The organism is Pirellulales bacterium, from assembly GCA_035656635.1.
In the GTDB taxonomy this organism is placed as follows: Bacteria; Planctomycetota; Planctomycetia; order Pirellulales; family JADZDJ01; genus DATJYL01.
The window spans coordinates 1-102188 of the sequence record DASRSD010000184.1 but is presented as its reverse complement, the minus strand read 5'-3'; the positions used below and the strand labels follow the sequence as shown (position 1 = coordinate 102188).

Annotated in this window: 91 protein-coding genes and 1 riboswitch; of the genes, 48 read left to right on the top strand and 43 right to left on the bottom strand. The window is 57.2% G+C overall.

Features of this window, described 5'->3' with window-relative positions; genetic code table 11:
• Together VFE46_19765 and VFE46_19760 are read left to right on the top strand one after the other, a co-directional pair.
• Positions 1-796 (top strand): glycosyltransferase (locus VFE46_19765; protein ID HZZ30246.1); only part of this gene is annotated, 796 nt, incomplete at its 5' end.
• A 65-nt stretch (positions 797-861) separates the two neighbouring features.
• A complete protein-coding gene (locus VFE46_19760) occupies positions 862-1701 on the top strand; it encodes a glycosyltransferase (protein HZZ30245.1) in 840 nt (279 codons plus the stop codon).
• A 12-nt stretch (positions 1702-1713) separates the two neighbouring features.
• On the opposite strand, the gene VFE46_19755 is transcribed toward VFE46_19760, so the two are convergent.
• Complete coding sequence (locus VFE46_19755) at positions 1714-2262, bottom strand: PH domain-containing protein (protein HZZ30244.1); 549 nt, start codon at positions 2260-2262, stop codon at positions 1714-1716.
• 312 nt (positions 2263-2574) lie between these two features.
• On the opposite strand from VFE46_19755, the gene VFE46_19750 reads away from it, so the two are divergent.
• The gene (locus VFE46_19750; protein ID HZZ30243.1) at positions 2575-4236 is read left to right on the top strand and encodes an FAD-dependent monooxygenase; all 1662 of its coding nucleotides are present in this window, start codon (positions 2575-2577) and stop codon (positions 4234-4236) included.
• Positions 4237-4271: 35 nt separating this feature from the next.
• Here VFE46_19750 and VFE46_19745 read toward each other — a convergent pair whose 3' ends face one another.
• Positions 4272-5651 carry a sigma-54 dependent transcriptional regulator gene (locus VFE46_19745; protein HZZ30242.1) on the bottom strand — a complete coding sequence of 460 codons (1380 nt, stop codon included), beginning with the start codon at positions 5649-5651 and terminating at the stop codon, positions 4272-4274.
• 408 nt (positions 5652-6059) lie between these two features.
• On the opposite strand from VFE46_19745, the gene rpiB reads away from it, so the two are divergent.
• The 7 genes from rpiB (at position 6060) to VFE46_19710 (ending at position 15907) form a co-directional block, all read left to right on the top strand.
• Entirely contained in the window at positions 6060-6524 is a 465-nt protein-coding gene (rpiB, locus tag VFE46_19740; protein HZZ30241.1) for a ribose 5-phosphate isomerase B, read from the top strand.
• Positions 6525-6711: 187 nt separating this feature from the next.
• Complete coding sequence (locus VFE46_19735) at positions 6712-9717, top strand: 2-oxoglutarate dehydrogenase E1 component (protein ID HZZ30240.1); 3006 nt, start codon at positions 6712-6714, stop codon at positions 9715-9717.
• A 70-nt stretch (positions 9718-9787) separates the two neighbouring features.
• Positions 9788-11155, top strand: a complete 1368-nt coding sequence (gene odhB / locus VFE46_19730) for a 2-oxoglutarate dehydrogenase complex dihydrolipoyllysine-residue succinyltransferase (protein ID HZZ30239.1) — start codon at positions 9788-9790, stop codon at positions 11153-11155.
• Positions 11156-12550, top strand: coding sequence for a dihydrolipoyl dehydrogenase (gene lpdA, locus VFE46_19725; protein HZZ30238.1), 1395 nt, complete (start codon positions 11156-11158; stop codon positions 12548-12550). It abuts the gene before it with no gap.
• A 614-nt stretch (positions 12551-13164) separates the two neighbouring features.
• Complete coding sequence (locus VFE46_19720; GenBank protein HZZ30237.1) at positions 13165-14727, top strand: hypothetical protein; 1563 nt, start codon at positions 13165-13167, stop codon at positions 14725-14727.
• A gap of 3 nt (positions 14728-14730) precedes the next feature.
• Positions 14731-15201 (top strand): hypothetical protein, encoded by a 471-nt coding sequence (locus VFE46_19715; protein HZZ30236.1) that lies wholly within the window; start codon positions 14731-14733, stop codon positions 15199-15201.
• A 151-nt stretch (positions 15202-15352) separates the two neighbouring features.
• Positions 15353-15907 carry a hypothetical protein gene (locus VFE46_19710; GenBank protein HZZ30235.1) on the top strand — a complete coding sequence of 185 codons (555 nt, stop codon included), beginning with the start codon at positions 15353-15355 and terminating at the stop codon, positions 15905-15907.
• 250 nt (positions 15908-16157) lie between these two features.
• Here VFE46_19710 and VFE46_19705 read toward each other — a convergent pair whose 3' ends face one another.
• Entirely contained in the window at positions 16158-16388 is a 231-nt protein-coding gene (locus VFE46_19705; protein ID HZZ30234.1) for a DUF4926 domain-containing protein, read from the bottom strand.
• Complete coding sequence (locus VFE46_19700) at positions 16385-16732, bottom strand: hypothetical protein (GenBank protein ID HZZ30233.1); 348 nt, start codon at positions 16730-16732, stop codon at positions 16385-16387. Before VFE46_19700 ends, VFE46_19705 begins: the two co-directional genes overlap by 4 nt.
• Before the next feature lie 220 nt (positions 16733-16952).
• Between VFE46_19700 and VFE46_19695 the strand changes: the two genes are divergently transcribed.
• Positions 16953-17345, top strand: a complete 393-nt coding sequence (locus VFE46_19695; GenBank protein ID HZZ30232.1) for a hypothetical protein — start codon at positions 16953-16955, stop codon at positions 17343-17345.
• 281 nt (positions 17346-17626) lie between these two features.
• Here VFE46_19695 and VFE46_19690 read toward each other — a convergent pair whose 3' ends face one another.
• Together VFE46_19690 and VFE46_19685 are read right to left on the bottom strand one after the other, a co-directional pair.
• Complete coding sequence (locus VFE46_19690; GenBank protein HZZ30231.1) at positions 17627-19237, bottom strand: DHA2 family efflux MFS transporter permease subunit; 1611 nt, start codon at positions 19235-19237, stop codon at positions 17627-17629.
• A gap of 26 nt (positions 19238-19263) precedes the next feature.
• Positions 19264-20904, bottom strand: a complete 1641-nt coding sequence (locus tag VFE46_19685; GenBank protein HZZ30230.1) for an efflux RND transporter periplasmic adaptor subunit — start codon at positions 20902-20904, stop codon at positions 19264-19266.
• Between the two features lie 301 nt (positions 20905-21205).
• Here VFE46_19685 and VFE46_19680 point away from each other — a divergent pair, with 301 nt between their 5' ends.
• On the top strand, positions 21206-22030 hold the full coding sequence (locus VFE46_19680; GenBank protein HZZ30229.1) for a hypothetical protein: 825 nt from the start codon (positions 21206-21208) through the stop codon (positions 22028-22030).
• Positions 22031-22074: 44 nt separating this feature from the next.
• Here VFE46_19680 and VFE46_19675 read toward each other — a convergent pair whose 3' ends face one another.
• Positions 22075-22602 carry a hypothetical protein gene (locus VFE46_19675; GenBank protein HZZ30228.1) on the bottom strand — a complete coding sequence of 176 codons (528 nt, stop codon included), beginning with the start codon at positions 22600-22602 and terminating at the stop codon, positions 22075-22077.
• 169 nt (positions 22603-22771) lie between these two features.
• Here VFE46_19675 and VFE46_19670 point away from each other — a divergent pair, with 169 nt between their 5' ends.
• From VFE46_19670 to VFE46_19660, 3 genes are all read left to right on the top strand, one after another.
• Positions 22772-23662, top strand: a complete 891-nt coding sequence (locus VFE46_19670; GenBank protein HZZ30227.1) for a DUF58 domain-containing protein — start codon at positions 22772-22774, stop codon at positions 23660-23662.
• Positions 23663-23802: 140 nt separating this feature from the next.
• A complete protein-coding gene (locus VFE46_19665; protein ID HZZ30226.1) occupies positions 23803-25878 on the top strand; it encodes a VWA domain-containing protein in 2076 nt (691 codons plus the stop codon).
• 55 nt (positions 25879-25933) lie between these two features.
• On the top strand, positions 25934-26728 hold the full coding sequence (locus tag VFE46_19660; GenBank protein HZZ30225.1) for a class I SAM-dependent methyltransferase: 795 nt from the start codon (positions 25934-25936) through the stop codon (positions 26726-26728).
• 124 nt (positions 26729-26852) lie between these two features.
• On the opposite strand, the gene VFE46_19655 is transcribed toward VFE46_19660, so the two are convergent.
• From VFE46_19655 to VFE46_19635, 5 genes are all read right to left on the bottom strand, one after another.
• On the bottom strand, positions 26853-28217 hold the full coding sequence (locus VFE46_19655) for a heterodisulfide reductase-related iron-sulfur binding cluster (protein HZZ30224.1): 1365 nt from the start codon (positions 28215-28217) through the stop codon (positions 26853-26855).
• 91 nt (positions 28218-28308) lie between these two features.
• Positions 28309-29559, bottom strand: a complete 1251-nt coding sequence (locus VFE46_19650) for an FAD-binding oxidoreductase (GenBank protein HZZ30223.1) — start codon at positions 29557-29559, stop codon at positions 28309-28311.
• Between the two features lie 56 nt (positions 29560-29615).
• Positions 29616-31085, bottom strand: coding sequence for an FAD-linked oxidase C-terminal domain-containing protein (locus tag VFE46_19645; protein ID HZZ30222.1), 1470 nt, complete (start codon positions 31083-31085; stop codon positions 29616-29618).
• Between the two features lie 101 nt (positions 31086-31186).
• Positions 31187-31660, bottom strand: coding sequence for a flavin reductase family protein (locus VFE46_19640; GenBank protein HZZ30221.1), 474 nt, complete (start codon positions 31658-31660; stop codon positions 31187-31189).
• A gap of 23 nt (positions 31661-31683) precedes the next feature.
• Positions 31684-32001, bottom strand: coding sequence for an MTH1187 family thiamine-binding protein (locus VFE46_19635; protein HZZ30220.1), 318 nt, complete (start codon positions 31999-32001; stop codon positions 31684-31686).
• A gap of 353 nt (positions 32002-32354) precedes the next feature.
• Between VFE46_19635 and VFE46_19630 the strand changes: the two genes are divergently transcribed.
• A complete protein-coding gene (locus VFE46_19630) occupies positions 32355-33431 on the top strand; it encodes a DUF1207 domain-containing protein (protein ID HZZ30219.1) in 1077 nt (358 codons plus the stop codon).
• A gap of 25 nt (positions 33432-33456) precedes the next feature.
• On the opposite strand, the gene VFE46_19625 is transcribed toward VFE46_19630, so the two are convergent.
• Both VFE46_19625 and VFE46_19620 read right to left on the bottom strand, forming a co-directional pair.
• Positions 33457-34005: a dockerin type I domain-containing protein gene (locus tag VFE46_19625; GenBank protein ID HZZ30218.1), complete on the bottom strand. Its 549-nt coding sequence runs from the start codon at positions 34003-34005 to the stop codon at positions 33457-33459.
• Positions 33926-35773, bottom strand: coding sequence for an autotransporter-associated beta strand repeat-containing protein (locus tag VFE46_19620; protein HZZ30217.1), 1848 nt, complete (start codon positions 35771-35773; stop codon positions 33926-33928). Before VFE46_19620 ends, VFE46_19625 begins: the two co-directional genes overlap by 80 nt.
• A 433-nt stretch (positions 35774-36206) precedes the next feature.
• Between VFE46_19620 and VFE46_19615 the strand changes: the two genes are divergently transcribed.
• Both VFE46_19615 and VFE46_19610 read left to right on the top strand, forming a co-directional pair.
• The gene (locus tag VFE46_19615; protein HZZ30216.1) at positions 36207-36953 is read left to right on the top strand and encodes a methyltransferase domain-containing protein; all 747 of its coding nucleotides are present in this window, start codon (positions 36207-36209) and stop codon (positions 36951-36953) included.
• Positions 36954-37124: 171 nt separating this feature from the next.
• Complete coding sequence (locus VFE46_19610; GenBank protein ID HZZ30215.1) at positions 37125-39389, top strand: hypothetical protein; 2265 nt, start codon at positions 37125-37127, stop codon at positions 39387-39389.
• A gap of 60 nt (positions 39390-39449) precedes the next feature.
• On the opposite strand, the gene VFE46_19605 is transcribed toward VFE46_19610, so the two are convergent.
• The 5 genes from VFE46_19605 to VFE46_19585 form a co-directional block, all read right to left on the bottom strand.
• Complete coding sequence (locus VFE46_19605; protein ID HZZ30214.1) at positions 39450-40025, bottom strand: DUF3299 domain-containing protein; 576 nt, start codon at positions 40023-40025, stop codon at positions 39450-39452.
• Complete coding sequence (locus tag VFE46_19600; GenBank protein ID HZZ30213.1) at positions 40022-40768, bottom strand: DUF4190 domain-containing protein; 747 nt, start codon at positions 40766-40768, stop codon at positions 40022-40024. Before VFE46_19600 ends, VFE46_19605 begins: the two co-directional genes overlap by 4 nt.
• A 77-nt stretch (positions 40769-40845) precedes the next feature.
• Positions 40846-42132, bottom strand: coding sequence for a hypothetical protein (locus VFE46_19595; GenBank protein HZZ30212.1), 1287 nt, complete (start codon positions 42130-42132; stop codon positions 40846-40848).
• A 22-nt stretch (positions 42133-42154) separates the two neighbouring features.
• Positions 42155-43471 carry an FtsX-like permease family protein gene (locus VFE46_19590; GenBank protein HZZ30211.1) on the bottom strand — a complete coding sequence of 439 codons (1317 nt, stop codon included), beginning with the start codon at positions 43469-43471 and terminating at the stop codon, positions 42155-42157.
• A gap of 3 nt (positions 43472-43474) precedes the next feature.
• Positions 43475-44155 carry an ABC transporter ATP-binding protein gene (locus tag VFE46_19585; GenBank protein ID HZZ30210.1) on the bottom strand — a complete coding sequence of 227 codons (681 nt, stop codon included), beginning with the start codon at positions 44153-44155 and terminating at the stop codon, positions 43475-43477.
• On the opposite strand from VFE46_19585, the gene VFE46_19580 reads away from it, so the two are divergent.
• From VFE46_19580 to VFE46_19565, 4 genes are all read left to right on the top strand, one after another.
• The gene (locus VFE46_19580) at positions 44072-44395 is read left to right on the top strand and encodes a hypothetical protein (protein ID HZZ30209.1); all 324 of its coding nucleotides are present in this window, start codon (positions 44072-44074) and stop codon (positions 44393-44395) included. The two genes, VFE46_19585 and VFE46_19580, sit on opposite strands and share 84 nt — an antisense overlap.
• Positions 44396-44473: 78 nt before the next feature.
• Positions 44474-46126, top strand: coding sequence for a phosphoenolpyruvate carboxykinase (ATP) (locus VFE46_19575; GenBank protein HZZ30208.1), 1653 nt, complete (start codon positions 44474-44476; stop codon positions 46124-46126).
• A gap of 100 nt (positions 46127-46226) precedes the next feature.
• Positions 46227-47570, top strand: coding sequence for a rhamnogalacturonan acetylesterase (locus VFE46_19570; protein ID HZZ30207.1), 1344 nt, complete (start codon positions 46227-46229; stop codon positions 47568-47570).
• Position 47571: 1 nt separating this feature from the next.
• Entirely contained in the window at positions 47572-48450 is an 879-nt protein-coding gene (locus VFE46_19565; protein HZZ30206.1) for a rhamnogalacturonan acetylesterase, read from the top strand.
• Between the two features lie 20 nt (positions 48451-48470).
• Here the strand turns inward: VFE46_19565 and VFE46_19560 are convergent, their stop codons facing one another.
• Positions 48471-50348, bottom strand: a complete 1878-nt coding sequence (locus VFE46_19560) for a heavy metal translocating P-type ATPase (GenBank protein ID HZZ30205.1) — start codon at positions 50346-50348, stop codon at positions 48471-48473.
• A 287-nt stretch (positions 50349-50635) separates the two neighbouring features.
• Here VFE46_19560 and VFE46_19555 point away from each other — a divergent pair, with 287 nt between their 5' ends.
• The 3 genes from VFE46_19555 (at position 50636) to VFE46_19545 (ending at position 53527) form a co-directional block, all read left to right on the top strand.
• The gene (locus tag VFE46_19555) at positions 50636-51214 is read left to right on the top strand and encodes a sigma-70 family RNA polymerase sigma factor (GenBank protein HZZ30204.1); all 579 of its coding nucleotides are present in this window, start codon (positions 50636-50638) and stop codon (positions 51212-51214) included.
• Positions 51215-51240: 26 nt separating this feature from the next.
• Entirely contained in the window at positions 51241-52053 is an 813-nt protein-coding gene (locus tag VFE46_19550) for a hypothetical protein (protein ID HZZ30203.1), read from the top strand.
• 121 nt (positions 52054-52174) lie between these two features.
• A complete protein-coding gene (locus VFE46_19545) occupies positions 52175-53527 on the top strand; it encodes a PDZ domain-containing protein (GenBank protein ID HZZ30202.1) in 1353 nt (450 codons plus the stop codon).
• Between the two features lie 115 nt (positions 53528-53642).
• On the opposite strand, the gene VFE46_19540 is transcribed toward VFE46_19545, so the two are convergent.
• Complete coding sequence (locus VFE46_19540; GenBank protein HZZ30201.1) at positions 53643-54929, bottom strand: hypothetical protein; 1287 nt, start codon at positions 54927-54929, stop codon at positions 53643-53645.
• Positions 54930-55259: 330 nt separating this feature from the next.
• Between VFE46_19540 and VFE46_19535 the strand changes: the two genes are divergently transcribed.
• Positions 55260-57404 (top strand): tetratricopeptide repeat protein, encoded by a 2145-nt coding sequence (locus VFE46_19535; protein HZZ30200.1) that lies wholly within the window; start codon positions 55260-55262, stop codon positions 57402-57404.
• Between the two features lie 215 nt (positions 57405-57619).
• On the opposite strand, the gene VFE46_19530 is transcribed toward VFE46_19535, so the two are convergent.
• The gene (locus VFE46_19530; GenBank protein HZZ30199.1) at positions 57620-58441 is read right to left on the bottom strand and encodes a sugar phosphate isomerase/epimerase family protein; all 822 of its coding nucleotides are present in this window, start codon (positions 58439-58441) and stop codon (positions 57620-57622) included.
• A 247-nt stretch (positions 58442-58688) separates the two neighbouring features.
• Between VFE46_19530 and VFE46_19525 the strand changes: the two genes are divergently transcribed.
• The 4 genes from VFE46_19525 to VFE46_19510 all read left to right on the top strand — a co-directional run bounded on the left by VFE46_19525 (position 58689) and on the right by VFE46_19510 (position 63347).
• Positions 58689-59612 carry a site-specific DNA-methyltransferase gene (locus VFE46_19525; protein HZZ30198.1) on the top strand — a complete coding sequence of 308 codons (924 nt, stop codon included), beginning with the start codon at positions 58689-58691 and terminating at the stop codon, positions 59610-59612.
• Positions 59613-59657: 45 nt separating this feature from the next.
• Positions 59658-59899: riboswitch (cobalamin riboswitch) on the top strand.
• A gap of 57 nt (positions 59900-59956) precedes the next feature.
• Complete coding sequence (locus VFE46_19520) at positions 59957-60961, top strand: DUF1559 domain-containing protein (GenBank protein HZZ30197.1); 1005 nt, start codon at positions 59957-59959, stop codon at positions 60959-60961.
• A 150-nt stretch (positions 60962-61111) separates the two neighbouring features.
• The gene (locus VFE46_19515; GenBank protein ID HZZ30196.1) at positions 61112-62368 is read left to right on the top strand and encodes a hypothetical protein; all 1257 of its coding nucleotides are present in this window, start codon (positions 61112-61114) and stop codon (positions 62366-62368) included.
• Between the two features lie 154 nt (positions 62369-62522).
• Entirely contained in the window at positions 62523-63347 is an 825-nt protein-coding gene (locus tag VFE46_19510) for a hypothetical protein (GenBank protein ID HZZ30195.1), read from the top strand.
• On the opposite strand, the gene VFE46_19505 is transcribed toward VFE46_19510, so the two are convergent.
• Genes VFE46_19505 through VFE46_19495 form a run of 3 tightly spaced genes read right to left on the bottom strand, consistent with a single transcriptional unit; the run spans position 63232 to position 66151 of the window.
• Positions 63232-64119, bottom strand: a complete 888-nt coding sequence (locus tag VFE46_19505; protein ID HZZ30194.1) for a hypothetical protein — start codon at positions 64117-64119, stop codon at positions 63232-63234. The two genes, VFE46_19510 and VFE46_19505, sit on opposite strands and share 116 nt — an antisense overlap.
• Positions 64120-64152: 33 nt before the next feature.
• Positions 64153-65214: an agmatine deiminase family protein gene (locus VFE46_19500; GenBank protein ID HZZ30193.1), complete on the bottom strand. Its 1062-nt coding sequence runs from the start codon at positions 65212-65214 to the stop codon at positions 64153-64155.
• Positions 65215-65230: 16 nt separating this feature from the next.
• Positions 65231-66151, bottom strand: coding sequence for a carbon-nitrogen hydrolase (locus VFE46_19495; protein ID HZZ30192.1), 921 nt, complete (start codon positions 66149-66151; stop codon positions 65231-65233).
• Positions 66152-66238: 87 nt separating this feature from the next.
• Between VFE46_19495 and bioD the strand changes: the two genes are divergently transcribed.
• Positions 66239-66931 carry a dethiobiotin synthase gene (gene bioD, locus VFE46_19490; GenBank protein ID HZZ30191.1) on the top strand — a complete coding sequence of 231 codons (693 nt, stop codon included), beginning with the start codon at positions 66239-66241 and terminating at the stop codon, positions 66929-66931.
• A 4-nt stretch (positions 66932-66935) separates the two neighbouring features.
• Here bioD and VFE46_19485 read toward each other — a convergent pair whose 3' ends face one another.
• The 6 genes from VFE46_19485 to glgA form a co-directional block, all read right to left on the bottom strand.
• Positions 66936-69164, bottom strand: a complete 2229-nt coding sequence (locus VFE46_19485) for an alpha-amylase/4-alpha-glucanotransferase domain-containing protein (protein HZZ30190.1) — start codon at positions 69162-69164, stop codon at positions 66936-66938.
• A gap of 115 nt (positions 69165-69279) precedes the next feature.
• A complete protein-coding gene (locus VFE46_19480) occupies positions 69280-70308 on the bottom strand; it encodes a DUF4931 domain-containing protein (GenBank protein HZZ30189.1) in 1029 nt (342 codons plus the stop codon).
• An 86-nt stretch (positions 70309-70394) separates the two neighbouring features.
• Positions 70395-71018 carry a sterol desaturase family protein gene (locus tag VFE46_19475; GenBank protein ID HZZ30188.1) on the bottom strand — a complete coding sequence of 208 codons (624 nt, stop codon included), beginning with the start codon at positions 71016-71018 and terminating at the stop codon, positions 70395-70397.
• 110 nt (positions 71019-71128) lie between these two features.
• Positions 71129-71875 (bottom strand): hypothetical protein, encoded by a 747-nt coding sequence (locus VFE46_19470; protein ID HZZ30187.1) that lies wholly within the window; start codon positions 71873-71875, stop codon positions 71129-71131.
• 105 nt (positions 71876-71980) lie between these two features.
• The gene (locus VFE46_19465) at positions 71981-72499 is read right to left on the bottom strand and encodes a DinB family protein (GenBank protein HZZ30186.1); all 519 of its coding nucleotides are present in this window, start codon (positions 72497-72499) and stop codon (positions 71981-71983) included.
• Between the two features lie 53 nt (positions 72500-72552).
• A complete protein-coding gene (gene glgA / locus VFE46_19460) occupies positions 72553-74049 on the bottom strand; it encodes a glycogen synthase GlgA (GenBank protein ID HZZ30185.1) in 1497 nt (498 codons plus the stop codon).
• 334 nt (positions 74050-74383) lie between these two features.
• Here glgA and VFE46_19455 point away from each other — a divergent pair, with 334 nt between their 5' ends.
• Positions 74384-74974: an RNA polymerase sigma factor gene (locus VFE46_19455; GenBank protein ID HZZ30184.1), complete on the top strand. Its 591-nt coding sequence runs from the start codon at positions 74384-74386 to the stop codon at positions 74972-74974.
• Positions 74964-75662: a hypothetical protein gene (locus tag VFE46_19450; GenBank protein ID HZZ30183.1), complete on the top strand. Its 699-nt coding sequence runs from the start codon at positions 74964-74966 to the stop codon at positions 75660-75662. Before VFE46_19455 ends, VFE46_19450 begins: the two co-directional genes overlap by 11 nt.
• 3 nt (positions 75663-75665) lie before the next feature.
• Here VFE46_19450 and VFE46_19445 read toward each other — a convergent pair whose 3' ends face one another.
• Positions 75666-76868, bottom strand: coding sequence for a pyridoxal phosphate-dependent aminotransferase (locus VFE46_19445; protein HZZ30182.1), 1203 nt, complete (start codon positions 76866-76868; stop codon positions 75666-75668).
• Between VFE46_19445 and VFE46_19440 the strand changes: the two genes are divergently transcribed.
• Together VFE46_19440 and VFE46_19435 are read left to right on the top strand one after the other, a co-directional pair.
• On the top strand, positions 76867-77007 hold the full coding sequence (locus VFE46_19440) for a hypothetical protein (GenBank protein ID HZZ30181.1): 141 nt from the start codon (positions 76867-76869) through the stop codon (positions 77005-77007). The genes VFE46_19445 and VFE46_19440 overlap by 2 nt on opposite strands.
• A 755-nt stretch (positions 77008-77762) precedes the next feature.
• Positions 77763-79115: a DEAD/DEAH box helicase gene (locus VFE46_19435; protein ID HZZ30180.1), complete on the top strand. Its 1353-nt coding sequence runs from the start codon at positions 77763-77765 to the stop codon at positions 79113-79115.
• A 49-nt stretch (positions 79116-79164) separates the two neighbouring features.
• Here the strand turns inward: VFE46_19435 and VFE46_19430 are convergent, their stop codons facing one another.
• Entirely contained in the window at positions 79165-79557 is a 393-nt protein-coding gene (locus VFE46_19430; GenBank protein ID HZZ30179.1) for a DUF488 family protein, read from the bottom strand.
• A gap of 120 nt (positions 79558-79677) precedes the next feature.
• On the opposite strand from VFE46_19430, the gene VFE46_19425 reads away from it, so the two are divergent.
• Positions 79678-81027, top strand: coding sequence for a hypothetical protein (locus tag VFE46_19425; protein ID HZZ30178.1), 1350 nt, complete (start codon positions 79678-79680; stop codon positions 81025-81027).
• 116 nt (positions 81028-81143) lie between these two features.
• The gene (glyA, locus tag VFE46_19420) at positions 81144-82397 is read left to right on the top strand and encodes a serine hydroxymethyltransferase (GenBank protein HZZ30177.1); all 1254 of its coding nucleotides are present in this window, start codon (positions 81144-81146) and stop codon (positions 82395-82397) included.
• 75 nt (positions 82398-82472) lie between these two features.
• On the opposite strand, the gene VFE46_19415 is transcribed toward glyA, so the two are convergent.
• Positions 82473-83804, bottom strand: a complete 1332-nt coding sequence (locus tag VFE46_19415; protein ID HZZ30176.1) for a replication-associated recombination protein A — start codon at positions 83802-83804, stop codon at positions 82473-82475.
• A 156-nt stretch (positions 83805-83960) separates the two neighbouring features.
• Entirely contained in the window at positions 83961-85055 is a 1095-nt protein-coding gene (locus tag VFE46_19410) for a PA0069 family radical SAM protein (protein ID HZZ30175.1), read from the bottom strand.
• A 131-nt stretch (positions 85056-85186) separates the two neighbouring features.
• Here VFE46_19410 and VFE46_19405 point away from each other — a divergent pair, with 131 nt between their 5' ends.
• On the top strand, positions 85187-86089 hold the full coding sequence (locus tag VFE46_19405) for a hypothetical protein (protein ID HZZ30174.1): 903 nt from the start codon (positions 85187-85189) through the stop codon (positions 86087-86089).
• A 120-nt stretch (positions 86090-86209) separates the two neighbouring features.
• Positions 86210-86734 carry a hypothetical protein gene (locus VFE46_19400; protein HZZ30173.1) on the top strand — a complete coding sequence of 175 codons (525 nt, stop codon included), beginning with the start codon at positions 86210-86212 and terminating at the stop codon, positions 86732-86734.
• Between the two features lie 28 nt (positions 86735-86762).
• Here the strand turns inward: VFE46_19400 and VFE46_19395 are convergent, their stop codons facing one another.
• A complete protein-coding gene (locus VFE46_19395; GenBank protein ID HZZ30172.1) occupies positions 86763-87998 on the bottom strand; it encodes an ADP-ribosylation factor-directed GTPase activating protein isoform b in 1236 nt (411 codons plus the stop codon).
• A gap of 469 nt (positions 87999-88467) precedes the next feature.
• On the opposite strand from VFE46_19395, the gene VFE46_19390 reads away from it, so the two are divergent.
• The 4 genes from VFE46_19390 (at position 88468) to VFE46_19375 (ending at position 90379) form a co-directional block, all read left to right on the top strand.
• Positions 88468-89157, top strand: a complete 690-nt coding sequence (locus VFE46_19390; protein ID HZZ30171.1) for a zinc metallopeptidase — start codon at positions 88468-88470, stop codon at positions 89155-89157.
• A gap of 16 nt (positions 89158-89173) precedes the next feature.
• A complete protein-coding gene (gene cutA, locus VFE46_19385; protein HZZ30170.1) occupies positions 89174-89494 on the top strand; it encodes a divalent-cation tolerance protein CutA in 321 nt (106 codons plus the stop codon).
• A gap of 57 nt (positions 89495-89551) precedes the next feature.
• Positions 89552-89980: a hypothetical protein gene (locus VFE46_19380; GenBank protein ID HZZ30169.1), complete on the top strand. Its 429-nt coding sequence runs from the start codon at positions 89552-89554 to the stop codon at positions 89978-89980.
• 192 nt (positions 89981-90172) lie between these two features.
• Positions 90173-90379 (top strand): hemin uptake protein HemP, encoded by a 207-nt coding sequence (locus VFE46_19375; protein ID HZZ30168.1) that lies wholly within the window; start codon positions 90173-90175, stop codon positions 90377-90379.
• Between the two features lie 19 nt (positions 90380-90398).
• On the opposite strand, the gene VFE46_19370 is transcribed toward VFE46_19375, so the two are convergent.
• On the bottom strand, positions 90399-91766 hold the full coding sequence (locus VFE46_19370; GenBank protein ID HZZ30167.1) for a hypothetical protein: 1368 nt from the start codon (positions 91764-91766) through the stop codon (positions 90399-90401).
• Positions 91767-91991: 225 nt separating this feature from the next.
• Positions 91992-92834, bottom strand: coding sequence for a ThuA domain-containing protein (locus VFE46_19365; GenBank protein ID HZZ30166.1), 843 nt, complete (start codon positions 92832-92834; stop codon positions 91992-91994).
• Positions 92835-93034: 200 nt separating this feature from the next.
• Here VFE46_19365 and VFE46_19360 point away from each other — a divergent pair, with 200 nt between their 5' ends.
• The gene (locus VFE46_19360) at positions 93035-93865 is read left to right on the top strand and encodes a YceH family protein (GenBank protein ID HZZ30165.1); all 831 of its coding nucleotides are present in this window, start codon (positions 93035-93037) and stop codon (positions 93863-93865) included.
• A gap of 107 nt (positions 93866-93972) precedes the next feature.
• On the opposite strand, the gene VFE46_19355 is transcribed toward VFE46_19360, so the two are convergent.
• Positions 93973-95700: a vWA domain-containing protein gene (locus VFE46_19355; protein ID HZZ30164.1), complete on the bottom strand. Its 1728-nt coding sequence runs from the start codon at positions 95698-95700 to the stop codon at positions 93973-93975.
• 166 nt (positions 95701-95866) lie between these two features.
• On the opposite strand from VFE46_19355, the gene csrA reads away from it, so the two are divergent.
• Positions 95867-96091: a carbon storage regulator CsrA gene (gene csrA, locus VFE46_19350; GenBank protein ID HZZ30163.1), complete on the top strand. Its 225-nt coding sequence runs from the start codon at positions 95867-95869 to the stop codon at positions 96089-96091.
• 28 nt (positions 96092-96119) lie between these two features.
• Here csrA and VFE46_19345 read toward each other — a convergent pair whose 3' ends face one another.
• The 3 genes from VFE46_19345 to VFE46_19335 all read right to left on the bottom strand — a co-directional run bounded on the left by VFE46_19345 (position 96120) and on the right by VFE46_19335 (position 97813).
• Positions 96120-96503, bottom strand: coding sequence for a DUF4440 domain-containing protein (locus VFE46_19345; protein HZZ30162.1), 384 nt, complete (start codon positions 96501-96503; stop codon positions 96120-96122).
• A 49-nt stretch (positions 96504-96552) separates the two neighbouring features.
• On the bottom strand, positions 96553-97461 hold the full coding sequence (gene thyX, locus VFE46_19340) for an FAD-dependent thymidylate synthase (GenBank protein ID HZZ30161.1): 909 nt from the start codon (positions 97459-97461) through the stop codon (positions 96553-96555).
• Between the two features lie 85 nt (positions 97462-97546).
• Complete coding sequence (locus tag VFE46_19335) at positions 97547-97813, bottom strand: hypothetical protein (protein ID HZZ30160.1); 267 nt, start codon at positions 97811-97813, stop codon at positions 97547-97549.
• 182 nt (positions 97814-97995) lie between these two features.
• Between VFE46_19335 and murJ the strand changes: the two genes are divergently transcribed.
• From murJ to VFE46_19320, 3 genes are all read left to right on the top strand, one after another.
• Positions 97996-99633: a murein biosynthesis integral membrane protein MurJ gene (murJ, locus tag VFE46_19330; GenBank protein HZZ30159.1), complete on the top strand. Its 1638-nt coding sequence runs from the start codon at positions 97996-97998 to the stop codon at positions 99631-99633.
• A gap of 148 nt (positions 99634-99781) precedes the next feature.
• Positions 99782-100171, top strand: a complete 390-nt coding sequence (locus tag VFE46_19325; GenBank protein HZZ30158.1) for a ferredoxin — start codon at positions 99782-99784, stop codon at positions 100169-100171.
• 96 nt (positions 100172-100267) lie between these two features.
• Complete coding sequence (locus VFE46_19320) at positions 100268-100582, top strand: P-II family nitrogen regulator (GenBank protein ID HZZ30157.1); 315 nt, start codon at positions 100268-100270, stop codon at positions 100580-100582.
• 118 nt (positions 100583-100700) lie between these two features.
• On the opposite strand, the gene VFE46_19315 is transcribed toward VFE46_19320, so the two are convergent.
• The coding region (locus VFE46_19315) for a glutamate-ammonia-ligase adenylyltransferase (GenBank protein ID HZZ30156.1) at positions 100701-102188 on the bottom strand (1488 nt) is incomplete at its 5' end.

Sequence of the window (102188 nt, the reverse complement as noted above, 5' to 3'; positions counted from 1 at the left end):
GCTCGAAAAGTCGCTGTGGGGTTTTGCCACGCAAACCCTTCGTGATTTCGAAGTTGTCATCGCTGATGACGGCTCCGGCCCCCCGACCCGAGAAACTATTGATCGCACCCGGCATGAAACGGGTTTAAGCATTCAACATGTTTGGCATGAAGACTGCGGCTTCCGCAAATGTACGATATTGAATCGAGCGATTATGGCGGCCCAGGGGAATTACTTGGTGTTCACCGACGGCGATTGCATTCCTCGGCGTGACTTCCTGGAAGTCCACCATCGGTTGGCTGCGCCCGGGCGATTTTTGTCCGGCGGTTATTTTAAACTGCCTTTGGAGTTGAGTCGCATCATCACGCGCGACGACATTGCTGCCGATCGCGCTACTAGGGCTACTTGGCTCCGCGCGTGCGGCTTGCGCTGGAGCCGAAAGAATTTCAAAATCTCCACCGGCCCTCTCATGGCAAAACTGCTTGATACCTTCACCACTACGCGGGCCACATGGAACGGCCAAAACGCATCCGGCTGGAAAGCAGATTTGATTCGTGTGAACGGCTTTGACGAACGCATGGAATACGGCGGGCTAGATCGCGAATTAGGCGAACGTTTGATGAATGCTGGCCTGCGCGGCAAGTTGCTGCGATACCGTGCTGTCTGCGTGCATTTAGACCATGCGCGCGGATACGCGCGCCCCGATTCATTGGCGCGCAACCAAGCAATTCGTCGTGAAACTCGTCGCACTCGTGCGGTGTGGACGGCATATGGAATTGTCAAACAATCGCGACCAGCGCTGGTCCATGCCGCGTGAAAGCGCGCAGTGGTTTGAACAAATTAGATTCTAATTGTCCTGCGGTCATCCGCATCACATCGGCCATGCAACTATCCGTCATCATCAGCACGTACAACCAGCCTGCTTGGCTGGAAAAAGTTATTTGGGGGTATGTCGCGCAGACGCACTGCGAGTTTGAGCTTGTGATTGCCGATGACGGATCGCAGACAGAAACGCGCGACACCATCGATCGGTTGCGGCAAGAAACAGGCCTGGTAATTCGCCACGTGTGGCATGAGGACCGCGGCTTTCGAAAATGCACCATTTTAAATCAGGCGACTTTGCAAACTCGGTCGGAATATCTTGTGTTTACCGACGGTGATTGCATTCCGCGGAGTGATTTTCTGGCTCAACACGCCGCCTCTGCCCGGCCGGGTTGCATGCTATCCGGCAGTACCGTTCGATTGCCCAAAGAGCTCAGTCAGCGGATTACAAAAGCTGACATTCTGACGGGGCAGGCCACGAATTTCCGCTGGTTGTGCGCTCGCGGATTGCCATGGAATTTGAAATTGTTGCGACGCTCTGCTGGCCCACGCTTGGCGCGATGGCTTGATCGGCTTACGTTCCGCACGTTTCACTGGATGGGCTGCAATGCCTCGATGTGGAAAGCAGACTTACTGCGAGTGAACGGATTTGATGAACGCATTGCGTATCTTTACGACGATTGGGAATTAGGCGAGCGGTTAAAAAATCTGGGCATCCGTGGCAAACGTGTGAATTGCCAAGCGGTGTGTGTTCACTTAGATCATGCTCGCGGCTATTTGCGGGCGGAAGCCAAGGCGCACAATCGTGCAATTTACGACGAAACGCGCCGCAGTCGCGCGGTAGGGACAGCGTACGGCATCGTAAAGCAAACCGAGCCGTTGGAAAAGCAAGCCGCTTAAAACGAATTCTGGCTAAACTGCGCCGATTGCTTTTCGGACACCCACATAAGCCTGATGTGCTTTTAGGCAGGTCGCACGAAATACATCAGGATGCCCCACTCCCGTAAGCCGCAACGTTTCGACATTTCCGAGCTTAAATACTAAATCGCCAGCCGGATACCATTCCTGTCCCGGCCGCACCTCGATTTCAATAGTATTGAAACGATCTAAATCAACATATCGAGCGGCAGTCCAGGACGGACGTCCTTTTCGCCATAAAGTGACTAGTGCGATCAAAGCATCACTTACTTTCGGCCCGTTCTCCACAATTACACGACGATTGGTGAGCCGATAACGCCGGGCAACTCCTGGCGCCAACATCCAAAAGAACAGCAGCAACCCAATTGGCATCGTAAGGGCCATTACTAATCGGCCGAGCGTAAATATCCAAAATCCTGCTCGAATTGCATACAACCGGCCAAGAAACCGCCCTAAACCTGTGGCGGCAATGGTAGGCCACTCGATAGTAACGGTAGCTTCTGTCAATTGGCTGGGAATTACACCAGCGATGGCTTGTTTCATGTCAGGCTTGTTGTGCGCACAGAATTTGAATCCAAAGAAAGCTGTACACAAAAAGTAGCAAACGGCTGCACAGTTTGCCAGAGTATGAACGTACAAAAATTTTAGAAATGTTCGCTCGGGCCAATAATTTCCAGGGAATTCAATTGTACGGCGATGCTTATCAGCTTGACGTCAGACAATTTTTGCCTGAGAGCACACGAATCAGAGAAATAACTAGATTTGCTGTGAGTAAAATACCTAACTCTCGGTTTTGCAGCAATCATATGATTGTGCTGAAAACTTCTTGAACCGCATTCTCCATGGAAGGCCAACATGCAAAAGGATTCCGATGATATTCTGATTGTCGGTGCCGGACCCGTCGGTCTGATGATGGCTGCGGAGCTTCGGCGTCATGGCATGCCGTGCCGGATTGTGGAACGGTTGGAAAAGCCCGCACCGTTTTGCAAAGCGCTGGGCATTACTCCGCGTACCCTGGAAATATGGGACGACTTGGGCATTGTGAACCAGGCTTTGGTGGCCGGCATGGAGTTGATCGGCTTGGCGAATATTGCCAATGGAGACATCGAACATGCCCAGGAGACTTCTGCTGCGCTGTCCGAAGGCGCTTATGGATTTTTGACGCTTGCCCAGTACGAAGTGGAGCGAATTCTCACGGAACATTTGGTTTCGTTGGGCGGACAAATTGAACGAGGGGTAGAACTGGCTGAAGTGCAACAAAATGATCACACAGTTCAAGTGAAGCTCAATCATGCCACAGGCTCAAGCGAAATCGTCCAATGCCGGTACCTCATTGGGTGCGACGGTGGCCGCAGTATCGTACGTCATGCGCTGCAGTTGCCATTCGAAGGGGATCATTACGAACAAGTATTTATGTTGGCCGATATTGAACTCGACGCCCCTTTAAAGCGCGGATACGCCTACAAAATGGCGCGTTTTGAAAATGACAAGATGCTGGGCGCCGGAGCCTGCATTCCTATACCGGGCAATTCGCGACGGTACCGTTTTACGACGGGCGCGCCGCCGGAAATGATTCCTGCCGAATTGACTGCAGCTGACCAAGTTAAGCACGGCATTAGCCAATTGGGTCCAACATTAGAACAAATTCAAGAGGTAGTCGATTGGCTGTTTTGCGCGCACGTTTCGGCTAGTAATTTACGATGGTCTGCATTTTATCGCATCAGCCATCGTATTGTTTCGCAGTACAATGTGTGCCGAATTTTTCTTGCGGGTGATGCGGCCCATCTTCATCCACCTCTAGGTGGACAAGGGATGAATGCCGGGTTGCAAGATGCCTACAATTTGGCCTGGAAATTGGTCCTGGAATTGCGCGGATTGTCCGTCCCCGGTCTGCTGGAAAGCTATAACGCAGAACGTCGATCAATCGGCCAGCAAATTGTGGATCGCACAACAGCTCGCATGAACCGTGTAATGCAGGGCAACGTCGACGAACAAGAGCCAATTCGCGACGACTCGCAGCTATTCTTGAATTATCGGGACAGTCCTTTGGCGGTAAATGATTTGGATGTAGCCAAAATCAATGCCAGCGCGCCATTCGCCGGCGATCGCGCGCCCGACGTGCGGGGGCTGAAGCGCAGCAACGTACATTACGAATCCCGACTATTCGATCTGACGCGGGGGACCCACCACACACTATTGTTGTATACGGCGGTTGTCGGTGACTTATGGACTGATTGCCGACAATTTTGTGATATTTGCAGGGCGTTGCGTCAGCAATTCGGCAGTTTGATTCAGACGTTTGTCATCGCCCCAGCCAACGGCACAATACCTTCGATCGAAGGCTTATCAATTGTCGCAGACAGCCGGGAAGAATTTGCAAAACTTTACAGTCCTGGCCGCAGCAGCGGAATTCTCATTCGTCCCGATGGCTACATTGGCTATCGCACGGAGTCATTCAATCTTGGCCGGCTGCAAGCCTATCTGAAGCGCATATTTCGCGATCAAACGGATGAATAGCCTAGTTTCATTCAAGAAGTGCAGTCGGTCAGAAATTACTTCCGTGCAAAGCGTTCATCTTCCAAACCCAGCCGCTTCATTTTTTTGTACAACGTGGTGCGGTTGATGCCCAATTCCAACGCAGTGGCTTGTCGGTTCCAGCCATTTCGCTGCAGCACTTCGAAAATGATTTGCTTTTCCGGCGCGGTCATCGCCTGTTTCAGGTTGTGACCAAGCTCGGAATGTGCAGAAATCGGGGCTTCTACCGCCAATTGCGGAGGTAAATCTTCCACTTGCACTACGTCGGTTTTTCCCAGCAGCACGGCGCGTTCGACCACGTTTTGCAACTCTCGTACATTGCCGGGCCAGCGGTATCGTTGCAAAGCGGTGAGGGCATCTTCGGCAAAACCGTTCACTTTTCGGCCCGATTCGCGGCAAACTTCGTCCAGGAAATGCTTTGCTAATAACGGAATGTCGCTCAATCGTTCTCGTAGCGGCGGCAGTTCGATATTGATTACGTTCACACGGTAATACAAATCCTGTCGGAAGCGTCCCTCGGCCACGGCTTTGGAGAGATCTTCATTTGTGGCCAGTATTATCCGGCAATCAGTATGAATGGTTTTGGTGCCGCCAACGGGTTCGAATTCGAACTCTTGCAAGACTCGCAACAACTTAACCTGCATGGCTGCACTGGCCGTGCTGATTTCATCCAAAAAAATCGTGCCGCCATCGGCCAGCTTGAATTTGCCAATTTTATCACCCGTTGCGCCAGTGAATGAACCGGCTACGTGCCCGAACAGCTCGCTTTCCAAGAGCGTTTCGGGCAAGGCGCCGCAAGCAATTTCCACAAACGGCTTGTCTCGCCGGGCGCTATGGCGATGCATGGCCCGACCAACCATCGATTTGCCAGTGCCGCTTTCGCCAGTGATTAACACGGTGGCTTTTGTGTCGGCAACGCTTTCGATCATGTCGAAAATACGCCGCATGCGATGATCGTGTCCGAGCACGTTTTCAATTCCAAACCGCAGATCAAGCTGGGCCTTCAAATTCTTGTTTTCCTCTAACACTTCGCGCTGATTGAGGGCGCGGTGAATGGCTAACTCCAGCTCTTCATCGATCAATGGTTTGGTGAGTAAATCGAACGCCCCAGCCCGAATAGCTTCGATCGCCGTTTCCACCGTTCCGTAACCGGTGAGCAAAATTACTGGCACCGCCGGATTGCGGAGACGTGAAAATGCCAGTATTTCAAAACCATCGCGATCGGGCAGCCGAATGTCGACCAACAGCAGGTCATATGCCTTACGTTCAATGGCCGACACTGCCGAAGCATAGTCGCCGGCTACGTCTACCTTGTAATCTTGTTCCCGCAACCAATCCGCCATCGAAGTCAGAACATGTCGGTCGTCGTCAACCAACAGCAGTGTGCTTTTTTTCATGAATTCACCGGAATGCCGCTTCAGTGGTGTGAAAATAGCAGCGTGCTGTGCTGCCATGATTCGCCGTTTTTCGTGACTAAATTTTGTTTTTGTTTATTACGGGGTTGTCCAATCCGTTTACCGCGGACAATCCTTGTTCCTTTAAATGCTTGCGTGCACAGAAACTAGCGTCTAACCGCGACGGTAAACAGCAACCCCGTCGATGTTTATCTACGTCATAGGTGTCGAACGTCAACGCATTCGCAAGGTTTGGCGCGGGGGAGTTTCAGAAATGCGGGTTATAGGAGATAATCGGGCTCGCAGTGCGAGTGGTGAGTATGTACGTAGTAATAGCCGATATAGGCGGTCTCTTCGCACACTTGCCCGTCGCCTTTTAGCATGGACTCCTCATTCGCCGGAGCCAAAAACATGATCATCGCTGTTGGTTGTGACCATGCAGGATTTGCGTTGAAAAAACACGTGATGGCGCAGGTGCAAGCCGTCGGGCACAGCGTGCTGGAATGTGGAGCTACCACACTAGTGCCGGACGACGATTATCCTGATTACGCCTTAGCAGTGGCTGAGGCTGTGCGCGGCGAAAAAGCCCAGCGAGGCATTGTCGTCTGTGGCAGCGGAGTGGGAGTAAGTGTGGCGGCCAACAAAATTCCGGGCATTCGTGCGGCCATGTGTCACGATACTTTCTCCGCGCGCCAGGGTGTAGAAGACGATTCGATGAACGTGCTATGCCTGGGAGCACGTGTGATCGGTCCTGAATTGGCCAATGAGGTGGTTCGCGCGTATTTAGGAGCGGAATTCTCCGCTGCGACTCGCCATCAGCGACGGCTGGATAAAGTCATGAAGATCGAAGCCGACGCCATCGCTGGAAGACTCTGATCGACAGCTAACTCAACTAAATCGGCCATGCTACTCATAAGCAGTTGTCAAACTAGCACTTCCGACGATGTTGTAATTCCCATTAACGCCCAAGATCTCTGTCGCTAAGATTTATTACGATGGTTTGTGGCCGTCTAGAAGTCTGTTACTAATCCATTCATTTGTTGGCGTTGTAGTTTTTACCGAGATGACAATCGAACTGGAAACACAGGTTGGTAGCCTCAGCCTGGAATTTGTCGAAGGCTTGTTGTCTGATTATTTGCGTGATCCCGACAGCATTCCTCCGGACTGGCGCGCTTACTTTGATAATATAATCCGGAATCAAAGCCGCGCTTCTGTCGCAGCGGCTTCTGCCGATGGTGATAAATCCATCGCGACTGGCCAGCGCAATGGTAATGAAGGCAATGGCAACGTTGGGGAGTTGGCACTGAAACAAATCGGTCCATCATTCCGTCCATCGAGTATGTTTTCGCGGCCGGGAAATGTCCGAGCTGCATCGCATACCTCGGTGTCATCAATTCAGTCAGCAGACAGCACTTCGCCAGCATCGCCACCCCAAACACCGCATTTGCCGGCGAGGTCGTCTTCGACGCCATCGCAAGTAACTCCTCAGTCCGGCGATCAGTTGGGTATGGCGGTGTTGCAGGATCGAGTCGACCAATTGATTCGCGCTTATCGAGTGCGCGGCCATTTGGTGGCGCGGCTCGATCCGCTGGGATTCCCTCGGCCCGAGTTGCCTGAATTAGACCCAGAGTTTTATGGCTTTACCTCGTCGGACATGGATCGCGAATTTTCCACCGCCACGATTGAAGGTCCACAATCGATGACGTTAGGCCGCATCATTCAGCGACTTAAAAATACCTATTGTCGAAGTATTGGTGTGCAATTCATGCACATGGACGATTTGCCGGTTCGGCAGTGGCTGCAGGAACGGATGGAAGGGTCAGAAAACCACTGTACACTCAGTCGCAAAGAACAGCTACGCATTTTGCACGGGCTCACCAGCGCCACGGTGTTCGAGGAATTTATTCAACGACGTTTCTTGGGCGCTAAAAGCTTCTCGCTGGAAGGCGCCGAAACTCTCATCCCGCTGTTGGATTTAACCGTTGAACGTGCCGGCGAGCACAAAGTGGAAGAAATCGTACTGGCCATGGCGCATCGCGGCCGGCTGAATGTGCTGGCCAACGTGATCGGCAAAAGCGCACAGCAAATTTTCCGTGAATTCGCCGATATCGATCCTGAGCTTCACATCGGTCGAGGCGACGTGAAGTATCACTTGGGACATTCGGCCGATATAAAAACGGCTACAGGTCATCGTCTGCATTTGTCGCTGTGTTTTAATCCCAGTCATTTAGAGTTCGTCAACCCTGTGGCAATGGGTCGGGTAAGGGCAAAACAAGATCGCGTAGAAGATCACGACCGTCGGCGCGGCATGTTGCTGCTGATTCACGGCGACGCCGCATTTGCCGGCGAAGGAATCATCCAGGAAACACTGAATCTTAGCCAACTCGAAGCATACAAAATTGGTGGCGCGATGCACGTGGTGCTAAATAACCAAATCGGCTTCACCACCAGTCCAGCGGAAGCACGCAGCACCACCTACGCCACCGACGTGGCCAAAATGTTGCAAATTCCTATCTTCCACGTCAACGGAGAAGACCCAGAAGCTGTGGCGCAAGTCGTCCGGCTGGCAATGGATTTTCGCCGCGAGTTCCAGCGCGACGTAGTGATCGATATGTACTGTTACCGCCGTCGCGGACACAACGAAGCTGATGAACCGCAATTTACGCAACCGCTGTTGTATCAGGCCATCGAGCGCCGCAAAAATGTGCGCGAAGGTTATTTGGATCACTTGCTGAAGCTGGGTGGCATCGATCGGGAGGCTGCCGATCATATCGCCGCCGAGTTGCGAAACCAGCTTGAGGAAGAGCTTTCGGCCGCCAAAAGCGAGGATTTTGTGCCGCGACCCGATCTGGCCAGCTTTTGGGCGTTTTACATCGGCGGTCGCGAACGAGAGGCCGCGGAAGTCGAAACTGACATGAAGCGCGAACAACTGGCCGACCTGTTGGGCATGCTCTCGCATGTGCCACGGGGATTTAATCCGCATCCCAAAATTCTGCGTTGGCTGGAAAGCCGCCGCGAAATGATCGATGGCCGCCGTCCTATCGATTGGTCTGCCGCCGAATCCCTGGCCATCGGCAGCCTGGCGGTGCAAAAACTGCGCGTGCGAATTAGCGGACAAGATACAGAACGCGGCACCTTCAGCCATCGCCACGCCGTCTTGCACGATATCGCCACAGGGCAACATTACATGCCGCTGGCGAATTTGACGTTCGACCAAGCTTCCGTGGAAATTTACAATAGCCCGCTTTCCGAAGCCGGCGTGTTGGGATTTGAATATGGATACAGTCTGGATTGCCCCGATGGTCTGGTCATGTGGGAAGCACAATTCGGCGACTTTGTGAACGCAGCGCAGGTAATTATCGACCAATTCATCGTCAGCGCGGAAGATAAATGGAGGCGACTTAGCGGCATCGTGCTCCTCTTGCCGCACGGCTTCGAAGGCATGGGGCCGGAACACTCCAGCGCTCGGCTGGAACGGTTTTTGTCGCTTGCGGCTAAAGATAATATTCAAGTGTGTAACCTCACGACGCCAGCCCAATTGTTTCATTGTCTCAGGCGGCAAGTGTTGCGTGTATGGCGAAAACCGCTGGTGTTGATGACGCCGAAAAGCTTGCTGCGACATCCGCAGTGCATAAGCACCTTGGACGAACTAGCCCAAGGCAAATTTTTACGCGTGCTGCCCGACGTGCCGCCACCGGAGCGCACCGTCGTGGAGCGGGTCTTGCTTTGTTCTGGAAAAATCTACTACGAATTGGAGCAGAAGCGCCGCCAGTCAAACAAAACCAACGTCGCGATTCTTCGCATGGAGCAACTCTACCCGCTGCCCAAAGAACCGTTGAAGGCGGCACTCGCCAATTACCGCGACGGCACGCCAGTATTTTGGATTCAGGAAGAACCGGAAAACATGGGAGCTTGGCGCTATCTGAAAGTTCACCTCGGCGAGCGGCTGTTCGATCGCTTTCCATTTTCCGGCATCTATCGCCAAAGCGCCGCCAGCCCCGCCACCGGCAGCGCCAGCAGCCACAAGCTGGAACAGGAAGAGCTGCTGGCACGCGCGCTGGGCGAATAATGTGGCCTCTTGATGTCGTCCAGTTTTGTGTTAGGTTCGACACCCATCGCCTCATTGTTCGGATACCACCATGCCCGTTGAATTGAAAGTTCCTGAAGTCGGCGAGTCGATCACCGAAGTCCACATCGGCCAGTGGCGAAAGCAAGTGGGGCAACGGGCCGAAAAGGATGAAAACCTCGTCGAGTTAGAAAGCGACAAGGCCACTGTCGATTTGCCGGCTCCTGTTTCCGGCACGCTCACTCAAATTCTGAAACAGCCCGGCGAAGTTGCCCGGGTGGGCGAGGTGATTGGCTACATGGCTGCCGGCGCCGAAGCGGGAACCGCTCCCGCACCGCAAGCACTCAAGCCAACCACTGTAACCCCGGTTCCGGCGGTCAGCCCTGTGTCGGCAGCACGTCCAACGGTCGAAGCCATGTCGAGTCCCTTCCCAAAAGCCGGCAAGCAAACTCGAATCATGCCGGCGGCCGAACGGCTGATGGCCCAGGAAAAAATTCATCCCGAAGCCGTCACTCCCACCGGTCCCGGCGGACGAATATTGAAGGAAGATGTGCAACGAGCCACGGAACAGGCGGGCCATGCGGCTCCGCCTGCCTCGGCCGCGACTGTGGCACAAGCACCCGCAGCGCCGCAAGCTCCTCCCGTCTCGCAACCAGTGCAACCGCAATTCCGTGGAGAAATCGTACCGGCCGATTTGTCTCGCGGCCAATCGAAAACCGATTTTGCACCGGCTGCCTATCCGCGCGAGGAAGAAATGGTGGTGATGAGCCCCATCCGCCGCCGCATTGCCGAGCGGCTGGTCGAAGCTCAACATTCCGCCGCGCTACTCACCACCTTCAACGAAGTCGATATGACCGAAGTCATCGCGCTGCGAAGTAAGCATCGCGAACAGTACGAACAGCAATACGGCGTGAAGCTGGGCTTCATGTCGTTCTTTGTGAAAGCGGCGGTCGAGGCGCTCAAGCACGTGCCGCAACTCAATGCCGAGGTGCGCAATCCGCATATTGTGTATCACAATTATTACGATATCGGCATCGCCGTCGGCGGCGGCAAAGGATTGGTTGTGCCCGTGTTGCGCAATGCCGAGTTCATGAGCTTTGCCGAAGTCGAGCAAAAAATCGCCGACTTCGGCCGCCGCGCCAAAGAAAACAAGCTCAAGCTGGAAGAGCTGCAAGGCGGCACGTTCACCATTTCCAACGGCGGCATATACGGCTCCATGCTCTCCACGCCCATCGTCAATCCGCCACAAAGTGGTATTTTGGGTTTGCACGCCATTCAAGATCGTCCGGCCGTGCATAACGGCCAGGTAGTCGTGCGGCCCATGATGTACGTGGCCCTCACCTACGATCACCGCATTGTCGATGGCCGCGAAGCCGTGCTGTTCCTTAAGCGCATCAAGGAAACCATTGAGGAACCGACGCGGATCCTGCTGGAAATTTGAATGACAAAGCACGATCTCATCGTTATTGGCGGCGGACCGGGCGGTTACATCGCCGCCATTCGCGCAGCCCAACTGGGGCTGGACACCGCCTGCGTGGAACGAGAATCTCGCTTGGGAGGCACGTGTTTGCGGGTCGGCTGCATTCCCAGCAAAGCGATGTTGGAATCGAGCGAGAAATTCGCTGAAGTCCAGCACAAGCTTTCCGAACACGGCGTGAAAGTCAGCGGCGTCGCGCTTGATTTGCCCACCTTGCTCAGTCGCAAAGAGCAAGTGGTCGATGTGCTGTGCAAAGGGGTCGAATCGCTCTTTCGCAAGCATAAAATCACTCGGTATTCCGGCTGGGGCCAGCTTGCCGGACCCGGTCAAGTTTCGATCACCGCCGACGGGGGCGCCGTCCAGCAACTTTCGGCCCAACACATTATTCTCGCGCCGGGAAGTAAGCCCGCGCTGCTGCCAGGCATCGAATTGCACAGCGACCGGGTCGGCACCAGCACCGAAGCGCTGTCGTATGCCGAAGTGCCCAAGCATTTGGTCGTGGTCGGCGGCGGATATATTGGCTTGGAATTGAGTTCGGTTTGGAACCGGCTGGGGGCCAAAGTCACGGTGCTGGAATTTCTGAATCGCATTTTGCCCGGCACCGATAGCGAACTGGCCGGCGATGCACTCAAGCTGTTTCAAAAGCAAGGCCTCGAATTTCGCCTGGGCAGCCGCGTTACTTCGGCCCGGTTCGATACGGCTCGGAATATCTGCGTTGTCGAGTGTGCCGGCGCCGAGTCGATGGAATGCGATCGTGTACTCGTCGCCGTCGGCCGCACACCGGCCACGCAAAACTTGGGTCTGGAAACGGTGGACGTCGCGCTCGATTCCAAGGGCCGAATTCCGGTCTCCGAAGGATTCCGCACCACCGCTGCCGGCCTGTACGCCATTGGCGATTGCATTGCCGGCCCCATGCTCGCTCACAAGGCCGAAGAAGATGGCGTGGCCTGCGTCGAGGGCATCGTCACCGGCTACAGTCACGTCGATTACAATTTGGTGCCGTCGGTCATTTACACGCACCCGGAAATTGCTGCGGTCGGCAAAACGGAAGATCAACTCGCCGCCGAAGGCACGCCGTTTCGCAAGGGAACATTTCCGTTTCGCGCCAACGCCCGGGCTCGTACCCTGGCCGATATGGACGGGAAGGTGAAAATCCTGGCCCATTCGCAAACTGATCGGGTGCTGGGCGTGCATATTATGGGCCCGCGGGCTGGCGATCTGATTGCCGAAGCCGCCGCCGCCATGACGTTCGGGGCCTCCAGCGAAGATATTGCCCGCACCTGCCACGCCCATCCCACTCTGAGCGAGGCGGTGAAGGAAGCGGCCCTGGCCGTCGATGGTCGCACGCTGAATTTGTAACTCCCGCCGAACTTGCACATTCGCGGAATTACTCTTCGCAGAAAATTTCGCAACTTCCGCCAGGCCGGCCGCAGCATTTTTCCGGTGTTGTCCCAGATTTTTATCTTCGGGACAGAACTCTTCAATTTTGTCAGTCGCTTGGGCCCGCCGGCTGGGCAATCCCGCAGGTTGTGGAACATTCGCATGCGACGTAATCGGGTGAAATAACGTCCAAGAATGTCGGTTTTTGGTAAATTGTTGATCGATGTCGGCAGACATGCGTGGCGATCGCTTAAAATGTGAGGGTTGAGTTGGCATCTACCGCAAAGCACAAGCACGATATGCACGATACAGAACCTATGTACACTACACGAATTTGCCTGGCGATTCAATGTGATTTTTGAGCCAGTCGCGGCAGGAGCATTCGAATCGAGGAAGAAAGCCGCGGCGGCGAATTTCATTTTCTGATCATCACGGTCGAGGGTGTCGGGAAGCTGGAAAAAACGCGGGGATACAAAAATAATTCAGGATAAACGCAAATCGTTGCTCCTGTTCTTGTTCAGTTTCTCTCTGCGACTCCGCGTCTCCGCGGTTCAGAATCAATAAGGCACAGCGTGGGAAACAGGAAACAGGGCATGAATCGCACAGCACGATGGATAGGATCAATCGCGCTCGTCGTTTTGGCCGGCACGGTGCTCTACCGCGGCGCGATCACCGCTGCGCGCACCGAAGGAGGCTGGAACATTCTCGGCGAGCAGTTAGTCGCCGGGTTGCCGCACCTTTTCGCCGGCCAGCAAAGTTCCGATCAAATCTGGTACCGGGCCAAACAGCGGCTGATGGACGCTGCCACGCAAATGGCAGCAGAACCGCAGGCCACGGCCGCCGATTGCATGGGCATGGCTTGGCTCCTCGCCGGGGCCACCAGCGCACGCACTTCGCCCGATCCGGCCATCGTGGGGCGCATCATGTGGGGCCTGCCGCCTGAAAATCCCAACTGGAACAAGTGGCAGCAAGTCAATCGTCAACTGCTCGAACGCGCTCAGGAGTTAGCCGCCCAAGCCACCCAGCGCCAGCCGCGGCGCAACGATTGGTGGCGCTTGCGGGCCCTCTTGATGCTGCGGCCGGAGTATCGCCAGTCCGACGTAAATGGCTTACAGGAAGGTGCTGCCCATGATCCGGACAACGCGCTGTACGAATATTTATTGGCCAGCGAAAAAATGAATCGGGCCTTTGCCACCCGGGCAACCGACGACGGTCCGGCCGAGTATCTCGCCGACGAACCATTGTTCGCAGCCGGCCAACACCAGTACGAATGGGCAGCGCACAAGCCGGCGCTGTGGTGCGGCGAAGCAGGTCTGGCTGCGGTAGGCCCTGCCTTGCGGGCTATCGCGGCGCCGTTGCCCATGAAGTTGACGTGGAGCAATGCAGCGGAATTCGAGCAGGCAACATTGTCGTTAGTTCAACACATTAGCTCTCTAATCAACGATGACTATCTATCGCCGGCGGAACAGATCAAATGGCGTAACTGGCTGGCAAAAAATCAAACATGGTCTCAGCAGCTTGTCATCGAACCCAAAACACTGTGGATGAGAACTGGCCAGGCCAGTTCCATGGGGTCAAATCCGTCGCAAGCGGCCCTGATGCGCCAAATCTCCATGGTGTCGGCCCGCGAAGAAAATCTCTGGCAAGCTTCGGCCTTATATTCAATTGCCGCGGTAGCTGCGGCCGTCATGGCGATCATGTTTTTGCTGCTGGCGCTGGTGAGTTGGATTGGCGTGGCTGTTTGGCGCGCAGTTCCTCAAGCGCCGATCAAAACTGGGCTCGTACTCGCCCCGCTGCTGCTGGGCGCGGTTCTGGCGCTAACGTACGAATTTTTGGGAATGGCGCCTGCCTACGAGCCGACATTGCGTAAAAATCCTTGGCAGGTGGGAGCTTTTTTTATAGCCGCTGGCATCGCCCTGGCTTGGCTGCTGGTGCGCATGGGGCGGTTTGCTTGGCGACAATCGCGGCTTGCCAGCCAGGAGCGGGCGGCCGGTTATCAACCAGCCCGGTGGACCGTGGTGGTGGGCGTTTCGCTCATGTCGATAGTGGCCTTGTTTAGCGTGATCGATGTTGGCTTTCGCGCCGGTGTTGCCAACATCCTGTTAAAATTTCCGGCCAATCTTTTCTCGCACAAGGTCGATTTTGTTACCGTCTAGGCGTTGGGAGCCGGAACGAATTGGCCACGATCGCACGAGCAGATCGAAGCCGCACTGGAATGGGGCGCTCGCGGCGGCGCGCTCCTCACGGTGGGAATTACTTTCGCCGGGTTGATTCTGGCCGGTTATCGCCGGCAAAGTTCCAAGACGTTTTCTCAACCGTTGCCGCCCGCGCAAGAGGCTGTGCCAAGTTTAGGCGTGCCACGTTCAGGCGTTTCACAGCGGAGCCGCCGCTGGTCTGGCGCGGTGTATTATGCTCGAAATTCCGCGCTGTGGCCGGCGCTGTTGCTGCTGCTGGCCAGCATCGGGCTGAGCTCGCAATGGATTAGCGACGTAAACAGCAATTACCAGCGCGAGCTGGCGCGGCTGGACACTCCCGCCTGGCTGTCCCAACTGGCGGACGAGCACGCCAAGGAACTGAAGCTGAACTTACCGGACGGGCAAACGTCGTGGGTGCGGGCGCAGCCGCCGTGAGTACCGTTGTGCGGAATGACGGGTGGCTGCGAATTTTCGCGCGCGCTGGCGGGCAGTAATTTCGTTCTATTTAATGGCGGGCACTCCCGGATGCACTGGCACTGTCCGGGAAAGCGGGGGGGCGGCTCTCGGAACGGAGCGGAGGATGGGTATGTACAACACAAACTTATGCCGCCGGCCAAGGGGCTGGGCGGTAATGGTGAGCCTGATTTTTGTCGTCGCACAATCGGCCGGTGAGCCGCTGACCGGGTGGGCTCAAACGGGCAGTTGTATGGGCGGGCAATCATCGTCGACGGCGTCTTCATCTACGCCGACGTCGTCGTCCACCCAATCGAGCACGGCCGCTGCGCAGCAACTGAATAGCGCCGCCACGGCGCTAACGCAGTTGCTGCAAAGCGGCCTGCTTACGACGGCCCAGCAGCAGCGCGTTTCGTCGCTGTTAAGTGCCGTGCAAAACGCCATGAATGGCGGCACGCTTAGCAGCACTCAACTGCGGCAATTGAACGCCGCCATGACGGCCGCCCGAACGGCAGCGGCCAGAACCACTGCGGCTAGAAACACAGCGGCCGGGCAAGCACAAAGCAGCGGCGGCGGTGGCAGCGTAGCCAGTTCGTCCGCACTGCGCTCTGGTTCCTTAGCAGCGAATGCCCGACTGGGTGCGATGCTGCAACGACCGGGAATTTCCGCCGCCGGCAGGGCGCGGTGAGACGAGCTATTTAAGTCGCTAGGAGCGCAGAACCCGCTCCGCAGACTCCGCGGCGCGGCTAAACGTTCGGATGCCTGGGGCAAAACGAAGTGTCGCCCCAGCGGTCATAAATTCCCAATGACCAAATCCCAAACCAATGAAAGCTGTTGTTTCCTTTGTGAATTGGTCATTCGTGCTTGGTCATTGGTCATTGGCACAAATTCCGGGGGCTCGGCGGCCTCGACCCCGGCCACCCATTCATTTTTCAAGGTCAGGCGGCTTCTAGCGCGCGGGCGTGAGCGATTTCTTTGGCAGCGATCGGACGAAGCTGCGAAGCATACAGCGAAACCACGGCCACAGTTTCGCCTTCCAGCGTCATAAACTCCACCTCGTAGCCCGCTCCGTTCTGGTGGATCATCACGACCGTGCCAATATCTCCGTGCTGCAAACCATGCTCCGGCAGGTCGGTCGCCAGCACCACGCTATCGTGTTCCCGGATCATTGGTTTTTCCTTTTCCGCGGGTAAGCCGAAATCAATCGCGGCACATCTTCACCATTTTCCACGAACCACACGGTGCGAATCAATGGCGCTCGACCATCGGGCGTCTCTATTATACCTTCTACCACGTAGCGAGTGCCAAAGGGAGACTTTTCGATTTTGGCAAGATCATGATCGTGGGCGTGTTTCAGCAATGCTGCGGACAGCACGGTCCAATGATCTTCCGAAAAACCACAGCCTGCAAAAAAAGCGGCCTTATGCCGGCCGTCACGGTGGGTCGTGGAGAGCAAATAGCTCTTCACTTTATTTTCTGACACCTCCGCGGCCTGCAAGTTCGGCAATTTCATGTGCCCATTCCAGCTTACGACAGAAAGCCCAGTGCAATTCGGAGAGCGTTACGTCCTTTAATTAACATAACTGTGCATGACATATCAGACGGGTGGCCCATAATGGCTAGAATTTTCGAGGAACGAAAATATATGGTATCAAATTGCTTGTGGCTGTTGCCTAGACGTTGAGCTAGATTGATGAAGATTTTGTCTTTCCAGTCGTAACGAGGATTTTTTTGTGTCAGATCAGATATTTCAGGCGATTCTTGTCCCATTACTTAGTTCCCTAGTCGGCGCTTTCGTAGTCTATGTTTTCGCCGTCCGCAAACATTTGGTCGAGCGTCGTGCCTCATACTTGGAAAAGCAGCTTGCGGAGTTCTATTCGCCATTAGCTGGATACCACAAACGAATTAGAGCAATGAGCGTTCTTCGAGGACAAATACAAAATGCGGCTGACAAATCATGGAGAGAACTTTGCGAGAGATATTCGCAAGCCCAGCAGATAATGCACGATCATGAAGAACAATTCGCACCCTACCGGAATTTGATAGAGCACGACAATCAACAGTTCCGAGATGAACTTTTTCCCCTTTACAGAAAAATGCTCGATATTTTCACTGATAACTACTGACTAGGTGATTCAGATACCCGCGCACGTTACCAAGATTTTTTGGAATTCGTGGAGCTATGGCAGCGATTTCTAGCGAGAACAATTCCGAATGATGTGTTGGACAAAATCAATCAAAATGAGGAGACAATCAATACTTTTTTCCAACACGTTGAACAGAAGCTGGAGGCGCTTCAAATAGAATTAAAAGACGAGCGATTTTGGAATTTCCGTATCGCGGGATTCTCTGTGCAACATCGAACAAAGTTGAAGGCCAGGAAAGACTTGATCTAGCATTTTTTGAGTTAATCTGCCGCTACGTGCGCGCCTTTTTCGGCGACGGAGCGTTTCATTAGCGGGACCAGCAGCACCAGGGCAAAGGCCACGACGGCGGCCACCCAGAAGACGTCGAAAAAGGCCAGCGAGCTGGCTTGCTGCTGGCGGATGTTGGCCAGGGCTTGCCAGGTCATTTCGCGCGACAGGGGCGCATCGCCGGTGTGCTGGAAAAAGTAATTCTGCATGCCGCTGGCGAAGGTCCGTACATTCTGATTGAACAAATCGAGCTGCTCGTTTAAGCGCAGCAAGTGAAATTGCTCGCGCCGCTCCTGCAGGGTTTGGGCAATCGACGTGCCGACGCTGCCTCCTTCGTTGCGCAGCAGGCTGAACAAGCCGACGGCGGCGGCCCGCAACTCGCGCGGCATGTACATGTAGGCGGCCACGTTCAGCGGCGCAAAAATCAGCGACAGGCCCATCACCATCACAATTCGCGGTCCGGCCACTTGCCACGGGCTGATTTGCAAATTCATGTAGCTCATCCACAAATCGGCAGCGCCCACGACAATCAGACCGATGACAATCAAATACCGAGCATCCGCGCCGAACCGCAACAGCACGCCGCCAATCAGCAGCACCCAAATGGCAAACAGCCCCGCCGGCGACATCACCAGTCCGGAATGATAGGCATCGTAATTAAACAGCGATTGCAACAGCCCGGGAAGCGAAATGCTGGCGGCGTACAGCACGCCATAGGCGCAGAAAATAATAATGCACGACATGAGGAAGTTGCGTTCTTTGAGCGGCCGGAAATTAACGACGGGGTTTTTGATGCGCTGCTCGCGGAAAATAAAAAAGCCAAAGCAAAAGATGATTAGCGCCAGGAGCGTTTGCACGCGCCAGAACGGATCGCCCAGCCAATCCCATTGCTGCCCCTTACTCAGGAAGGTTTCCCAGCACGACATGCCCAGTGCCAACAGGCCGAAGCCAATGTAATCGAAATTCAGCGGCTTTTTGAGCAGCTCGGAACGCTGCTGGCGAAGATATTCCGGATCGCGCACCGTAGCGGCGCAAGCGCCCAGGGCCAGCAAACCGACGGGCACGTTAATGTAAAAAATCCAGCGCCAGTTGTAGTTATCGGTGAGGTAACCGCCCAGTGTGGGGCCAACCACCGGCCCGACCAGCGCGGCCAGGCCGAATACCGTCATCGCTCCGCCTTGGCGTTCCGGGGGAAAGGAATCGATCAAAATTGCCTGGCTGCTGGGCTGCAATCCGCCGCCGGCCAGGCCTTGAATGACGCGGAACAAAATCAATTCCGGCAAGCTCGTGGCCAGCCCACACAACATGCTGGCGATTGTGAAGACGGTAATTGAAAGCATGAAATAATTGCGGCGTCCCATCCGGGCGGAAATCCATCCGGAAATCGGCAAAATGACCGCGTTGGCCGCCAGGTAGCTGGTGATAACCCATTCGCTGTCGACCACCGCCGCCGAGAGGCCGCCGGCAATGTAACGCAGGGCCACGTTGGCAATGGTTGTATCCAGCACTTCCATGAACGTGGGAATGACGACCGCGCCCGCCACCAGCCAGGGATTGACTGCGCGTTGCGGAGTAGCCGGCAGCGAGAGGGCGGCGGTGCTCATGGCCGGTGAATGCGCTGGGGTGGGTACTACTTCGGCAACGGCTGAGAAAGATCGGGGACCGTGGGCGGCTCGTGCGGTTTTGCTTCCGGCGGCTTGGCTTCAGGCGATTTAACGCCTGTAAGATTTGTTTCCTGAGACGGCGCGATTGCATTTTTCTGCTCATCGGCGGGCACTTCGGGATTGGTGCCGTTTTCAATCGCCGAAGTTTCCGACTGACGTGTGACCGTGGGGAGCGGCAAATATGGTTGCAGGAATTTACCGGCGTCGGGCCCGGTGGCCGGTTCTTTCACGTATACATGAGGCACGACGGACAGGCCGATGAACAGCGGGTTGGTATCGGGATCGTAATTGATGGGATCGATGCGCACCGGCAATCGCTGAACCACTTTGATGAAATTGCCCGTGGCGTTTTCCGCGGGCAAAATTGCCAGCGTGGAACCGGTGCCCATGGTGAAGCCGGAAATGCGGCCTTCGAATTCGTGATGCCGGCCGTACATGTCGACCCGCATTTTCACATGCTGCCCGATGCGGAGCTCGTCGAGCTGTGTTTCTTTGAAATTGGCGTCGATCCAAATATCGGTGAGCGAGCGGATGGCCATTAAACCTTGGCCCACCTGCACGTTGTTGCCGGGGTTCACGTTGCGGCGGGTGATAACGCCATCGATTTCGGCCACCACGTCGCAGTAGCTGAGGTTCAAATTCGCCTGATCCAAGTTCGCCTGGGCCTGTTGCAATTTGGCCTGAGCCAGTTTGATGGCCGGCGCTTCGGGGAGCAGCTTGGCGTAAATGCGGTCTAAGTTGCCTTGTGGATCGCGCTTGTAAAAGGCGTCGATCACTTCCTTCGGCGTGGCGTTCCAACTGGGAGGCGTAATTCCCAGCGGCGCGGCGCTGACCATGAGATCGGCCAGGGCTTGGCGCACCGTGGAAAAGTTTTGATCCAAATTCGGTGGCACGTCGGTCAAGTTGCCGCTCTCCGGCTGAGCGGGCAATCCCAAGCCGACGCGGATTTGATACACCTGCTCCAGCGATTGGGTAACCTGCGCTTGCGCCACACGGTAGCCTTCCTCGCGCAGATCGACTTCCTGCTGGCTGATGGCACCGGGAGTGCGAGCCACATCGCGGGCGCGGTCCCAATCGGCTTTGGCGCGGGCTAGGCGGGCTTTGCTGGTGTCGAGCGCGGCCACGGTGGCGCGCAGTTGAGCAATTTGATCGTTGACACTTTCGATGGTGTGTTCCAACTTGAAGCGATTGGCCCGGGCGTTGGCGATCATGCCGCGGACTTCGTCTTCGGCCACATTTACCTCGGCCTGGGCGGTGACCACCAGCGCCTTGTTCACTTCCACGATGACTTGGTACGGCGTTTTATCGAGCTGCACCAGAATATCGCCCTTGTGGACGCGGTTGTTGTCGTCGACCAGCACGTTGACCACCTGATTTGGAATGCGCGGCGCAACAAAGGTGACGTGCCCGTTGACGTAGGCATCGTCGGTGGAAACGGTGGTGAGCGCGGTTTCAACAAACGGAACGCCGAAGATGACCAGCGCGGCGACAACGATTGCCGCCAGCGCAAGCTGAATCAATCGGCGGCGCAGTTTAGATTTGCGACCTGGGATGGCAGCTTTCGCGGGGGGCGACGCTGGAGCGGGAGCAGGGACGGATTCAGACATCCAGCAATTTTACGTCAGCAGGCAGGCACGGCTGGAGGGGACCATCTAGAAAACATGGACCTGGGCGAGACGGCGCAACCCTTTGAAATTCAAGATGTTATGGCGAATGTGTCAGCGGAAACAGTAACCGCAGCGGCACGAGCAGATGCTGGGAATTGTGCTTTCGGGGGCCTGCAAACGGGGCACTTCCGCCAGTTTGTCTTCCGCAGATTGGCGGCTTTGGTTACCGTTCCGCCGCCGGTGAGGTGCGCTTTGACCCTTGGCCGGCAATTAAAACGAACTTCATCGTGGGGAATATGCCATGCAGAAATTTGTCACGCTCGGCCGGAATCATTCGTGGAAAGCGCGCTTGGCGCTGATCGCGAGTTTGGTGACGTGGTTAATTGTGGGGTGCGTTGTGTGCGGAGTGCAAGCGGCGGCCGCCGATGAGTTCCGCGTGGAATCGAAAGTGTTTTCCGGCAAAGACGAATCGGTTACCAGCGACAGCGTAACGCTGTTTACGGACGATCGAGCGTACGACTTTCTTTCCAGCCCGGCGGAGATTACCGTGTTCGATTTTCAGCGCAACCGCATCGTGCTGTTGGACCTCAACCGCAAGCTGCGCACCGAGCTGACCACCGATAAGCTGAATGAATTTACCGAGCAACTGCGCGTGCGGGCTTCGCGGCAGACCGATGCGCTGTTGAAGTTTGCAGCCAACCCGAAGTTCGACGACAGTAAAAGCGATGCGGACGCGCTGGAATTTTCCAGCCCGCTAATGACTTACCGCGTGCATCCGGTCACGCCCGACAACGCCAACGTGGTGCACGCATACCGGATGTTTTCGGATTGGTCGGCGCGGTTGAACGCCCTGATTCATCCCGGCGCCCTGCCGCCGTTTCCACGCTTGGCCGTGAACGAAACTTTGGAACGCAACGCCGAGGTGCCTGAAAGCGTGCAATTAACCGTGGCGCCGCAAAATCATTTAATGGGCAAGCCCACGGTGTTGCGGAGCGAGCATCAACTTTCGATGCGGCTGTTGCCGGCCGACCGCAAGCGGATTGACGACGCCGGAAAGAATTTGGTGACGTTCCCGGAAGTGTCGCTGGAAGAATACTTGCGCCCGGTGCAAACGGCGAAGCGGTAAAGCGCTGTGAATTTTGAATCGGGCACCTCCGAGCCGGGCTGTCCTCAGCCCGGTGTACGTTCATCGCCGACGGGCGAACGACGCACTTCGATCTCCAAGGCGCTCTGCCGCCGAATGTAGTCGAGCACGTTGCGAAAATAATCTCCCGTCCAAATCCATTTCACGCTGCCTGACTCGGCCCACCAAGCTTGGCCTTCTGGCAATGGCCAGAATTTGGAGAGCTCTTCGCTAAGCCAACGCTTGAGCAAGCGGCGCACAATTTTGCCATCGGTATCTGCGGTGATTAAAGCGTGAACATGGTCAGCCTGTGCAGCCGCCAGGTGATACTTCCAACCGCCACGCCGACAAATTTCGGGGATTATCGCCTCCGAGTGGTGGCGCTGGCGAAGCGTCAAGGAGATGGGAGCGAATTGCAATCGGTCGCGCGAGGCGTGCCGCCAAGCGTCGTTTCGGCCCAGGATTGGCTCGTTCACTCGGTTGTGGCGGCAATCGACCGTGCCCCGCTCATCACCGTGCAGCCGCGCGCCATACGTGCCAAAGGTGATGTGGTAAGCCAATGGTTGGTCGGGCATGAATCGAACCAGTGGGTTGTTAGGACGAAGTGGCGAGCGTATTGTAACAGGAGAAACACCGGGCTGAGGACAGCCCGGCTCGGATCACCCGGTTCGTGTCGTTCGCACACCGGGCTGGGGACAGGACGGCTCGGACAAAAGTCATCAAAAACCGGTCGCTTCCGCTTGCATGGCCACGGTTCAAACGCCGCTGTTGTCGCCGCAGTTATTGGCTCAACTGGAAAAGTTGGAGCTCATCAGCCGCAAAATTTTTCGCGGACGAATGAAAGGGGAACGCCGCAGCAAGCGCAAAGGGCAAAGCGTGGAGTTCGCCGATTTTCGCAATTACGTGCCCGGCGACGATTTGCGGTTTGTCGATTGGAACACGTACGCCCGGCTCGACAAGCTGTTTCTTAAAATGTTTTTGGAGGAGGAAGACCTGCATTTTTATGCGCTGATCGATGCCAGCGCGTCGATGGATTTTGGCACGCCCACCAAATTGCAATACGCCAAGCAATTGGCGGCGGCGCTGGGATTCATCGGGTTGGTGCGCGGCGATCGGGTGCGGGTGGAAACGCTGGGGCAGCCGGCTCGGGCTCCCGGGCCAATTTTGCGCGGCCGGCGAAGCTTATGGCGGATGCTCGATCATTTGGAGCAAATTGAACCCGGCGAAGCGGTGACGCTGGCGCAGGGGGTGAAAAACTTTTGCGTGCGCAACAGTGGCAAAGGCATTCTGCTGTTGATTACTGATTTAATGGACAAGGCCGGTTACGAAAGCGCGCTGCGGTATTTGGTCTCGCAGCACATGGATGTGTACGTCATCCAAGTGCTGAGCGCGGAAGAAATCGATCCGGACATCAAGGGCGATTTGAAGCTTTTGGATTGCGAAGACGCCGACGTGGCGGAAATCACGGCCAGCGCGCCGCTGTTGGCCCGCTACAAACGGACATTGGCGGCGTTCATTGAAGGAGCCCGCACTTTTTGTAATCGCCGGGGAATGAATTACTTGATGGCCCGGAACGATTTGCCGGTCGATCAGTTGGTGGCCGGATATTTGCGGAAACGGGGATTGGTGAAATGAGGAGTGTTTGCGAGCTGACGCGCTCAACAGCAAACGGGGCGCTGCTCCATGCGGGTTCTGGTTCAGCGCGACCAACGGTCGCGGCTTTATAATTCAATCGGCCAACTTAATTCGATCGATCAAACCTTGCCCCCTTTCGCATGGACTTTCTTCCCGCACTTTCGGCCTGGCAATGGGCACTGCTGTTGGCGGTGCCGCCGGCAATTGTGGCGCTGTATTTTCTCAAGCTGCGACGGCAGCCGCTGGAAGTGCCCAGCACGTATTTGTGGCAAAAATCGGTTGAAGATTTGCGCGTCAACAGCCTGTGGCAGCGGATTCGGCAGAATCTGTTGCTGTATTTGCAATTGCTGCTGTTGCTGTTGGTCATTCTGGCTTTGCTCCGGCCCGGATGGCGCAGCGGCGAATTGACTGGCGGGCGATACATTCTGTTGATCGACAATTCCGCCAGCATGAACGCCACCGACGTAGCGCCCACACGGTTGGATGAAGCGAAGAAGCAATCGCTGGCGATGGTCGACGAAATGCACAGCGGCGATCAGGCCATGATCATCTGCTTTTCCGACGTGGCGCGGGTCGAACAGGGATGGACTAACTACCGGCACGACTTGCGGCAAGCCGTGGAAAATATTCACCCCACGCATCGGACTACTTCCATTGAAGAGGCCTTGCGAGCCGCCGCCGGTTTGGCCAACCCCACGCGCACGACCGACGAAAATCAAAAAGAAATCAGGCCAGCCAAGTTGTTCATTTTCAGCGATGGCAAATTTCCGCCGGTGGAAGGCTTTTCGCTGGGCAACTTGGAGCCCGTGTTTGTGCCGATTGGAAAACAGACGGCGGAAAACGTGGGCATTGTGGCCTTTAGCGTGCGGCGGAACGAACAGCGCGAAAATCAATTGGAAGCCTTCGGCAGCTTGCAAAACTTCGGTCAAGAAGAAATTACCGCCCCCGTCGATTTGCTGCTGAATGGAAATGGCATTGACGCATCGACGGTGCATATCAAGCCCGGCGAAACCGCTGGCGTGTCGTTTCGCTTGGGCGATATTGATTCCGGCGTGCTGGAACTGCGGCTCACCCAGGCCGACGCTTTGCCCGACGACAACCGCGCTTGGGCGGCGGTCAATTCTTCCCGGCGGCCAAAAGTGTTGCTCGTCACGCCCGGCAACGAAGCGCTGGAGATGGCGCTGGCGACGTCGCGGGTTGGCGAAATGGCCGAAGTTTCCCAGGCCAAGCCTGCCGTGCTGACGACCCCAGAGCATCAGCGTGCCGCAGCGGCCGGCGCATTCGATTTAATTATTTACGATCGCTGTCAGCCGACGCAAATGCCGCGGGCCAACACGCTGTTCATTGGCGCCATCCCGCTGCCCAGCAGCGAGACCACCCTTGTGCCGGCAAATGGAAACACACCGCCTGGCAATTCGACCAACGCATCTGGCGGCGCGTCTGCCGGCGGCAAGACAAACCCAGTGGCGGCCGCCAGCGGCACGGGGTGGTCGCTAGGCGCGCCGGTGGTTTATCCGCAGATTATTGATGCGGACCGTTCGCACCCGCTAATGCAATGGCTCGATTTGGGCGATGTCGACATCGGAGAAGCCCGACCCGTCACGCCTCCTGCCGGCGGCACGCGGCTCATCGATTCCAACAAAGGCACGTTACTTGCAATCGCTCCGCGGGAAGGTTTTGAGGATGCGGTGCTGGGGTTCGAAATTTACACGACCGATAAAGAGGGCGAGCAAGTGCCCAACACCACCTGGCCAATTCGTCGCAGTTTCCCGGCGTTTGTCTATGCCGTATTGGGTTATTTAGGCGGAGCTAGCGGCTTGCAGACGGGTGAAACCATTAAGCCTGGCCAGCCGATAACACTTAAGAGCGACACGCCGATCGACGAATTGACGGTCCGCACACCGCAGGGCCTGGCCGAAACGGTGCCGCGGAGCCAAGGGGGTGGGTTCCACTTCAACGAGACCGGCGAGTTGGGTTCGTATGAAGTCAGCGCGGGAAAGAAGCTTGTGCAGCGGTTCACGGTCAACCTGTTTGATCCGCTGGAGAGCAACCTTGCCACGGCAAAAGATGAATCCATCCACATCGGCCATGTAACGGTTGTCGGGCAGGCTGGCTACGAGCCGGTTCGGCAGGAAATTTGGAAATGGCTGGCCGTGGCTGGGCTGGCCGTGCTCCTGCTAGAGTGGTATATCTACAATCGGCGCGTGTACGTGTAACGAAGCTGGCAGAAAGCGAATTTTAGGCAAGTCGAATTCGACCGGGCGGATACGCATGTCGCACAGTTCCACGTCGCTTCCTCCGCCGATCGAGCCTTCCCAGTTCCCAGTTCCGCAACAACGATTAGGGCAGGTTGGGTCTCCGCAGTCGAGACCTTCTCGGCGGCGTCGAAAAGTCATCAACCGCCTGGTCGAAACGAAAGTCTGGAAGAAAGTTCCGTATCAGGAATATCAAGAACACGTGCGCCGGGTATATGCCGGACCGAAAGGGGCGCTGTTGTGGGCCTGCAGCTTGGTGTCGCTGCATGCTCCGCTGGGAGATCGGATGTTCCGCCAGCGGCGATTTGATTTGCGCGGCCGCAAACGCATTTTGGATGTGGGCAGCGGCGCCGGCCAAATTGTGCAGCACTTGTTGAAATACGCCGACGAAGATGCCGCCATCGTGGGCTCGGATCTTTCCTCGGAGATGCTCCGGCGAGCGCAAGGACGGTTAAAAAGCGGACGGCCGCAATTTCTCTCCGCGGATTTATCGCGCCTTCCCTTTGCCGACGGCGCTTTCGATTGCATCACCTGTGGCTACGTCTTGGAGCACCTGCCCGAAGCGCGGCCGGGCTTGTCGGAAATGGCCCGCGTATTGGCGCCCGGCGGCCGGATGCTGCTGCTGACGACCGAAGACAGTTTTGGCGGCGCGTGGACCAGCCGGTTGTTTTTGTGCCGCACATATAACCGGCAGGAACTGCTGAACATTTGCCGCGAAGTGGGCTTGGAGCCAGTGCAAGAACTCTGGCTTTCCGATATTCACAAAAAGCTGCGCGCCGGCGGCATTTGCTTAGAACTCCGCCGGGTGTGACGCACTCGTCTGATTCTAATTGTTTACCGCAGAGGACGCAGAGAAGCATAACCTCCAATGATAGCCGGATGCTCACAGCATCCGGACCGGACGGCGTGGCCGTCCGGCTACTTCTGTAATGAAGTTAACCGCGAGGTTTTTTGCCCCGATAGCTCAGATCGAGCAAATCCATCGGATGGTAGATGGGCAAATGCTGCCTTTGTTGCCGAGCCTCGCGGGCAATTTGCAAAATGCAGCCGGCGTTGGCGGTGATAACCGCTTGTGCCCCCGTGCTGAGAATATTTTGCAGCTTGCGGCGGCTTAGCCTTTGCGACATTTCCGGCTGCGTGAGGTTGTAAGTGCCGGCCGCGCCGCAGCACAATTCGCTCTCGGGCAACTCGCACAACTCCAGTCCGGGAATCAGGCCGAGCAATTTTCGCGGGGCGGAACGGATTTTCTGGGCATGCACCAGATGGCAGGCATCGTGATATGTGGCTTTCAACTTGATTTCCCCAGTCGGAGCCGTGGGTCCCAGTTCGTCCAGAAATTCGTGGATGTCCTTCACTTTGGCGGCAAAGTGTTCGCGCTGGGGCTGGAGTTCGTCGTGCCAGTGATGGCCATAATCTTTCAGCATCGCCCCGCAGCCGGCGACGTTCGTGATCACGGCATCAACTTCGTCAATTTTGAATGCCGCTAAGTTGGCGTCGGCGAATTGCCGGGCCGGTTCGCTTGCCCCGCTGTGAAAATGAATTGCTCCGCAACAGGCTTGGGTGCGCGGCACCAGCACATCGCAGCCATTTTGCTGGAGCACGCGGACCGTGGCCCAATGCGTGGGACGAAAAAATACATCGGCCACGCACCCGGTAAACATCGCCACCCGAGCCCGGGGCCGGCCAACAGCGGGCAAAATTTCCGGAAGCCGACGGCCGCGGCGTTTGGCCGGGGGCAGCATGCTTGTCAATTGCCGCAGCCGCTCCGGCAGCAAACGCATCGCACCCACATGTCGTAAGAGCCACATCAGGCCGGTGCGCTGCGCCACCCTGACCGGAAACAACAGCCGCGCCATTTTGCTGGGATAGGGAAACAGGCCGAATAAAATGCGGCGCTGAAACCAATCGTCGGCCTGTTGCGGATCGTCCCGCATTTGCTCCATGCCCATTTGCTCCATGCCCACGCGAAACGGCTCGATCAACCGGCCGTATTGCACCCCGGAGGGGCAGGCCGTTTCGCAAGCCCGGCAATCGAGGCACAAATCGAGATGCTGCCGCACTTCCGCGGAGAGTTCCAGCCGGCCGTCGGTCACAGCACGCATCAAGTAAATACGACCGCGCGGGCCGTCGTTTTCATCGCCCAATTCGGCATACGTGGGGCACGTGGCAGTACACAATCCACAGTGAACGCACTCCAGAAACCGCTGGTAGTTTATGTCCGCGCCAGGATTGAGGGTGTGATCGGCCTGTCGTCCGTTGGCGTGCGGTGCGCTCGTTGATTTCGTGATTTCCGATGACATGCTCGCTCCGTCGCGCCGGCCAGCTTGTGGTGGACCGCGCTGCTGCTCCTGCGCGACCACCGGTCGCGGCTTTAGTATTTTTGGACCACTACTACAATCCAGCGTACACAAAACGGCCGCGATTGAGCAGATCTTTGGGATCGAATTGGCGTTTGATTTCGTCCATTACCGCGGCGGTTTCGCCCAAGGCGCCCCACCAACATTGGCGTGTGAGCTCTCCGGCGGTGGCACACGATAAAACGGTGACATGGCCGCCAAATTCGGCCGCCGCCGGTTGCAGCCGGCTGACGAGCATTTTTGACACTCCGCCAGCGCCGAACTGGGCCAATCGGGCGATGACCACTCCGTTGCCGGCGTGCGCTTGAATGGAACAGTTCGGATCGATCCGCATCAGCAGTTGAGTGAATTCGACCGTGCGGCTGGGACGCACCGCTGCTTTGATGACCAGCGGTGCTTCTCCTTCGACCGGAAACTGAGCCAGCCGCATCCATAGCCCGGCGGTGTGATGATCGGCAAGCACTTCGCCGGCCGCACCTTGCTTGCGCCACTCGTTCCAGAGCGTGTCGGACATCCACTGCACTTCTTTCTCCGTTCCCTCCAGTCCAACTAGCAGATGCGCCGCGCCGCGCTCGCCGAGGGCGCCCAGCACCGGGTCGTTGCTCCACGCCGGTCCGGCCAGCAATTCAATGGCAGCGGGCGCAACTTGCGTGGTCACCAGCGCTTCCAAGAGCCGCTCGGCCGTTTCCCAATTGCGCGCGCGGCAAGCCACAAAGCGCGAAAATTCGGGCAGCGGTTTCACACGCAGCGTCACTTGCGTGATAATTCCCAACGTGCCGAGCGAACCGGTCAGTAGCTTGCAGAAATCGTAGCCGGCCACATTTTTCACGACTCTGCCGCCGCCGTGAAACAGCGTGCCTCGGCCATCGACGGCGGCAATGCCAATGACGTAATCGCGCAGCGTGCCTTGGGCATAACGCCGCGCGCCGGAAGTGTTCGTGGCAATGACGCCGCCGAGGGTAGCCCGATGGGCGTCGGGTAAATCGATCGGCAATCGCTGTTTTTCTTTGGCCAATGCGGCGGTGAGCACATCGAGCGTAAGGCCAGCTTCGACGGTGACCGTCATGTCACGGGCCGGATAATCGATGACGCGCTTTAATCCTTGCAGCGAGAGACCCAGGCCGGAATGGCGCGCCGGCAAGCCGAAATTCAGACTTGTTCCGCCGCCGATGGGATAAATGGGAGTGCCGTCAGCAAACGCTTCGCGCACTGTTTGCGCGAGCTCCGCGTCGGCGGCGGGAGTAAGTGTGTCGGTCAGCGGAAGTGAATCTGCGGTGGCAGGCACGGGAAGGATGATGGGGTGAGCAGGTAAGGAGCTGATGGGGCGAGGACTGGAATTAATCAAAGCGCCGCGCGGCGGCCAGGGTGCTTTTGTTTGAGGCCCGCGAAACCACGGCCGGCTTGTTCCATGCCGCAGCCGCCGGCCGAAGGAAGCAACTTGCAGGGGCTTAAGCGGCCATCGGGATTAAACGCCGTGCGGAGCCGCTCCATCGCGGCCAAATCGTCGGCGGTGAACATTTTTTGCATGAAGGCGATTTTCTCTACGCCGATGCCGTGCTCGCCGGTGACACTGCCGCCGCAAGCAATGCACTCTTCAAGAATCTCTCCGCCGGCGGCCAGCACGCGCTTAATTTGCGCCGGATCGCGCTCGTCGAACAGCAAAATAGGATGCAAATTTCCGTCGCCGGCATGAAACACATTCACAATTCGCACGCCGTGCCGCTGGCCAATTTCCATGATCCGCCGAAAAATGTGCGGCAACTTGGTGCGCGGCACTACGCCGTCCTGCGTGCAATAACTGGGGCTGATTCGCCCGACCGCGCCAAAGGCCTGCTTGCGGCACTTCCACAGACGCAGGCGATCTTCCGCATCTTTCGCGGGACGCACTTCGCGGGCCTGGCACTGGTTGCAAATTTCGATAATGCGATCACGCTGCTGGTCGAGTCCGACTTCCAGACCATCGACTTCGATCAGCAAAATTGCTTTGGCATCCAGCGGAAAACCCATGTGAAACGCCTGTTCCACGGCGACGAGAATTCCTTCATCCATCATTTCCAAGGCGGCGGGAATGATGCCGGCGCCGATAATTTCGCTGATGGTATTGGTGGCGTCGTCCACGGAATCGTAAATGCACAATAGCGTGCGCACCCCCTGCGGATTGCGCGTGAGGCGGACCCAAATTTTCGTCACAATGGCCAGCGTCCCTTCACTGCCGACCAGCGTGCCGACCAGGTCCAGGCCGAGTGGATCTTCCGCCGGCCCGCCGAATTGCACAATTCGGCCATCGGCCAACACCGCTTCCACGCCCAGCACGTGGTTGACCGTGACGCCGTACTTCAGCGTGTGTGGGCCGCCGCTGTTGGTGGCCACATTGCCGCCGATGGTGCACGCACCCTGGCTGGAGGGATCGGGAGCGTAATGATAGTCCTGCCCTTTGAGCGCCTGATTGAGCCAAGCATTCACCACGCCGGGCTGCACCACCGCATACCGCTCGCGCAGATTGATTTCCTCAATGGCCTTCATCCGCGTGAGCACAATCATCATGCCGCCGCCGACCGGCAAGCAGCCGCCGGCCAAACTGGTTCCGGCTCCCCGCGGCACAAATGGCACACGATGTTTATTCGCCAAGCGCACAACATCGGCCACTTGCTGCGTGGTGCGGGGGAACACAACCACATCGGGGCTGTTTTTTTCGATCACGAAGCCATCGCATTCGTAAACCACTAGATCGGCATGGGCCGAAAGCACGCCATCGACGCCCACGGCTTCCCGCAGTTCGTCGACCAGTTGCGGCAACACAGCGGTACTCATGCGAGAGAATGTTCCTGATCCACGGATGGGGAAAGCACAAATTATAGCGCGGTTAAACGTTGAACGTCAGCGGGCCAAAACCGGTCGCCAACGGCCAAAACCTAATATCGCAGGCCATTTTTGCGGATGTGGACGTAGGGTTGGCCCTCGCCGGTAAGCTGGCCGGCCAGCACATCGGCCAGAAAAATGCGATGATCGCCGGAATCGACGTGCGAATTTGGCCGGCACTCCAAATGGCCTAAGATGTCGGCCAGCACGGGCAAATTTCCGACGGTGCGATGGAGGCTCAGGCCGGTGAAGGCCGGCTCGCCAGGCTCAAAGCCGCGCCCAAAATGGCTGAGCAATGGTTTTTGATCTTCGCGCAATAAATTCAACACGAACGGCTCTTTGGCACCCAGCCACTCGGCCACGTAGCGACCCTGCTTCACGGCCACGGTAACCATCGGCGGCTCGAAGCCCGCCTGCATGACCCAACTGGCGAGCATGCCGGTTTCGCTTCCTTGATGGGCGATCGTGAGAATAAACAGCCCGCTGGGCACGCGCCCCAAAATAGCTTCCAGTTGCGACGCGGCCATGAATTAGGTTCCCGGAGTTTTTTTCAGTTGGAAGCTTTTTTAAGTTGTCGGCCAAGTTGCCGCTCGACACTAGCGACTTTGGCTTGCAGGCGGCCGCTGTGACCGCGCCGCACATCGAGCTTGGCGGTGCAGGAAACGCGCGGGTGATCTGCCGCCACAATTTCAACGCAGCGACGAAGGACATCGAGCACGGCATTCAAATCGCCTTCGACCAACGTGCCCATCGCGTGCAGTTGGTAATCGAGCCCGGACTGCTCGACAATTTCCAAACACTTGGCCACCGCCGGGCTAACGCTTTCGCCGGCGCCCATGGGCGACACGCTGAATTCAAGAAGAACCACGGCGAAAATCCCAGTGAGTCGGTGGTGAAAACTCAAGAACGAGCCAGCAACACGCAGTCACTGGATTGTAGAAGCCAGCCCCGGAAATGTCGATTGGCGGGAATCCCTAAGTGCTTGATTCCTCTGCGGTTAGATAACTAAGAATCGGCCTGGGCAGCACCGCCGCACTTCAGTAAACTACCCCACTTTTCTCTTCGGCCATTCGGCCCGTGGCACATCGCCTGTTTATGATTTCATTCCGCCAAACTGATTTCGCCGGGCGCTTCGTTTTCGCTGCGCTATTCGCACTGGGTGCAATTGCCGCTTGTAAAATTTCAACGGCGAGCGCGACGGAAGGCGATATTCCCCCGCCAATGCCGGCCACATTTGCGGGCAATATTTACGGACTGGGCCAAGCAGCAGCGGCAGTGCCACGCACCACGTACGACGATCAACGCCAATCGGTTTATATTCTCGACGGGCCGACCACGGGTCCAGCATTGGCCGCGCCAGGCGCAAACAGTTCGGTTAATTCTCATCCGGCGAACCAGGCGATTTATCAGCCCGGGCAGCAGTTCCAATTGCTGGATGCCCCGCGTCCCGGTGCGGCGCCCGTTTCGTTCAACACCATCAATGCGCCTTCGCTACCGCCGGGGGCAATTGTGCCGGATGGTTTCGACTATGCCGACGAACCGTGGAGCTGGCAACTGATGCCGGACGGCTTGATTTGGCACTCGGCATTAGCCGGGACCAAAGAGCCGCGCATTGGCGGCGTGTTGCTGAGCGATACCGGCGTCGATACCAAGCTCGATGGCACGGTGGGCGGCCGCGTTGGACTTTTGCGTTTTGGCAACACCGCCGATTTCCGCCCGCAAGGTTGGCAGGTGGATGCGGAAGGGGCGGCCTTCATCCGGCAAGATTTAACGCAAAACAGTGATGTCGATGCCTACGATTTTCGCATCGGCTTTCCGGTCACGTACGGCTGGGGCGATTACCAAATGAAAATCGCCTGGTATCACACCAGCGCCCACATTGGCGATGAATTCGAGCTGAAGCACCCCGCGTTCGTGCGCATCGATTACAGCCGCAACGCCATTGTGTGGGGTCATGGGTACTACCTCACGCCCGATCTGCGGCTGTACGGCGAATTTGAATGGGCCTACTTTGTCGCCGGGGGCAGCCGGCCGTGGGCCATTCAGTTCGGGCTGGAGTACAACCCCGTGGTGCGCGGCTGGCACGGCGCGCCGTTTTTCGATATCAACGCCTACCTGAAGCAAGAAAACGATTGGGGCGGCCCGCTCACGGTGGAAACCGGCTGGCAATGGCGACCGGAGCACGGCGGACAGATGGTTCGCACCGGCTTCTTCTACCAAACCGGTCCCAGCATTTACGGCCAGTTCTTCCGCGACAGCGAGCAGCTCATCGGCTACGGGCTGTGGTACGATTATTAATGACGGCAAAAACGCCGCTCCATACTTACCCGGAATGATTGCGCACGTTTTTCCTTGGTCTCCATCGCGCCCTGGCAACGATTAGACTAATTGCGGCTAGCGTTAACAAAGTGAATGCCGCGGGTTCGGGGACAGGGTTGGCGGAGCCACCGCCGGATTGGAGAAGGTTGAGCAGCGCTTGGAGATCGGTGTTGGTGAATTTGTTGTCGCCGTCGAGGTCGCCAATCAGCAGCAGTTGGGCAGCGGTAAGAGTAGGGTCGTAAGTCGTCTTGTAACCGCTGAGGTCCGTCAGCGCTTTCATCATGGGCAGAATGTCGGACGCATCCACGTGGCCATCGCGGTTGAAATCGCCGGGCAGGAATGTTTCGACGACCGATAGCGCGCCGCTGGTGTAAAGCTGCGACGTATCCCACATCATCCCGCCGGTTAACTCCGGCAGCTGAAGCGTGTCGAAGCTTCCAGACAGTGCATTGCTGATGAGGATGTCAAACGTTTCACCGGCTTGCGGTGTGAAGCCGCCGATCAGCGACACCGCCAGCGTGCCGGCCAGCGTGGCCGATCCTGTGATGGCCACTTGATCGTACTGGCTGCCTGGCGTGGCGCCGGCCAATTTGATGTCGGTTTACGAGCCGCTGTTCAGGGTCAACGAGCCCAGCGTGAGCGTGCCAGTGCCGGTGGGGCCACTGCCGGGCGAAAGAATGCCGCCGAAGCTGACGCTGGCCATGCCCGCCCACGGAGCCGTGGCCGGCCAACGTGCCGCCAAAGTTCACGGCCACATCGCCCGTGATGGAACCGTCCACGGCCAAGGTGCCGCCGCTGATGGTTGTGCCGCCGCTGTAGGCATTCGCGCCGGATAAAGTCAACGAACCGTTGGCGACGTTCAGCGCCACCGGGCCGCCGAAGCCGCCGCCGTCCTGGATGGCTCCGCCGAATGTGCTGGCGCCGCCGGAATAATACAGTGTGGCCTGATTCGGATTGGTGTTGGTAACCAGATTGCCAGCGCCACCGGAGAGATCCCCCACGGTATTCTGCGTCCCATCTAAATCCAGCGTGCCCGTAGTGACGCCGTTGCCCAGGGTGACCGCCGGAGTTCCCATTAGCGCGCTATTGGCAGCCAGTTGCAACGTGCCATTGGTCACGTTAATCGTCGGGCTGGCGATGCTGCCGACAACCGAAACCGTTCCGCCGCCGCTGATCGTGGTGGTGCCGGTGTAACTGTTGAAATTGTTCAGTGTGACCAAATTCGATCCGGCAAAGGCGACATTCGTGGTTCCGCCAATGCCGTTGAAGCCATTCACCGTGTAAGTATTCTGCGAGTTATTGAAGGTGACGGAATTGGCAATCACGTCGCCGCTGTTCAGGTCCACGACGAAGTTGGCCGCCGTATCGTCGAAGGTGACATGATCGCCGGCATAAAACACATCGGGAGTTAACGCTTCGTTGCCGTGGTTCTCCCAGTTGTTGGTCGTTAGCGTGTCCCAAGCGCCGCCCCCGTCGAAGCTGAGATTGTTACTGCCGATCCAAGTCAGATTGGCTGGCCCGCCGCTGACGGTAACGATGATGGCGCCAGCGGCGCCGCTGCCTCCGGTGAGTGATGGCGTGAGAGTATCGCGTCCAATGGTTATGGCCTGCGTCGGCAAACTGCCCAGGAAGCCGTTGTCGTTGAAGTTCGTGGCCGAGAGGAGCGTGAAGACGGTTCCGGCATCGGGAAAGCCGCTTAGTGAGAGAGCAATGGTGGGCGTGGCAGTGAACGTGGCGGTGTCGGCCGTGATCTGGCTATTGCTGCTGGTGCCGACATCAAAGCCCAGCGTGGCCGGACCGCTGACACTTACGCTACTCAAGTGGCCGGTGGTATCGTCGGTCAGTGTGACTTGCCCGCCGGAGACGTTCATTTGCCCGCCGCCGGTGATGTGGCCATAAGTGGCGTTGCCGGCGGTGTGCGTGTAGGTTCCCATCAAGTTCAGCGCGTTAGCGATCACGCTTCCGCCGTTGACGTTAAATCCGCTGCCGGCGGTGTTGTAGACCGTGATCTGTCCTCCAAAGGCGATGGAGCCCGTGCCGCTGACGGTCAAAACCCCCGTGCCGCCGGGCCCGGCGCTGGAGCCGCCGATATAAATGTTCGCAGCACTCAACAGCGTGCCGCCGCTAAGGGTATACGTGCCGCTGGAACCGCTGTTCACGCCCAGCGACAGCTCGCCGACTAGCGGACTATTGGTTCCGCCCGACTGATTCAAGATGCCGGTGCCGCTGGCGCCGATGAATTCGCCGCCGTTGCTGGCCAGTGAGCTCAGGGACGGGCAGATTTCCCGCCGCTGCAACGGCCACGACCAACCACAGCCCACCCCGATTAAAACGTTTCATTGCTGCTCTCCAATTTACTCGCTTTGGATGTTCAATAACGAATCGCGCGTCAACAAATCGCAGGGACAGCGCAATGTTTCAAGCGCAGGCAACGCGTCGAAAAAAATGACCCTATGAACCGATCACACAGAACACCAACCAGGCAACCAAAACGATCCTGGCGGCTGTGACCGGGGCGACAGCAAGAAGGCCATCCACGGGTCTAAAAGCCGAGCCGTGCCGCCACTATATCCCACGGCCTGGGGAAACGCAACGATTTAACGCATTGGTCATTGTCCAACCAGCGGGACCTGGAAACCCCTCACGTTTTTGGGCCAGTTCGGCTAGAATTTGCCTCGATAGCCTCCCACGAATTCTTGCTCGTCGGCACCGACCTGCGCTCCGCGATTTTCCTTTGGTCCTTTGCATTTACACATGTTCCGCGATCAGCGAGTTTTTTTGCAGCAGTTTTTCCGGCAATATCACACCACGGGCTCGGTGTGGCCCAGCAGCCGGGCGCTGGCCAAAGCGTTGTGCCGGTTTGTCGATGATGCCGGTAGCAGATTGCCTGAGCGTGCGGCCATTAACCCTTCAACCCAGCCCTCTCCCGCAAGGGGTGAGGGAGACTCGCGCGAAATTCTGGAAGTTGGCCCAGGCACAGGAGCGGTCACGGCGCAGCTGGTGAAAAAGCTGCGGCCGGAAGACAAGCTGACGCTGGTGGAATTGAACGACGATTTTGTCCGTCACATGCGCCGGCGGTTCGAAACCGAGCCGGCGTTTCAGGCCGTGGCCGACCGCGCGCAAATTGTGCACGCACGGTTGGAAGATTTGCCCGAGGGCCAGCGGTTCAATGTCATCATTTCCGGCTTGCCGCTGAATAATTTTGAAGTCCCGCAAGTGGAGCAGATTGTAGGAATTTTCCAGCGCCTGCTGGGTCCGGGCGGCACGCTTTCATTCTTCGAGTACATTGCCATTCGCCGTGTCAAAGCGTTGGTGAGCGGCCCCCCAGGGCGTGCTCGATTGCAGGGCATTGGGCAGGTTTTAGAGCGCACTTTGATGGGCCGCGAAATCAAGCGCGATTGGGTCTGGCCCAACATGCCCCCGGCGTGGGTGCATCATGTGCGATTCGCGGAAGAGCGAAGGGGCGAAAATATGGCTGAGAAATCCGCACTGCCGGCATAACCCGCGCTCGCCGGCACTTTCGTTTTGACCGCCCTAACTCTACAGCCTATATGACTATAGGCGCTATTGGCGGTCGGTTTCCCCCCAGCGACGCAGGGAAACTCTCTACTGGTGCGCCGTGTCGGCCACCCCGGCCGGCTGCGCTCGCTGTGTCCCTTCAAACCAATTGCCATGGAAGAGCTAGATTCTCAAGCGACACCCGAGGAACCATCGGGCGATGAGTTTTCTTGCCGGTTGGCTGCGCGCAAAAAGCAAGCGCAGCAGTTGGCCGCCGCGCAGCGCGAACAGTTTGCACATCTCGATCGCGCGCTGGAATCGCATTTGGCGGAATTAGAACAACGTTTGGCCGCCGGTCTGGCAGACGCCGAACACAGCTCCGGTTCCCACGCCGAGCGGGCCGAACTCGATCAATTGGCTTTGCAATTACGCGCGCAAGCCGAACAGTTAACCAGCGCCCAGGCGGCATTGGCTGCCGAACGGGCAGAGCTGGCTTTAGCGCAGGCGGAATTGCAATCGGCCCAGGCCGATTTGCAAGCAGCTCGCGAAGCACTGGACCGGCGGCAGGCGGCGCATAACACCGCGGAGCAAGAGCAGCACGAAGAATTAGCCCAAGAACAAAAAGATCACCATCAGCGTGGACAACGGGAACAAGATCAACTCGACCGCCGGGCTAAGGAATTGCAAGTTGCCGAGGCAAAATTCAAGCAGGCTCAGCAAGAGCTCGCGCAGGAGCAGGAGGAATGGCGCCGCCAAAGCCGCCAACAAAAGCAGGAGCTGGCCGAACAACAGCGAAATCAAAACGAACAACTCGAGCGCAAGGTCAAGGAAGTGCATGCGGCGGAGGGCAAGCTTAATCAAGCACAACGCAGCTTCGAGCAAGCCCAGGAAGCATTTCGCCGCGAAAGCCGTCAACATCAAGAGGAATATGCCGAGCAACAACGAAAAGAAAGCGAGCAGTTAGACCGCCGCGCCGCGGAATTGCTGGCTGCGGAAACGAAGCTTAAGCAAGCGGAGCATGTCTTGGCCGCTGCCCAGGAGGAACATCACAGCGAAGTCCGGCAGTTCACTAGCCGCCGCGAATATCTCGATCAGCAGCAACTGCGATTGGAAAAGGAGTTGGAAGAACTGGAGGCTCGACGCGAGGACACTCGGTCCCAGCGGCGTCGCATTGCCCAACAATTGCGAATCGAGCGCACTGCCGGCATGCAGGAGCGGGAGCTGGTGCAAGGGGAAATCGACCGTCAGCGGGCCGCGTTGCAAAAAGAGGCGGAGCGTGGACATTTGCAACTCAATCAGGACCGGGAAACCTTCGAGCAAGAAATGAACCGCGCCCGGCAGCAATTGCGGCGCGATCGGGAGCAGTTGGAGGAGGACGAGGCAGCTTTGGAAAAAAGCCGGCGGCAGTGGGAAGAAGCGCGCCGGCAAGCGGACAAAAATCGCGCCGACCAATCTGCCGATTTGCTGACGGCCGGACAGGAAATTGAACAATTGACCGCGCGCTTGGCGAAATCGCAGCGACTGGCCGACGAATCCGCAAAGGACGTGAAAGAGCTGCAGGTTGATTACGACGCGCTGCAGCAGGAGCTCGCACAACACGCTCGCGGCCAAGGCGCCGATGCATCTGCGCTGCAAGCTTTGCAAAGCGAGCGCGATGAACTGGCCGAGCAGGTCGCCGAGCTGCAAACTCAACTGGCGGCGGTGGAAAGTCGTTTGGCTGCTGCGCCGCCGGCTGCGGAGGGACAGCGCGTGGAAGATTTGCAGCGGCGGTTCGAATTGGCCGTCGACGACGTACGGCAACTGAAACGCCGCAATGCGGAATTGGAAGAAGAGCTGGTTGATTTGCAAGCACAAGCAAAAGCGCAGCTAACAACGCCCAAAGCCGAAAGCATTTTCACCAGTGATTGGGAATCGACGAAAAAACGCATGCTCGCAGAATTGCAGGCCGATGCAGGACAAACCCACGCACAAGCATTGAGCGAAGATGATCGGCTTACCGTCGAAGGAACCATTCGCATCACCGACGACATGGTTTCGCAGCGCGATCAGGAAATTGCCGAACTGAAAGCGCAGCTGGCGGAGCGCGAAATTCAAGCCGTCGCCAATTCCACGGCCGAGCAAATCACCATCGTTTCCGCGGCCCAAGCGGAAGTGCTCGATCAAGATGCGCTCATCCAGGAGGAGCGGCAGAGGCTGCTGGCTCTACAGCACGAATGGCAGGAAAAACTGCGACAGGCGGAAGTCGAAATTTCCGTCCAACGGGCGCGCCTGGCCCGGGAACGAACAGAAATGGAAGAGCGGCTGCGGCAGTTGGAAGAGGATAAAACGATGCTGGCCGGGCAACAGGCAAGCGGCGATGCGTCGGCCGGCAATGCCCAGAAGAAAACCGGAAATCGGTGGCTGGCGCGTTTGGGATTGAAGGAAAGCGACAAGGGTTGAGAAGCACGGGAAAGAAGCAGGCGCGATGGCGGCACGAAGCAGCCAGCGGAGGGATCACACTTACTGCACGTTGTCTGCCTGCATGTGATAGATGGCCAGGCATTTGCCTTCCGGGCTGGCGATTTCCTGAATCGAAAACGTGCCTTCGACCGCCACCGGGCGAGTAGTGAAATCGGCGGTGTGTCCGCCGTCCATTTGCACCACAATGCAATCGTACAGGGCGGCCCCAGGGCCAAAGCAGCATTGCATGTTGTCTCGCACCAGCACAAATTGCGACAAGCCGCTTTGCTGAAAGCTGGGCAGAATGTAGCCGCGAATGCGAATTTTGGTGTTGTGGAGTTGTTCGATGGCCGGCGTAATCATTTTGCGCTGAAACGGCGCGTCTTTTTGCATGTCGAATTTGATGTTGTCAAAGCCGATGTCGCGCGCCGGTTGATTGGTTGCCGTGGCGGATTTCGCCGGAGCAGCCGCGGCATCTACAGCAGCAGAATCGACATTCGCCTGGCTAGAATGCGCCTGGGGCGCATCAACCAGCGCCGTGGCAGCGGGCGAAGAGCGCTCGCCGCAACCGGCGCAAAGCGCCACACAATAAGCTGCAGCCAACAACAGCCCGCAAATTTGCCACCGCATGCTCATGGCAAAAAAGCCTCGTCGAGGTGATAAAATACAATTCCCTTGGCGTCGACGGCTTCGCGGGCGGGCGTAACGCGGAAAGTGCCCGCCACCTTAAATAATCCCTGCGTGTATTCAAAGCCCTTCGAATCGTTCAACTGCACTTGAATGCGATCGGTGATTTTTGGATTGCCGCCAAAGCAGCACGTCCCGTTGTCGCGAACAAGTAAAAACTGAGTGATTCCCAACTTGCGCAGGCCCGGGTAAACATAACCTTTGATGAAGATTTTTTTTCCGTCCAGATCCTTGGCCTCCGGCGGGACCGCGTTGAGCGGATCCTCGGGATGCGGTTGGAGCTGGGAATAATCGATTCGCGCGTAGCCGGACGGCACCTCGGTGGCGCGGACGTAGCCTAGCCAGCCGAAGCCGCCCAGCCAAAACGCAACGGCCAAAAAAATTCCGACAAAAGCCACGCCGCGGCCGGTGTATTCTTCCGGCTGGCTGCGAATTTTCCGCAGCGCCAACACGCCCAGTATCAACGCAGCAAAGGGAATCAGCCCCAGCCACCAATCGAGCACTGCCAATGCTGACAGGACACCCAACACCAGCGAAGCCACCGCTGCGGTAGACAGCGCCCGATACGATTCCGAGGGATTGTAATCGTTTTCCTCGGCGCCGGCATCGAGTGCGCTCATCCGCGGGGCCGTGGGCTTTAACGGTGCATCGTCGACCGGCGGAGCAACGATTTCGGTTTGTCCACTTTTCACAGTTGCTTACCTCACGCCTGCACTATCATCGGCACCGCTCGAGCAACAGCGCCACCCAACATTCCGCGCCGGCATGTTCAATTCTTCTTTACGTTGCCGTTGGGCAAGGAGTTGTTGGAGGATGTTGTATTGCTCGATGCGGCGCCGCCTGCTGCCGGAGCATTATTGGCGCCGGCCGGAACTGGCGCCGGAGCCAGCGCCGCTCCACCGGGCAACAAAAACGATTCCGCCTGCTTGGCCGCCGTAGGATCCATTTGCTGCAGCTTGGTCAATTGATTTTTGGCCTCCGGCAACGGGCAAACCTGCAAATATTTTAACACCGGCACGCGCACCCAGGCCGAATCGGCGTCGGCCTTTACAAATAAATCGACCAGCCGATCCAGCACGGTCCAATCTTGCCAGCGGGCCAAATCAGGAATGACTAAATCGGCCATTTTGGGGCGATCGAGCATCAGGTGAAACGCTTTTGCGGCATTATCTTTGGTCACGATGCCTGCTTCTTGGGAAATTCGGACGGCTTGAATAGCGGCATACGTGTCGGTGAATTCAGCAGCCTGATTTTTCAGAAACATGTCTTGCACCAGCGACATGCCTGTGGGGCCTTTGATTGCCAAATAAGATCCAATCATGGCATCCAGGCCCGCCTTGAACTTGCGATCTTTGGAATGAAACAGCGATTCAATCAGCGGCACGTCTTTTTCCGAGCCGCACACGCCTAGCAGCGTGAAGTACAACCGACGATGGCTGGGGGAAATATCGGGGTCTTGAATCCATTTAATCAATTGCCCGTAATTGGCGCGGGGGCCGTAAGCTTTCAGGTCGTCGTAGGAAGCCTTGGCGAATTCGTCGAACGAATCTTGCTTCAGCACTTGGTCGGCATCTTCCAAATAATTTTGAAAGAACACTAACCGATCGGCTCCTCTGTCGGACAGCTTAAGCAACATTTTGATGTACGGCAGGCTGCGATCGGTAAGTGCCGTGGGCGTGGACCATGACAGCGCTTTGGGATCGACCGCCGTAATTAAAAACTTCGTGCCCACGGGAGCGTCGCCCAAATAAATGGCTTCCACTGGCTTGGGTTTTTTGAGCAGATCGGGGCCTTTGAGGACTTCCACAATGCGGAATTTCGATTTGGCCACGGGCTCACTAATGCCGGGGGCGTAGGCGCTATCTGCGCCGGCGGGGCGCTGTGGTGTTTCCGTCATTTCGGCAATGACGACGGCATCGGCGGCTTTCATTTCTTCCGTCCAGGTCATGGACACCTGGCCGCAGAACGGGCAGGCCTTGGCCGTTAAGCTGATGGCCAGCATCAGCAAGCCGACACCTGCGGTAAAGAATAAAGGCTTGGCGATTCGTCCGCTCATATTTCCACTCCTTGAGTTTCCGTTACGGCGCGGCGGTAAGTGCCCGGGCCACGTCGGTTCGGTAAGCCGACAGCGCCGGCAAGTAACCCACCAGCGAGGCCAGCACAATCAAACCAGGAATTAAAATTAACTCCGCGGTCGGCACAAATTGCAAGAAGTTCACCGCTACTCCAGTGTACTCGGTAATGGTGGGAGCCGCCGCGCCCACCAGTAGGTGGCCCACCAGCCAGCCCGCCAAGCCGCCACCCAAAGCTAGCATGATGGACTCGGTTAACACAATCAGCATGATTTTTCCCCGGTGCGCGCCCAAGGCCCGCATGACGGCAATTTCGTGCCGGCGTTCCGACATGGAATTATAGATGCTCACCAAAATTCCGATGCCGGCCACGATGACAATTAGCACCGTCAGGGCTAGCAAAATCCACTGCATGGGCTGGACAAAGGTGATGGTGAGGACGGTTATTTCTTTAATCGGCTCGATGGCCTGGGCCACAAATTCTTTATTCACGTGCTTGACCAAATCGGGAGCCACAAGCTCGGGGGGCGCGCCGCCAATGCTGGCCGTGCGGATCAAAACGGCAGTGACTTCGCGCTGATCTTCGGGAAGCGGCGTTTTGAGAATTTCATCCGGCTCTTCTTTTTCGCCCGGCTTGTGCACCTCTTCCACGTGCCCTCTGGCATGATCGGGGATGAGGAAAAAGCCTTCCATGTTCACAAAGGCGGCCCGATCGACCGGCGTGCTCGTGCGGTCCAAAATGCCGGTGATTTTGAACGGCATGTGCTTTTCGCCGCCGACACCGTGCGCGGGCGAAAAACTGTCGCCGACTTTGAAACCCATGTGTTTGGCAACTTCGGCGCCAACGACGGCGGTCGTGAAATCGGGCGTCTTAAAGTTTTCGCCCGAGGAGAACGTCGCATGCAAAAGTTGGCTAAACAATTCCGGCGTGGTGCCGACCACACGGTATTGGCCGTTTTCGCCGACCACGTCGCCCAAGCATACGGGAATGGCGAGATCAACATCATCAGCGTACTTGCCATCTTTGTGATCGCTGCGATCTTTGGCGCGCAAAAATTGCTGATAATAATCCCAAGGAATGTTTTCGATCGGCCGGTTCAAATAGTAAACCGTATTCAGGAGCAGATCTAACCGCCCACCTTTGGCGCCGACGATGACGTTGTAACCCAGCGCATTGCCCGAGGCGAACGACTTGGCCACAATTTGGCCAATCACCAGCACCGCCACAACCAGCGACACTCCCAGCGCCATCGACAGGCCCGTCAGAAACGAAGCCAGCGACCGCTGTTGAATGCTGCGCCAGGCGATTTTGGAAAGGGTCATAGCTCAAACGCCGAGGGTGTTATTCGTTAATTGATTCACTTGTTCCAAATTTTCGACGCGCTGAAATTGCTCGGCAACTTGGGGCGTGTGCGTGACCAGCACCAGTGCCACGTTTTCCTCGCGGCAGGTGTCGCGAATTAAATCGACCACTTGCTGTTGATGCCGGGTATCGATATTCGCCGTCGGTTCGTCGGCCAACAGCAGTTTCGGTTTGTTCCCCAATGCCCGAGCCACGGCCACGCGCTGCTGTTCACCGACGGAAAGCTGGGCCGGTTTATGATGCAGCCGGTGCGCCAACCCGACACGATCCAAAAGATGCTTCGCGCGCTCAGGCTTGGCGCGGCCGGTGGCAAACGACATTCCCAAAAGCACGTTTTCCAACGCCGTGAAGCCGGGAAGCAAATTGAACGTTTGAAACACGTAGCCGATTTTGTCGGCGCGGAAGCGGTCACGCCCAGCTTCGGGCAACCGGGCAATGTCGACGCCGTCGATGCGAATTACCCCTTCGTCGGGCCGGCTGATTCCAGCGATCAAATGCAGGAGGGTGGTTTTGCCGGAGCCGCTGCGGCCAATCAGCACCATTTGCTCCCCGGCAGCTACATGAAAATGCCGCACATTCAAAATGGGCAGCCGCCCGCCTCCCGGCTCAAAAAAAGACTTTTTGACGTTTTCCAGAGTGAGCATAAGAAGGCAGGCCATTACGGCTGGATGACATTGCGGGCGCAAAAAATGCTGAACCCGCTTGATAATAATGGTTTACGCCGACAGAACAAAGAGCAAAGCAGGGTCGTGCGCGCGCCGCACCGCTGGGTTTATACGGCAGAAACCGGCTGGCGGTTCGATAACCGCGATGCTTGCTTTGATTTGCCAAGCCCATATTTTTTTCCGTCGGTCCAGCGTGGAGAAATCATCGGCTTGGCATGAATGAAAATGGCTGTCATACAATGTAGCCCGCGCCAGTTCATTCTCCGACACGCAGAAACAATTCTTTAATAATTTGCCATGTCTCAAACACTTGATTTATCGCGTCACGAAATCGACAACGAGTTCGCCGTGCGCAATGCTCCGCCGGCGGCGCTGTACGAAGATGCCATTTCGGTGGAACACGCGGCCATCGCCAATAGCGGGGCACTGATTATTCGCTCCGGAAAGAAAACCGGCCGCAGTCCTTTAGATAAACGAATTGTCGATCACCCAGATAGTTCCGGGAACATCTGGTGGGGGCCAGTGAACATCAAACTGGAAGAGCATGTGTTCGTCATCAACCGGCAACGGGCGATTGATTACTTGAATACCCGTGACCAGCTCTACGTGTGCGATGGCTTTGCCGGTTGGGATCCGCGCTATCGGGTGAAAGTGCGCGTAATTTGCGCCCGGGCATACCATGCGCTGTTCATGCGCAACATGCTGATTCGTCCGACGGCGACGGAATTGGAGCAGTTCGGCGAGCCCGATTATGTGATTTACAATGCCGGCCAATTTCCTGCCAATCCGCACACGCACCAAATGACTTCGCGCACCAGCATCGACATTAGCTTAGAGCGGCGCGAAATGGTGATTCTCGGCACCGAATACGCCGGCGAAATGAAAAAGGGAGTGTTCACCTTGATGCATTACGTCATGCCGGCCCGCGGAGTGCTGTCGATGCACTGCTCGGCGAATGAAGGTGCATCTTCACTCTCTCGCCCTTTGGACGAGGGCCAGGTGTCCGCAGGCGACTCGCCGCGGCGAGGTGAGGGCGCCGGTTCTGGTGATGTGTCGTTGTTCTTCGGTCTATCGGGGACGGGCAAAACGACGCTGTCGGCCGATCCTTGCCGCCGACTGATCGGCGACGACGAACACTGCTGGAGCGACCACGGCATTTTCAACATCGAAGGCGGCTGCTATGCCAAGTGCATTGGGCTGACGCGCGAAAACGAGCCGGAAATTTACGACGCCATTCGCTTCGGCACAGTGCTAGAAAACGTGGTGTTCAACGAAGAAACGCGAGCCGTCGATTTCGAGAACGCAGCCCTCACCGAAAATACCCGGGCCGCTTATCCGATTGAATACATCGACAACGCTAAGGTGCCCTGCGTAGGCGGACATCCGCGAAACATTATCTTTCTTACCTGCGATGCGTTTGGAGTGATTCCGCCGGTAAGCCGGCTGACGCCGGAGCAGGCAATGTATCATTTCATCAGTGGATATACGGCGCGCGTGGCGGGCACCGAAGTAGGCGTGAAGGAGCCGCAAGTCGCGTTCTCCGCCTGTTACAGTGCGGCGTTTTTGGTGCGGCATCCGACCGTGTACGCCACGATGCTGGCCGAACGGCTGCGGAAACACCGCGCTCAGGCCTGGCTGGTGAACACCGGCTGGTCCGGAGGCGCTTACGGCGTGGGTTCGCGCATTCCGCTGGTGCACACCCGCGCAATTATCGACGCCATCCACTGCGGCGCATTGAATGCAGCCCCGACGCAGCGCGATCCGCACTTCAAACTCGACTATTGCACCCGTTGCCCCAGCGTGCCCGAGGCACTATTGCAGCCTGCCGCCACCTGGAAAGATCGGGCCGCTTATGAAGCTACGGCCCAAAAGTTAGCTGCTTTGTTCCGCGAGAATTTCGCCAAATACGCCAGCCCCGATTTGCCGGCGATGGCTTCTGCCGGGCCGTAAGTGTGGTTGCCGATCGACGAAATTTTCGCCTGGCCAAGAGTTTTTCTTGGCAGCACAAAGCCGGGCGGTTAAGCTCAAGGAAATTTCCAGGAGAACGATTATGGCCGCCGGGTGCCGCACTGCATTCGCACTTGGATTACTTGCCGCTATTGCGCAGGCTGGGAATATCTCGGCGCAAGCAGGCCAAGATCAAACCACTCACAAATTTTCATTTGCACCAGGAAACAACATATCGGGCTATACGCAGGTTTCACCTGAGACGACGTACTCCAAAGAACTGGGCTACGGTTTTGAGCCCGGAGCCCAATTGAAAACGATTGAGCAAGCCGGTGGTGCTGCTGCGCATGCCGAAAGCGCTTCTGGTGATCTCCCGCATAGCGGTTGCGTCACCAGCGACAAACCGTTTTATTTTTCCATTGCGCTGCCGGAAGGAAACTACAAGGTGACAGTCACGCTGGGCAATCCGGCGGGCGATTCAACGATGACCGTCAAAGCCGAATTGCGGCGATTGATGTTGGAACACGTGCACACCGAGCCGGGCAAGTTTGAAACGCACACGTTTGACGTGAACATTCGCACGCCGCAAATTGCCGGCGGCAGTAGCGTGCACTTGAAGCCGCGCGAAAAAACCGACGAAGCCTGGGCCTGGGATGACAAGCTCACGTTGGAATTCAACGATGCCAAACCCTGTCTGTGCGCGGTGGAAATTGAGCCGGCAGACAATATTCCCACAGTGTATTTATTGGGCGACTCCACGGTCTGCGATCAGCCCCTGGAGCCGTGGAACAGTTGGGGGCAAATGCTGCCGCGGTTTTTTCAGCCCGGCGTGGTGGTTTCCAACCAGGCGGAGTCGGGCGAATCGCTCCGCAGTTCGCTGGGCGCCAAGCGGCTGGATAAAGTTCTCAGCACCATGAAGCCCGGCGATTATTTGTTCATTCAGTACGGCCACAACGACATGAAGGAAAAAGGCGAAGGGGTGGGCGCGTTCACCACGTACAAGGCCGACCTGAAAAAATTCATTACTGGGGCTCGGCAGCACGGCGGCACCGCGGTGCTGGTGACTTCGATGGATCGTAAAAAAGGTTTGGGCGCCGACGGACAAATGACCAACACGCTGGGCGACTATCCGGAGGCGGTACGGCAAACTGCCAAGGAAGAAAATGTTCCCTTGATCGACCTGCACGCCATGAGCTGGAAGTTGTATCAGGCGCTGGGACAGGACAACATCGGCAAAGCGTTTCAGGATCCCACGCATCATAACAATTACGGCAGCTACGAGCTGGCTAAATGCATTGTGGAAGGCATTCGGCAAAACAAGCTCGATTTGGCCAAGTTCATTGTGGCTGATTTCACCGATTTCGATCCGAGCCATCCTGATCCGGTGGATAGTTTTCACATGCCGGCCAGTCCGAAAGTTTCGAGTGTCAAACCGGAGGGAAATTGAGATGCGCGGTTGTTTGTTGATTCTGGCGGTTGGCGCGTTGTTGTACACCGCAGGCTTACCGTGTTTCGCCGCTGATGAGCCGGGTGCAAATCCACCGGTGGCTGCGAATAAAACGGAGAAAGCTGCCGATACGCAGGCCGGCCTGCCGACGCTGTTCATCGTGGGAGATTCGACGGTGAAAAATGGCACGAATAACCAGCATGGCTGGGGAGAGCGGAGCGCCAAATTCTTCGACACAACCAAAATCAACGTCCAGAACCGCGCCATTGCCGGCCGCAGCAGCCGCACGTTCATCAATGAAGGCCGCTGGGACAAAATTCTCGAAACGGCCAAGCCCGGCGATTTTGTCATCATTCAAATGGGCCACAATGACGGCGGCGCCGTGGACGATGGTCGCCGAGCGCGCGGATCACTCCCCGGCATCGGCGAGGAAACTCAAGAAATTGATAATTCTCAAACTCATCAACACGAAGTCGTGCACACCTATGGCGGGTACTTGCGCAAGTATATTTCCGACGCCCGAGCCAAAGGCATGACGCCGATTTTGTGTTCGCAAGTTCCGCACTGTCCGCAAAAGCCGGTGGAAGAAGGTGCGGTGGAGAACGTCAAAACCGTGGCCTGGGCGGAGCAAGTGGCGAAGAACGAGGGAGTGCTGTTTGCCGATTTGAACCGCACAATTTTGAAGCATTACGTCGGCCTGGAGCCGGTCGACATTAAATCGAAGTATTTCACGACGCTCGACAATACACACACCAACACCGACGGCGCCGATCTGAACGCTGCTTGCGTGGTGGAGTGCTTGCGAAGTTTGAAAGATAACCCGCTAGGAAAATATCTCGTGGACCCCTCGTCGGCGGAACCGCAGCAAGCCGCGCCCTGAGCAGCGAATTTTGGGCAGCATCAAAAATCGCTGAGCGTTTTCGGGGGCCAGGCGGCGCGCACGGCGTTGGTGACCGCGAGAATGTCGATTGCCTCTTGCAGAATGGCGCCAGCCACCGGGGGTAAATATCCGGCCGCGGCAATCAGCATCGCCAATATGCTGGCAGCCATGCCTCCCACAGCACTTTGCAAAGCAATTTGTCGCATACGGCGGCTGATGTGCATGAACTCGTCAACGCGCTCCAGCGAAGTATCCATCACCACCGCGCCGCTGGCTTCGCCGGTGATTTCGTTGCCGGTGCCGAAGGCCAGGCCGACTGTAGCCGCCATGAGCGCGGGAGCATCGTTAATGCCGTCGCCCAAAAACAGCGTGGGCGCTAATTTCGTTTCGCGGCGGACAATGTTCACTTTGTCTTCCGGACTTTGCTCGGCATAGACTTCCTTGATTCCCACCTGATCGGCCAAGTATCGCACTTCGCTTTCACGATCGCCCGACACCAGCAACACTTTGTGGAAGTGATGCTTCGGGGCTAAATGGTGCACGAAGGAAACGCCTTCGTGGCGCGGCTGATCGCGAAAACGGTACGTGGCGGCATATTTTCCATCGACCAGTACCACGCATTCCAACCCCCCGGCGAGCGGCGGCAGGAGAGCCGCCCGATCTGGCTGGGCCGCTAACAATTTTTTGCGGCTGGTTATTTGCACTGGCCGCCCGGCGACCACGCCTTGCAGGCCTGCGCCTGGCTTTTCATGAATTTCCGATGCTTCGCAGGGAGCCAGCCGTTGGCGCTGCGCCGCTTGCACAATCGATTCGGCCAGCGGGTGTTTGGAATACCGTTCCAAGCTGGCCGTGAGCATTAACACTTCGTGCTCAGCAAAACCCTCCGCGACCAGTTGCTCCGTCAGCCGCGGCTCTCCGTAAGTGAGCGTGCCGGTTTTATCGAAAATGACCGTGCGGCAGGTGTCGATTCGCTCCAGCACCGTGGGATCGCGCACAATAATGCCGCGCCGCGCCGCCAACGAGATGCTGCCGATGATCGCCACCGGAATGGCAATCAGCAACGGGCAAGGCGTGGCCACAACCAACACCGCCAGAAATCGCACCGGCTGCCCGCTGGCGGCCCAAGCGGCCACAGCGATCGCCACCGCCAGCGGCGTGTAGAGCGCGCCCAGCCAATCGGCCATCCGGCGAATGCGCGGACGCCGCTGTTCCGATTCCTGCATCACGCGCATGATTTGCGCATAGCGCGAATCGACCGCCCGGCGGGTGGCCCGAATCACCAGCGCGGTTTCGCCATTGATCGAACCGGAGAGTACCGTTGTGCCTGGCGTTTTCGACATGCGGTAGGGTTCGCCGGTAAGATACGATTCGTCCATCACGCCGTGCCCTTCTTGCACCTCGCCATCGACAGGACAAATTTCGTGTGGAAACACCACCAGCGAATCGCCGACCACGATTCGATCGAGCGACACATCTTCCACTTGCGAGTTTTGCCGCAAATGGGCCACCAAGGGCATGCGCTTCGATAAAGCCCGCAACACGCCGGCGGCACTGCGGACGGCATAACTTTCGATGGCCTCGCCGCCGGACAGCATCAACACCACCAGCGTGCCGGCCAGATATTCACCGAGCAAAACGGAGGTGACAATTGAGATGCCCGCCAACAAATCGGAACCGAATTCTCGATGGAAGAGCTTGACCAGCAACTCCACAACAATGGGTACGCCTCCCAACGCCAGGGCCGCATACAGCGGCCACAGCGCAGTGCCCATTCTGCTGCCTAAGTAAAGCCACAGGAGCAAATGCGCGGCAATGGCGGCAATCGCCAGCGCGGCGATCAATGGATAGCGCCGCTGATACAGACGCCCCATCCACTGCGGTCCAACGGCAGCGGGCATGCATGTTCCTTATGGCAAATTCCATGCGCCGCTTGGGAACGAGGCGCAGAATCGGATTTCAATTACATTCAAATCGCAAGGTTTTTAATTGTACGGCGTGAGCCGACCGAATCGCAGGAGCTTCGTAAGTGATTCTGCGGCAGGCACTTGTGCCATTCAAAACCGTGCGGCGGACAGAATATAATGGGTAATTGTCGCAAAATCCGCAAGTTCCGCCGGTCGAAAATTCAGACACGCCAAAAAACGAACCGGCAAGATTCCACGCGCCGTAGCAACATTCTTTTCGCATGACCAAGACCCAGGCACACGAGCAAACGGGTGCGACGGACCGGCCGCAGCCGCTCGACTGGTCGGCCTTGCTGGCACAGCATGAGCGCTGGTTGCGCACGGTCGTGTTTGCGCGCTTGGGCAACAGCGAAGGGGTGGACGAAGTATTGCAGGAAGTGGCATTGGCGGCGGTACGCCAACGGGCTCCCATCAACGATCCAGCTAAGGCCGCGCCATGGCTGTACCGGCTGGGGGTGCTGCAGGCACTGTTATATCGCCGCAAACATGGCCGCCAGCGCAAGCTGATCGATCGATTCGTGCAGCGCTGGCCGCCGCCGGATCACGATGCCGGCTCGCCCGATCCACTGGCCTGGTTACTGGCCGACGAACGGCAGCGTTTGGTGCGCGAGGCGGTGGCTCGGCTGCAACCGCGCGATGCTGAAATTTTGCTGTTGAAATACACCGAAGATTGGAACTATCACCAATTGGCCGAACACCTGGGCATTAGCCACTCGGCCGTGGAAACACGATTGCACCGAGCACGCGCTCGGTTGCGAAGCGAGCTGTTGGCATTGAACGTGGTTGAGACACGCGGTTGAAACAAAAGTTAGTTAAGGAACCTTCGATGAGCGATGCACAGAACATGCCTAACTTTGCGGACGACTTCCAGCATCGATTGGAGCGCTGGGCCGATGGAGAATTGAACGCGGACCAACAGCGGCAATTGCTCTCGGTATTGGAAAGCCAACCGGATGGTTGGCGCCGCTGCGCGCTGGCGTTTATTGAAGCGCAAGCCCTGCGCGACGAATTGCGGCAATTAACCGCGAAAAAAACTGCAGCCGGCACGTCGGGACCGGCGGTGCATCTTGCTGCTCCGGCACTGCGCCATGGTGGCTTTCGCATGTCGCGATTGAATTGGTTCGCGTTGGCAGCAAGCGTCCTCGTGGCGTTTACCTTGGGTATGGCCGCGCACGGGGTTTTGCCCATCGGCTCACCCGCCGGTCAAGCGAACAATTCCACAATTGTGCAGGCTACGCCGGATGCTGTGTCCCCGGCTGCAGCGCCGTCGAACAATTCAACCCCGGCGGCAAATACATCACCCTTGGAAGTTTCAGCGAATGACAGCGTCGTTGCTTCAAATTCGGCGACGACCAATTCCAGCAAATGGCAATCACTCAAAGTGACTCTGCCCACCGCTAGCGGGCAGGGAGAGCAAACCGTCGAAGTGCCTTTAGTTGCGGCCAGCGAAGATAACGTGCAAACCCTGTTGGCTAGTCAACAGCCGGTTCTTTCCGATACGGCTGTGCAAACGCTGGAAAGCACCGGACATGCGGTCGAACAACATCGGGCGTATTATCCCGTGCAACTGGAAGACGGCACGCAGGTGGTGTTGCCCATGGATTTTGTCGAAGTGCGCGACACCGACGGCTGGCAGTGAGGCAGCGGTCGGTGGCGTGTTTAGTGGTCGGAAATACACAGTCGCGATCGTCGTTGGTCGCGCAGAGCAATTTGAAATCATTCTTCGTGGTTCCGGTAGAACGAAAAAAAGAGTACTTCCCATGCAGTGCGATTTATGGCAACGTCGCTTTGGCTGGACATGCCTGGCGGCCATCATTTTGATTTCGGGCGCGCTGGCACAACAAAAACACGCCGCGGCCGATGACGGTGACGATTCAAGTGGTGCGTTCAATGAAGCACAGCGTTTGTTCGCCCAAGCGCCGAACAATGCCTTTCAAGGTCCCGAATGGCAGCGCTATCTCGATTTGGCCGTGAACGGCGAGACCGGCAAGTATTGGATCGGCGTGGAATGCCGTGAAGCTCAGCCGGAACTGAAGTCACAACTCGGCTTGAAAGATGACGAGGGGTTAGTCGTCATTCACGTCGCTGAAGAGGGTCCGGCCACGAAGGCGGGCATCAAACAGCATGATTTAATTGTTTCGGCCGGCGATACGAAATTGGCTCATCCCGCCGATCTTGTCAAAGCGGTTAACGCGGCCGGCGGAAAAGAACTTTCGCTCAAAATTATTCGTGGCGGCAAAGAGCAAACTATTGCTGTCACGCCCGCCGAACGGCAGCACGGCACGGTCAATCTCATCGCGCGCCCTGGACAAGGTTTCATATTTTCCGGCCCGCCCGGCGCCCCACATGTCGATTTGCCCGATAACGTGACCGTCACCGTTGTGCATCACGGCAAGGATCCTGGAAAAATTACCGTGACGCGCGGCGATGATAAATGGGAAATTACCGATCAAGAGTTAAATAAGCTTCCCGACGATTTGCGACCGTTGGTGGGACAGCTGATTGGGGGTGGCCCGCTGGCGCCGTTCATGGGCGGAAACAATCCGAATAGCTTTTTTCAGCCACCGGGCATTCGCGTTGAAGGGATGCCGATGGGTCCGCCGGGAATGAATCCACCGCCGCCCGATGGGAACGGACCTCCAGGGCATGGTGGTGATGGTCCGCCACACGATGGCAAAGGCCCACCGCACGATGGCAAGGGCCCGCCGCGCAATGAAAATGGTCCGCCGCCGCATGACGGACGTCCACAATCGCGAGACGGAAATTCACTGCCGCCCTTTGCCCAGCCAATGCCGCCAGGTTATTCTCCTCCGCCCGCCTATCCGCCGCGGCAGTACAACCAGTTAGCTCCTAATGCGGCTGCCGGAGCCTTGCCGCCGGAAATGATGCAGCGCTTCGATGAGCTCGATCGGCGCTTGGATATGCTGCAACAGGAAATTCAACGATTGCACGTTGATGGAACCGATGGCATGCCGCGCATGCACCCGCGCCCGGAAGATTCCATGCCGCACATGCAACCTCGTGGCCCAGATTCTGGCCGCAACGGTCCACCAGGATTAGGTGGCCCGCCGCCGAACGACGGCCAGCGACAAGGCCCGCCGGGCGGTCAATAATTGCGGCAAGGTTCAATTCACGTCGTGGGCAACCCCGCAACATATTGGCATCGCTCAACAAAAAAAGCCCTGGGATAGCATTCCCAGGGCTTTGCGTTTTTATTCTTGCGGCCGCTTACCAATACGCTTCCAAGCCGACCGATAGACCGTTGTAGAAAATATCGCCGTCGTTTCTCACAAAGGGTTGGGGCGCTAGCAAGCTGCTATCGAACGAAACCTGGTCCGGCGCCAAGGCCAGTCCGCCGAGCAGGACCAAATCCCAGCCGGCGTGGATCATTAAGTGATCGTTAATATCGTAGCCCACTACGAAGCTGAGCTCTCCTAAGAAAGCCGCCGTCTGTTCACTGGCCGTTCCGGATTGATTCTCGGTGGGAGTGGTGGCGGTTGTATCCAGACCCACGATGTGTGCAAAGCCGTTGGTAAAGTTGCAGTAAATGCCGGCATCTCCCTTGATGCCCCAGTAGAAAGATTCATGCACGTCGTAGCAATCGCCGCCGACTTGGAAACCCAGCAAATGGTTCTTCGTGTTCAATTGATAATCGCCGCTGAAGGTGGTCGAAGGCACCGGCGCACTGCTTAGCCAGCGGAACTGTTCTTCTTCCGAGATGCCGCGCAAGCCAAAGAACAGCGATTCCGTGCGTCCTGGCTGCACGTGCCGCGACCAAAACCCATCTGGACCCATCGTTAGTTGATCTCGTCCCGGTCGATTGCGAACGCGGTAATCGATCTCTATGCTCTGAAAGTCGGAACGGTAGTTTGTCGTGGCGAGCGTGGCATTGGTAAAGCCGGCAACCGCTATATTCAACGGAATAATTTGCAAGGTATTGTTCGGTTCGGCCGCCAAGCTGTTTTCGCCTTCCCAATTGTTGAATCCCAGATAGGTAACTTCCAGGCTGTGATCTCGGTTCTGGCAATCACGGCCGAGGAAGTAGCCCAGAGTGCCGCGTCCGCCCGCTTCCAACGGCATCGCTTCGCCACGGGAGTTCAAAAACCGCCCCGTTATTTGGCCATTCCCGTTTTCTTCGGCGGAGATAATTTTTGGATTGGCGCGACTTCGATTCCAAATGACAAAGTCGAAGTCGCCGTACCAGCAGCCATCGCGCCACCAATACCCGGAACTGGCCGGGTAAGGTCGTTGATCGGAAAACACGCCATCGCCGTCGGTATGCTCGATGTCCGAATGTTCGGGGACAATTTGCCCCCCTTCAATCATCAGTTTGGAAGTCGTATCGCCGAGGTGCGGAGACGAAGAATTATCGAAAATCGACGAAGTGGACGGATCGATGCTGGAAGATTTGCCATTTGGTTCGGGGAGCGTTTCCGGCATTTGGGCGCGCAGCGATCCTGCCGCCAGCAGCAACGCTCCACTAACCACCATGAGATGCCAGGCCGCGAGTTTCACTCCACGATCCTCCACACCTTGTTGCCAAGTCACGAACGTTGTTCAAAATCTCTTGCCCGGGAACACTGCGCTCCGGTTTTTCTTCCCCCACAGAATCGGATGCGGCAAGGCTTACGCCACAGGAATAGTCGCTAGAATCGTCAAAAAACTCTGTCTCGCCCCAGGCTTCGCAGTTTCCCAAGTTCACAAACAGTTAAGGGGCAATAAGTTAGGCGGTAGCCGAGGCGACAAGGGTTTGCTACCATTGCGATTCGGCCTTTGGCAAGAATTTTTTGCAATCGCCGAGTTGGTTTCGCCGCTATCATCTTTGATCCGACTGCTGTCTTCGAAATGCCCATCGATCCTTATTCTCCCTGCCCCGGCGGCACCGGAAAAAAACTGAAATTCTGCTGCTCCGATTTGGTGCAGGAGTTAGATAAGCTGCAGCGCATGCTCGAAGGAGAACAGGCTTCGGCCTGCCTTGATGCCGTTCGCAAGCTGGACGAAAAGTATCCGGGCCGGGCCTGCTTGCAAAGCATGCGCGTACAGTTGGAAACGGCCCTGGGGGATGCTGCGGCCGCGGAATCCACGCTAGCGGCATTTCTCAAGCAGCACCCGGAAAACCCCATCGCCCGGTCGGAAAAAGCACTGCATACGGCAGCGCAAGGGGACCCGTTGGGGGCCATCATCTGGCTGCAACAGGCGATTGAAGCCTGTGGAACAGAAATGCCTTCCCAGGTGTACGATGCCATCGGCGCTTTGGCGTTGGTGCTGCTGCAAGGCGGCCATGTCGTTCCCGCCCGCGCCCATTTGCAATTGCAGTTGGGGTTGTCGCAAGGCCGGGACGAACGGGCTGTCTCCACGCTGTTGCAATTGGAAGGCTCGCCGACCATTCCCGTGCTGCTGAAGAACACGCTGCCATTTGAGCCGGCGCCGGCGAAAGCGTCGTGGGAAGCGCCATTTCAGGCGGGCTTAAACGAAGCGCATCATGGGCACTGGAAAAAAGCCGTCGATCAATGGACGGCATTGGCTTCGCAGGCTGGAAGCTCACCAGCATTCTGGCGAAATTTGGCCACGCTCCACAGCTTCCTCGGTAACTACGCGGAAGCGGTAGATGCCCTGCGAAAATTCGCGGCCTTGGAGGTGCCGGCCGACGATGCCGTCGAGGCCGAAGCGCTGGCTCAATTGCTGGCGAAGGACGAGGCGGAAGGGCACGTGGACGAAATTTCGCTCACGTACAACCTAGATAACGGTGAAGCGGCCCAAGAAAAATTTGCTGCTGATCGTCGCTTCGAACGGTTGCCGCTGGATACCCGCCCTTGGACAGAGCAAAACGAGCCGCCGCCGCGCGCCGCTTTTTCGTTGTTGAGCCGTCCGGCGCTCGCCAGCGGCAAAGAGATTACCCCCGAACAAATTCCTAATCAACTTGGTCAATTGCTCCTGTTCGGCAAGCAAACCGATCGCGAAGCCCGGCTGGAGTTGCTCCTATTCCGTCCTGAGCTGCCGACTGCCCAAAAACTTTTGCAGGAAACACTGGGCGACGGGTTCGGCCCGCCCTCGGCGGAAACCGTCATTGGCCACTTGGGGCAAACCGAACACGCGCTCAGTTGGCATTGGCGCTTGCCCGACGACACGCCGGAAGCGCTGCGGCTAAAGCTGGGGTTGGAACAACGGCAATCGCTGGTGCTCAATCGCTGGCCGAAGCTGCCGTTGCCGATTTTCGGCGGCCGCACGCCGGAGCAGGCGGCCACGGAACCGCAATATCGCACTCGATTGCAAGCGGCAATTCTGCTGCTGCAGCTCTCCGATGCCGATAGCACGCCCGACACTTACAACCAACTGCGGCGCAATTTCAAACTGCCGGAACTGGGCGATTTAAATTCAGCCGGGCTCGACATGAATCAGCTCCCATTGAACCGCATGTTCCGCTTGCAGCCCGAATCGCTTTCCGACGAACAATTGCAGCAAGCGTTCAATCGGGCAGTCGTCGCCAATTTTGCGCTGGCCCTTAAGCGATTGGCGCCGGAAGTCGTCCAGCGGCCAAATATTCCGGTGCCGGAGTACAAGCTTTCCGCCTATCGTTGGCTGGTGCGCACGGCGCCCAATTCCACCGCAGCGCTGCAAATCATCGACGAAGCCCGCAAATTGGCCGAAGCCCACAAGCAATCTTCGGCATCCTGGGATTTATTGGAGCTTTCGCTGCGCATTCAATTGGGCGATGGGCAAACGGTGCTGCAATTGATCGACCACATTCAGCGTCAACATGCGCGCGAGCCGGGCGTGGCTCAGGCGCTGGTGCAACTGCTGATGCAATTCGGTTTGATCACGCCCGATGGCCGCTTGGCCGTGGGCGCGGCTCCGCCGGCTGCCGCGGGAGCCAGTGCAGCCACGCCGCTTGTAGTTCCAGGCGCTGCTGCCGAGCCCGGCAAATTGTGGACGCCCGACGCTCCGCAAGCCACTGGCGAAAAAAAATCGGCGTTGTGGCTGCCGGATTGATAAGCCACGATCTCTTTGCAAATTCGCATCTTTCCGCGCCAGTTGCTTTCGTTCAGTTCTGCAAGCGGAAAGTTCACACACTTCTAACACCGCAGCACGAGTGGAGCGTGTATATTAGCACGCAATCCCCACGCCCCGGTGTTGCTAAAGATCCTCTTCCCCGAGATGCAACAAGCAACACCGGGGCCTCTTCATGCGCGGCGGTGACAGTCACGCTATGTACCAGCAGCAGCGGCCAGCATGTTTTGCATGCTTTCGCGGGCCAGGCGTTCAATGCCGGGGGCGTAATCGAACACTTCGACCGAAATCCAGCCGCGCCAGTCGATTTCTTTCAGGGCCGCAAAAATCGGCCGCATGTCGAGCTGACCCATGCCGGGGCCTTGCAGGTTTGGGTCGTTAGCGTGAAAGTGAGCAAGGATGTCGCGGTTGGCCCGAATGATGTCGGCCGGCGGCTGCGACTCGCTGGCCATGGCTTTGCAGTCCAGGTGCAGGCGAACATGCGGCGAGTTGACCAGGTTAATCAGTTCGCGCCCTTCCGCGGCAGTGAGCAAAAAATCTCCTTCGGCCGGCCCCAACGGTTCCACGGCAATCGTCACGCCGCATTCATCCAGCACCGGTAGCGCTGCCCGCAACACGTCGGCGGCGTAGCCCATTGCTTGCGGCTTGGTGACACTCGGCAACAGGTTTCGCTGCTGCGGAGAGCCAAGAACCATAATCGTTCCGCTTAAATCGCGGCACAGCCGTGCTAGTTCGCACAAGTAATTGGCCGTTTTGGTTTGCACGGACTGATCGGGCGACGTGAGATAAAACCCTTCGGTCTTGGCCAACAGCCAATGCAAGCCGACGACTTCCAGCCCTGCCGCTTCGGCCTGCCGGCGCACTTGGGCGCGCTGCTGTGGCGAAATTTCTGTGGCGTACCGGGCCAGCGTGAACGGGGCGATTTCAATGCCGGTGTAGCCGCACTCGCGGGCGAAGGCAAACGCCCGATCGAAGGGCCAATCTTGAAAAGTTTCGTTGCAAATGGCGTAGCGGAACATAGTAGGCGGTATGCAGCAGGCGGCAGGCGGTGAGTTACATAGCCCGACTGTGTCGTGTCGGTCGGGCGGAACCACACAGCTTCAACTAGTTAAAAAAGCACATCATCCACACTCTTGTTAAACCCTTCCGGAAACCATTAGATTATGGCGTCTTTCGCCGGCAAGAGTAATATATGTACATGCGCCCAGTTTCGGGTAGAATGTTTTTGATTCACCGGCGCATCAATCGACACAAGAGGTGTCTTCCGTGGCTTTCAAAAACAATCGAATTCATCAGGGCGATTGCATCGAACTGCTGGCCAAGCTGGAGCCGGGCAGCGTGCATTTGGCGTTTGCCGATCCGCCGTTCAACATCGGCTACGAGTACGATGTGTACGACGACCGGAAGGCCTACCAGCACTACCTGGATTGGTCACGGCAATGGATGGCCGGCGTATACCGGGCATTGCGGCCCGATGGCACGTTCTGGCTGGCCATTGGCGACGAATATGCCGCGGAGCTCAAGGTCTTAGCCCGCGATTTGGGCTTCAGTTGCCGCAGTTGGGTGATTTGGTATTACACCTTCGGCGTGAATTGCACGCGGAAGTTCAATCGCTCGCACGCCCATTTGTTTCATTTTTTGAAAGACCCGAAGCAGTTCACGTTTAATTTTGACGACCCGACGATTCGGGTTCCGTCGGCCCGGCAATTGGTGTATGCCGATGCGCGGGCGAATCCCAAGGGTCGGCTGCCGGACGATACGTGGATACTACGACCGCAAGATGTGACGGGAGGATTCAGCGAGAATTCGGACACCTGGTACTTCCCGCGTGTGGCAGGCACATTCAAAGAGCGGGCCGGTTTTCACGGCTGCCAAATGCCCGAGCAATTGCTAGGGCGGATTGTGCGGGCCAGCTCGAACGCCGGCGATTTAGTGCTCGATCCATTTACCGGCAGCGGCACCACGCTCACGGTGGCAAAAAAATTGGGCCGCAACTGGATGGGCTTTGAACTTTCGCCTGATTATGCGCGGCAAGCAACGCAGCGCATTGAAAAAGCAGCGGTTGGCGATCCACTCAACGGCGCAGCCGATCCCTTAGCCAGCGCCCCGGCCACGGTCAACGGCAAGCAGCGAAGTCATCGCGATGCAAAAGCGCGGCCAATACGAAAAGCAGTCCGAATTCGGTCATAATTGCCTGCAATTTCGGCCTCTTGCAATTGATTTTTTTACTGCTACATTGCCCGGTAGTGTGTTGGTGGTTGGCTGAAAGCGTTTGATTTTTCGGCCAACAAACAGGGAACTCCGGTGTAAACCCGGGACGGCCCCGCCGCTGTAACCGAGCGGTAACGCACGTCGTTTTCTAATTGCCATTGTCGCGCGATCCTCTTTGCAAAAGCAATTTGGACCGTTGCGGCGAGAAGGCTGTGGCGACGTACGGCTCGGAAGTCAGAAGACCTACCAACGCGATTTTGTGCCGTTTGTGCTGCGAGGGACAGCACGGCCAACGTTTCCATTTTGCTATAGCTTCTGCCGCAATGAGCGCTCATGGCTTGAAGATGCGCCGTGGTCAGTCGTCAGTGGTTAGTGGCCAGTTGCCGGCAACGAGCAACAACGGACCACGGACAACTGGCAGCTCAGTTCACCATCCATTCCTCACCCCCCATTCCGCATTCCGCATTGCTTCCGCCTTCACGCTGGTCGAGCTGCTGGTGGTGCTGGCGATTATTGGCGTGCTGATCGCACTATTGCTGCCGGCGGTGCAAGCAGCCCGGGAAGCTGCGCGGCGCACGGCATGCCAGAACAATTTACATCAAATCGGGCTGGGATTATTGACGCACCATGAGGCCAAGCATGCCTTTCCGCCCGGGCTGTTAGATCGCAAGACCAGCGCGAATCCGAAGGGGCGTCAGCTCAGTTGGAATGTGTTTCTGCTGCCGTTCATTGGCGAACAATCGTTATTCGCCAAGTTCGATTTAACCAAAGCTTACAACGCCCAGGAAAATGCGCTGGCCGCCGGCGCCATTTTGCCAATTTTCAATTGCCCCAGTTGCACGCGGTATGCCGCCGATCGAACCGGCATGACCACCGGCGATATGAACGGCAACGGCCACTGGGATCCCGGCGATAATTTGGCCTTCACCGATTACGGCGGCAACTTTGGCTTCAATGGCTTGGGCAAACCCTACATGAACGGCGTGCTGATTTACGAGCAGCCGATTTCGTTGGCAGATATTACCGACGGCGCTTCGCACACCATTATCGTTTCAGAAGATACCGGCCGCGGCGCCGCTTTCGATGGGCAATGGGCCAACGGCGAAAACATTTTCGACGAAAGCGGCCTGATCAACGATCATTCGGTGCCAGAATATCTGTGGCAAAATAACGAAATGTGGAGCGACCACTCCGGCGGCATCAACGCGTTATTCTGCGACGGCTCAGTGCATTTTTTAGGTGAACTCACGCAGTTGGAAGTGCTGGCGGCGCTGTGCACGCGCGCCAGTGGAGAAACCGTCGACGGCGCATCGATGAATTTACCTTAAGAATTGTTAACTCCGCAAATTGTTCAACTTTATTGAATAGTGTGTTAAATCGGGAGCTTCATCATGTTCATAAATTCTTGTTTAGCTCGGAATGGCCGGCCGGCTTGGCTGATTTTGATGGGAGTGAGAGGTTGCGCGTGGTTGTGCTGCATGCTGCTAACGACCCGGGCATTAGCCGTTTCGCTGGGTGATCCGACCACGCCGGTCAACTTGCCGCTAAACAGCAGCGATGCCTATGGTGTATCGGTGGCTTTTGGACCGTTGGACGGATTGATGTACGTGTGGGACGGGGCCAGCGTGCTCAAGCAAGACGGATTCAACAGCGATTCATACACGTCGATTGGATCGGTTAACACCAGTGGCTCGGATGCCGGTCCCATCACCTTCTCCACCGACTTCAGCCAAATCTTGTTGGGCAACGGCGCCGGCGGCACGAATCCGGACGGGAATGCCGGGAACATATTCGCCATGTCTGCCGCTGGCGAAAATGCGACCAGCCCTGTGGGAAATATTCCGTTTCATGCGTCGTTTCTGGCCGCGCCTTTTAGCGGGTCGAACAGCAAATACTTTATCGATTCAGGAACTGACGCATTTGGCAGCGGCAGCAACGTTTCGGTATTCGACTCCACGGCAGGAGCAAGCGTTCCGGCGATTTCAGTCATCAACGGTATTCCCGGCGCCAGCACGTCGATGACGATGGATTCGTCCGGTCGCCTATACGTGGGCGTAGGCTTTGGTCCCGATGCAGGACAAATCCGGCGGTTCTCCCTCAGCGATTTGCAAAACGCTTACAACACCAACACGGCGCTGGAGTGGAGCAGCGGCCAACTGTTCAATGCCAAAGACAACAACGGCGGGGCCGGAATGTTTTTCGACGCGCGCGGGTATTTATTTGTGGGAGGCATCCAAGGTGTAACGGTGTTCGATTTGCAAGGGAACAGCGAAGTGTATAGCAACGACGGCTATACCTCCGTGGTTTACGACAAGGCGAACGATCGGTTTTTAGCCTCTGGCTTTGGCGACGAACAAGGCATTTACAGCGCTTCCGCTTTTAATGTGCATTTGCCAGGCGATTTCAATCTCGATGGGCACGTCGACGCCAGCGACGTGGTGGCCATGCTGGCGGCGCTGGTCAATCTGAATGCCTACCAGAACGGCGGCAACTCTCAAAATGCCACGCTCAACACCAGGGACATGCTTTCGATTGGCGATTTGAACGACGATGGAACCGTCAACAACGCCGATCTTCAAGGATTATTGAACTTGCTGCTCAGCGGGGGCGGGTCGGTGAACAGTGTGCCCGAGCCGGCGGCCTGGGTGTTGGCCATTGGGGCCGTGGGCTGTGGCGTGTTGGTGTATTACCGCCGCGGCTGGTTCGAGGCCAGGATGAGGGCATCGTCAGCGTAGAGTTCGAGTCGGCTTTTCTTTTTTGCACCGGCGATGTGTTCGGTGCGATGTTTTCAAAAATCCCCGTTTGGAGGACGCGCTCATGGTACGCGCACAGGTTTTGCACTTTGGCCGATTTGTTTTTGCTGTTGTGCTTTTTGCAATGATTGCCCGAATGAGCTTCGCACAGATTGGAGCCGGCCCGTATAGCACGCCGGGCATTTCGGCGAACTCGCCGCAGTTTGTGGAATGGGCAAGCCAAGTGACGTCGATCACACGCGGCCCGCAGAATATTACAAATCCGACAGGATCTGCGGCGTCTTTCGGCACGGCAAGCAACGCCACCGGGCCGGCTGATGGCAAGGTAGTTAGCTTGGGAGACGGTGGCCAAATCGCCGTTCAATTTGCGCAACCGATCCTCAACGGGCCAGGCTCCGATTTTGCGGTATTTGAAAACGGGTTTGCCTCCGGCACGCCGCCGCAAGCTTTTTTGGAATTAGGGTTTGTCGACGTGAGCAGCGACGGCGTGAATTTCTTTCGGTTTCCGTCGGTGTCATTGACGCAAACCACCACGCAGATCAGCAACGCGAATCTCTTGGACCCCACATATTTACACGATTTGGCGGGGGACACTTTGGCCGGCACGCCCTTCGATCTGCAAGAACTGGCCGGCAACCCACTGCTGGATGTGAACGACGTGCAATACGTGCGCGTGACCGACGTAATTGGGAATATCAATAAAGGGCTTGGTCCTGGTACGTATAGCCTTGATTTTAACGGCAATGTGATTAACGATCCCTATTCCACGGTCAGCACCTCCAGCGGTTTCGATTTCGACGCGGTCGGCGTAATTAACGCGGTGCCTGAGCCGGCGGCAGGTGCACTTATGTTATTGTCGCTTGCGGGCTGGATGATTTACGCCGTACGAGGCGGTGGCCGTAACAGCGCAGCACGTAGCAAGCAGCCAAGAGCCAACCGGTGGTCGCCAGAATCAGCATGAATAGGAATGCTGCAGCTTTTCCCGGCGCTCGCGATAGGGACACGACGACAACCGCCATAATCAATGCGAGGATGAAAGTTAGAATGGTCCGGCCGCCCATGCTGGAACCAACCGCCATTTCCGCCAATTGTGCCCACATGGCGGTGAGCACAATGAAAGCTAGCATTGCGCCGCCTAGGGACATAAAAAAAATTCCTTCCATGCCAACACCCTGCGGCATGCCGACCCAGCGAATCAGCTCCGCCAAAATGGCCACTGTGGTGGTCCAAATCAGCAGATCATAAATCGAAAACTGGTAGGGCTTATTCTGGGCGACTGAAACGCCGGCAGACCACTTTACGTCCGCCACCCAACGCACGCCAAATAGCCGTGGCACTGCAATGGCCGCGGCGATAACGATCAATTGCAAATAGAATGCAAGAAACAACTGCGGCACGTCGGTGTATGGCCCGGGCGTAAGCATGCAGGTGAAAAACCAACTGATCGCCAGGATAATCATTCGCCAAATGGCGCGCGATCCGCCCCAAGCCAGCCACATGGCCATGAGGCCATACTTGGCGAAGATGATGCTAAATAGGAGCGGCGTCAAAATTAGCTCATCGCCGTGCAGCGTTTTCAGCCCGGCAATCGGTGCGGCATCGACCAAAAACGGCGCGGCTAAAGCCAGCAACGCCGCGAGCACGAACCGAGACCGCCCTACGAACTCTGCCTGATCGACACTGCCGGTCGAGGCAGAAGACGAATCGTCGAAGTCCGCTTCGTTGTCGGCCATGTGATCATTAACCGACGTGGTGTTTAGGCTTTGTTAAATCGCCGGTTCTTGCTGAGTGATGCAGTGAAAAGCTCCCAGGCCCCACACCAAATCGCGAGCGGGCAGGCCGATGATCTGCCGGCCGGGCAGCAGTTGGCCGAGTATCTGTACAACTCTAGCATCCGCCGGGTCGTCGAACTGCGGCACAATGGCTACACCGTTGGCCATATAGAAATTGCAATAACTGGCCGGCAGGCGCTGGCCATCGTAATGAATCGAGCGAGGCATGGGGAGCGCGATCACATCCAGCGGCTGGTTCTCTTGATCGGTCATGCGCTGCAGCCGTTCGAAATTCTCTCGCAGCGGGGCATAATTCACGTCGTTGGTATCACTCTCCAGGGCCGCCGCCACCGTGCGCGGGCCAACAAAGCGCGCCAGCTCGTCAATGTGGCCGTCGGTATCGTCTCCCTCGATTCCTTCACCCAGCCACAGCACTTTTTTCGCGCCCAAATAATCGGCTAAGTAGCGCTGCATGTCGGTGCAACAAAGTTGCGGATTGCGATTCGGGTTGAGCAGGCATTGTTCGGTCGTAAGAATTGTCCCGCAACCGTTGGAATCGATGGCCCCCCCTTCCAAAATGATTCCCGGCTTGAATAGACGTCGACCAGACCACGCGGCGATTTTTTCGGGCACGGCGTCGTCCAAATCGAACGGCGGATATTTTCCACCCCAAGCATTGTAACCCCAATCGACCAAGGCCGCCGTCGCACCGGGCGGGCCAACTAAAAAAGTGGGACCATGATCGCGCGTCCAAGCGTCGTTGGTGGGAATATCATGCAGTGTGACGTTTGCGACATCGCCGACCAATGCGTTGGCTTCCGCCATCACCGCCGGGCCGCCGGCCAAAATATGCACCGGTTCAAACTGTGCCAGTGTGCGCACCAACTGCGCATAAAGCGGTGGAATGGGCTCGAACTTGCCGGGCCAACTTTCGCGCTTATGTGGCCATGCCAACCACGTGGCCGCATGCGGTTCCCACTCGGCCGGCATGCGATAGCCAAGCGAGGAGGGAGTTAAACTCGGAGTGAGGGGCGCGGGGCAAGGATCACTGCTCATTGTGTGTTCACGATGTTCAATCCACATACCGCTTGGTAATGTCGCCATAAGCATCGATCCGCCGGTCACGCAGAAACGGCCAATGGGTGCGCACCACGTCGATGCGGTCCAAATCGCACTCCACAATCAGTGTTTCTTCCTTTTCGTGGGTGGCCCGGGCCAAGATGTTTCCGTTCGGATCGGCTACAAACGACGCACCCCAAAATTCAATGCCGCCTTCGGTTCCCACGCGGTTCACGGCCACGACGAACACGCCGTTGGCAATCGCATGGCTGCGCATCATCGTTTCCCAAGCAGCGTGCTGGCTAACGCCGTACTCCGACTTTTCGGCATGCAACCAGCCGATTGCCGTGGGATAAAACAGAATCTGCGCTCCGCGCAAAGCCGTAAGCCTGGCTGCCTCCGGATACCATTGATCCCAGCAAACCAATGGACCTACGCGCCCAAATCGGGTGTCGAAAGCCACGAAGCCCAAATCGCCGGGGGCGAAATAGAATTTTTCGTAATAGTTTGGATCGTCGGGAATGTGCATTTTGCGGTACATGCCTGCCGTGCGTCCGTCGGCATCGAACACCATTGCCGTGTTGTGATACACACCCGCTGCCCGGCGCTCGAAGAGTGAGCCAATAATCGCCACGCCGTGTTTTTTGGCGGCGGCGGCCAAAGCTTCGCTCGTGGGGCCCGGAATGGGTTCGGCTTCTTCAAACCGAGCATGATCTTCGCTTTGGCAGGGATATAGCCCGTGGAACAGTTCCTGCAAGCAAACCACATTGGCGCCGGCAGCAGCGGCTTCGGCAATTCGGGCAAGCGCCTTGTCGACGTTTTTTGCTTTCTGCGACACGCAGCTCATCTGCACCAACGCCACGTTGATGCGGGCGGACGGAGAAGCCGTGAGGGGTGCGGGGTGAGTGGTCGGTAATGATTGACCGCTGCTCATATCACCGCGACTGCCGGTCGCGCCTGGGCACTTTCAAAAAAAACGACGTTAACAAGACCAGCGGTTCATGGTAGCGTAGTTCACAACATGCGTACACCCGTCGGATTGTTTGTGACCGGCAACGATACGGGCGTCGGCAAGACGCACGTGGCGGCAATGATCGCTCGCGCTGCCCGCGCACAGGGTTTGCAGGTGGGCGTGTACAAGCCAGTCGCCAGCGGTTGCCGCAGCGAAAGCGGCAGTCTGATTGCTGAAGATGCCAACGAGCTGTGGTTGGCGGCCGGTTCGCCCGGCGAGTTAGAACACGTCTGCCCGCAACGCTTTGCCGCGCCGCTATCGCCCCATTTAGCGGCGCAGGCCGAAGGTAAAGAGCTGGATGCGGCATTGCTGCGCAGCGGGCTAGACTATTGGCGCGAACGGTCGAATTTTCTCATCGTGGAAGGAGCCGGCGGCTTAATGAGTCCCCTGGGCGACGACGAATACGTGGCTGATTTGGCGCACGATTTCGGCTTCCCGCTGGTGGTGGTGGCACGGAATCAAATCGGCGTCATCAATCAGACGCTGCAAACCATGATTGTGGCGATGACATTCCGCGACGGGCTAAACATTGCGGGCATTGTGTTGAACCGCGCCGCACAGCCGGATAGCGATCCCAGCTTGCTCGACAACCGTCGACAGTTAGAAATGCGCTCCGTGCCACCGGTGCTGGCCGATGTAAAATTCGGCCAACAAGATTTTGAAACCAGCCTCGATTGGGCCAGCATTGCCCGCGCCTTGTAATTCGTTAGCGATGAATGGCGACTACCGCGGGCGGGGAAATTTTGGCCTGCCGTTGCTCCGCCAACGATGTGTCGAGCTTCAATTGCAGCATTGTCGTCCAGCGGCCATGGGCATCGGGCCGGACGTGCCAATGGGGTTGCACGCACACGGCCTGATGAACCAGCTCGAAGCCCCCTTCCGATTGGCTGACGGTTTCGATGGGATAAGTCCACAAATGAGTCGGCCGATTGAACGTCAGGCCGATGTCAATTCCCAGCCATTCATCCACAAGATTCAAATTCGTTGCATCCAACAAGTCCAAGCGTGTCCCGAGTTGTCCCAACCGCGAATGTTCGGCATCGTAAAAGTAGCGATCGTCCGCGCCGGCAGGCAAGCCGGAAAAATTAAACTCCACGCTGAAATGCAATTCACGATCTGGGGGCAAGCCCTCGATCACGTAAGCAATCTCCAAGACCGAGCTGCCGGCGTGCAACGTTAATCCCTTGATAATTTTCAGCGGAATTCCCCAGGCATTGCCCAAGCGGGAAAGCTGCACTTGCACCCGATCCGGATTGCGGCGCAAACGGGCCTCGTACGCGCCTTGCAAAAAATCGCCGCGCTCCATGGCCTCGTTGTGGGCGACGGCGTCGAGCGAAATATTGTCGTCGTAAAAATGATCCACCAGGCTTTTGCGCAGGTAGTTGTCGTACTGCAGGTGCCGCTCCAGGCCTTGCTGCTTGAACTTCACCGGTTGGTTGGCATCGATCACGCTGCCGCCGGCCGCGCCGGGGCCGGCCAAAACTCGGCGATGGTACGCTTCCGGCCGCCGACTAAGCGTGGCCAGTAAATTATGGCAAATCGCACGGACATCGAGCTCGTACAATTGACCGCCGCGGCTGGGCGATAATAGCGCCAGGCAACGGTCGTTCGACAATTCCACTTCCGGCCGGTCGTCGAAATTCCAATCGTCCGAGGCCGCTTCCGCCCACGGCGCTTGCTGCCCGGCGGCGCGATCGAGCAAGTTTTCCGCCGTAATCAAATGCTGATAAACAGCGTTGCGCAAGTGCGGCAAATACACTCCGCCGAAGGCGCCATGCCAATACGGACAATTGCATTGGGCCCGATACAATTCCTGGCTTGCTTCTCGCAGCAATTCATCGCGGGAAACAGTCGAACGACCATTCAGCGCCAAGTGGGGTGCTGGCACGACCGAGGTGCTGCATTGTGCCTCCTGGATTCGCCGGCTGATCATCATCATTCGCGAATACATTTCGTTGATTTCTGGATACTTCACCAAAAAATTCTTCCAAATGCCGCCGTGAACGAATCGTGAAATGCCGTTCCATTGCGGCTGTTGCTTCAATTCAGCCCGTGCCGTCTCGTAGGCCGCCAATTGGTCCGGCGGTAAAACCCACTCGGTCATTTCACGGTAGCTGCCTTCGGGAATGTAAACCTTTCCCACGGGCAGCACATGATCGATGGTTTCCGAAGGCGTGGTCCAATGCAGCCAATCGGCGTTGGCCTGTGCCAAATCGAAAAACTGCCGCAGCCAGCCTTCTTCGTACACCGGTTTTTTGGTGTCGGGCCAAGAACCGAACTTTTCGCCGTCGTCGGCGAACACGGCCACGGCACCCGGGTGCTGCTCGGCAATGCTGCGCAAATAATCGATGGAGTCGTTGGGCGCGGCAAAGGGAATGGTGTAGCGCAGCCGCTCGCTGCCGGGGAACACGCGGAGCAACCGGCCGTTATCTTCCGTCAGGTAATAGCCCCACAATTGATCCTCGTTGAGACCGGTCGATTTGAAGTGGGAGTCATCAAGAATGATGTACTCCACGCCGGCGGCCACCAAATCGGAGGTCAGGCTTTGCTCCCACACACGTTCGGCAATCCACGCGCCGCGCACGGTCACTCCCAAGCGCTGCTGCAAAAACTCGCGGTAAGTGCGGATTTGGCCCACCCGATCGCACGACGGAATCATGGGCAGAATTGGTTCAAAATACGCCCCGCCGATGATCTCCAAGCGACCGGCAGCGGCCAGTGCGGCCAAGCGGTCCACATATTCCGGGTGGTGTGCGTCGAGCCACTCCAGCAGCGAACCGCTAGTATGCAACGCCAGCTTGAAGTTGGCGTAAGGTTCAATTACGTCCAAAAACGGACGGTAACTGTCTTGATAGGCCTGCTCAAACACGCCGTCGAAATTGCCGATCGGCTGATGATCGTGTAGCACAAACAAAAAGCGGATCGGAGGGGGCATCGGAGAATTGCAGCGGGCAAAAGACTGACGGCGAAATTAAACTCTACTGATTCTAGTGATTGACCAGTGCGGCGGCCAACGGCAACCGTCGGAAAAATTGCAAAGGTCGTGCCGTTTACTCTGCTTTGCGGAGCTCGGCCGCAGCCTGCTCCGGCAAAACCGCATTGATATAACAGCCCGTGCCCAACTCAAAGCCTGCCAGGTTCGAAGTGCGCGGAAGAATCTCTATATGCCAGTGATAGTGGCCATTGACGACTGTGTCAAAGGGGGCGGTATGAAGGATGTAATTGTAGGCGGGAAGTTTAACGATCCGCTGGAGTTTAACGAGCACGGCGCGCAACAGCGCGGCCAACTCCGGCAAGCTTTCGACTGCTTGGGCATCGAAATGGGAAGCATGCGCCAGCGGCACTATCCACGTTTCGTATGCATGCCGAGAGGCAAATGGGCAATAGGCAACAAAATTCGATGTTTGAGCCACCAGCCGACGGGGATCGATAGACACTTCGCAGGACATGTCACACACCGGGCAACTGCCTTGCTGCTCGTAGTAACTTTGAAAATTCGATAATCGATCGCCGAATTGGGGCGAGTTGTTTTCGAATGCCATCAATTGGCTGTGCACGTGGGCGAGCGTCGCCCCGGCCGAAGGCCCGCCGTTTTTGAAGATCACCGCAGAGCGAAATTGTTTCGATTGCCGCAGCGTGGCCAGCCGTTGATGATATACCTCCACAACTTCCGTGAATTGTGCGTCATTCAATTCGGCGACGCTGCACAGATGGCGCGGCGATTCAATGATGATTTCATGACGGCCGGCAGCGGCTGCACGATCAATTGGTTCATCCGGCTTGCTCTGCGGCGGGATGATTTCGCGGTTCAAATTCGCCGCCGAGCTTGCGCTTGCCTCCAGCGCCGGATATTTATTAGGCACCACGCGCACTCGCCAACCCGGCCCGTTGGGTTGACTGCCGGCAGCCCGCAGCGCGAATACTTCGCTCGGCGTGGAATGTTCGCATCCTTCGCAGAAGGGACAGGCGACGTCGGCCCGAACCACTTGTTGTACTTCTACCTGCTGCGGCCGCTGGGCTCGGTTTTCCGCGATAATCACCCACTGGCCGGTGATCGGATTGCGGCGGAAATCAGACATGATTGGAAAGACGAATGCTTAATGGCGAATAAATTTCAACGCCGGAAAAACGAAGTCTGGCGCCGGGCTTCAGAATGCGAGCTTCGTTATTCCGACGTCATTTGGCCTTCATCTTGGGTTGCTACCGCCAACTGAACTCGATCTTCCATTTTTCTTCGCCGTTCCTCGGCCATGCGCTGGTCGGCTTCCGCATTGCCTCCCCACAGCCAATTGATTTGCCAGACGTGCCGCTGGGACGCGACTTGTTCCGGTTGCAAATGGTTCTCCCATTCCATCGGTTTATACGTGCCGAACACCCGATCCCACAAATCGAGCGCCATCCCAAAATTATGGTGCCACTGGTTATGGGCATGGTGCATGTAATGCACGGGCCGGGGCATCCAAAAGCAGCGTTTGGGGTTTTCATGTTGCAATTGGTGGCCAAAGGCGGACATAAAAATAAACGCATTGGCGCCGACCACCCAGCCAATTCCAGCGGACGGCGAAATCAAAAATGGCGGCCACATCAGCAGCCAGGCATATTTGAAGTAGTCCCAAAATTCCAACAACACGCCTTGTGCGGTGCCGCGGGCATGGTGCTCGCGGTGAGATTTGCCGGGCCCCCAGGTGATCACGTGCATCCAACGATGGCCCCAATATTCGACGAAGCTGGCGAAGACGAAGCCGCAGGCTGCCCATGCTGCGCCTATGCCAATGGCCTGCCAATCCATGTGGAAAATCCTTGCTCGCAAAGACAACGGCTGTCTTAACGCCCGCCAACGATGGCCTTTAGTTTACCTGCGCCGCGGAATTGAGAAAACAGCAGCCCAGGAATCGGCTTTTAGGTAACTCTTGCGACTATAGGATCACCCAGTTTCCAAAGAGTCTTGAAATCTGCTTGTATATTTGGCGTAATTTGGTCAGATACTTCCTTCGGCAATCGCAAGGTGACTGATGCCGGTCTGTGCCATATGATGTGGCCGCCCAATGCTCCAGCAATAATTAACCCAGTATAAAATGCGTTTCCAAAATCTACGTTCGTACGCAATGTTAAGCCATTGCGATACCGAAGCGTTTTTCCTTTCCCATTTGGGTAGTGGACCGAAGCGCCGACTTTGAATTTCTGCTCTGTCCCTTGCTTGGAAATTGGAACTGGCAGTGGCACTTGAGCTATACCAAATGCGGCAGGCTCGCAATGGATTTCGATACCTACGGCCTCGATTTCGGCTTTCATGAAGAGTTGACCGATTGGCTGGAGCGCAATGCGGCCCTCGCAAGGTTGATCCTGTTGGTTTTGAAATATCGCTCGAATAAAGCAGATTCCTTCCTCTGAAATGACATCGAAAACGAAGCAAAATCCTGATCGGTCAAAATACCTTCCCGCAGTCTCATATAAATAGTCGGGCACTTCGTCTGCCTGAAAGTGAATTACTAGAAATATAGCCAATACTAAGAAGCAGGCGACCGGCAAGGCAATACGCATGAACGAAGTTGTGGCCGTTGGCCGTTCGTCGAACCAAACTAATGCAGCTGCAATGCCCGCAATCATGATCGTCACAACGCAAATTACTTTGACGAACTCGCGCATTTACACCTCGGCTGAATCCAGCCGCATTGGTGGATGGTACTAAGTGCCAAACTGCTAAAGTATTGTTTAGCACGCAGTCCGGAACAAGATAAGAGGTTTTAATTGTCAACTTTTCCGATACGCAGCTTGATGGCTGCTGCTTTGGCCGGGCGCGACGGTCTGCCAAGTCCCGGTCGGATTGAATAATCGGGCCAGATATAAGATTTGGCCGGTGTGATAAGCGGCGTGGGTGAGCCCGCGAATTAGCGCTTGCTGGACGGTATGCGCTTCGCCACGGATGGTAATCGTTTTTCCGAGGTCGGCATCGTGAAGCGAGTGGAGAGTGCCAAGCAAGGCCGACCAGCCGGCTTCCCAGCGCTGCATGAGTGCAGCACGGGTGTCTTGCGGAGTGAGAACGAATTCCGAATCTCGATTGCGGGTAGACTTCTCACCGTCGGTCGAGAGAAAGTCGGTCCAGCGCGACAGCAAATTTCCGCCTAAATGTTTAACGATCAGTGCCACAGGGTTGACAACTTCACCGGGCTTACGGAAGAACGCGTCATCGGCCAGTTCCGCGAGTGCTGCATCGGCCAAGCGCTTGTGACGCTGAAAATCGTGGTTGATATCCGCGATGAAAGCATCCATGACACCCCTCCTGGGCTAATTAAATATGCAGCCGCCGTGTGGCCGCAGAAATGCTAAATCTTTGCCGCTTCGCCGCTGCGAACCTTGGTGACAGTGCGCTGGTATAAAGCGGAATATTCCCGCGCGCTGCGGCCCCAGGACCAATCTTGCTGCATGCCCTTGGCGACGATCTTACTCCACACGTCCGGTTTGGCGAACAAGCCCACGGCCCGGCGAAGTGTTTCACTCAAGGCGAAGGCACTGTAATCGTGGAAGCTGAAGCCCGTGGCCGTGCCGGCGGCCAAGGTTTCGTCGGTGGTGTTGGTCACGCTATCGACCAAGCCCCCCGTGGCACGCACGACCGGAACCGTACCATATTTCAGACTGTAAAGCTGGCTCAGACCACAAGGCTCGAAACGGCTGGGCATGAGGAACATATCTGCCCCGGCTTCGATGATGTGCGCCAACCGTTCGGAGAATTCGAATTTCACGGCGACTCTTTGCCGATGCCGCTGGGCCAGCGTTTGCAACTGTTCTTGATATTTCGGATCGCCGGTTCCCAAAATCACCCACTGCACATTGGTTGATTGCACCCATTCGGCAATGGTAGGCACGATGAGATCGATTCCCTTTTGCTCGGCCAATCGTCCTACAAACGCCACGATGGGAGCTTCGCTACTATCGCGCGGCAGGCCAAACTCCTGCTGCAGTGCAGCCCGGCATTTGGCTTTGCCTTCCCGAACGTTCGCCGGACCATACTTCGCAGCAATGTTGGAATCGATTTCCGGATTCCACTGCGAGTAATCAACGCCGTTAACAATTCCGCTAAGCACGCTCCGCCGCTGTTGCAACACGCCTTCCAGGCCGCAACCCAGCGGCGCCGTTTGAATTTCGTCCGCATAGCGCGGGCTAACCGTGTTGATGGCATCGGCAAACACCAGCCCGGTTTTGAGCAAATTCAAATTGCCGTAGAACTCCATTTGGTGCCAGTTGAAATACTTCCAATCCAGCCCCGTCAGCAGCATATCCCAATGCCAAAAAGTTCCTTGATACGACAAATTATGAACGGTGATGAGCGATGCCGCCCGTTGGAATTGTTTCGTTGCGCGATATTCGATTTTGTGATAAGCCGGCACCAAGCCGGTTTGCCAATCGTTGCAATGGAAAATGTCGACATCCAATTCCAACAATCGAACCGCTTCCAACACGGCGCGGCTGAGGAACACAAACCGTTCACAATTGTCGGGGTAATCTTTGCCGCCGATCTGATACAAGCCGTCGCGGTCGAAATAGTGTGGCTGTTCCACAAAATAAATGGGCACATCCGAGCCGGGAAAACGCCCGCGGAGCAGCCGCCCAGCCATTGCGTTACGGCCGATGGGAATATTCAGCGAAATGCCGGTCGGTTCAATCGACACGCCGGCCTGAAACACGCAGCGATACGCCGGCATGATGACGGCTACCTGGTGTCCCTGGCGCTGCAGCTCTAAAGGCAGCGCGCCGCAAACATCGGCCAACCCGCCGGTTTTGGCGAAGGGAACCGCCTCACTGGTGGCCAATACAATTCTCACGGCGTCCGTCCCGGGTGGCGCGAAGGAAACACGACTGGGCAACTAGAAAATATAGGCCGGCATTTGGCCTGCGTCGCGGGCTAAAGTAGCACAATCCTGGGGAAAATTGAACCCAGCTCGAGGCGCATGCCCGGCGATCGAAAAATCGCAATTCGGCGAACGGAATCGGCAAAAATCCGAGATTTTCATGGCCAATTGAACCTTAACCCAGGCTTGCGCCACTCAGTTCCCAGGGGAAGGCCGCTCGGCAAACCTCTCCGGCGGCACCGCATAGCGGCTTGATTTCGGCGCTGATAAAATGAGGTCTGGAATGGTTGGTTTCCTGCATTTATCTATGTTCCACTTGTCGGATGCCGCTGCGATGAACGATCTGGACGTGGGCCAAATCGCCGAGTTGTATTTGCCGCGGCTGCATCGAGCTGCCTTAATTCTGACCGGCAATCCGTGGGATGCTGACGACCTGACGCAGGAAGCCTTTTTGATTCTATCGCGAGAAATGTCTCGCTTCGGGCGTCGCAGCAGCATTTACACTTGGCTGTACGGAATTTTGTTGAATTTGGATCGCAACCGCCGGCGGCGCGGCGCTTTGCGACGAAACAAGCTGCGCGTGCTGTGGAACAGCGAAAGCAATGTTGAAAAATCGGCGCCACCGGCCGAAACCTCCCTAGAAGCCAGCGAATGGAAGCGCAGCCTGTGGAGCCTCGTAGCCGATTTGCCCACTGCACAAAGGCATGCCTTGGCCTTGCGCTTCAGCGCCCAATTGCCGTACGACGAAATCGCCGAGGTGCTCGGGTGCCCCGTGGGAACCGTTAAGTCGCGCATTTTTCACGGCGTGGCAAGCTTACGCGAAAAAATGTTGGCCGAAAATCGCTCCGGTACCGCAGTGAGGCAGCCGCAGCAGAAAGACGTGCATCATGCCATCTAAACCGCCGGAATCAGCCTGGAGAATTATCGATCCGGATTGCGCGGGTTCGGCCACAGGAAGTGCGGACGAACCAAGCAAACCGCTGGCGTGCTCTGTTGATGATTCGCTCTCCGACGATCTCACGGACGATTTGAAAGCAGTCGCCGAGCAATTGGTCGACGATGCGCAATTCTTGGCCGCTCGATACCCTGCTCGAACGTTCAACATGCCGGCCTTCGCGGCACCGGCCTCCTTGGCATCAAATTCTCAACCCGGCACGTGGTTTTCGTTCGGGAAAAAAGCGATTGCCGCGGTGTTATTGATCGCCGTCGGCAGCGTGGCGACAGTGGTGGCAATTCACTGGCAAGCACCGGATAGTGTTGCGAAAAATCACGTCGCCGGCGCCGTTATGCCCGATTTCTTCAATGAAATGAGCCCCCACGCAAATCCCGCCGACAGCTTAAATTTCGGCGTGCACGAAGTCGGCGCAAACATGGTTCCGCCTGCGCGAGCGAGTTTGAGCGAAGTGGAAATGCTGCAAATTCAAACGGCCGCCTTTGAGCAAGTCATCCGCAAGCTGCAAGATGAACTGGTTCGCCGCGACCAGCAACAAACTGAAATGCGGCAAACGCTCGACTTACTGCGGCAAGAAGTATCAGACCTGCGCCAGCGGCTCAACGAACCGCCGCACTCCGACAAAGCTAAATAGCGCTTACCGATTGGCTCCGGCAATAAATGCCGCCATGCGGTCTAAGCCATTTTCCAGATCGGCCATGCTGGCTGCGTAGGAAATGCGAATGTACCCTTCGGCCCCAAACGCCGAGCCCATGACCGTCCCCACGTTTTGCTGTTCCAACAGCGCCAAGCACCACTGGGCCGAATTGCTGCACTTTACGCCGCCGTAAGTGCCGCCCAAATGTTGTTTGATGTTCACGAAAGCATAAAACGCGCCGGCCATTTCGGGAACGCTAACGCCGGGAATTCGTGCCAGCCGGCTACGCACAAAATTCCGCCGCGCGGAAAATTCTGCGAGCATTTCGCTCACGCATTGTTGCGGTCCTTCCAGTGCCGCCACGGCCGCATACTGGCTGACGCTGCACGGATTGGAAGTTTGTTGGCTTTGCAAATCGCCCATCGCTTTGGCGACGTTGGCCGGCGACAGCGTCCAGCCAATTCGCCACCCGGTCATGGCGTACGATTTACTCACGCCGTTCACCACCACGGTGCGCTCCGCCAAGCCCGGGCGGACGGTGGGAAAGCTAACAAAGCGATGATTGCCATAAATGAGATGCTCGTAAATCTCGTCGCTCACCACGTACAGGCCGCGTGCCAATACAATGTCGGCTAGCGCGCCTAATTCTTCCGGCGTGTAAACGCTGCCGGTGGGATTGCTGGGCGAGCAAATCAACAGCATCGTCGTGCGCGGCGTGATTGCAGCCTGCAATTGGGAGGGCGTCAGTTTGAAATCGTTCGTCTCGGGCGTTTCCACAATCACGGGCTTGGCGCCGGTCAGTTTCACCAACTCCGCATAGCTGACCCAATAGGGGGCGGGAATAATGACTTCATCCCCGGGGTTGCACAAAGCGGCAAAAACATTGTGCAGCGAATGCTTGGCGCCGTTGGAAACAACGACCTGGGCAGGAGTGTAATCCACGCCGGTGCGCTCTTTGTATGATTTGACGATCGCTTTTTTCAGCTCCGCAATTCCGCTGGCCACGGTGTAATGCGTGTGGCCGGCCGCCATCGCGGCATCGGCTGCGGCGCAGATGTGCTGCGGCGTGTTGAAATCGGGCTCGCCCACGCTGAAGTCGTACACCTTTTTTCCAACCGCGGTGAGTTCCTTGGCCTTGGCGGCCATCGTTAACGTGGCCGAAGGCTCCAGGGCCGAAACGATCTTTGAAATCTGCATCCCCATGGGCGAAATCCTCGAGCTGCTTGAGCGAACGATGAAAAAATTACAATTCTTTGAAAACAACGTGCGCGCCGCAAGACACGACAATCATATTCGCCCCGCGGTTCGTCTCCAAGCGGTGAGCAAGTGGGTATTGCGCTGAGGAGCGGCGAAATGATGGCATTTCGTCGGTCGATACATCGCCAAATGGTCACAGCGAACCGTTTGCGGCAGACGCAGCGCACTGGAATCTTAATCGACGTGGCAACATTGCGCCGTGGATGCGACGTTGATGTTGGCACGAGATTTTTCCAAACTCGTATTGACGAATTTACGCGAATCGTGTTTCAATAGCGCCATCCGAGGGGAATGAGTTCGGCCAGCTTCAGACAATGGATCGACTGGCCGGCGCAGAGAATGGAAACGTCTCCTTTATTTGAAATTCACAGGGCCATTGAATTTGACTGTGTCAGAAGAACGGATCGTATAGTTGGCGGAACTGGCCTGAACCGGAGCACCCCAGGCTAAACCGCTTCTTTGTTTGCATGTGGTGCTCGTTTCTCCAGGAGCCAACACAATGGCAGCCAAGAAGAAAGCCAGCGCTAAAAAATCGAAACGCTCGCCCAAGAAAAAGGCCAGCAAGCGCTCGCACAAGCGAAAGAGCAGCCGGCGATAGGCAACGCCCTAGCGCGTTTGTCCTTCGCTTTATGATCTGACGAGAAAGGTCGGTCTGGGCCCCCGTGGCGCAGACCGACCTATTTTTTTCGCTGGCCTGCCCGCCTAAATGGCTCCAGACGCAACATTGACCGTACCCCTTGGGCATGTTAGAGTTGCGTGTAATGTAAAGGGAATTCTTTCGTAGGAGGGGACGAGAAACGCCCTTCTTTCAAGCTCCTCTGGCAGCAAATTTTTGTGACCGTGACGGCAACCAGTGTGCTGGATACATCGATCCGATTTGACCAGCTAAATCTTTCTTCCACGATGCTGGCGGCTTTGGCCGCCGCAGAGTATTCGCAACCTACGGCCATTCAGGCCGGGTTAATTCCACGTGCTTTGGCCGGCGTTGACGTGCTGGGTCAGGCCCGCACCGGCACCGGCAAAACCGCCGCGTTTGCCATTCCGATTTTGGAACAGCTCGACCTGGGGAAAAAACATTCCGGCCCACAAGCGCTGGTGCTGGTGCCGACGCGCGAGCTGGCAGTGCAAGTGCGCGAAGAAGTCGTCAAGCTGGCGCACGGCCGTAAAGCGCACGTTGTGGCCGTGTACGGCGGCAAGCCGATCCGCGCACAAATCGAAAAACTTCACCGTGGCGTGGAAGTGGTCGTCGGCACGCCGGGCCGAGTGCTGGACCATTTGGCCCGCGGCACGTTGGAGCTGCGCGATTTGAAAATCGTGGTGTTGGACGAAGCCGACCGCATGTTGGATATCGGCTTTCGCCCCGATATTGAAAAAATTCTTCGTCGCTGTCCGCAATCGCGACAAACGCTGTTGCTTTCGGCCACGGTGCCACCGCCCGTGGAACGGCTGGGCAAGCGTTACATGCGCGATCCGGAAATTTTGAATTTCTCGCCCAAAGACGTGGCGGTGGAAACCATCGAGCAATTTTATTTCACCGTGGACGCCAATCGCAAATTTGAACTGTTGGAAAAACTGGTCCAGCGCGAACAGCCGCGGCAAGCAATTATCTTTTGCCGCACCAAACGGGGCACCGAAAAAGTTTACCAACGGCTTTCCAAAAAGCTTTCCGATGCCGCCACCATTCACGGCGATTTGCATCAGGGAGCGCGCGACCGAGTCATGGCAGCCTTTCGCGCCGGCGAAGTGCGCTACCTCGTGGCCACCGACGTCGTCGGCCGCGGCATCGATGTTTCCGGCATTTCGCACATCATCAATTACGATTTGCCCCAGTTTTGCGACGATTACGTGCATCGAGTCGGCCGGACCGGCCGCATGGGGCGCGAAGGCGTGGCCTATTCCTTCGTTACGCCCGAGGAAGGAAGCGAGCTGACACGCATTGAAATGCGCATCAACCGCTTGCTGAAGCGCGACGACATGCCCGGCATTTCGACCGTCGGCAAACCAGCCGATACTTCGGGCATTCCCTCCCATAGCGGCCCGGTGGAATGGAAACCCGGCGGCTGGGGCGGCGCCAACGCTGCGGAGGATGCAGCCAGCGCTCCGGAAAAAAATGCCGAAACAATTGCCGATGCGCCGTCGACTCCTGCTGCTCCGGCCCGCCCGGCCGGCAAGCGCTATCGCCGGGCGCTATAAGCTGGGGCAGCCGTTGTAAGCTGGGACGGCCGCTGAATTATTGTGGTCTTCACTCGGCCGCGCGAATCAGTTGAATCAATACCGAGCGATGGCAGCGGCTTTCATCTTCGCAATAGCAGCCAATGGCGATCGGCGTGTGACGGCTGATGGCCGCCAGCAACGCAACGGTGTGCTTCGCCTCGGGTCGCTGCATTTCGGCCCGGTAGGCGCGAAAAAATTGCTGCGGCGTTTTTTTACCATCTTTGTAGGCGGCCAGCAGTTCTCGGCTGGGCGCCACAAGCGGAAGCCACACGTCGAACAGGTTGCGGCGGGTGTATTCACGCTTAGGCAAGCCCCGCGGCAACAACCGCACCGTGCCAATGCGCAAGCCTTCGCTCTTTTTTCGCGGCGAGCCAATTTTGTAGGTGACAACGTGCGCAGCCATGGCGGTTTTAGGCGGCATTTTCCGTTTTGCTTAAACGTGTTAGAACTGGGCCATGAGCCGCATCAGGCGGGAATTACAATAAGTATATGAGTTCGAAACAGCGGCGCGGCTAAGCAAGCCGATTTCAGACACTATTATATGATTTCCCGAATCTGGTTCGCCAGCATCGCCGTGGGTTTTTGCCTGAGCGCCTTGGGCAATCCGGGAAGGCTTGCTTCCGCGCAAGATGTTAGCAGCGCAAACGGCCGTCAAACACAACCGCCGCTGTTCGGCCAGCTCGATGAAGCCCAGGTCCGCGCCGCCGGCATTCGGAAATTGGAAAGCCGGCGATTGGTGTTGTACACCGATTTAGCCAGCACGCCCGACGTGGACGAATTGCCGCAAGTGTTCGATCAAGCTTTCGATTTGTGGTGCAAATATTTCGGCCTCGATCCAGCACGTTACCCCGATTGGAAAATGCGAGCGTCGGTCATCGACAATCCCGCGCGCTTTACCGAGGCCGGCCTCATGCCTGCCGACCTACCCAAGTTCCTCAACGGTTACACCCGAGGTCATGAATGTTGGCTGTATAACCAAAGCATTCCCTACTATCGCAGTCATTTGTTGTTGCATGAGGGAGTGCATGGCATCATGTTTTCGTTGCTGGGGAGTCACGCGCCGCCGTGGTACATGGAGGGAATGGCGGAACTGCTGGGCACGCACCACTGGCAGAACGGAAAGTTGGAGCTCCCTTACTTCCCGAAAAAAATAGGTGACGTGTCCGGGCTGGGTCGGATAGAGCTTGTGCAGAAAGATGTGGCCGCCGGCCTCAACAAGCATTTAAGCGATGTCATGGCGTACGACAATCTCGCCCACTTGCACGTGGAGCCGTACGCCTGGTCGTGGGCGGCGGCCGCATTTTTGGATGGCCATCCCAAATATCGCGACAAATTCCGCCAAATGCAGGCTCGGCTGAAAACACGCAATAACTTCAATGCGGAATTAGTGTCTGCCTATGGCGACGAGTTTCCACAATTGGAACAGGAATGGAAAGTGTTTATCGCCGATTTAGATTACGGCTACGACTTTGCCCGCACCGCACTTAACTTTATGCCGGGCGAACCCCTGGGCTCGCAACCGCGTCATGTTACGGTGCAGGCCGACCGCGGCTGGCAAAATTCCGCGGTGCGATTGGAAGCGGGGAAAACCTACAAACTAGCCGCCAGCGGCCGGTTCCAGGTGGCCAACGATCCCAAACCGTGGATCAGCGAACCAAATGGCGTTTCCATTCGTTACATTCATGGGCGGCCCATGGGCGTGCTGCTGGCGGCCGTCTATGCCAAAGATTCCACCCACCAGGAAAATTCGTTTGCCAAACCGCTGGTTGTCGGTTACGGAACCACCATCACGCCAGTCGAAACCGGCACGTTGTTTTTACGCATCAACGATTCCTCGGGCGAGCTAACCGATAACGCGGGCCAAGTGGAAGTGAACATTACCATGGATTGACGATTGGCGCCGCCAGGCGGACAATTACTCGTCATTGAATTTTACACCGTCCATCCCGCATCGAACAAATTAACCGCACCGCATTCCATACTCCCATGCCACTCCTTGAACCGCACATGAATTTTGTCGAACAGGAAGATCCCGAGGTTTGGGCCGCCATCGATGCCGAAGCCCAGCGGCAACAAGACGGCCTGGAAATGATTGCCAGCGAAAACTACGTGAGTCCGGCGGTCATGCAGGCGGTGGGCAGTGTGCTCACCAACAAATATGCGGAGGGTTATCCTGGCAAGCGCTACTACGGCGGCTGCGAGCATGTCGATGTGGTGGAAGAGCTGGCCCGCAATCGCGTCAAACAACTATTTGGCGCGGAGCACGCCAATGTTCAGCCGCACTCGGGAAGCCAGGCAAATTTCGCCGTGTATCTTTCGGCCATCCAGCCGGGCGACACGGTGTTGGGCTTGGATCTGGCTCACGGCGGCCATTTGACTCATGGCATGAAGCTGAATATTTCCGGCATACTGTATCACTTTGTTCCTTATGGCGTGACGAGCGACACCAACCGGCTGGATTTCGATCAAGTGGCCCGACTGGCACGCGAACATAAGCCCAAGCTAATTGTCGCCGGCGCCAGCGCGTATCCGCGGGAAATTCCGCACGGAAAGTTTGCTGAAATCGCCCGCGAAGTGGGCGCAAAGCTGTTCGTCGACATGGCCCATTACGCCGGGTTGGTGGCGGCCGGATTGCACGATAATCCTGTGCCAGTGGCCGATTTTGTCACCAGCACGACCCACAAAACACTGCGCGGGCCGCGCGCCGGTCTCGTTCTGTGCAAATCGCAATACGCCAAAGATGTCGATCGCAGCGTTTTCCCTGGCCTGCAAGGCGGACCGCTGATGCACGTGATTGCGGGCAAGGCCATTTGTTTTGGCGAGGCGCTGAAGCCGGAATTCAAAGTTTATGCCCAGCGAATTATTGATAACGCCAAAGCACTGGCCGAGGCCTTGATGAAAGAAAACCTGCGACTCGTTAGCGGCGGCACCGACAACCATTTGATGTTAGTCGACGTCACCAGCCTGGGCATCGGCGGCAAGTTGGCCGAAACGGCGCTCGACAAGGCGGGCATCACCGTGAACAAAAATATGATTCCTTACGACCAGCGCAAGCCGATGGATCCCTCTGGCGTGCGCATTGGCACTCCGGCCCTTACCACCCGCGGCATGGGTCCGGACGAAATGCGAACCATTGCCGCCTGGATACTCCGGGCTTTGCGCGCGGCCAACGACGAGGCCAAGCTCGCCGACATCCGCGGCGAAGTGAGCGAGCTGTGCCAACAGTTTCCCGTGCCCGCCGCACGGTTAGGCGCAATATAAAGCCGCGACCATGGGTCGCGCTGAATGGCCAGCAAATGTTTGCGCGACCGCTGAGCGCGACCAGCGGTCGCGGCTTTATACGGAATCTTTGGCCTTCGCTTCGCGCAGCTTGGCCCGAATTTTTTCCAGTCGCTGCTGCAATTCTTTTTCAAATCCGCGCTCGACGGGGCGATAATACTCGCGCTCCACGCCCAAATAATCTTGCGCGGCAACGGCGTCAGGCGCATTGTGCGAATACTCGTAACCTTGGCCGTGCCCCAATCGGTCGGCGCCAGAGTAATGCTTGTCGCGCAATTGCACGGGCACCGGCAACAGCCGGCCTTCGCGCACATCATGCACCGCTTCGCCAATGGCCAGTGTGGCGGCGTTGCTTTTGGGAGCACAGGCCAAATACGTGACAGCCTGCGCCAGCGTTAATTGACATTCCGGCAACCCGACAAATTCGCAGGCCTGCATGGCGGCCACGGCCAGGGGGAGCGCCTGCGGATCGGCATTGCCCACATCTTCGCTGGCCAAAATCACTAACCGCCGCGTGAGAAACCGCACTTCTTCGCCCCCTTCCAGCATCCGGGCCAGCCAGTAAATGGCCGCGTCCGGATCGCTGCCGCGAATGCTTTTAATGAGCGCGCTGGCGGCATCGTAATGAGCATCGCCACTGGCATCGTATTCAACGGCTTTGCGCTGCACCGATTCCGCGGCCAGCGCCTGCGTAAACCGGAGCGGCCGCTGCGGCGAGGAAAGCACTCCCACTTCCAGCGCGCCCAGCGCCCGGCGGGCGTCGCCATCGCTGACTTCGGCCAGAAATTGCAGCGCGTCCTCTTCCAATTGCACATTTTCATTTCCCAGGCCACGCTGCGAATTGGCCAGCGTCCGCTTCAAGATCGTTTTGATGTGCTCAATCGACAGCGGCTTGAACTCGAAAATGCGGCTGCGGCTGACCAAGGCGCTGGTAAGTGCAAAAAACGGATTCTGCGTCGTCGCGCCGACCAAAATTACCACTCCTTCTTCCACGTCGGGCAACAGCACATCTTGCTGGGCCCGATTGAAGCGATGAATTTCGTCGATGAACAGCAGCGTCCGCTGGCCGCTGGTGGCTAATCGGTCGCGGGCTGAATCCAACACTTCGCGCAATTCTTTCACGCCGCTGGTGACGGCGCTCATCGATTGGAACTTGCTGTGGCTGGCCGTGGCCAACAGATGGGCCAGCGTCGTTTTGCCAGTTCCCGGCGGGCCGTAAAAAATGACCGAGCCCAGCCGATCGGCCTGGAGCAACCGCCGGAGCAATTTTCCTTCCCCCAGAAAATGTTCCTGGCCGACAAACTCGTCCAGCGATTTCGGCCGCATCCGCGCGGCCAGCGGCTGTGCCTGGCGACGATTTTCGGCTTCCGCGGCGGCAAAAAGAGACATAGGGCAAAAAATGAAAATGCTGGACGGAAATCACATCGAAATTGTACGCTTCGACAGGTTACATATAAAGCCGCGACCGCTGGTCGCGCTGTGTGCCGAAAGTTGCAGGTTGGCGATTCTGCGTGACCAACGGTCGCAGCTTTATAACACTGTCCGCTAAAACAACGTGAGTTGGCCATCGGGCGAGCGGGGACGGCGGAATTGCGTGGTGTCCAGCGGCGGAATATCGCGATCCAGGCCAAACTTTTGTCGAAAAATGCGGAAAGTGTGCGCGATGCCGTCCGCATATTCCCCTTGGCCGCGCATGCGGCGGCCGAATTGGTAATCGTTCATTTTGCCGCCGCGAACATCTTTAATCCGCGCGATCACGCGGTCTCGCTGCAACGGCCGATTGCGTGCCAGCCAATCTTCAAAAATGGGTCGCACCGCCCAGGGTAGCCGCAGCATTTGCCAACCGGCGCCACAAGCTCCTGCGGCGGCGACGGCTTCCAAAATGGAGGGAATTTCTACATCGGTAAGGCCGGGAATGACCGGAGCCACGGATGCCCGAACCGGCACCCCGGCCGAGGAAAGTTCCTTAATTGCGCGAAGCCTGGCGGCAGGCGGACTGGTGCGCGGCTCCAGGTCCCGCGCCAAATCGGCGTCCAGCGTGGTAACGCTGATGTTGACAGCGCACATGTTTTGCTTGGCATGGGGAGCCAGCAGATCGAGATCGCGCAATACCAGGGCATTTTTGGTAATCAGGCCAAACGCTTGGCGCGCTTCGACTAGAACCTCCAGGCAGGAACGGGTGACTTTCAGGCGGCGCTCGGCCGGTTGATAACAATCGGTCACGCCCGACATGGCGATCACTTCTGTGCCCTTCCAGGAAGGCTTGCACAGTTCGGCGCGGAGCAGGCGGGCGGCATCGGGCTTGTACAGCACCTTGGTTTCAAAATCGAGACCGGCGTTCATGCCCAGGTATTCATGGCCGGGGCGGGCATAACAATAAGCACAGCCATGCTCGCAGCCGCGATAAGGGTTGATGCTGTGGACGAACGGAATATCGGGGCTGTCGTTATGGGTAATCAGGCTGCAGGTTTTGTCGGGGAAAAATTGCGTAGGAATGCGGCGCTGGTCCTGCGCGGCCAGCTCGTCATGTTCCAGTTGTTCCCAATCGGCCTGGGTGCGTACCTTTTCGAACCGGTTGGGCGGCTCGATTTGGGCGCCCCGGCCAATGGCAGGCGTCAGCGGTTTCTGGGGTGGCTGCATCAATTACACCTCTGCAAAATGCCGCCATTAGTGTACATATGTATCAAAGCCATGTCAACCGTTGACGCCGCCTCGGCGCCATGCCGTATAATGCGGGCGGAGATAAGTTGGTCCGTGCAAAAGGATGCATCATGTCCACTCTCAAAATTGCCGCTGTCAGCGCGGCCTTAACGCTGTGCGGAATGTGGAATGCTGTGCCGGCGGGCGCTCAGCAAACCAACGTCGGCGTGGGGCAGCATAATCTCAATGACGGATTTTTTGAGAGCATGGGCGTTGGCTTCGGCGCCAGCGGCAAGAATTGGTTCTTCAACAATGGCGGTTTTGCGCCGCAGTTGGGCGGGATGAATCCTGGCGGCGGGGCCAGCCTGGGCTTCGGCTTTGGCGGCGGCGGCATCAACGGATTTATGAACATCGGCGCCGCCCAGGGCTCGATGCGCGGCATGTCGTCCGCTGCCGGCAGCTTAACCGTGCCCAATGGCGGCAGCGGGTTCATCGGCGATTTAACGCAGCAGCCGTTTGTCACCGGAGTGATCCCGGTCGTCGGCAACTTTGCCGATGATGGCGCGCTGCCCGATGGTAATTTCGGTCAGCGATCAATTCACGCGCCAACAGTACTGGACGAGCGTTTGGCTCGCCTGCAAGAACTGGGTGGATACAAACCGGGGGGCGGCTTTTCGTTGAATGCAAACTCTGGCGGCCAGGAAAGTGCCAGCCACATTGATTGGATGCCCGGCCGCAGTGGCCTAACTGTGGCAGATCCGACAACCGCAAAATTGGCCCAAGCGCAACGTAGTTCCGCGGGCCAGTCCACCGCCAGCATTGCAGCCATTCAACAGCAACAAGCGGTCGAAGATGAATCCGCCGCGCGCGAAGTGCGCTCGCTGTTAAAACAAGGGCACGAAGCCCAAGCGGCCGGAAAAAATTCCGTCGCCCGAATTTACTACCGGCAAGCGGCCAAATCTGCCACAGGCGATTTGAAGGCCGAAGTGGAACAGGCGTTGCGCTCGCTGGGCGATTCGCCGGGGAATCGCTAAACTGCTGTTGACCGTGCCGATGGGTACGGTCATGCACTCGGTGCGGTTACCGCTGAGTTTTCGAGCAGCGCGACCACCGGTCGTGGCTTTATCAAGTGTTTCTCTTTTTTTGGACGCATTATGTCTGACCGCGAACGCTGGATTGTGTACCCTTTGTTGTTTTTGGCGCTGGGCCTGTCGCTGCGAAATGAATTGATTATTCAAGACGCCCAGCAGGACCGTTCGGTCGAATTAGATCAGGTCCGCTGCAAAGGGCTGCAAATTATGGGGCCCGACGGCAAAGCGAAAATCACGCTGGGAACCGACCAGGAAGGAGACGGCTTGCTGGAAACCGGGCCGGAAGATAATCCGCTGATAAAAATTGGCGCCAACTCCAGCGGCGCCGAACTATCGCTGTACGATGCCGATCACAAAAAATTCTTGATGCTGGGCTTCAATGGGCAAATTGCCGGCCTGCTCGCCGGATTGGTCGGACAGCGAGAGTTTTACCCCATGAGTATTGTGCCAATTTCGCGAACGCCGCGCACTGAGGAAAAATCGAAGCCGAGCGACAAAGCGAAATCGGCCCAGCCGAAAAGTGCCGATCAATCTGGCGGAGAGGAAACGCCGCCGGATTCCGCGCAGCCGCAGGGCTCGGGCCACTAACTTCTCATCCGGCAGCAAAATTTCGCATTTACTTTTCGGAAGACAGGCCCGGCGGTGGGGCCGGGGCTGCATCGTCCACCGGCTGGTTGGCAGCGGTGGTGGCGGCCGGCTTAATCGAATCGCCGTGCGAATCGGCCGGAGCCCGGGCCACGATGGGCGATTCACTGCCGCGGGGGCCAAACACTTTTTCGCGGTACAGCTTCAAACCGCGGGCGGCGTGGTACAGTGCGCCGCAATCCAGCTCGCGGTTGGCGTTATCTTCCAGCAGTTGGCACAAGCGGTTCACCGCCGCCGTTACCCACGGTTCCTGCAATTGCTCTTTGGTGAGCGCCACATCCAGCCATTCCAGCGTGTGGCCGGTGGCGTGCAGGGTAACTTTCACGTCGGGGGAGCTGCCCGGGCGGGCGAAAAAGCCGGTCGAAAAGTTGCCGTCGGGCTGCTGATATTCACGCGCTTTGCGGATGCTGTCTTGAATTACCTTGTAACCCTTCAGCCAGCCGCCGGTCAGTTGATCGGACGTTTTGCCGGCCTGTTCCATGTAGCCGTTCAAGCCGACGGTCATGCCGTACAGGCGGTGCGTGCCGCCGCAGGAAGCCTTTTCGCCGACGATGGGTGCATCGGCTTCCATTCCCTCCAGCCGTTCCATGGTCCACTTTTCGCCGTCTCTATTCACCCAGGTGTGATCGTACGGAAAGAATGTGCTGAACGACATGAGCGTCCAGCAAGCTTCCATGCCGGGGTAAATATCCCACTCGGCCTGTTTGGCAATGTCGCCAATCGTGTATTCCTGGCCCTGCACCAAGACTTTGTCGTCCAGCTTCACGCCGCACTGCGAAAGGTAGCCGATCCACTGATCGGGGTGCCCTTGCGCCGACATCGAGCCGGGATCGACCACGGCAATAATGCCTTTTTCGCCGGGCCGCAGCGTCCAGCCGTTCAGGGCGCCCCCTTGCAAAATCCAATCCAGCGCGCCGATTAGCTCGCTTTTGCCATCGGGCGAAATGCGTTCGATTTTGAAATCGCGGCCATACGGCAAAATGCCGTGCACAATTTGCCAGGCGTTATGATCGCGAGTGTTCAGCGTGCGATTGTTCAGCGTGTAGTCGACCAGGGCGTCGATGCGATCGCGCAGCTCATTGGGCGAGGAAAGATTGACGTTAAAGGTTTGGGCCGGCGGAGCCGTATCTTTCGAGCAACCGCTCACAGCGGCAAACAGCACAAGTGCAGCAAAACTTAACCGGCGATTCAAAAAGGAAGATAACATCGTGATTCTGAGATTGGTAATGAAATGGGATGGGAACGGGATCTTCAGCAGCCGCGCTCCATTCAAACCATTTCGGCAGGGATGCTAGCAGAAGTCGCGTAAAAAATGCGCGAACTGCAATAGTGTGGGCTGAATATGTTGAGTTTGCCGGATGAAACCCGCCCTGGTCAACCCGCATGTTGAGATGACTTTGCGCTCGCCTCCCGGAAAACATGCCAGCAGCCGAGTTTCCCAGGTTCGGTCTTATGCTGTAACTTCTATAGCCATAATTAGTTAAGCGGATAGAATTGCCCCTGCGGCAGCGATCCACCGGAGCGCCGGTTGCGTAGTAAACAATAAAAAGACCGCGGCCAGCGAATAGCTTGTAGGGCATTTACATCCGCAATGCAGGCCGCGTGGCTCTGGCGGCGATTCTTGCAGCAGGCCAAAGTGGGGCCATGGCTGCTCACTCTGGGAAGGAAACTAGCCCATGTTTCATATGATGTTCGATCCGATGTATTTCTTGTTTATCGCCCCGGCGTTGCTGTTGGCCCTGTGGGCACAGTTCCGCGTGAAATCGGCCTATGCGCAGGCTCAGCAGCAGCCGGCTCCGCTCAGCGGCGCCGCGGCTGCCCGGCATATTTTGGACCAGGCCGGTTTGCAGAACGTGAGCATTGAAATGGTGCCGGGCGAGATGACCGATCATTATGATCCGCGCGATAAAGTGTTGCGGCTGAGTGCGGAAGTATACCAAAGCCGCACGTTGGCGGCCGTGGGCATTGCAGCCCACGAATCGGGGCACGCCTTGCAAGATGCCAAGCACTACGCGCCCCTTTTGGTGCGCAATGCCGTCGTGCCGGCGGCGGGCTTTGGCTCCAACATTAGCATGGTGCTATTGTTGCTGGGAATTATTTTCAGCTTGCCGGCGCTTTTGTGGGCGGGCATTATTCTGTTCAGCGCCGTGGTGTTTTTTCAAATCGTCAATTTGCCGGTGGAATTTGACGCCAGCGCTCGGGCCAAGCGTGAATTAGTGGCCCTGGCCATTGTACCGCAGCAAGAAATGACGTACGTCAACCACGTGCTGAATGCCGCGGCGCTGACATACGTTGCGGCCACATTGCAAGCGATCCTGACGCTGCTGTACTATGTTCTTCGAGCCAGTGGCAACTCGCGGCGATAAAACGGTTGATGCTTGCATGTCCGAAGAATTCGTTCAAATTGTCACGACGACGGCCAGCCAGGAAAACGCCAAGAAAATTGCCCAGGCACTGTTGGAGCAGCGCTTGGCGGCGTGCGTGCAAATGGTTGGTCCGGTGAAAAGCGTGTATCGCTGGAAGGGGGAAATTGAAACTGCCGTGGAATGGCAGTGCTGGATTAAAACTCGCCGCGCCAAATTCGACGCCGTGAGCCAAGTGATTCGCCAATTTCACACCTACGAAGTGCCGGAAATTCTGGCCGTGCCCATCCTGGCCGGGTCGGAAGCTTATTTGCGCTGGGTGGGTGAAGAAACAGGCTGACATTCATTAATCCCGCACAGCGTGTAGCCGGCGCGCCGCATTTGCTAAAATTGGCAAATGCTTTCTTTTCATACCACTGTGCATGCTCGTCGTGCGGAAATTACCGCCGGTCCGGAAATTAATTTGCACGGCAGAAAGTTTTGCACCCTCAGCGCCACCCCCGAAGCGCTGGCCGCGACGTTTCCCGTCAGCTTTGAAGAGGCTGGTGCTGCCCTGGAAAAGCTGGAGCGGTTGCATTTTGAGCCCGATGGCTCGTTCGTTTGGGTTTCGGCCCGAGATGAAGCGCCGTGGCAGGTGGATGGAAATTTGTTCGATCGGGCCGGTCGGCTGTTGTTTGTCGATTTGAAGGGGACTTGCCCGAGCCAGCAACTCGATCAATTGCTGGCGGCGTTTGGCTGGCCGCAGTGCGTGGTCATGTTTCAATTGTTGCGTGAGGCGGTTTTTTTGAACGAAGCAGATTTCCGCCGTTATGCCGCCGGTGATTAACACCTTCGTGGCGACAAGTTCGCCGCGCGCGGACAATCGTTCGCCACGACAATTTCGTTTAACAAGAAGCAGCTGCTTTCTTCTGCGCCATTGATTCGGAATTCGCGGTATTGCAGCAGTTTATTCAGTGGCAAATATCCGGCACGGCGATTGCAACAGGCACACGCATCCCTTGAATGGAAGGCGCCTGACATGTTGCTAACAGAAATGACGATCGAAAAATCTATGCCGACGGATGCCGCAGCGCTGCCCAGCGGCATGCCGGCGTCGGAAGTTCGTCCACCGGTGTATAGTTCGACAGAATTGCTGCAAGGCCGCCGCGAAGCTTGGATCGAGCACGGTCAGCAAATGTATCGCTTGCGGCTGACGCACGCAGGCAAGCTTTATTTAACGAAATGAGCCGTTGCGCCAGCCCGCGTTACTTTCCAGAGGGGAGCAAATCTTTGTTGCTGGCTTGCGTAGCGGCCTGAATGCGGCGATTAATTTCCACCGCCGCCTGATGCTGATAGGCGTTCAATTGCACTTCGTACTGCTGGTTTTGCTTTTCGGCGGCGCTGACTTGATCGTTCACCAGCGCCACTTGTTTTTCCAGCGCCGCGACGTGGTTCTTGATCATCTCGGCTTCGGCCTGAAAGCGAACCAGGTCGCGCTGGAGCGCCGCGATTTCCGCCGTGCGATATTCGATGTCTTTGCTGGCTTTTTGCTGCGCATCTTGCACGGCGGCGTTTTCGCTGTCGACTTCCGCCGTGGTGCGCAGCAAGCCTTCAATTTCCAAGTTCAAATCGCGATATAGCCGCACGTAATCGCGCAGCGGGCGCACGTAAACCGCGTTGTTTTCAGGGAGCGGCGCCACATTGCCCGCGGCAATTTGCTGTTGGGCCGATTGCGGATCGAGCTCCAGCACGGCGTCGGCCGTTACATGCTGCGTTTGTTTGTTGGCGCCGCTGCCGGCGGTAACGTCAAAATCTTTCAGCGCCTTCACGCGCCGCCAAACTAATTCGGGTGGTGTATTGGCGTCAGGAGGCTGACCGTCTTTGGCGTATTGTTCGCCCGGCAGGCCGAGTTGAGAGACAATTTTCGACCAATCTTGCGGGTGGCTCTTGATCCAATCGGCAAACGCTTCGTGACTGTCAGTCGGCATGACCTCGTATAAGATGAGCGGATCGGTACGCCGCAATGCGAGGCGCTGCAATTCTGATGGGCGCAGCTTTAGCGCCGGGGTAAGCTGAATTTCCTGAGCGTTGACCGCCGTCACTTCAAACTGCCCGAGGAATTGGCCGGCTGAATCGGCGGGCAAATCGTCAAACACGTACAGCACCATATTTTTTTCGATGCCGGACGGAGTGGGGCTATTGACCACCGCAGTAATTTTTCCATCGGGAGCAATGGCCTTGCGGGCTACAACGGCCCAATGGGCATCGTTGGTCTCTTTGCTCTCGTTTCCGCCGCCCCAAATGCGGCCCCGGCCTTGCAGCATTTTTTCCAAGTTGGTTTGCGTTTGCGCAAAGCTAAGATGTTCTTTCTCACCGGCGCCAGGCCCGCCTTGAATGAGCTGGTCGTGGCTTTTTGCTTCCTGGGTGAGCGCCGTTTCGTATTTGGCGATTTCATTGCGCCACACCGTTTGAATTTGCAGCGTCCGCGCCGCCAGGTAAAACCACACCAGCGACAGCAGCATGATGAACGCGCCCAGCGTGATGTGATACCACCGCCACGTGGCGGCGCTCAGCACCAGCGCTACAATGCCGCCGATCAACAGCACGCCGCAAAGAATCGGGACAATCGGCATTGGAAAAGACTCTCTTGGATACTTCTAATGGATGTGGATCGAACGCTGCTGTTCCATCGGAACGACGGCGGACGAAAAACTCATTTATCGTCCGATAAGAAAAGGACTTGCGCGCAGCAATCGGCCCATAACTCGATGATAAATGGGGTAAATCAGGGTGTCAAGGATAACATTGCCGCTCTAAGTGCCAGGAGCAGCAACGGGTTAGGGTTGGTCGCGGCAAACTTAGTTCGCCGAGCCGTACCCGGCCAGCGGATTTCCCTCCGCATCCAGCTTTCCACAAGCCCACAATAAGCCGTCGGCCAAGAGTCGCAGGTAGGCATCTTGGGCGACGGTCTTGGTATCGTGTCCCAGCGTCGTGCCGAAGACCGGCCCCTTGCCATAAGTATGCGCCCAGCAGACGACGCTTACTTTGCCGTTTTGGTCCGGCAGCGGACTGCGCGCTTGCAACAGCGCCGTCGAAGATTCCGGAAAATTGATGGTCCGATACAACTCGTCCCCGTCGGTTTTCCAGGTGTCGGGAAAGTGTTTTACGGCCGGATGATCGTGGCTCACTTTTTCTACTGTGAACGGTTCGTATTTGTCGTGCACGCGCGTCCGCTGGCCGCAGCAATCGGTCCAATCGTCGTCGGCCATGAAGGTGTGCATGGAGCAATGCAGCATCAGCGTAGGCTTGCCTTCCTTGGTGACGCGCAGGGCGTTGTTGATGATATCCGTGTCGGCGCCTACCGGCAGCTTCGTGTTATTTTCCGAGCCGGCGTAGCAAATATCGTAAACGATGGCGTCGTACCCGTCGCCCAGCTTCGGGTCGCCCAGCAGTTTAAGATCATCGCCTGTGTCGATCCACTTCACGTCGAAATCGACATGGGCGTATTTTTTGATGCCGTCGGTAATGATCGGCGTGAGTTTTTTGTAATCGTGATATCCGCCGCCGGAAAACAGCAGCGCTTTAAGCTTGGGCGGGGCTGCAACGCCGTTCGCCGTCAGCGTTCCTTGCGCCAGTGCACATGTCGCTGCGAAACTCCAGGCTGCCCAGAGTGCCACCAACTTCGTCGTTGCGGATTTCATAAATACCTTTTGTAAGCAGTGGGGAAATTAACGCCGTGCGGCAGTGCTATTTCCGCATACAAAACAGCCTGAGTCAAGCATTTTGATAAATCAATGTTGCCGATTAGCACAGCCAAGCGCCGAGTAGGCAAGTGCGGCAATTCGTGGTACAACTCCACTGCAATCTAACAAATTGCGTTGTCATTCACACGAATTCGCCCATGAACGAACACACTGCCGCCCCGGCCACCGAATCGACGGCCCCCTCGCCGCCGCGCTGGAAGCCGTTGGGACGCATCGATCGCCGTGTGGTCGGCGTGCTGGTCGAAAAAGCGAAAACCACGCCCGATCAATATCCCATGACCATGAATGGGCTGATCAACGGCTGCAATCAAAAGAGCAACCGCGATCCGCAAATGCAGTTGGAAGAAGCAGACATCAGCGATTCGCTCGACCGGCTGAAAGGGGTTGGAGCCGCCATCGAAGTGCAAGGCAGCGGCCGCGTGCCCAAGTATCGCCATCTGCTTTACGAATGGCTGGGCGTGAGCAAAATGGAGCTGGCCGTCATGACGGAGTTGCTCCTGCGCGGCGCCCAAACCGAAGGGGAATTGCGGAGCCGCGCCGCCCGGATGGAGCCAATTGCCGATTTGAATGCCCTGCGCGAAATTCTCCAATCGCTGCGTGCCAAGCGATTAGTGATCGATCTCACGCCCCCCGGCCGCGGCCAAATCATCAGCCACAATTTGTACGAACCCGATGAACTACAGCGGCTGAAAGAAAAATTGCCCAGCGGCAGTTACGAGCCGGAAGCACACTCGGCGCCGCCAACTCCGGCTTCTTCGACCGGATCGGCTGCCAGGAGTGCGCCTGCCAGGAGTGCGCCTGCCAGCAGCGCACCCGCCGGCAGCGCACCCGCCGGCAGCGCATCGGACGAATGGCAATCGCTGCGAAGCGAATTGGCGGAATTGCGCCACGAACTGGAAGCGCTCATGGAAACCGTCCGGCAGCAAGAACGCGAAATTGCGGATTTGAGATCATCGCTGGGCGGTTAGGCCGCAGCGGAAGGCCAATGACCAAGCACCAATGATGATTTAAGCAATTTGGTCATTGGGATTTGGACATTGGTCATTTTGCCAAGCAGTTGGTCATTCTACTCCAATCACTTTTCTTCCAGCTTCCAGCCGGCTGGATATTTTAATTCACGCTCGGCCACGGCGGCCCAGGGTGTGCCAGGGTGTTCGGCGACCACGCGCTGCAAATAGGCGCGCGATTTTTTGGTCATTTTATCCAGCACGCTGCCGGCGGCATTTTCGTTGGCTGGCTCCAGCACCCATTTCGCGCTGTCGGCGTTGGCAAACGCTTTGCCCTGCTTGATGATCGCCAAAATGGCATTGTATCCGTCCAGCCGTGCTTTAGCCGCCAACACTTGGCCCATGGCTAAATCGTAACCTGCCTGCCACCGCGCGCCAGTCAGCTTGGGGCGATCTCCTTCGCCGGCCACGAGGGCATCGTACAGGCGTTGCAGCGGCTGATCGTCAATGGCGGCCGCTTTTTGCGCGTTGGTGATGTTCTTGGCCAAGGCCGCTTCATCTTTTTCCTTGCGGAACTCCGTGGTGACCTGGCCCAAGCCTTCGGCCGGCGGCAACATGGCGGCGTTATGCAGCGCCAACCGGCATTTGTTTTCTTGCAGTAACTGCTGATATTGTGCCTCGTCCACGTAATCCGGCGCGTATTGAAGCAGCAGCTCCGGCTTGATGTCGCCGGCATTGGCGTCGTATATCCAGCCGGCCGATTTGGGAGCATGCTGCCGGAAGAATTTTCCTTGCGTCTGCCAGCACAATCGCGCGAGGCCGAACGGACCATAACCAGAATCGTTCAAATCGACCGTGTTTTGATTTCCGGAGAGCGATAATTGAATTCGCTCCGGAAACAGCGATTCGTATTGCCGTTCCGCCATGTCGCCTGTTCCCCCGGCACGCCGCGAGGCGTTCACCTTAAACCGCGGCGAACCAAATGGCGCCGCCGGACCAATGCCGTACACCGGCACGGCGGCTTTGCGGAGCGCTTTAATCGCTTGATCGGCCAAATTCAAATCGTCCCCGGGCGAGCTGCCGGCGACTACAAAAATCACTTCCCAACCGTGCATGCGTTGCGGCAAGAACTTGCCGCAGGCTTGATTTACGGCGGCAAAAACGTGCGCTTTATCCCCCTTGGTGTCTTTGGCGGCCAAGAGCGCGGTCTCAATCGCGTTGGCATCGCCGGCCGGCTCGGGCAAGATCCAATTCACCCCGTCGCTGTAACCGGCGACCGCCATTTGAAATTGGCCGGCATGCGTTTTTTCCAGCTCGTGCGCCAATTGAGTAAACCGATCGGCAACCGAGCCGACCAGCGAACTGGCTTTGGAGGTTTGCTCCACTAGCAACACGACCAGCGTTTTGCGCAGCTCCAAAGCGTCGTTAATTTCCAGCGCAATTTGCTCGACCGCCTGCGGCACGTCGAACTTTCCGCCGCTGACGCCCCCTGGCCGGTTTCCTTTGTTTTGCGCTGGCTGGTCGTTGGCCGCTAGTAGAATATCTTCCCGATGCGGCCTGGGTGTTGTTTCGGCTTGGGGCGGCCTGTCGGCGGCGTGTGTATCTGCCGAATGAAAATTGCTCCTTGTCGCTTTGGCGGCGGCCGCTTCAGCCTGCTGCTTTTCTACCCTGGCGCCCAAACCAACTAAGGCCGCCTGCGCCGGAGGGAGTTTAATTACCGGCGGCGGCTTTTCAGCCGGCGGTTCAATTTTAATTTCGCAGCCCGTGGAAATTAGCGCGGCCACAAACAGCGCGGCGGCCCCCAGCAGGCACAAAGGCCCTAATCCGCGGATGTTGCCAACAGCTTTCCCACACATTTTCCACTCCTATCCGCCATATTACACTCGCCTGCCGGCGCGGAAAAGCAGCCGAAATCGCAAAATCCTAATCCAAAGGCAATCGTCCACTCATGCGCAATCGCTAGCATTCAGCCGACGCACAGCGGCACATCACTTCCACAGATACTTTCGAAAGGAGTCTGCCATGCTGGTGCTATCGCGAAAGCAGGGACAGTCGATCATCATTGGGCACGATATTGTGGTGAACGTGGTCGACATTGGCCGTGGCCGGGTGCAAATTGGCGTTTCGGCCCCGGCGCACATGTCCATCCACCGGGAAGAAATTTACCAGCGCATTCAGCAGCGCGGAGAGCAGCCGTCGATGAGCAATTGGCAAGCCGCCGAGCTCGCCTGCTCGGCAAGCTGCTAATCAGCCGCCCCTCGGTGAGGCGCGAGCTTTAGCAGGCCGAGCGGTGAAAATGGACGTGCCGCCAGCGCCCCGCTTCGCGCTGCCAAATGCGCGTTTCCTGCATGGCCGTGGTGACGGGATTTCCATCCGAACCAAGCTTTTGCGTCAGCCGCACATAGGCGACAACCGCCACATCTTCACCGCAAAAAATCACGTGAGGCGAAATTAAGGTGGTATTGCGCGTGCCGCCCCCATTAGGCAAGTCGAAATAAAACTTATGAAATCCCAGGCCCTGCACTAACTGGCCGTTGGCTTCCGGCTCGAAGCACGTGAGCTGCGGATGACACAGCTCTTCGTACGCCTTCCAATCGCCGGCCGTAATGGCGTCGAGCAGTTTTTTATTGAGCGCGAGAATTTCTTCTTGTAAGGCCATGGCATTCACCCAAAAATGACCAGGAACAGGGGCAGCGCCGGCATGCGCGTTAGTCGCCGGCTTCCAACAGCCCCAGCAAAATTAGTTTTTCGCGGCATTCGTCCCGTTCGCGACTGCGGTTCAATTCAACCCAGGTAGGGTCCTGCACCGCCAGTAAATCTTCGGCGGTTCCACGGGCCCGGCCGGCGGCCGCCAAGCGATTCATCAGCCGGCCGATCAACTCCCGATCCAGCCGCGTCAGATACATGGCTTCCAGGCGGTAATCGACAAACGCTTCCCACACCAGCGGGAACAACGGCTGCACAATTTTTTCCCCCAGCGCCGTGGCATAAGCCCGAATTTCTTCCTGGGCGTGCGAATCCATCCGCAGCGCCAAAAAATGCAGCAGATTATGTAGGTCGATTTTCCAGTACGCCTCGGTATACGTGGAGAGGGGCAAATCTTTGCGGGCCTGTTCCCGGGCCACGCCGGAATTAATGCGTTCTTCATACATCCGGCGCGCGTGGATTTGGAATTCCGCCTCGGTAGCCGAAAGCTTGGCTCCTACTTCGGCGGTGACGGCTCCGCCGCTGCCTTGGCGATTGCCCGTGGCCTGAATGCGCCATTGCGTGGGGGGCGTGGCCTGGGCGGCATCGATGGCCAGCGAATAGCGCGTGCTGTACTCGTTGACGTTGGCCGTGCGATGGCGAATCCATTGCCGCCAACAATCCATGGGCACGCGCACCAAAAATTTGATTTCCGCCATTTCAAACGGCGTGGTGTGCCGGTGCCGCATCAGATACCGAATGAGGCCCCGATCGTCAGAAACTTTGCGGGTTCCTTCGCCATAGCTTACCCGCGCTGCTTGCACGATTGCCTGATCGTCTCCCATCACGTCAACCAGGCAGACAAAGCCGTCGTCCAACACGGGAATTTTTTTCCAGCGCAGCTCGTCGGCAAGGGAGGCGTTCGTGGGCATGAAGAACAACAGGGGCGAGGGTCGAGGGTTGAGGGCAAGAGACGCGAATGGATAACGTTGACATCCTCTTGCGGTTTAGCAAATCTCACTTCTGTTTGGCCAGCAACTCCTCCAATAACTTGGCCAGCAGCGAGGGATTGTTTTTATTCTGCAAATTTTCGATCCGGCTGGGAGGCACTTTCAGTTTTTCTAACACTTTGGCGATGTCTTTCCAACGCTTGGCGCGTGCTTTTCCCTCGGCCAAATACAGATCGGTAACTTGTTCTCCCAACCGTTGCAGCAGAATGGCTTCCTGGTTGTTGTAGTAATTTTTGATGACTTTCTGCTGGTATTTTGAAAAATTTCCGGCCATAGAGGTTGCATCCCTTCCCTGAGTTACCCCGTCGATGGACTCCGCGCTCCTGAACCGCCGACCAACGTAAACGCTCGTGCCGGGTTTCACAAGTGGGTTCATGGACCACGCCGACAGGCCGGCGCCCAAGCCGCAATTTCGCCTTCCAACAGGGGCCAAGTGTGATTTACCATCGTGCTGCAATGTCTACCGGCGAACGTCATCCTTTGGTTTCCGGCACCGTCGTCACCAGCTTGGGCACGCTTGCCAGCCGGATCTTGGGTTTGGTGCGCGATACCGCCACGGCGGCGCTGTTTGGATTGGCGGCCGGCGGCGTGCTCGATGCGCTGGTCATTGCTTTTCGCATTCCCAATTTATTTCGCGCCCTGTTTGGCGAAGGCGCGCTCACGGCCAGCTACCTGCCGATTTTTACCCAAGCGCGGCAGGAACATCACGAACAAGGCTGGCAATTGTTTCGCGCCACCCTGAAGGGGCTGGCCATTTTGTTGGCGCTAGTGACGCTGCTGGTCGAGGTGGGCATCGGCGTGTGGGCGTGGCTGGCAAAAGATGATCCGCAAGCGCTGTTGCTGGCCGGATTGAGCGCCGTGCTGTTGCCCTACTTGATTCTGGTTTGCCTCACGGCCATTATCTCGGCCACGCTGCAAGGGCTGGGTCGCTTTGCCGCGCCGGCCTTCGCCCCCGCAGCGCTGAATGTTTGTTGGATTTTGGGTGCATGGTGGATTGCGCCGCATGCTTCCAGCAATCCGGTAACGCAGGGATACGTGTTGGCCGGGTGCATTTTGCTGGGGGGCGTGGTGCAATGGCTGGTGCAATGGCCGGCGCTACGACAAGCAGGGTTCAAAATTCGCAAGCGCGACCTTCCGCAAAAGGAACAAGTCCGCACTCAGGCCCGCGTTGCCGATCACTTGCGCCACATTCGTCTGGGCATGATTCCCACAACGCTGGCCTTGACGGTTACGCAATTGAACACGCTTTCCGATAGCCTGGTCGCCTGGATATTGGCGGCGCCCAAGGATGGCCCGTACACCATTTCGTGGTTGGGCAACGTTCGTTATCCGATGCAGCAAGGTGCCGCGGCGGCAATCTATTTTGGGGAGCGGCTGTATCAGTTCCCGCTGGGATTGATTGGCATTGCCGCCGCCACGGTTGCGTTCCCGCTGCTCAGCCAGCATGCCGCGCGCGGAGATCGCGCCGCCTTGGCCGAAGATTTAACGCTGGGGCTGCGGATGGTGCTGTTGGCCGCCGTTCCCAGCGCTGTCGGCCTGGTGGTGTTGGCCGAACCGATTGCGCGATTGCTGTTTCAGCACGGCCGCTTCACCGCCGACGATGCCGTTCGCGCCGCCGGCATGATTGCCGTGTACGGCGCCGGCGTGTGGGCGTACTGCGCACTGCCCGTGCTGGTGCGCAGCTTTTACGCCGTGGGCGATCGAATCACGCCGCTCCGCGTGGCGCTGGCGGCGGTGGTACTAAACCTGGCGCTAGATTTCACTCTGATTTGGCCGCTAGCGGAAGAAGGGTTGGCCGCGGCCACGGCCATTTCGGCCGCGCTGCAAGCAGTCGCATTGGCCCTGTTGTTTTCCAAACATCACGTGCCGTTGGCATGGCGAAAATTAACTTTCACGGCGCTGCGAGCCTGTGCCGCTTCTGCCGCCATGGGGGCCGCCGGCGCGCTGTTGTTGCACGCCTTGCCCTTGAGCGATGGCGATTGGAACGCATGTTTACGGGCCGTCGCGCCGGTGGTTGCTGCGGTGGCGGTTTATGGCGGCGTGCTGGCCCTCGTGGGCCGCTCGGAATGGGCCGATTTTTTTGGACGAAAATAAATGGCGCAATCACCCGACTGACACCGTCGGGCTATCTCTAATGGCCACGACTCCACCGGCGCCAATCACCCTGGATTTTTCGCCACACGCACACTAAATTAAGGGTTTCCATCCTCTCACGAACACCGAATTACCAGCCGCCGCTTCCATGCCCACCATCAACTTCGTTAATGAGAAAAAAGAAATTCAAGTCGCCGACGGGGCCAATCTTCGCACCGAGGCCAAAAAAGCCGGCGTGAATTTGTACTACGGCTTCAACGGCGTTGGCCAATCGCTCAATAAAATTTTCAACTGCCACGGTTTCGGCTTTTGCGGCACCTGCCGCGTGCTAATCACCCAGGGCATGCAAAACGCCAATCCGATGACCATCGTGGAAAAAATCAAATTCAAAGCGCCGTTGCCCGATCCGTTGCCATGCCTATCGTACATTGGGCACGAAGATACCATGCGTTTGGCCTGTTGCGTGAAGGTGCACGGCGACATGACTGTGGTCACGAATCCGCAGCTGGACCTGTTCGGCGAAAACTTTTTTAGTTGAGAAATAAAGCAATTCGCAATTTGCAGTTAGCGATTAGCCGGAACAATCAAACGTTTTGCGAGCTTGCTAATTGCTAACCGCTAATCGCTGCCTTCCGTGAAACAAATTGTCGCCATCATCAAGCCGTTCCTCGCGGAGAAAGTGCTGGAAAGCCTGAAGCGTGCCCCGTTGGAGGCCGTCAGCGTCCGCGAAGTGAAGGGGTACGGCCGGCAAAAAAGCTATCTCGATCAATACGGCGACAGCGAATACTCGCTGGCCTTTCTTTCTAAAGTCGAGCTCACGCTGTGGGTCGACGACGCCCGGTCCGAGGAAATTTTGCGCAAAATTGTGGAAGTGGCCCGAACCGGCCGCATGGGCGACGGAAAAATTTTTGTGCTGCCGGCCACGCCAGCGAAAACGATTGAGTTTTGAACTGAGTTTTGGGTGGCTGGGGTCGAACGAAGTGAGCCCCCAGCAGCTTCGATTCCGGGGGCTCGGCGGCCTCGACCCCGGCCACCCAATCGTTTTTAAATTAGGCGAAGACGAATTTTCAAATTCCCCCGCCGCCGGTGCCGGCTCCTTCGCGGGCGAAAATTTTGTCGAACCGGGCCCGGTTTTCCCGCGTTAGCCGCTGGCAATCGAGCAACATTTTTTCGCGGTCAGGGTATTCCAGCAGCCGGGCAAGCTTTACTTGCTCCTCCGGATCATCGGGCAAATCGTGCCGGGCCGTGGTGTTCATCAGCCGCAGCCGGCTAACCATCGCCAACAGCACGCGATAACTGGTGCTGAAGAATTCAAAATCATCGCGGGTAATGGCCCCAATTTTTTCGAGTTTTTCCAGCGCCCGCAGCGTGGCCGGCTCGCGCACTTCCGGATGCTCGCCCCCATGCTTGAGTTGCAGCATTTGCGCCAGAAATTCCACGTCGACCAAGCCACCCGGCCCACGCTTTAAGTTCGTGGGCTTGGCCGTGTGTTCCATCCGCTGCCGCATGTGGCGAATTTCGTCGGCGTATTCCGGCTGCCACGCACGGCGGTATGCGCAATCGAGCACCGCCTGCAGAGCCTCGGCCGCGGCAATGTTCGAGCCGTACACCACCCGGGCCTTGCACAGCGCCTGCCGTTCCCACAGTTGGCCGCTTCCATCCTCGAAGTAGCGGCGAAATTCGGCCAGCGAGGTCGCCAAGGCCCCGCTTTTTCCTGTCGGCCGCAGCCGCGGATCAATTTCGTACAGCCGCCCATGCGGGCCCAGCTGGCTGCCGGCTTTAATGACGCGTTGCCCCAGCTCGCTGAAAAAATGTTGATTAGTCGTTGTCTCGCCGCTGCGTCGGCTGCGCCGGGCATGGAACGTGCCGCCGTCGGCCTGGTACAAAAACACCATGTCCAAATCGCTGTGATAGTTAATTTCGCAGCCCCCGAATTTGCCCATCGCCAGCACAATAAATTCCGATGGCTCCCCGGTGCGGTCTCCTTCGGCAATCATCGGCTCGCCCAGCTTGGCCGACAGCTTGCCATATTCGGTGCGCGTGATCTGCCGCAGGCACACTTCGGCAATGTCTGCTAGCGCGCTGCACGTGGCCACAATATCTTCCTTCCCCAAAATATCGCGCACGCCTACCCGCAACACCTGAGCGTTTTTGAAGCTGTGCAAAATCAGGTCCAAATCTTCCGCTCCGTGCGCCAGCTCCTTGAGATTGGCTTCCAGCGTTTCGCGCGACGGCAGCTTATCCAGCACCAAGCTGTCCATCAGCTCGTCAATCATGCCGGGATTGCTGATCAGAATGCTCGATAGGTACGGGCTCGAAGCACACAGCTCCACGTACATGTGCAGCGACGGCGGATTGAAGCTGAACAGCTCCCACAACACCCCTTTTCCGCCCAGCGAATCGCTCACCTTGCTGAGGTTGACCAGCGTTTGATCCGGATCAGGCGTGGCGGCAATCGCCGGCAGCAGCCGCGGAGCAATCGAAGCCAGAAAGTGCCGGCATCGCCGCGTCGATAAAAACCGAATCCGCTCCTGCGATAGCGTCATCAAATTCTG

Excerpts from the sequence above, each read along its gene's own strand:
- thyX (HZZ30161.1), bottom strand. The coding sequence starts at position 97,461 with ATGCCCACGAACGCCTCCCTTGCCGACGAGCTGCGCTGGAAAAAAATT.
- VFE46_19455 (HZZ30184.1), top strand. The coding sequence starts at position 74,384 with ATGTTCCACTTGTCGGATGCCGCTGCGATGAACGATCTGGACGTGGGC.
- VFE46_19575 (HZZ30208.1), top strand. The coding sequence starts at position 44,474 with ATGTCTCAAACACTTGATTTATCGCGTCACGAAATCGACAACGAGTTC.
- VFE46_19475 (HZZ30188.1), bottom strand. The coding sequence starts at position 71,018 with ATGGATTGGCAGGCCATTGGCATAGGCGCAGCATGGGCAGCCTGCGGC.
- VFE46_19735 (HZZ30240.1), top strand. The coding sequence starts at position 6,712 with ATGACAATCGAACTGGAAACACAGGTTGGTAGCCTCAGCCTGGAATTT.
- VFE46_19395 (HZZ30172.1), bottom strand. The coding sequence starts at position 87,998 with ATGTTATCTTCCTTTTTGAATCGCCGGTTAAGTTTTGCTGCACTTGTG.
- VFE46_19670 (HZZ30227.1), top strand. The coding sequence starts at position 22,772 with ATGGCCACGGTTCAAACGCCGCTGTTGTCGCCGCAGTTATTGGCTCAA.
- VFE46_19590 (HZZ30211.1), bottom strand. The coding sequence starts at position 43,471 with ATGACCCTTTCCAAAATCGCCTGGCGCAGCATTCAACAGCGGTCGCTG.
- VFE46_19610 (HZZ30215.1), top strand. The coding sequence starts at position 37,125 with ATGGAAGAGCTAGATTCTCAAGCGACACCCGAGGAACCATCGGGCGAT.
- VFE46_19655 (HZZ30224.1), bottom strand. The coding sequence starts at position 28,217 with ATGTCATCGGAAATCACGAAATCAACGAGCGCACCGCACGCCAACGGA.
- VFE46_19400 (HZZ30173.1), top strand. The coding sequence starts at position 86,210 with ATGTCTGACCGCGAACGCTGGATTGTGTACCCTTTGTTGTTTTTGGCG.
- VFE46_19370 (HZZ30167.1), bottom strand. The coding sequence starts at position 91,766 with ATGCCGATTGTCCCGATTCTTTGCGGCGTGCTGTTGATCGGCGGCATT.
- VFE46_19405 (HZZ30174.1), top strand. The coding sequence starts at position 85,187 with ATGTCCACTCTCAAAATTGCCGCTGTCAGCGCGGCCTTAACGCTGTGC.
- VFE46_19760 (HZZ30245.1), top strand. The coding sequence starts at position 862 with ATGCAACTATCCGTCATCATCAGCACGTACAACCAGCCTGCTTGGCTG.
- VFE46_19510 (HZZ30195.1), top strand. The coding sequence starts at position 62,523 with ATGAGCTTCGCACAGATTGGAGCCGGCCCGTATAGCACGCCGGGCATT.
- VFE46_19675 (HZZ30228.1), bottom strand. The coding sequence starts at position 22,602 with ATGCCCGACCAACCATTGGCTTACCACATCACCTTTGGCACGTATGGC.
- VFE46_19390 (HZZ30171.1), top strand. The coding sequence starts at position 88,468 with ATGTTTCATATGATGTTCGATCCGATGTATTTCTTGTTTATCGCCCCG.
- VFE46_19375 (HZZ30168.1), top strand. The coding sequence starts at position 90,173 with ATGTTGCTAACAGAAATGACGATCGAAAAATCTATGCCGACGGATGCC.
- VFE46_19410 (HZZ30175.1), bottom strand. The coding sequence starts at position 85,055 with ATGCAGCCACCCCAGAAACCGCTGACGCCTGCCATTGGCCGGGGCGCC.
- VFE46_19705 (HZZ30234.1), bottom strand. The coding sequence starts at position 16,388 with ATGATCCGGGAACACGATAGCGTGGTGCTGGCGACCGACCTGCCGGAG.
- VFE46_19640 (HZZ30221.1), bottom strand. The coding sequence starts at position 31,660 with ATGGCCGCGTCGCAACTGGAAGCTATTTTGGGGCGCGTGCCCAGCGGG.
- VFE46_19595 (HZZ30212.1), bottom strand. The coding sequence starts at position 42,132 with ATGAGCGGACGAATCGCCAAGCCTTTATTCTTTACCGCAGGTGTCGGC.
- VFE46_19345 (HZZ30162.1), bottom strand. The coding sequence starts at position 96,503 with ATGGCCTTACAAGAAGAAATTCTCGCGCTCAATAAAAAACTGCTCGAC.
- VFE46_19755 (HZZ30244.1), bottom strand. The coding sequence starts at position 2,262 with ATGAAACAAGCCATCGCTGGTGTAATTCCCAGCCAATTGACAGAAGCT.
- VFE46_19720 (HZZ30237.1), top strand. The coding sequence starts at position 13,165 with ATGAATCGCACAGCACGATGGATAGGATCAATCGCGCTCGTCGTTTTG.
- VFE46_19515 (HZZ30196.1), top strand. The coding sequence starts at position 61,112 with ATGCTGCTAACGACCCGGGCATTAGCCGTTTCGCTGGGTGATCCGACC.
- VFE46_19550 (HZZ30203.1), top strand. The coding sequence starts at position 51,241 with ATGAGCGATGCACAGAACATGCCTAACTTTGCGGACGACTTCCAGCAT.
- rpiB (HZZ30241.1), top strand. The coding sequence starts at position 6,060 with ATGATCATCGCTGTTGGTTGTGACCATGCAGGATTTGCGTTGAAAAAA.
- VFE46_19560 (HZZ30205.1), bottom strand. The coding sequence starts at position 50,348 with ATGCCCGCTGCCGTTGGACCGCAGTGGATGGGGCGTCTGTATCAGCGG.
- VFE46_19500 (HZZ30193.1), bottom strand. The coding sequence starts at position 65,214 with ATGAGCAGTGATCCTTGCCCCGCGCCCCTCACTCCGAGTTTAACTCCC.
- VFE46_19565 (HZZ30206.1), top strand. The coding sequence starts at position 47,572 with ATGCGCGGTTGTTTGTTGATTCTGGCGGTTGGCGCGTTGTTGTACACC.
- VFE46_19555 (HZZ30204.1), top strand. The coding sequence starts at position 50,636 with ATGACCAAGACCCAGGCACACGAGCAAACGGGTGCGACGGACCGGCCG.
- VFE46_19365 (HZZ30166.1), bottom strand. The coding sequence starts at position 92,834 with ATGAAATCCGCAACGACGAAGTTGGTGGCACTCTGGGCAGCCTGGAGT.
- VFE46_19450 (HZZ30183.1), top strand. The coding sequence starts at position 74,964 with ATGCCATCTAAACCGCCGGAATCAGCCTGGAGAATTATCGATCCGGAT.
- VFE46_19485 (HZZ30190.1), bottom strand. The coding sequence starts at position 69,164 with ATGCCCCCTCCGATCCGCTTTTTGTTTGTGCTACACGATCATCAGCCG.
- VFE46_19495 (HZZ30192.1), bottom strand. The coding sequence starts at position 66,151 with ATGAGCAGCGGTCAATCATTACCGACCACTCACCCCGCACCCCTCACG.
- VFE46_19660 (HZZ30225.1), top strand. The coding sequence starts at position 25,934 with ATGTCGCACAGTTCCACGTCGCTTCCTCCGCCGATCGAGCCTTCCCAG.
- VFE46_19630 (HZZ30219.1), top strand. The coding sequence starts at position 32,355 with ATGCCGGCCACATTTGCGGGCAATATTTACGGACTGGGCCAAGCAGCA.
- VFE46_19415 (HZZ30176.1), bottom strand. The coding sequence starts at position 83,804 with ATGTCTCTTTTTGCCGCCGCGGAAGCCGAAAATCGTCGCCAGGCACAG.
- VFE46_19355 (HZZ30164.1), bottom strand. The coding sequence starts at position 95,700 with ATGTGTGGGAAAGCTGTTGGCAACATCCGCGGATTAGGGCCTTTGTGC.
- VFE46_19665 (HZZ30226.1), top strand. The coding sequence starts at position 23,803 with ATGGACTTTCTTCCCGCACTTTCGGCCTGGCAATGGGCACTGCTGTTG.
- VFE46_19335 (HZZ30160.1), bottom strand. The coding sequence starts at position 97,813 with ATGGCCGGAAATTTTTCAAAATACCAGCAGAAAGTCATCAAAAATTAC.
- VFE46_19570 (HZZ30207.1), top strand. The coding sequence starts at position 46,227 with ATGGCCGCCGGGTGCCGCACTGCATTCGCACTTGGATTACTTGCCGCT.
- VFE46_19645 (HZZ30222.1), bottom strand. The coding sequence starts at position 31,085 with ATGAGTACCGCTGTGTTGCCGCAACTGGTCGACGAACTGCGGGAAGCC.
- VFE46_19425 (HZZ30178.1), top strand. The coding sequence starts at position 79,678 with ATGATTTCCCGAATCTGGTTCGCCAGCATCGCCGTGGGTTTTTGCCTG.
- VFE46_19325 (HZZ30158.1), top strand. The coding sequence starts at position 99,782 with ATGCCCACCATCAACTTCGTTAATGAGAAAAAAGAAATTCAAGTCGCC.
- VFE46_19430 (HZZ30179.1), bottom strand. The coding sequence starts at position 79,557 with ATGCCGCCTAAAACCGCCATGGCTGCGCACGTTGTCACCTACAAAATT.
- VFE46_19580 (HZZ30209.1), top strand. The coding sequence starts at position 44,072 with ATGAAAATGCCGCACATTCAAAATGGGCAGCCGCCCGCCTCCCGGCTC.
- VFE46_19700 (HZZ30233.1), bottom strand. The coding sequence starts at position 16,732 with ATGAAATTGCCGAACTTGCAGGCCGCGGAGGTGTCAGAAAATAAAGTG.
- VFE46_19440 (HZZ30181.1), top strand. The coding sequence starts at position 76,867 with ATGGGCGAAATCCTCGAGCTGCTTGAGCGAACGATGAAAAAATTACAA.
- VFE46_19585 (HZZ30210.1), bottom strand. The coding sequence starts at position 44,155 with ATGCTCACTCTGGAAAACGTCAAAAAGTCTTTTTTTGAGCCGGGAGGC.
- VFE46_19360 (HZZ30165.1), top strand. The coding sequence starts at position 93,035 with ATGAACGAACACACTGCCGCCCCGGCCACCGAATCGACGGCCCCCTCG.
- VFE46_19685 (HZZ30230.1), bottom strand. The coding sequence starts at position 20,904 with ATGTCTGAATCCGTCCCTGCTCCCGCTCCAGCGTCGCCCCCCGCGAAA.
- cutA (HZZ30170.1), top strand. The coding sequence starts at position 89,174 with ATGTCCGAAGAATTCGTTCAAATTGTCACGACGACGGCCAGCCAGGAA.
- VFE46_19545 (HZZ30202.1), top strand. The coding sequence starts at position 52,175 with ATGCAGTGCGATTTATGGCAACGTCGCTTTGGCTGGACATGCCTGGCG.
- VFE46_19445 (HZZ30182.1), bottom strand. The coding sequence starts at position 76,868 with ATGGGGATGCAGATTTCAAAGATCGTTTCGGCCCTGGAGCCTTCGGCC.
- VFE46_19530 (HZZ30199.1), bottom strand. The coding sequence starts at position 58,441 with ATGTTCCGCTACGCCATTTGCAACGAAACTTTTCAAGATTGGCCCTTC.
- VFE46_19535 (HZZ30200.1), top strand. The coding sequence starts at position 55,260 with ATGCCCATCGATCCTTATTCTCCCTGCCCCGGCGGCACCGGAAAAAAA.
- VFE46_19750 (HZZ30243.1), top strand. The coding sequence starts at position 2,575 with ATGCAAAAGGATTCCGATGATATTCTGATTGTCGGTGCCGGACCCGTC.
- VFE46_19480 (HZZ30189.1), bottom strand. The coding sequence starts at position 70,308 with ATGTCTGATTTCCGCCGCAATCCGATCACCGGCCAGTGGGTGATTATC.
- VFE46_19380 (HZZ30169.1), top strand. The coding sequence starts at position 89,552 with ATGCTTTCTTTTCATACCACTGTGCATGCTCGTCGTGCGGAAATTACC.
- murJ (HZZ30159.1), top strand. The coding sequence starts at position 97,996 with ATGTCTACCGGCGAACGTCATCCTTTGGTTTCCGGCACCGTCGTCACC.
- VFE46_19745 (HZZ30242.1), bottom strand. The coding sequence starts at position 5,651 with ATGAAAAAAAGCACACTGCTGTTGGTTGACGACGACCGACATGTTCTG.
- VFE46_19470 (HZZ30187.1), bottom strand. The coding sequence starts at position 71,875 with ATGCGCGAGTTCGTCAAAGTAATTTGCGTTGTGACGATCATGATTGCG.
- lpdA (HZZ30238.1), top strand. The coding sequence starts at position 11,156 with ATGACAAAGCACGATCTCATCGTTATTGGCGGCGGACCGGGCGGTTAC.
- VFE46_19605 (HZZ30214.1), bottom strand. The coding sequence starts at position 40,025 with ATGAGCATGCGGTGGCAAATTTGCGGGCTGTTGTTGGCTGCAGCTTAT.
- VFE46_19615 (HZZ30216.1), top strand. The coding sequence starts at position 36,207 with ATGTTCCGCGATCAGCGAGTTTTTTTGCAGCAGTTTTTCCGGCAATAT.
- glyA (HZZ30177.1), top strand. The coding sequence starts at position 81,144 with ATGAATTTTGTCGAACAGGAAGATCCCGAGGTTTGGGCCGCCATCGAT.
- VFE46_19690 (HZZ30231.1), bottom strand. The coding sequence starts at position 19,237 with ATGAGCACCGCCGCCCTCTCGCTGCCGGCTACTCCGCAACGCGCAGTC.
- bioD (HZZ30191.1), top strand. The coding sequence starts at position 66,239 with ATGCGTACACCCGTCGGATTGTTTGTGACCGGCAACGATACGGGCGTC.
- VFE46_19465 (HZZ30186.1), bottom strand. The coding sequence starts at position 72,499 with ATGGATGCTTTCATCGCGGATATCAACCACGATTTTCAGCGTCACAAG.
- VFE46_19520 (HZZ30197.1), top strand. The coding sequence starts at position 59,957 with ATGAGCGCTCATGGCTTGAAGATGCGCCGTGGTCAGTCGTCAGTGGTT.
- odhB (HZZ30239.1), top strand. The coding sequence starts at position 9,788 with ATGCCCGTTGAATTGAAAGTTCCTGAAGTCGGCGAGTCGATCACCGAA.
- VFE46_19505 (HZZ30194.1), bottom strand. The coding sequence starts at position 64,119 with ATGGCCGACAACGAAGCGGACTTCGACGATTCGTCTTCTGCCTCGACC.
- VFE46_19680 (HZZ30229.1), top strand. The coding sequence starts at position 21,206 with ATGCAGAAATTTGTCACGCTCGGCCGGAATCATTCGTGGAAAGCGCGC.
- VFE46_19710 (HZZ30235.1), top strand. The coding sequence starts at position 15,353 with ATGTACAACACAAACTTATGCCGCCGGCCAAGGGGCTGGGCGGTAATG.
- csrA (HZZ30163.1), top strand. The coding sequence starts at position 95,867 with ATGCTGGTGCTATCGCGAAAGCAGGGACAGTCGATCATCATTGGGCAC.